105 protein-coding genes (1 of these 105 running past the window's edge) are annotated in these 115,343 nt (G+C 53.3%); 61 read left to right on the forward strand and 44 right to left on the reverse strand.

What is annotated here, in order from left to right:
- Positions 1-115: 115 nt before the first annotated feature.
- The 5 genes from GNT65_RS14800 to GNT65_RS14820 all read left to right on the forward strand — a co-directional run bounded on the left by GNT65_RS14800 (position 116) and on the right by GNT65_RS14820 (position 2,945).
- Complete coding sequence (locus tag GNT65_RS14800; RefSeq protein WP_160797549.1) at positions 116-523, forward strand: hypothetical protein; 408 nt, start codon at positions 116-118, stop codon at positions 521-523.
- A 95-nt stretch (positions 524-618) separates the two neighbouring features.
- A complete protein-coding gene (locus GNT65_RS14805; RefSeq protein ID WP_160797551.1) occupies positions 619-840 on the forward strand; it encodes a helix-turn-helix transcriptional regulator in 222 nt (73 codons plus the stop codon).
- Complete coding sequence (locus GNT65_RS20765; RefSeq protein ID WP_160797553.1) at positions 840-1,046, forward strand: helix-turn-helix transcriptional regulator; 207 nt, start codon at positions 840-842, stop codon at positions 1,044-1,046. Before GNT65_RS14805 ends, GNT65_RS20765 begins: the two co-directional genes overlap by 1 nt.
- Positions 1,047-1,267: 221 nt before the next feature.
- On the forward strand, positions 1,268-2,095 hold the full coding sequence (locus GNT65_RS14815; RefSeq protein ID WP_160797555.1) for a YagK/YfjJ domain-containing protein: 828 nt from the start codon (positions 1,268-1,270) through the stop codon (positions 2,093-2,095).
- A 208-nt stretch (positions 2,096-2,303) separates the two neighbouring features.
- Positions 2,304-2,945 carry an HGGxSTG domain-containing protein gene (locus GNT65_RS14820; protein ID WP_160797557.1) on the forward strand — a complete coding sequence of 214 codons (642 nt, stop codon included), beginning with the start codon at positions 2,304-2,306 and terminating at the stop codon, positions 2,943-2,945.
- A gap of 69 nt (positions 2,946-3,014) precedes the next feature.
- Here the strand turns inward: GNT65_RS14820 and GNT65_RS14825 are convergent, their stop codons facing one another.
- A complete protein-coding gene (locus GNT65_RS14825; RefSeq protein WP_160797559.1) occupies positions 3,015-3,674 on the reverse strand; it encodes a hypothetical protein in 660 nt (219 codons plus the stop codon).
- Between the two features lie 279 nt (positions 3,675-3,953).
- Between GNT65_RS14825 and GNT65_RS14830 the strand changes: the two genes are divergently transcribed.
- Positions 3,954-4,652 carry a hypothetical protein gene (locus GNT65_RS14830; protein WP_160797561.1) on the forward strand — a complete coding sequence of 233 codons (699 nt, stop codon included), beginning with the start codon at positions 3,954-3,956 and terminating at the stop codon, positions 4,650-4,652.
- Positions 4,653-4,895: 243 nt separating this feature from the next.
- On the opposite strand, the gene GNT65_RS14835 is transcribed toward GNT65_RS14830, so the two are convergent.
- From GNT65_RS14835 to fic, 9 genes are all read right to left on the reverse strand, one after another.
- Entirely contained in the window at positions 4,896-5,750 is an 855-nt protein-coding gene (locus GNT65_RS14835) for a hypothetical protein (RefSeq protein WP_160797563.1), read from the reverse strand.
- Between the two features lie 45 nt (positions 5,751-5,795).
- A complete protein-coding gene (locus GNT65_RS14840) occupies positions 5,796-6,659 on the reverse strand; it encodes a hypothetical protein (protein ID WP_160797565.1) in 864 nt (287 codons plus the stop codon).
- A 59-nt stretch (positions 6,660-6,718) separates the two neighbouring features.
- Positions 6,719-7,270, reverse strand: a complete 552-nt coding sequence (locus GNT65_RS14845) for an HNH endonuclease (RefSeq protein ID WP_219822474.1) — start codon at positions 7,268-7,270, stop codon at positions 6,719-6,721.
- On the reverse strand, positions 7,258-7,497 hold the full coding sequence (locus tag GNT65_RS14850) for a hypothetical protein (RefSeq protein WP_160797567.1): 240 nt from the start codon (positions 7,495-7,497) through the stop codon (positions 7,258-7,260). The genes GNT65_RS14845 and GNT65_RS14850 overlap by 13 nt, the downstream gene beginning before the upstream one ends.
- A gap of 44 nt (positions 7,498-7,541) precedes the next feature.
- Positions 7,542-8,294, reverse strand: a complete 753-nt coding sequence (locus tag GNT65_RS14855) for an HNH endonuclease family protein (protein WP_244952201.1) — start codon at positions 8,292-8,294, stop codon at positions 7,542-7,544.
- A gap of 71 nt (positions 8,295-8,365) precedes the next feature.
- A complete protein-coding gene (locus tag GNT65_RS14860; RefSeq protein WP_160797570.1) occupies positions 8,366-9,952 on the reverse strand; it encodes an AAA family ATPase in 1,587 nt (528 codons plus the stop codon).
- A 19-nt stretch (positions 9,953-9,971) separates the two neighbouring features.
- Positions 9,972-11,540: a restriction endonuclease subunit S gene (locus GNT65_RS14865; RefSeq protein WP_160797572.1), complete on the reverse strand. Its 1,569-nt coding sequence runs from the start codon at positions 11,538-11,540 to the stop codon at positions 9,972-9,974.
- Positions 11,537-13,099 carry a class I SAM-dependent DNA methyltransferase gene (locus GNT65_RS14870; RefSeq protein ID WP_160797574.1) on the reverse strand — a complete coding sequence of 521 codons (1,563 nt, stop codon included), beginning with the start codon at positions 13,097-13,099 and terminating at the stop codon, positions 11,537-11,539. The genes GNT65_RS14865 and GNT65_RS14870 overlap by 4 nt, the downstream gene beginning before the upstream one ends.
- 75 nt (positions 13,100-13,174) lie before the next feature.
- The gene (fic, locus tag GNT65_RS14875) at positions 13,175-14,308 is read right to left on the reverse strand and encodes a protein adenylyltransferase Fic (RefSeq protein ID WP_160797762.1); all 1,134 of its coding nucleotides are present in this window, start codon (positions 14,306-14,308) and stop codon (positions 13,175-13,177) included.
- A 286-nt stretch (positions 14,309-14,594) separates the two neighbouring features.
- Between fic and GNT65_RS14880 the strand changes: the two genes are divergently transcribed.
- Positions 14,595-15,326 (forward strand): methyltransferase domain-containing protein, encoded by a 732-nt coding sequence (locus GNT65_RS14880; protein ID WP_160797576.1) that lies wholly within the window; start codon positions 14,595-14,597, stop codon positions 15,324-15,326.
- Positions 15,323-16,075: a hypothetical protein gene (locus GNT65_RS14885; RefSeq protein WP_160797578.1), complete on the forward strand. Its 753-nt coding sequence runs from the start codon at positions 15,323-15,325 to the stop codon at positions 16,073-16,075. Before GNT65_RS14880 ends, GNT65_RS14885 begins: the two co-directional genes overlap by 4 nt.
- Here GNT65_RS14885 and GNT65_RS14890 read toward each other — a convergent pair.
- From GNT65_RS14890 to hsdR, 3 genes are read right to left on the reverse strand one after another with little or no spacing between them, the layout of a single operon-like run.
- A complete protein-coding gene (locus tag GNT65_RS14890; RefSeq protein ID WP_160797580.1) occupies positions 16,064-19,063 on the reverse strand; it encodes a glycosyltransferase family 2 protein in 3,000 nt (999 codons plus the stop codon). The two genes, GNT65_RS14885 and GNT65_RS14890, sit on opposite strands and share 12 nt — an antisense overlap.
- The gene (locus GNT65_RS14895; RefSeq protein ID WP_160797582.1) at positions 19,035-19,877 is read right to left on the reverse strand and encodes a glycosyltransferase family A protein; all 843 of its coding nucleotides are present in this window, start codon (positions 19,875-19,877) and stop codon (positions 19,035-19,037) included. Before GNT65_RS14895 ends, GNT65_RS14890 begins: the two co-directional genes overlap by 29 nt.
- 6 nt (positions 19,878-19,883) lie before the next feature.
- A complete protein-coding gene (gene hsdR, locus GNT65_RS14900; protein ID WP_160797584.1) occupies positions 19,884-23,429 on the reverse strand; it encodes a type I restriction-modification system endonuclease in 3,546 nt (1,181 codons plus the stop codon).
- A 188-nt stretch (positions 23,430-23,617) separates the two neighbouring features.
- Between hsdR and GNT65_RS14905 the strand changes: the two genes are divergently transcribed.
- Entirely contained in the window at positions 23,618-24,493 is an 876-nt protein-coding gene (locus tag GNT65_RS14905) for a hypothetical protein (protein ID WP_160797586.1), read from the forward strand.
- Positions 24,494-24,946: 453 nt separating this feature from the next.
- Positions 24,947-25,558 carry a paraquat-inducible protein A gene (locus GNT65_RS14910; RefSeq protein WP_160797588.1) on the forward strand — a complete coding sequence of 204 codons (612 nt, stop codon included), beginning with the start codon at positions 24,947-24,949 and terminating at the stop codon, positions 25,556-25,558.
- A 164-nt stretch (positions 25,559-25,722) separates the two neighbouring features.
- Here the strand turns inward: GNT65_RS14910 and GNT65_RS14915 are convergent, their stop codons facing one another.
- The 4 genes from GNT65_RS14915 to GNT65_RS14930 all read right to left on the reverse strand — a co-directional run bounded on the left by GNT65_RS14915 (position 25,723) and on the right by GNT65_RS14930 (position 30,456).
- The gene (locus GNT65_RS14915; protein WP_160797590.1) at positions 25,723-27,009 is read right to left on the reverse strand and encodes an acetyl-CoA hydrolase/transferase family protein; all 1,287 of its coding nucleotides are present in this window, start codon (positions 27,007-27,009) and stop codon (positions 25,723-25,725) included.
- A 180-nt stretch (positions 27,010-27,189) separates the two neighbouring features.
- A complete protein-coding gene (locus tag GNT65_RS14920) occupies positions 27,190-28,254 on the reverse strand; it encodes a phosphotransferase (protein ID WP_160797592.1) in 1,065 nt (354 codons plus the stop codon).
- Positions 28,247-29,191, reverse strand: coding sequence for an NTP transferase domain-containing protein (locus tag GNT65_RS14925; RefSeq protein WP_160797594.1), 945 nt, complete (start codon positions 29,189-29,191; stop codon positions 28,247-28,249). The genes GNT65_RS14920 and GNT65_RS14925 overlap by 8 nt, the downstream gene beginning before the upstream one ends.
- An 89-nt stretch (positions 29,192-29,280) precedes the next feature.
- A complete protein-coding gene (locus GNT65_RS14930) occupies positions 29,281-30,456 on the reverse strand; it encodes a hypothetical protein (RefSeq protein ID WP_160797596.1) in 1,176 nt (391 codons plus the stop codon).
- A 240-nt stretch (positions 30,457-30,696) separates the two neighbouring features.
- Here GNT65_RS14930 and gmk point away from each other — a divergent pair, with 240 nt between their 5' ends.
- From gmk to GNT65_RS15080, 30 genes are all read left to right on the forward strand, one after another.
- The gene (gmk, locus tag GNT65_RS14935; RefSeq protein WP_160797598.1) at positions 30,697-31,320 is read left to right on the forward strand and encodes a guanylate kinase; all 624 of its coding nucleotides are present in this window, start codon (positions 30,697-30,699) and stop codon (positions 31,318-31,320) included.
- Positions 31,321-31,379: 59 nt separating this feature from the next.
- Positions 31,380-31,661 (forward strand): DNA-directed RNA polymerase subunit omega, encoded by a 282-nt coding sequence (gene rpoZ / locus GNT65_RS14940; RefSeq protein WP_011867293.1) that lies wholly within the window; start codon positions 31,380-31,382, stop codon positions 31,659-31,661.
- A 13-nt stretch (positions 31,662-31,674) separates the two neighbouring features.
- On the forward strand, positions 31,675-33,780 hold the full coding sequence (gene spoT / locus GNT65_RS14945; protein WP_160797600.1) for a bifunctional GTP diphosphokinase/guanosine-3',5'-bis pyrophosphate 3'-pyrophosphohydrolase: 2,106 nt from the start codon (positions 31,675-31,677) through the stop codon (positions 33,778-33,780).
- A 34-nt stretch (positions 33,781-33,814) separates the two neighbouring features.
- On the forward strand, positions 33,815-34,198 hold the full coding sequence (locus GNT65_RS14950) for a RidA family protein (RefSeq protein WP_160797602.1): 384 nt from the start codon (positions 33,815-33,817) through the stop codon (positions 34,196-34,198).
- 71 nt (positions 34,199-34,269) lie between these two features.
- On the forward strand, positions 34,270-34,974 hold the full coding sequence (gene trmH / locus GNT65_RS14955; protein WP_160797604.1) for a tRNA (guanosine(18)-2'-O)-methyltransferase TrmH: 705 nt from the start codon (positions 34,270-34,272) through the stop codon (positions 34,972-34,974).
- Between the two features lie 330 nt (positions 34,975-35,304).
- Entirely contained in the window at positions 35,305-36,960 is a 1,656-nt protein-coding gene (locus tag GNT65_RS14960; protein WP_160797606.1) for an AMP-binding protein, read from the forward strand.
- 165 nt (positions 36,961-37,125) lie between these two features.
- On the forward strand, positions 37,126-38,055 hold the full coding sequence (locus GNT65_RS14965; RefSeq protein WP_160797608.1) for a calcium/sodium antiporter: 930 nt from the start codon (positions 37,126-37,128) through the stop codon (positions 38,053-38,055).
- Positions 38,056-38,190: 135 nt separating this feature from the next.
- Positions 38,191-40,266 (forward strand): ATP-dependent DNA helicase RecG, encoded by a 2,076-nt coding sequence (gene recG, locus GNT65_RS14970; RefSeq protein WP_160797610.1) that lies wholly within the window; start codon positions 38,191-38,193, stop codon positions 40,264-40,266.
- Between the two features lie 122 nt (positions 40,267-40,388).
- Positions 40,389-41,261 carry a DUF3014 domain-containing protein gene (locus GNT65_RS14975; RefSeq protein ID WP_160797612.1) on the forward strand — a complete coding sequence of 291 codons (873 nt, stop codon included), beginning with the start codon at positions 40,389-40,391 and terminating at the stop codon, positions 41,259-41,261.
- 202 nt (positions 41,262-41,463) lie between these two features.
- Positions 41,464-42,198: a beta-ketoacyl synthase chain length factor gene (locus tag GNT65_RS14980; protein WP_160797614.1), complete on the forward strand. Its 735-nt coding sequence runs from the start codon at positions 41,464-41,466 to the stop codon at positions 42,196-42,198.
- Positions 42,191-43,012, forward strand: coding sequence for a lysophospholipid acyltransferase family protein (locus GNT65_RS14985; RefSeq protein WP_160797616.1), 822 nt, complete (start codon positions 42,191-42,193; stop codon positions 43,010-43,012). Before GNT65_RS14980 ends, GNT65_RS14985 begins: the two co-directional genes overlap by 8 nt.
- On the forward strand, positions 42,990-43,244 hold the full coding sequence (locus GNT65_RS14990; protein ID WP_011867306.1) for a phosphopantetheine-binding protein: 255 nt from the start codon (positions 42,990-42,992) through the stop codon (positions 43,242-43,244). The genes GNT65_RS14985 and GNT65_RS14990 overlap by 23 nt, the downstream gene beginning before the upstream one ends.
- Positions 43,245-43,252: 8 nt before the next feature.
- Entirely contained in the window at positions 43,253-43,501 is a 249-nt protein-coding gene (locus tag GNT65_RS14995) for an acyl carrier protein (RefSeq protein WP_160797618.1), read from the forward strand.
- Positions 43,501-44,049: a COG4648 family protein gene (locus GNT65_RS15000; RefSeq protein ID WP_160797620.1), complete on the forward strand. Its 549-nt coding sequence runs from the start codon at positions 43,501-43,503 to the stop codon at positions 44,047-44,049. The genes GNT65_RS14995 and GNT65_RS15000 overlap by 1 nt, the downstream gene beginning before the upstream one ends.
- Positions 44,046-45,407 carry an AMP-binding protein gene (locus GNT65_RS15005; RefSeq protein ID WP_160797622.1) on the forward strand — a complete coding sequence of 454 codons (1,362 nt, stop codon included), beginning with the start codon at positions 44,046-44,048 and terminating at the stop codon, positions 45,405-45,407. Before GNT65_RS15000 ends, GNT65_RS15005 begins: the two co-directional genes overlap by 4 nt.
- The gene (locus tag GNT65_RS15010; RefSeq protein ID WP_160797624.1) at positions 45,400-45,771 is read left to right on the forward strand and encodes an ApeI family dehydratase; all 372 of its coding nucleotides are present in this window, start codon (positions 45,400-45,402) and stop codon (positions 45,769-45,771) included. Before GNT65_RS15005 ends, GNT65_RS15010 begins: the two co-directional genes overlap by 8 nt.
- Positions 45,771-47,489 (forward strand): glycosyltransferase family 2 protein, encoded by a 1,719-nt coding sequence (locus GNT65_RS15015; protein ID WP_160797626.1) that lies wholly within the window; start codon positions 45,771-45,773, stop codon positions 47,487-47,489. The genes GNT65_RS15010 and GNT65_RS15015 overlap by 1 nt, the downstream gene beginning before the upstream one ends.
- On the forward strand, positions 47,490-49,052 hold the full coding sequence (locus tag GNT65_RS15020; protein ID WP_160797628.1) for an HAL/PAL/TAL family ammonia-lyase: 1,563 nt from the start codon (positions 47,490-47,492) through the stop codon (positions 49,050-49,052). It abuts the gene before it with no gap.
- 10 nt (positions 49,053-49,062) lie between these two features.
- Positions 49,063-49,500 carry an acyl-CoA thioesterase gene (locus GNT65_RS15025; protein ID WP_160797630.1) on the forward strand — a complete coding sequence of 146 codons (438 nt, stop codon included), beginning with the start codon at positions 49,063-49,065 and terminating at the stop codon, positions 49,498-49,500.
- A gap of 89 nt (positions 49,501-49,589) precedes the next feature.
- A complete protein-coding gene (locus tag GNT65_RS15030) occupies positions 49,590-50,240 on the forward strand; it encodes an outer membrane lipoprotein carrier protein LolA (protein ID WP_160797632.1) in 651 nt (216 codons plus the stop codon).
- Positions 50,237-52,783: an MMPL family transporter gene (locus GNT65_RS15035; RefSeq protein ID WP_160797634.1), complete on the forward strand. Its 2,547-nt coding sequence runs from the start codon at positions 50,237-50,239 to the stop codon at positions 52,781-52,783. The genes GNT65_RS15030 and GNT65_RS15035 overlap by 4 nt, the downstream gene beginning before the upstream one ends.
- Positions 52,780-54,039 (forward strand): NAD(P)/FAD-dependent oxidoreductase, encoded by a 1,260-nt coding sequence (locus GNT65_RS15040; protein WP_160797636.1) that lies wholly within the window; start codon positions 52,780-52,782, stop codon positions 54,037-54,039. The genes GNT65_RS15035 and GNT65_RS15040 overlap by 4 nt, the downstream gene beginning before the upstream one ends.
- Positions 54,030-54,602: a DUF3261 domain-containing protein gene (locus GNT65_RS15045; protein WP_160797638.1), complete on the forward strand. Its 573-nt coding sequence runs from the start codon at positions 54,030-54,032 to the stop codon at positions 54,600-54,602. Before GNT65_RS15040 ends, GNT65_RS15045 begins: the two co-directional genes overlap by 10 nt.
- A gap of 32 nt (positions 54,603-54,634) precedes the next feature.
- Positions 54,635-55,870 (forward strand): beta-ketoacyl-[acyl-carrier-protein] synthase family protein, encoded by a 1,236-nt coding sequence (locus GNT65_RS15050; protein WP_160797640.1) that lies wholly within the window; start codon positions 54,635-54,637, stop codon positions 55,868-55,870.
- Positions 55,871-55,941: 71 nt separating this feature from the next.
- Complete coding sequence (locus tag GNT65_RS15055; RefSeq protein ID WP_181006318.1) at positions 55,942-56,445, forward strand: hotdog family protein; 504 nt, start codon at positions 55,942-55,944, stop codon at positions 56,443-56,445.
- Positions 56,442-57,167 (forward strand): 3-ketoacyl-ACP reductase FabG2, encoded by a 726-nt coding sequence (locus GNT65_RS15060; RefSeq protein WP_160797644.1) that lies wholly within the window; start codon positions 56,442-56,444, stop codon positions 57,165-57,167. Before GNT65_RS15055 ends, GNT65_RS15060 begins: the two co-directional genes overlap by 4 nt.
- On the forward strand, positions 57,167-58,408 hold the full coding sequence (locus GNT65_RS15065; RefSeq protein ID WP_160797646.1) for a beta-ketoacyl-ACP synthase: 1,242 nt from the start codon (positions 57,167-57,169) through the stop codon (positions 58,406-58,408). The genes GNT65_RS15060 and GNT65_RS15065 overlap by 1 nt, the downstream gene beginning before the upstream one ends.
- A 117-nt stretch (positions 58,409-58,525) precedes the next feature.
- The gene (locus GNT65_RS15070) at positions 58,526-58,981 is read left to right on the forward strand and encodes a GNAT family N-acetyltransferase (protein ID WP_160797648.1); all 456 of its coding nucleotides are present in this window, start codon (positions 58,526-58,528) and stop codon (positions 58,979-58,981) included.
- Positions 58,982-59,080: 99 nt separating this feature from the next.
- Positions 59,081-59,419, forward strand: a complete 339-nt coding sequence (locus GNT65_RS15075; protein ID WP_160797650.1) for a rhodanese-like domain-containing protein — start codon at positions 59,081-59,083, stop codon at positions 59,417-59,419.
- On the forward strand, positions 59,412-59,597 hold the full coding sequence (locus GNT65_RS15080) for a hypothetical protein (RefSeq protein ID WP_160797652.1): 186 nt from the start codon (positions 59,412-59,414) through the stop codon (positions 59,595-59,597). Before GNT65_RS15075 ends, GNT65_RS15080 begins: the two co-directional genes overlap by 8 nt.
- 167 nt (positions 59,598-59,764) lie before the next feature.
- Here GNT65_RS15080 and GNT65_RS15085 read toward each other — a convergent pair whose 3' ends face one another.
- Positions 59,765-60,358, reverse strand: a complete 594-nt coding sequence (locus tag GNT65_RS15085) for an FMN-dependent NADH-azoreductase (protein WP_160797654.1) — start codon at positions 60,356-60,358, stop codon at positions 59,765-59,767.
- Positions 60,359-60,662: 304 nt separating this feature from the next.
- On the opposite strand from GNT65_RS15085, the gene GNT65_RS15090 reads away from it, so the two are divergent.
- The 3 genes from GNT65_RS15090 (at position 60,663) to mtr (ending at position 65,904) form a co-directional block, all read left to right on the forward strand.
- The gene (locus GNT65_RS15090; protein ID WP_160797656.1) at positions 60,663-62,036 is read left to right on the forward strand and encodes a DUF4397 domain-containing protein; all 1,374 of its coding nucleotides are present in this window, start codon (positions 60,663-60,665) and stop codon (positions 62,034-62,036) included.
- 188 nt (positions 62,037-62,224) lie between these two features.
- Positions 62,225-64,648 (forward strand): glycerol-3-phosphate 1-O-acyltransferase PlsB, encoded by a 2,424-nt coding sequence (gene plsB / locus GNT65_RS15095; RefSeq protein ID WP_160797665.1) that lies wholly within the window; start codon positions 62,225-62,227, stop codon positions 64,646-64,648.
- Positions 64,648-65,904, forward strand: coding sequence for a tryptophan permease (mtr, locus tag GNT65_RS15100; protein ID WP_160797667.1), 1,257 nt, complete (start codon positions 64,648-64,650; stop codon positions 65,902-65,904). Before plsB ends, mtr begins: the two co-directional genes overlap by 1 nt.
- Positions 65,905-65,973: 69 nt before the next feature.
- Here mtr and GNT65_RS15105 read toward each other — a convergent pair whose 3' ends face one another.
- Complete coding sequence (locus GNT65_RS15105) at positions 65,974-66,387, reverse strand: globin family protein (RefSeq protein ID WP_160797669.1); 414 nt, start codon at positions 66,385-66,387, stop codon at positions 65,974-65,976.
- A 184-nt stretch (positions 66,388-66,571) separates the two neighbouring features.
- Here GNT65_RS15105 and GNT65_RS15110 point away from each other — a divergent pair, with 184 nt between their 5' ends.
- Entirely contained in the window at positions 66,572-67,351 is a 780-nt protein-coding gene (locus tag GNT65_RS15110; RefSeq protein ID WP_160797671.1) for a VOC family protein, read from the forward strand.
- Positions 67,352-67,736: 385 nt separating this feature from the next.
- Here the strand turns inward: GNT65_RS15110 and GNT65_RS15115 are convergent, their stop codons facing one another.
- The 6 genes from GNT65_RS15115 to GNT65_RS15140 form a co-directional block, all read right to left on the reverse strand.
- The gene (locus GNT65_RS15115) at positions 67,737-70,880 is read right to left on the reverse strand and encodes an efflux RND transporter permease subunit (protein WP_160797673.1); all 3,144 of its coding nucleotides are present in this window, start codon (positions 70,878-70,880) and stop codon (positions 67,737-67,739) included.
- 8 nt (positions 70,881-70,888) lie between these two features.
- Positions 70,889-72,616 carry an efflux RND transporter periplasmic adaptor subunit gene (locus tag GNT65_RS15120; protein ID WP_160797675.1) on the reverse strand — a complete coding sequence of 576 codons (1,728 nt, stop codon included), beginning with the start codon at positions 72,614-72,616 and terminating at the stop codon, positions 70,889-70,891.
- A 23-nt stretch (positions 72,617-72,639) separates the two neighbouring features.
- Entirely contained in the window at positions 72,640-73,173 is a 534-nt protein-coding gene (locus tag GNT65_RS15125) for a heavy metal-binding domain-containing protein (protein ID WP_160797677.1), read from the reverse strand.
- A gap of 270 nt (positions 73,174-73,443) precedes the next feature.
- Entirely contained in the window at positions 73,444-73,770 is a 327-nt protein-coding gene (locus tag GNT65_RS15130) for a hypothetical protein (protein ID WP_308196650.1), read from the reverse strand.
- Between the two features lie 185 nt (positions 73,771-73,955).
- Positions 73,956-74,393: a DUF2057 family protein gene (locus GNT65_RS15135; protein ID WP_160797681.1), complete on the reverse strand. Its 438-nt coding sequence runs from the start codon at positions 74,391-74,393 to the stop codon at positions 73,956-73,958.
- A 118-nt stretch (positions 74,394-74,511) separates the two neighbouring features.
- Complete coding sequence (locus GNT65_RS15140) at positions 74,512-74,949, reverse strand: hypothetical protein (protein ID WP_160797683.1); 438 nt, start codon at positions 74,947-74,949, stop codon at positions 74,512-74,514.
- A 394-nt stretch (positions 74,950-75,343) separates the two neighbouring features.
- Here GNT65_RS15140 and GNT65_RS15145 point away from each other — a divergent pair, with 394 nt between their 5' ends.
- A complete protein-coding gene (locus GNT65_RS15145; RefSeq protein WP_160797685.1) occupies positions 75,344-75,910 on the forward strand; it encodes a NapC/NirT family cytochrome c in 567 nt (188 codons plus the stop codon).
- A gap of 145 nt (positions 75,911-76,055) precedes the next feature.
- On the opposite strand, the gene GNT65_RS15150 is transcribed toward GNT65_RS15145, so the two are convergent.
- Genes GNT65_RS15150 through GNT65_RS15170 form a run of 5 tightly spaced genes read right to left on the reverse strand, consistent with a single transcriptional unit; the run spans position 76,056 to position 79,490 of the window.
- The gene (locus GNT65_RS15150) at positions 76,056-76,544 is read right to left on the reverse strand and encodes a thioesterase domain-containing protein (RefSeq protein WP_160797687.1); all 489 of its coding nucleotides are present in this window, start codon (positions 76,542-76,544) and stop codon (positions 76,056-76,058) included.
- Positions 76,545-76,546: 2 nt separating this feature from the next.
- A complete protein-coding gene (gene dtd / locus GNT65_RS15155) occupies positions 76,547-76,984 on the reverse strand; it encodes a D-aminoacyl-tRNA deacylase (protein WP_160797689.1) in 438 nt (145 codons plus the stop codon).
- Positions 76,985-77,021: 37 nt separating this feature from the next.
- Positions 77,022-77,585 carry a hypothetical protein gene (locus tag GNT65_RS15160; RefSeq protein ID WP_160797691.1) on the reverse strand — a complete coding sequence of 188 codons (564 nt, stop codon included), beginning with the start codon at positions 77,583-77,585 and terminating at the stop codon, positions 77,022-77,024.
- 28 nt (positions 77,586-77,613) lie between these two features.
- Positions 77,614-78,615 (reverse strand): alpha/beta fold hydrolase, encoded by a 1,002-nt coding sequence (locus tag GNT65_RS15165; RefSeq protein WP_160797693.1) that lies wholly within the window; start codon positions 78,613-78,615, stop codon positions 77,614-77,616.
- Positions 78,612-79,490: a virulence factor BrkB family protein gene (locus GNT65_RS15170; RefSeq protein WP_181006320.1), complete on the reverse strand. Its 879-nt coding sequence runs from the start codon at positions 79,488-79,490 to the stop codon at positions 78,612-78,614. Before GNT65_RS15170 ends, GNT65_RS15165 begins: the two co-directional genes overlap by 4 nt.
- Before the next feature lie 134 nt (positions 79,491-79,624).
- Between GNT65_RS15170 and GNT65_RS15175 the strand changes: the two genes are divergently transcribed.
- The 4 genes from GNT65_RS15175 (at position 79,625) to GNT65_RS15190 (ending at position 82,820) form a co-directional block, all read left to right on the forward strand.
- Entirely contained in the window at positions 79,625-79,846 is a 222-nt protein-coding gene (locus tag GNT65_RS15175; protein ID WP_011867341.1) for a hypothetical protein, read from the forward strand.
- Positions 79,847-79,870: 24 nt separating this feature from the next.
- The gene (locus GNT65_RS15180) at positions 79,871-80,521 is read left to right on the forward strand and encodes a DUF2959 domain-containing protein (protein WP_160797697.1); all 651 of its coding nucleotides are present in this window, start codon (positions 79,871-79,873) and stop codon (positions 80,519-80,521) included.
- Positions 80,522-80,763: 242 nt separating this feature from the next.
- Positions 80,764-81,381: a hypothetical protein gene (locus GNT65_RS15185; RefSeq protein WP_160797699.1), complete on the forward strand. Its 618-nt coding sequence runs from the start codon at positions 80,764-80,766 to the stop codon at positions 81,379-81,381.
- A gap of 224 nt (positions 81,382-81,605) precedes the next feature.
- Entirely contained in the window at positions 81,606-82,820 is a 1,215-nt protein-coding gene (locus GNT65_RS15190; protein ID WP_160797701.1) for a 4Fe-4S binding protein, read from the forward strand.
- 796 nt (positions 82,821-83,616) lie between these two features.
- On the opposite strand, the gene typA is transcribed toward GNT65_RS15190, so the two are convergent.
- Complete coding sequence (gene typA / locus GNT65_RS15195; protein ID WP_338091784.1) at positions 83,617-85,440, reverse strand: translational GTPase TypA; 1,824 nt, start codon at positions 85,438-85,440, stop codon at positions 83,617-83,619.
- A gap of 368 nt (positions 85,441-85,808) precedes the next feature.
- On the opposite strand from typA, the gene glnA reads away from it, so the two are divergent.
- Together glnA and GNT65_RS15205 are read left to right on the forward strand one after the other, a co-directional pair.
- Entirely contained in the window at positions 85,809-87,218 is a 1,410-nt protein-coding gene (glnA, locus tag GNT65_RS15200) for a glutamate--ammonia ligase (protein WP_160797705.1), read from the forward strand.
- A gap of 385 nt (positions 87,219-87,603) precedes the next feature.
- Positions 87,604-88,428, forward strand: coding sequence for an N-acetyl-ornithine deacetylase (locus GNT65_RS15205; protein ID WP_160797707.1), 825 nt, complete (start codon positions 87,604-87,606; stop codon positions 88,426-88,428).
- 149 nt (positions 88,429-88,577) lie between these two features.
- Here the strand turns inward: GNT65_RS15205 and GNT65_RS15210 are convergent, their stop codons facing one another.
- Both GNT65_RS15210 and GNT65_RS15215 read right to left on the reverse strand, forming a co-directional pair.
- On the reverse strand, positions 88,578-89,690 hold the full coding sequence (locus GNT65_RS15210; RefSeq protein ID WP_160797709.1) for an aminotransferase class V-fold PLP-dependent enzyme: 1,113 nt from the start codon (positions 89,688-89,690) through the stop codon (positions 88,578-88,580).
- A gap of 3 nt (positions 89,691-89,693) precedes the next feature.
- Positions 89,694-90,866, reverse strand: coding sequence for a PrnB family protein (locus GNT65_RS15215; RefSeq protein ID WP_160797711.1), 1,173 nt, complete (start codon positions 90,864-90,866; stop codon positions 89,694-89,696).
- A 191-nt stretch (positions 90,867-91,057) separates the two neighbouring features.
- Between GNT65_RS15215 and GNT65_RS15220 the strand changes: the two genes are divergently transcribed.
- The 7 genes from GNT65_RS15220 to GNT65_RS15250 all read left to right on the forward strand — a co-directional run bounded on the left by GNT65_RS15220 (position 91,058) and on the right by GNT65_RS15250 (position 98,488).
- Positions 91,058-91,519 carry an Lrp/AsnC family transcriptional regulator gene (locus GNT65_RS15220; RefSeq protein WP_160797713.1) on the forward strand — a complete coding sequence of 154 codons (462 nt, stop codon included), beginning with the start codon at positions 91,058-91,060 and terminating at the stop codon, positions 91,517-91,519.
- Between the two features lie 65 nt (positions 91,520-91,584).
- Positions 91,585-92,127, forward strand: coding sequence for a DUF4124 domain-containing protein (locus GNT65_RS15225; protein ID WP_181006314.1), 543 nt, complete (start codon positions 91,585-91,587; stop codon positions 92,125-92,127).
- Between the two features lie 126 nt (positions 92,128-92,253).
- On the forward strand, positions 92,254-93,309 hold the full coding sequence (glnL, locus tag GNT65_RS15230) for a nitrogen regulation protein NR(II) (RefSeq protein ID WP_041508879.1): 1,056 nt from the start codon (positions 92,254-92,256) through the stop codon (positions 93,307-93,309).
- A 41-nt stretch (positions 93,310-93,350) separates the two neighbouring features.
- Complete coding sequence (glnG, locus tag GNT65_RS15235; protein WP_160797717.1) at positions 93,351-94,760, forward strand: nitrogen regulation protein NR(I); 1,410 nt, start codon at positions 93,351-93,353, stop codon at positions 94,758-94,760.
- 257 nt (positions 94,761-95,017) lie between these two features.
- Positions 95,018-95,908: a LysR family transcriptional regulator gene (locus tag GNT65_RS15240; protein ID WP_041508877.1), complete on the forward strand. Its 891-nt coding sequence runs from the start codon at positions 95,018-95,020 to the stop codon at positions 95,906-95,908.
- Between the two features lie 425 nt (positions 95,909-96,333).
- Complete coding sequence (locus GNT65_RS15245) at positions 96,334-97,191, forward strand: hypothetical protein (protein ID WP_160797719.1); 858 nt, start codon at positions 96,334-96,336, stop codon at positions 97,189-97,191.
- A 10-nt stretch (positions 97,192-97,201) separates the two neighbouring features.
- Positions 97,202-98,488 carry a DUF4785 domain-containing protein gene (locus GNT65_RS15250; RefSeq protein WP_160797720.1) on the forward strand — a complete coding sequence of 429 codons (1,287 nt, stop codon included), beginning with the start codon at positions 97,202-97,204 and terminating at the stop codon, positions 98,486-98,488.
- Positions 98,489-98,577: 89 nt separating this feature from the next.
- Here the strand turns inward: GNT65_RS15250 and GNT65_RS15255 are convergent, their stop codons facing one another.
- The 5 genes from GNT65_RS15255 to GNT65_RS15275 all read right to left on the reverse strand — a co-directional run bounded on the left by GNT65_RS15255 (position 98,578) and on the right by GNT65_RS15275 (position 105,188).
- A complete protein-coding gene (locus tag GNT65_RS15255; protein ID WP_160797722.1) occupies positions 98,578-101,688 on the reverse strand; it encodes an efflux RND transporter permease subunit in 3,111 nt (1,036 codons plus the stop codon).
- Positions 101,685-102,992 carry an efflux RND transporter periplasmic adaptor subunit gene (locus tag GNT65_RS15260; protein ID WP_160797724.1) on the reverse strand — a complete coding sequence of 436 codons (1,308 nt, stop codon included), beginning with the start codon at positions 102,990-102,992 and terminating at the stop codon, positions 101,685-101,687. Before GNT65_RS15260 ends, GNT65_RS15255 begins: the two co-directional genes overlap by 4 nt.
- Complete coding sequence (locus GNT65_RS15265) at positions 102,985-103,638, reverse strand: TetR/AcrR family transcriptional regulator (RefSeq protein ID WP_160797726.1); 654 nt, start codon at positions 103,636-103,638, stop codon at positions 102,985-102,987. Before GNT65_RS15265 ends, GNT65_RS15260 begins: the two co-directional genes overlap by 8 nt.
- 132 nt (positions 103,639-103,770) lie before the next feature.
- On the reverse strand, positions 103,771-104,640 hold the full coding sequence (fieF, locus tag GNT65_RS15270) for a cation efflux pump FieF (protein WP_160797728.1): 870 nt from the start codon (positions 104,638-104,640) through the stop codon (positions 103,771-103,773).
- A 65-nt stretch (positions 104,641-104,705) separates the two neighbouring features.
- Positions 104,706-105,188: a Spy/CpxP family protein refolding chaperone gene (locus GNT65_RS15275; RefSeq protein WP_181006315.1), complete on the reverse strand. Its 483-nt coding sequence runs from the start codon at positions 105,186-105,188 to the stop codon at positions 104,706-104,708.
- A 235-nt stretch (positions 105,189-105,423) separates the two neighbouring features.
- Between GNT65_RS15275 and GNT65_RS15280 the strand changes: the two genes are divergently transcribed.
- Positions 105,424-106,107 carry a response regulator gene (locus GNT65_RS15280; RefSeq protein WP_160797730.1) on the forward strand — a complete coding sequence of 228 codons (684 nt, stop codon included), beginning with the start codon at positions 105,424-105,426 and terminating at the stop codon, positions 106,105-106,107.
- Complete coding sequence (locus GNT65_RS15285) at positions 106,107-107,474, forward strand: ATP-binding protein (protein ID WP_160797732.1); 1,368 nt, start codon at positions 106,107-106,109, stop codon at positions 107,472-107,474. The genes GNT65_RS15280 and GNT65_RS15285 overlap by 1 nt, the downstream gene beginning before the upstream one ends.
- Here the strand turns inward: GNT65_RS15285 and GNT65_RS15290 are convergent.
- Entirely contained in the window at positions 107,458-108,111 is a 654-nt protein-coding gene (locus GNT65_RS15290; RefSeq protein ID WP_160797734.1) for a TetR/AcrR family transcriptional regulator, read from the reverse strand. The two genes, GNT65_RS15285 and GNT65_RS15290, sit on opposite strands and share 17 nt — an antisense overlap.
- Before the next feature lie 121 nt (positions 108,112-108,232).
- Here GNT65_RS15290 and GNT65_RS15295 point away from each other — a divergent pair, with 121 nt between their 5' ends.
- Entirely contained in the window at positions 108,233-109,102 is an 870-nt protein-coding gene (locus GNT65_RS15295) for a LysR family transcriptional regulator (protein ID WP_160797736.1), read from the forward strand.
- A gap of 52 nt (positions 109,103-109,154) precedes the next feature.
- Here the strand turns inward: GNT65_RS15295 and GNT65_RS15300 are convergent, their stop codons facing one another.
- The 5 genes from GNT65_RS15300 to ardA all read right to left on the reverse strand — a co-directional run.
- Positions 109,155-111,068 (reverse strand): methyl-accepting chemotaxis protein, encoded by a 1,914-nt coding sequence (locus GNT65_RS15300; protein ID WP_160797738.1) that lies wholly within the window; start codon positions 111,066-111,068, stop codon positions 109,155-109,157.
- Positions 111,069-111,283: 215 nt separating this feature from the next.
- Positions 111,284-112,411, reverse strand: coding sequence for a hypothetical protein (locus GNT65_RS15305; protein WP_160797740.1), 1,128 nt, complete (start codon positions 112,409-112,411; stop codon positions 111,284-111,286).
- A 111-nt stretch (positions 112,412-112,522) separates the two neighbouring features.
- Positions 112,523-113,767 (reverse strand): dimethylsulfoniopropionate lyase DddY, encoded by a 1,245-nt coding sequence (dddY, locus tag GNT65_RS15310; RefSeq protein WP_160797742.1) that lies wholly within the window; start codon positions 113,765-113,767, stop codon positions 112,523-112,525.
- Between the two features lie 392 nt (positions 113,768-114,159).
- Positions 114,160-114,513: an acrylate reductase cytochrome subunit ArdB gene (gene ardB, locus GNT65_RS15315; RefSeq protein ID WP_160797744.1), complete on the reverse strand. Its 354-nt coding sequence runs from the start codon at positions 114,511-114,513 to the stop codon at positions 114,160-114,162.
- Positions 114,514-114,539: 26 nt separating this feature from the next.
- Positions 114,540-115,343, reverse strand: the 3' portion of a protein-coding gene (ardA, locus tag GNT65_RS15320; protein WP_160797746.1) for an acrylate reductase flavoprotein subunit ArdA. It continues 717 nt past the right edge of the window; only the last 804 of its 1,521 coding nucleotides appear in the window; its start codon lies beyond the right edge, outside the window; the stop codon is at positions 114,540-114,542.

Below are 115,343 nucleotides of genomic sequence, written 5' to 3' on the forward strand. Positions count from 1 at the left end.
GCGCAGCTTCTAATTTGAACTCTGCACTGAATGTCGGTCTTGTGTTCTTCATTTCTACCACCTTTTTTCCAGAAGTGAGTCTATCACTTCGTCTATTCAGGTGGCCAAATTCACTATGCCACTACATGGTGAGTTTAATCAGTTTATTGAAGATTACCAGTATATCGAACGCACAAAACTTGCAGACGCAAAAGCTTCGTTTAATGAATACAATAAATTTGAAAATGAATTCGATATCGCGCTTCGATTTACTTCAGATGTTGTTTCCCACTTCTATCAATCAAAGAATAATAGGCCCTATAAATTGAAAACACTCATCAAAGCAATTGACAATTTTTGCGTTAATCAAAGAGTGCCATATCCAAAATCACTAGAAAGTAAAGCATTTATTCACTTTTATAATCAAATATCTATGTTTGCGCCAATTGAAGCTCGAAAGCGAGGACGAAGCATGAAGGGCTACAGTGAAATAAATGCTGATGTTTTTGCGAAAGAGTATGGGTATCTACTGCTCAAAAATTAATTACCCTATCCCCCCCCATACTTCTATTTTGTAACCACACATAAAATTAAAGTCACTCCCGTAACTTGTACAACCCGTCATGTACTGGAGTGACTATGAAAAAACTTAATTCAACATCTACAGACCGCATCGTTCGTGAAGCCGAGCGTAAAGCAATTACTTCTATTTCTCGCACTACAGCGTGGTCGCTTGAGCGAAAGGGCCTTTTTCCTAAGCGCAGACAACTCTATCCACAAAGTACTTCTGTCGGTTGGCTATTATCTGAACTGACCGAGTGGGTTGCTTCACGCCAAACAGTCGAAGGCGGAAAGTGCTGATGAAAACATCGAACACTGATCACTTAGCTCACTTCATTGATGAATATCGTGTCGTTAGAAAGCCAGAAATCCAGCGACTACTAGGCATTAGCCGCTCAACCTTAGGACGAAGAATTAAAGCAGGAAAATTTCCCAAACCAGCATCAATTGAGAATGGTCGCTCATGCTGGTTATTCAAAGATGTCCGTGAGTGGTTATCTAAGTGAATGGGTACACAACTTTCCGGGTTAAAGCAGGCTTAGCCTGCTTTTTTAACGAATGTAGTGACACAGTTTGACGCACTACGCCTACAAATCAAAACCGACTAAAAAACCTTAAAACCCGTTAGGGCTCACGCAAACACTATCGATCAAGCCCAATAAAACGGCGGATATTAAATAATATATGACTGCCTGTTTTCGGTATGTCAAAAATGGAAGCTTAAACGATGTTCTGTATCAACAAGCACAATTCAACATTAATGATGTATAAAGATCATGCTTATCATGTCTACAAACCTTCATCGCAAGGGCTTAAGCCGCATCTCGTGAAGAAAATCATTTCTACCTGCGAGATTATGTTAAGTCACTATAGTAGAGTCATGGTCATTCGAATCGATTTACACCCTCGCCAGTATTCCACTGATAATAATCAGATCAATCAGTTCCTTAAGCAGCAGGCCAACACATTATCTCAGCAATACAAATGTAAAGTGCAATACCTGTGTACTAGAGAGCGGCATCATTCAGAAATACAACACTATCATGTCGCTCTTATGCTCAGTGGGCACAAAATTAACTATCCACACAAACTGTTAAATCAGCTTAAATCGCTATGGGAACGAGCTGGTGGAATAGCTTCATTAGTAGATAACCCTTTCAACATTATGTGTCGTGGGAATAAATCATCACTCAAGCATGCAATCTACCGTCTCAGTTACTTTGCAAAAACAGTAACTAAGGAGCTCGATATCAAAGCACGTTCGTTTCTATGCAATAAGATTCCACCAGCAGCATCATTTGACGATACTAAAGATACGTTCTTAGTTGACCCTATTATCACAGCTAAAATAAATCAGCACAGAGTAAAAGCCCAACATATAGCAAGTACAATGAGAAAAGCCGCCAACCCCATCAAGTCAACCTTTGCCTGGTTTACTGAAAGGAAACATGCGCAGCAACTGAAAGAGTCTATTCGAAATAGGACATCCAACTTACACCACCTTGCAGATCCACTTAGCAGTGGATCTCACCCTCTATACCCCATGAACCGATAAAAACCCAAGATCCACTAATAGCAATTGCTCCACTAGTAAAGGTGGCTAAAAACACATTCAAACACAGGAAAACGAAGGGCTTAAGGTGTCTAGTACAAATTGATGGTACTAGCTAAAAATACCTTTCATCAAAATACAAAACAAACCCCATGAACCGAAAGTAATCACGATCTTCAACCATGTAGTGATAACTGCCAAGGAGTAATTAATGACAAGATTCAACCTGGAAAATTTGCCTCGTTGCGGCGCAAAAACTCGTAGTGGAGGTAAGTGCCAACGCTACGGCAACAAAACTAACGGTCGCTGCAAATTACACGGTGGACGTTCAACAGGCGCCAAGACTAAAGAGGGAAAGCTTGCAGTACGTGTAAATGCCTTAGTTAACATATTTATTTGGCACTTCAATAAAAGATATGACCTCCCCATCAAGCCATCAGATTGGGAAAGCGCAATCACAGCCTATCTAAAAATTTGCGAGCTAAGCGCAAAGCACAATCGAAGTGCCAGTGATGCTGTTACAGATATAGTGTGTAAATATCGCGTGGAATTAGAAGCCACAAAATACTGCATCGCTGAATATGATGGAGTCGAAGCACTCGTTCTAATCCAATCAGCATTAGACCATTATTACAAAGATACCGCTGCAGAGCATCTCCTCTTCCACTTACATGCACCACTCTACCCCGCGCCATATTTCGATAACTTATCAGGCTCAAAAGCAGAGTCTAACCATGAAATTCAATTGCTCGCTAACAAGTCTGGTAGAGTGTCTAGCAGCTCCTTAAGGACATCTATTAGCCCAGAACAAAAAAGATTAAAACAGTACCTGCGACTCACTCTGCAACGTTAAAACACTGTACTATCTACAACCAAACTTAACGGAAATTCACAACTAATAAGGGAAGTAGCAAGATGACCACTACACTTCAAGCCTTTGCCACCAGGCCTTAACCTTACACTTAGTTTTCTCGGTAAAACCAACTCGCGTCTTGTTCACGATGATATTGTCACACCCATGAGATGTTTGAAGCCCCCATAATTGGGATGAGCGACAAATAACTAACAAGATCTCATTCCGCTTTGCCTTCGGAATTAGGGTATGTCTCAGATATTCCTGAGCAGCCCAAACACTCGGTAAGCTAGTGGCAAAACTTTGTACTTTATCCATATTGAAAGATGCATAAGGAACCAAGTTAAATACGCAGAGATGCTTTGATGCCAGCTCACAATCTCCATCAAACAGACTGTTAGCTACAGGCTTAAACCATTTATCCCAGCCGGGGATTTGATATGGATAATGCTGTAATCCATCAAGTTGAGCGAACAACTGCTCTTTCAATGCTGTCGAGGCTACAACTTCCGCAGTTTTAGCATCACGGCTAGGGTTAGCGTAACACAGCACGATTTTCGCGGTTTTTAAAGGCCCAAAGAATGGCCCCGGTGGTAAACCAAATTCAAATATATCATCAACGTCGATGGAGTTTTTAAGCCTTTTCAACTCACCAAACACGATAAAATCATCATTATGCTTGGTTATCCGGTTGATTAAACAGGTATTCCAGTATTCAAAAAAGTCCATTTTTTCACTTTAACACCTAAAAGAGTTCAGTAGCTGATAGGCTAACTGCCAGCATCCTGATATTTGAAAGCAGAGCAAAAAACTGATTGATTTTAAAAAACATTAGGTGTTAGTGTCTACCTAGTTGGTCGATGCGCTCTGCCAATAAAGCTTTGTGAGCTTGCCCTCCCAATTCATGGCGATACACAAATTCCTACAGACAGATTATGTAATCCTAATTTAATTCTGTAGTGGTAACAGGGAGACCATAAGCAGATGAATTAAATAAAGGAAAACAAAATGCTACAGTTAAAACTATCTTCCAAGGAAGATGTGACTCGCTTAAAAGAAAACTTGCGAAGAGGCTGCGACGCTGTAGGTCTTCGTCTAGGAAAAGATCAAAGAAAAGTTGAACACATTCTTTCAACGCTATTCGGTTTCAATAATTTCAATACATTAGTTGGAGTCGCAACAAAACCACACTCAAGCACAGAATCGTACCGATTCGATCAGTTTATTTCATATGTAGAGCGAATTGATACCGGCTTTACCACCTATGCAGGCAAAGATGCAGTTATAGCTGGGCTGAAGTCTTCTCTTGGTATAAAACGCATTATTTTTCAAATTACTGCTAGCCGTTCAAATCGCTCGGCAACAAATGTTTTAATCATCGCCGAATCAGGTTCAATACTATATGAAACTCCCATGACTGTGGAGCGCACATCGAGAGAACTGGAAATGCTAAATGTATTCTATACCATTGAGAAACTGGGTTTACTGCATTTGGTCAGGTATGTCCCCCTAAGAGGAAAAGAAACCGCCTCTAAACCCTGTATTGAGGTCGCGGACGATATGGTAAACGGCTCACTTAGACCCTTCCTAAATGATTGGAGGGGGTTCGTTGCTATGTTTAATGAGCAAACAATTCAATACGATAAAAGCATTTACAAACACCAAGAATGGACAGCTTTAGCTAGTAGGCAAGAACTAGAGCATTAACCAAAATACTCGTGGGAGTAACTAAAGCAGTAACAAATGAGGCGTTAACGCCTTAATTGAATAGACATATATAAACTAGATAAATCACTGATGAAAATTTATACCGCCAGTGATTTATCTATCTTTTAAGCTTGAAAAACAAGCATGTAAATAAAACGCCCAATCTAGGTTCGCAAACCAAAAACTAACCCTATTAGCAAAATATCAATAGTGCTAAAAATCGTCTAATAACATAGTAAAAACTCAGCTAATACTTTCCATGTAACTCTGGAATTTGGAGCCGCAATCACCAAATCCAGCGGGCATGAGACCTCGTTCGTGCCATTCCAACCAACGCGCTACGGCAGCGGATTTACCAAACTCCCCCTCGGATATTCCCTTAACAAAATCATCGGGCTCTGTGGCCAAATTCTCTGGATAAAAGTGCCGACCGAGGATTTCCGTTCCCTCATATTCGGCATCAGGGATTACCATTAGTGAAGCGAGCTTTTCAAATACGCTAACCTTAAGTTCCCGGCCATAGATATAACAATGTCGTTTCCATCCCTGCGCTATGCAGGCTGCTAAATCAGCTCGACACTTCCAATAGCTATATATCCATAGATCACAAAAGTGATATCGGTAAATGGGTTGGCTAGAAAGTTCTCCAACGCATTCCCTCATCAAAATCAGGGCATCATATCGGTCACTAATCATATGCGTGATGAGCAACCAACCATCTATATCTCGGTTAACAGCCTTTGCCAAACGTTGATCAAGCCAGACACCAAATGCCTGCGGTGCTTTATAAAAATGATTCAGTTCGTACAGCTCATCGGTTGCGCCCTCTAACCATTCAACTTTTACTCCGAATAAGTCTGCAGCATCTTGCAATATCTGATGACTCAGTACTTTTAAAAGCTCCTGCTCATTTTCTACTTGATATAGACTCAGCTCATGACCAAAGAAATGAGGGATTTGTGCTCTGGCGACACCATGAGCTTCAAAAAGCCGAATAAATCGCTTTGCGGTGTTAGATATCTCATGAACTGGTGACGGCGTTTTCCAAAACCTGTCTTTGAGAGACAGAAATGCGTTTATCTCACTGAAAAATGCCATTGTGAATAACCCTCAATATCTAAAAAGATCACCTAATGATGAAAACTAACGCTCAACGGCCCACCCAAGCTCAATCAAAATAAACCTCAGAGCCTGTAAAGCCAATTGCGCATCGGAGTCAGTCAATGGTCTTGTATTCTGCTTTCGTTGCTCATTTGGCTTCCCACGAGCATGTAATCTTGCCACCATGAAACCTAACCAACTCTGGATATTGGGTCGACTTAAGCCTTCATATGCCTTCACACTCGCGGCTAAATCTTTATCTGGGCAGCAGCCCAAATGAGAAAACACTATCGAAAGCGCATCTCTACAGCGATCTACCGTATCAACAGCTCCTAAACGGCTGGCAGCTATTTCAACATTCTCAATCGCTGATTTTAATTCCTGAGATAACTGAACATTTGGAATTTGCTCTATTCGAAGTTCTGGAACAGTATCTAAAAAATGTAAGGCCTTCAGCGTTACCAGCAGCATACCAGAAGCAGCAGTTTCAATAGACACCACCTGCCAAAGACTTACGAACGGCTCGTCACCAACCACTACTTTAGTCTTTTGCTTTGTCGCTCTCAAAAAGTTCAAGCTATCGCTAATATAGTATTTAGGGCAAGTTAGAAGTTGCCGAGCTCCATTGATACCACTAACAGCAATGTCATTGCGTTCCGTGTCAAAAACTCTCCAGCCTTCCGGTGAGTGTGTCGCAGCTCGATAAACAACACCTCTCCGAATACGTGTGATTGGGTCAAAGCTATGCTCTCTAAATACAAGACTACCAAAAGGATTGTCTGGTACCTCGACTCCCACAAACTCAATATCTGAAACGATTATGGGCGAATGAACGGGCGCACCGATACTATCCGTTCCTTCATACCATCGACCAGTTGTTTCACAAAGCCCTAAACAATGATTCATTCATCCCTCTGCTAAGCATTCAGTAAATAGAGCGCAGAAAAGCCTACTGAGCCAATTAGTTACTTAGTAGGTTTCTGACTTTCAAAAATAATTTTCAAAGCTTCAACCGCCATCGCAGGCCGCTCAGAATGCAACATTGCATGACAGTTGGGACATACAGGGATTAAATCTTCGATTGGATTAACGTCTCTAGAGGTTTGCACTGATGCCAAATCAATCCGATGGTGGACGTGAATAAAACCTTGGCCTAAAGCACCATACGTTTTTTCAAAATCAAAATCACAAACTTGGCATCTTACACCATAGTGCTGAATACAGGCTTTGCGTGCAGCAGGATCGCGCTCGTGGACAGTTAATTCTATTGCCCTACTACCGCCTTCATGAAAAGCAGATTGTCGAGAGTCATTAACCAAGTCATGTTCAACGCCATCGACAGGTCGAGAAATTTTAAACGCAGACCAGCCATAGAAGTCCCTAGCCCGTTCTTGAAATTCCACCAGCAGTTTAGCCAAAGCGCGCTGTTTACCAGAGCCCTGTTCATTGTAATAGCGGATATGCCCTTCAACCGAGCGTAGCACAGTGGTGAATTCGGAAGCGTTCATCTCATCCATAAATCGCTGCAGATAATAGCGAGTTGCGCTATTACTGATGGTTTTTTGTAGACCTCACCTGTTGGCATAATCAGCAGCGCATTCAGATAAAATGCGGCCGATGCCAGACCAAATCCCGTTTTAGCCATTAACTCAATCGCTTTAGAGCGATTTAGTCGCCCTTCACGCATGGCTGTGACTATATCAAAAGCAGGTTCGAATTGTGGCGGTGTTATGCTGTTGGCCATTTCTCGTCCTTAAGGTCCAAACTAGTCAGACTTAGCAAAAACCATTAATCCAAATTCAAAATATCTTTCACTTCCGGGAGATCTCTATGAGCCCGCAAATAAACGACCGCAGCACGAGACAGCTTCTCAGTATCTCTTACCATTTTTCGCAACCTATCAGTTGCATCTTTAACATCTCGATTATCCCTGATATCCCGAACTTCTCGCTCAATATTTAAACGAACCCTGTTTCTCTCCCGAACGATTCTTGCTTCATGAAGATGAAAAATTTCAATTGAATTTTTGACCTTAGTCTGCTGTTCAACAGTCGCAGATGGCTTCGGCTCAGGTAACCCATCATTGTCAAACCAAAGCAACTTTTCATCTTGAGAATTAAAGGGGTCAAGAAACGAAGGACGCTCCTTCCTCAGCTTATCTTGGTCTTCAGGTGCAATAGCCCTTTCATCTGGATTTTCAAGTGGGAAACGGCAAGCCTTTCCTCCCTCGGTCTCATCAAATACCCTCCGGCTATTACAAAACGTACAAGCACATCGATAGTTTTGCCAATCGAATGCTAACCACCAATAGCCTTCGTGTTGTTTATCTTCTTCTACCTTATTCTTTGGCCTGAAGTGATCGACGGGCATATCAGCACGTATATCTTCAGCCTCACAGTACCAACACTTTCTCTTGAGATTTATAGGGAGTAAATCATAAAATTCACGCCAAACCTTTGAAGAAGATGATTTTTTTAATATATCCTTTCGTTCTTTTTGGGTTTTAGCCGCAATAAGTTCAGCTTTTGCTTGATCAGCCATAGTTCGCCAAGCCTGAGTCAAACATTCCTCGATGTCATCTTTACAAATCCAGCGCATTAATGATCGACCTCCTAATTGGCGTGGTACTTGTTTCGAAGAAACTCGAGATAGTCCGGATCATCTGTCGCTAAGTTAAAGCCTAATTGCCCGAGCTCCGAGTTAAGTCTGGCTAGATACTGCTCTTCATTCTCCGCAGGAAATCCATTTTCACGCACGACTTCAACTTTAGATAAAGAGTCTTTTGCGGCGAGAGCATTTCTATTACTTAGTTTCTGATTAGTATCATCATCCAATGTAGTTTGAAGACCAAACATGTCACTGCGCAGTATCAAATTAATCCCCATACCCCGTGGACTTTCATCCGGCATCTTCGCAGTTATTTGTTGCGCTTCGCCCCGCTTCATCACTTGAACTTGCTCTTTCTTTAACTCTGCAATCGCAAGTGGATGATGTGTCACCATCAGCAAATGGCTAGTTTCATGGTTTGGTACGAAATCACGGAGGAACTTCAAGTACTTCACGGCCCATGAGGGATTGAGGTGCGTATCGGGCTCATCAAGTAAAAACAGGGAGTCTTTGCCACCGGTAAATTTGAGCAAGCCCAATACAGTGAGAAGCTGTTGCTCACCTTCACTGAGTTCTCGGAAAGTGAGCGGGTCTTTGCTGCTAGACACGTTCACCCGAATACTGACTTCTGAGATGATTTCAGAAAGCAGTGTACTTTCGAGCATTTTAAACAACTCATCAGGGCTGAGATCTTTGGCAAATTCACGGAGTGCCTCTACATCAGGCAAAAACAGATGAAAAAACTCATTGCGAATATTGCTACCAGTCAAAGAGGTATCTTCTTGGCGCGTAACCTTAACCGGTGACAGCGTGTGTTTAATTAGCTCGTCCAAAAAGCGGCGAACAACGCCCCGAGCTCCCCAAAACAATTCCCCTTTCTTTTTTGCCCAACCAGGTTGCCGCATCACGAAGTGAATACTGTCTAAACCTTCAATGCCTAAGTGCTCTAGCAGAAAAGCTTTTTCTGCGTTGTCTTGCTCTGATAAGAAAAACGCCAATAGCACGAATTGGCTATGATGAGGTTTCGCATAAAACAGCGGGCGAATATCGCCTTTTAAATCCAACTCATCTTTGAGCAGGCGACGGTAGAAATCGGTGCGATGTTTCTTAAAGTGATTCTCTAAGCGATCACTGGGACCGGAATAGTAAGCAAATACATAATTTGGCAGATATGGTGCTTTTCCTTCCTTATCGCGTTTCACCTTTGAAAACGGAACGGTATTGCCTGATAGCGTCTTGCCAAACATGTCATTAGGTACATTGTCAGCCAATAAGTCTCGCACCTGTACTTGGTATTGCTTAGCAGTAGTGCCACGAGTTGGGTCGGCATCAATGGTGATTTCCTGCCATCGTTCGCTAAACTGATTTGATTTATGAGGCTCGCCAAGTCGATAAATCAACTCGTATGAAAACGGAGGTTCCTGGCCCAAATCGAGGTTACGAAATATCGCCACTAAAGCTTCCAGCACGTTGGATTTACCCGAACCATTGCACCCAACCACAACAGTCATCAGGTGGTCTTCATCAAAGTCCACCTTCACATTTTCAAGGTTTTTAAAACGAGAGCGAATATGTAACTTATCTACTTTCATAGGCAATCCTAGCTCGATATTATTCTTTGGCAGCCTTCTGCGCTAGTGTAAACCAATCCTGGCCGTCATCACCACGCTCAAGTTTCACAATGGATTTTTCGACAATCAACTCCTGGCGGATATCCAAAAAAAACTGTTCCAATTGGTCTGTATCGCTATCGCTGGGGTAGCCAGCTGCTGCTAATAATTGTTGGCCACTTAGCGGTTCTCCAGCCTCTTTTAATGCGTCAACGACTTTGATGATCTGCTTACTCATACGACTACCTGTCTTATTTTTTATGGCGGTGCGTTTCGGTTTTGGCTGTTTTTTAATGGCTTCACGCTCCGCCGCAATTTTGGCTAATAGGGCTTCGGCGCTATTTTCGCCGCTGATAAGTTCGGGGTTCGCTGCACGCCAGTCGGCAGTGAGTTCACCACGGAAAGCTCTGGCAAGAATGGACTGAGTTAAATTATTGACCCGTTCTAATGCTGCAGTAGCTTTTTGTTCAATGCTATCGGCAAAGGCTAAGAGTTCTTCTACCCGACGGACGATTTCGGCTTGTTCAAGGACTGATGGCAAGGGAACTTTCAATCCTTTTACAGAGCCTTGATTAATTGTATTTTGTCCAGCGCTTGTTGATAAGCTACTTTGTAAATAATGCCTACCAACTCCTTCATTCGCTACAAAGGTCAAATAAGTAGGTAATACTTTTTCAGTATCGAGTCTTAAGCGAATAAAGTGATCACAAAAACCTTCAGAGCAATCATTTTGGCGATATTCAATAAAGCGGCCAGCCAAGTCTGCACTGCCATTAACGCGGATAACTAGAATATCTCCACTCCTTAGGGAGTATTTTTCTAGCTCCTTCTCATTAAGCTTAATTTGGCGCTCTTTACCAAAAATACGAATAGCATTCTTAAAGTCAGCTAACCTGAGAATGGTTGTATCTTGACCAACTTTACCGCTTCTCTTAGATAACCCGTTAGCTGAAGCTATGATGATGTCACCCAGCAGCGTATTTTCCCAACTTTGCTGAGTGTTTTCCCCACGCCATTCTTCTGTCAATTTGCCACTCACTGCGGCGGCGAGGACGGATTGGCGGAATGATTTCAAGATGGCGGGGATGGCATCGAGGCGGGCTTTGGTGCTTTCCACCTGTGCCAGCAGTTCATCCAGCTTGTCGGCAATGACTCTTTGTTCGGCTAGTGGGGGGATTGCAAAATTAAGCTCTTTAAAAAACTTAAAATGCCTAGAGTATCCTTTATCAGGAATTTCAAGTGAACATAGCTGATGATAAGCTAAGCGTGCTTCTATGAAACGTTTAGATTGAAGTATTTTAGTTCCATCAGCACCGGGAACAAAGCTGAAATTAATCCATTTAACAGTTCTTGTGTGATCTCCAAAGACGATTAGAGGCTCATCGACTGTGATAACTTTATTTTCATCATTTACATAGCCAGCAACATTACCTTGTCCCTGGTCTACAACAGGAAATTTACCGAAATCAAGGCAATCTTTCGTTTTAACTTTCTTATCTGTTGTAGCGATCAAAGAGAAGGCATCAGATGCCAAAATATTAACCCACTCCTCTGGAATCACTTGGCTCATCCTTTCACCCCACCAGCCAATGACTTAACCAAGGCTTCAAGATCGGCCAATGCGCCTTTTAGCTCAATCATGGCTTCATTCGCTAGCTCTTCTGGTGTACCTAAATCAGCCGCATCGACGCTGTTGGCATCTTTTAGCCATGAAATATCCAGTGAGTCGCCTTTGGTATCGCGGATAAACTCGCGGCTAAATACGCGCCAGCGGCTATGTGCTAGGCGTGGGTCTACACCCTTGTTAGCGTCAGTGCTTTCGACTTCGACCTCTTCGGCATTAAAGCTCCATTCACCCTCTTTGCGTTCTGCTAGTGGAATCTTATACACCGCTTCAAAAGGTTTTAGGTGTTGCTCGCCAAAGGGGGTACGTTTGCCAAAGCTTGGCATATTGGTGCGTAGGTCATACACCCAGGTATTGGTGGTGCAGTTTTCTTCTTGGTGCTTGTCGACCTCAGAACCTTTGGTAAAGAACAGCACATTGGTCTTAACGCCTGCCGCATAGAAGATGCCTGTCGGTAAACGTAATATAGTGTGCAGGTTACACTTATGCATTAAATCGCGGCGGATATCGGTACCGACGCCAGCTTCAAATAACACGTTGTCGGGCAAGACCACGGCAGCACGGCCACCAGCTTTTAAGTTGCGGTAAATGTGCTGTAAAAATGCCAGCTGCTTGTTGCTGGTGGGATAGGTTAAATCGTCACGGGTGATAGAGGCATCACCGCCTTTACTGGTACCAAAGGGCGGATTAGCCAGAATGATATCGGCTTTAGGCAATGCGGCACCGACTTGGCCAAGTGAGTTACCTAAATGTACGACGCCTTCCTCGTCGCCCTCCATGCCATGCAGTAGGCAGTTCATTAAGGCTAAGCGGCGGGTCGAGGGGACTAGCTCAACCCCCACAAAGGCGTTGTTTTTTTGAAACTCGACTTGCTTGGCATCTAGGTCAAAGTGGTCATCGGTTTGGCTTTTAATGTACGTATCGGCGGCAATCAGAAAGCCTGCGGTACCAGCTGCAGGGTCTTGAATGACTTCGCCTGCTTGTGGGTTAATCACCCTCACCATTGAGTCGATTAATGCGCGAGGGGTGAAGTACTGGCCAGCGCCCGATTTAGTCTCGTTAGCGTTCTTTTCTAACAAGCCTTCGTACAAGTCGCCTAAGCCATCTTTTTGCGCGCTAAACCAGTCGATAGAGTCAAGAGACTTAATCAGTTGACTTAAATGGCGTGGCTCGCGCAGGCGGGTTTGGGCATCGGCATAAATGGCGAGGATGAGTGGGTCGGCATGTAGGGTGTTCCCCTCGCTGTCTTTGCCTGTCGACAAGGTGAGCAACATGCGCTTATAGTCATCAAGCAGGTTTAAGCCGTCTTTGTTACTTAAATCTGTCCAGCGGCAGCCCTCTGGCAGCGTGTGCTTATTGAGTAGGCCCGCTTCGCTGTTCTCGTGGACCATTTTAATGAATAGTAGTAAGACGAGCTCGGTAACGTAGTCTGAATAGTTAATGCCGTCGTCACGCAGTACGTCACACAGGTTCCACAGTTTTTGTACGATGTCGTTGTTGTTCATTGGGTTCTCAATGTTTAATTTGGCTCATGATTGCAGCTGGCTAATTAACTGCATGCTTTACATTAGTTGGTTTAATTACTTGTTGTTACTCGTATCAAAGTACGGGCTAAACTGATTACTGTCTTTGGTCATCAGGGTGACAAATTTAGGGTGAACAAATAGCTTCTCTTTGCCCGATTGGACCTCTTCAAGCACACCAATGTCACACAGCTGTTTTAAGTACACCGAGGCGGTTTGGCGCTTTGCTATATCGTTTTCAACCAAGTTTTGAATACGACAATAGGGCTGCTCAAAAATCACTTGTACTAGCTCATGGCTATAGATTTTGGGTAATTGCTGACGCACATATTCTGTGGTGTGTTCAATCAACTCGCGGGCGGCGGCTATTTTGTAGGTGGTCCACTTAGCGGTTTGTTCAACGGCGTTAAGGATAAAGATGATCCACTCTTGCCATTCTAGCTTGGTGGTGACGTTAAGCAGTAAGCGGTAATAATCTTGCTTATTGGCCACGATGTAGCGGCTTAGGTACAAAATAGGTGCGCTAAGCAGCTGTTGGTCGATCAGGTAAAGAATATTAAGCACGCGGCCTGTGCGGCCATTACCATCAATAAAGGGATGAATGGCTTCAAACTGGTAATGGGCCATGGCCATTTTAATTAGTGGGTCAACATCATCTGCATTGTGTAAAAAGGCTTCCCAGTTGCTGAGCAAGTCACGAATAACGTTTTCGCCTGCTGGTGGGGTGTAAATCACCTCACCGGTGGCCTGATTGGTTAAGCTGGTGCCTGGTACTTTGCGCACGTCCATTTGGACTGATTTTATGGTGCTGCAAATTTCTCGTGCCGTGGTTACACACAATGGGCGGCTAGTTAGCTCGGTAAAGCCTTGGTATAGGGCGGTGCGATAACGCAGCGCCTCTTTGGTCATAGGGTCGGCTTGGCTATCTTCTTGGGCATACTGAAATAGCTTGTCTGTGGTAGTGACTATGTTTTCAATCTCGCTACTGCCTTGGGCTTCTAGCAGTGGCAGTAAGTTGATTAGCAGGCCTTGATTAGGCAGTAACTCACCGGCTTGCTTTAGCTCAGCAAGGGCGGCACGGGCAGGAATACAAGCTTTAAGTATGGGTAAGGTTTCGGCCAACTCACCGAGTTTGCTGTCTAGTGGTAACGGCGGTAAATGGTTGTATGCTTGGTCAGCTTGCCATTTCATGTTTAAAAAACCTTCATTTATCGACATAAACAGAGAATGCAGTGAGCTTATGTCGATTCAATCGACATGTAAAGCAAACATGTTTATAAAACATGATTAAATCGACATGTGTTACGTGTTTTGAGTGAATATGTCGATGGCATCAACATTACACAGTTCTGAGCCACTTTGCCAAAGGTCGTTACTCACAATGACTCGCAAACAGGCTAGCGAAAATAATTATGACAAAAGTCACATATTATTGGTGTATCATACTGATGTCATTAACTTTATAGGCAACTAGATTTTGCGTAGCAAACTATACCGATGGTTCTTTGTGGTCATATCACCTTACTTGCCTAACACTGATGTTGGTCAATTTATCAAATGGAAGCTGGCATTGCTTTTAGTGGGCGATGAGTTCCATCAGCACAATTTATTAAATAACCGCGATAAATTAACGCCCCATTTTGCACACAATACCCCTTTGCAAGCAGATCTAGCCGAGTTACTTCCTAGTGATGCAACAACGAATGTAAAAGTGTTAGACATTGGTGCTGGGCCAGTGAGTAAAGTCGGTAAAATACATAATGGACATGAAATTGAGTTAGTACCTATCGATCCTATGGCAGACAAATACCAAAAAATACTGAATGCACTTAATTTACAGCCTAAATATTGGACTCGTTATGGTGAGGGAGAGCGACTTAGCCAACAGTTTGAGCAAAACTCATTTGATTTAATTCATGCTCGCAACAGCATAGATCACTGTCTCAACCCCATTAAAGTCATTGAAGAAGCGATTACGGTTTTAAAGCCTAAGCATTACTTTTATTTGAACCATTATCGTAATGAGGGCAAAGCGGCTAAGTATTATGGGCTACATCAATGGAATTTTGATGTTGTGGATGGTGACTTCATCATTAGCAATCGTTTTGGTGAACAAATCAATGTCAATAATACCCTTTCAGGAAAAGCATTGGTTCACCTAACCAAGCACACAGCTGAACGCTTAGTTGTGGTAATACAAAAGCAATGAAGTGGCTCGTTTTGGGTAATGGCGTTAAAGATGTTGACATATGTTGTTTATCTAACAACACCAATATCATTGTATTTAATGAGGGTTTTAGTGAACTCGTTGGTGTCTGCCGAATTCAGAACCCCAAAATATCAGGGCTAAGTTCATCATTTAACATTGAAGGCCTCCAGCCTTTTGATGGGTTTGAAGCACTGTTTAATAGTCTGTATAGCTTGCTGCAGACTGATCTTAATAATGTTCCATCAAGTGGCACTGTTTTACTGGCCACATTAGCTGCTAACAATATACAAGCCAGAGTCGTTGGGATGAATTTACTTCCTTCTATAGCCCGCCAAACGACATTAAGAACCCACATCCCTAATCCATGTCACTTCCATAACTGGCTAGGTGAGCGGCGTTATGCCTTAATACACAAATTTGGCCAGCAATTCGATTGGAAAGCATTGCGTTTAAATAAACCCTTATTGGGCACACTCAATGTACCTGATCCTTTTTCGCTATTAAAAGCACTCGCTACAACGCCAAATGATATTGCTTTGGCTAAGCTCATTAGCAATATTTCGGCGGACTGTTGGCTCAATAGCAGTTCCATCGAAAGCTTGCAGCAGGCTGAGGGGTACTTCTATCTGCGACGCGATCAACAGAGAACAAGTAATTGGTGGCTGTATCATAATCAAGCTTCCAAATACCTGGCAGATACCCACATAAAATTAGCATGGTGCCAGCAATCGCTACTGCTAGGGACTTAATGCTTCTTTTGCAAAGATGGCTTTTAGGAATCGGCTTTGCTCAGCTTTGACCTCTTGGGGATATTCCGCTCGCTGGTGGAAATATGAGTAGCCAATATCAATAAACACAGGGGCTTTAGCTAGCTCTGCCATGGGTAACATAGTGGCGTAATCGGTAACCGACGGTATCCATTTTTGGTCTTCTTTAAAATAAGCATGTGGCACGCTATCAAATAAAGACTTTTTAAATGCACGCTGATGAGCCCATACATTCCCTCCCCCTTTTTGCCTAATATCACTGTAGCTGGGTTGATACAGTTTTAGTGGTTTATTAGGTCGGAACATCGGCATTTGGATTAAGTCGGCACCTTGTTTAGCGGCATCAACAATATGCTTAACAACGTCATGTCGCATTAAACAATCATCCTGATCCAAAATCACAATAATACTGTCATCATTAACACAAACATCTGAAATAGCTTGGATAAAATTTGGTAGTCGTCCTTGGTTGTTTTGGTGCCGAATTAAGGTTGTGCGATCACGCAGCTTATCGAGCAACATTGGGTAACACCAATTGTGACTTGCACCACTGGCATCATCAATTAAGACGATTCCAAAGGACTGATTGGATTGCATGCGTAAACTTTGTAAACATCTTTCAAGCTTATCAACTGCAGTGAGTCGTCCTTTCAACAAAAAAATCACTGATTCAGTGCGCCTTGGGTAGCACCAATCTGCATGGGGAATTAAATCAAATTGCTCTTCTTGAGCAACGGGATAGCGACCTTGGGCAACTAAGTCCCTTATCTGTTCGAGTGTTGATAATTGTTTGTCTTCATTGCGAGGATGAATGTAGAAGGAGGCTGGATTCCCACCACGTAAAGAACTTAACCCCATTTTATTTTGATGAGCCTGTAAAGCGCGGTGCCAAGTTAATGTGTATTTATCATTAATTATAGGATTGCTTATTGGCAGTGTTTGCTTAATTTTAACAAGATCTAGCAAGCCCATTCTGACTTCGGGGGCAAATTGCCCATCTTGTCCAAAGTAAGGTAAAAATGCATTCGTAGACTTAGGTATATTAAATCCTACGCTAATGACGTTAGGGTCGATTAACTCAGCTTTCATGTCTGCTATATAGTCATGTTGCCAGTCTTTTCGCCCCACCAGCACATCGCAATCACACTGTAATACGTAACGTGTAGTGACTTGATTAAATGCCCATATCTGAGAAAAAAGCGGAGCCTGTGAAACAGTATGTGATTGTGTAACCGTTGGCGCACCAAACCATTGGTTGTATGTAACAGTTATCACATCACTTGAAGTGGGTGCGATAAGAAGCCCATTGACGATGCCATTGTTTACTAACTCGTTGGCTGATGTGAGCAACTGGTTGAAATCACCTTGCTGATATTGTCGTAAAAATGGTCCTTGGTAGCTGTCGAGTAACAATAATACCTGTTTGAATTTATTAGGATAATTTAGTTGAGTAACAATGTGCGAGACTTGAGTGAATAGCACATCGGCATCCTGAGCACACGCTTTAATCAGTAATGTTGTTTCCTGATCTACCCCTACATGGGTGAAAATTGGCATACCAGGTTTATTTAAGGCCACATTGGGATGTAACGCTTCGATTAAGGCTAAATAGAAGTCTGCAAAGCCTTTTAATTGCGATAATGATTGATCTTGTGAGGAGGAAGAAGTGCGCCGAACCAATTCTTCATCTGGCAGTTGTAAGATGGCAATGGCATATAACCGTGCAGACATATCTAAAAACTTGCTTGCTGTAAGAGGCTGGATATCGCTCCCGACATCAATGTAATGCAAACTGCCATCTTTCATTTGACGAATATTGTCTCTTTTTATATTCAAGCCACAAATTCCTGCTGCATACATGCCTTGCAAAAATTGGCCTACAATGATTGCTGACGCAGGTAACTGCATCTCAGTGGTATATAAATTAGGGGTACTGTAACTCCATTGGCCATTTTGTTTGTGCCAGCACACTTGAGGCACGATGTTGTTATTAGGTAAGGCTTGTTTTAACCATCGGACATGCTCATCATCGATTGCCCAAGGATAAAAAGACTTTTCAATCTTGTTTCCTTTTTGAACGACAACCCCTTCTTGTCCAGAACCTAGATAGTGAAATGGTAATGCTTGTGCCTGCATCCATTGTTTTGCTGCGACTGCTAAACGATGTCTCTGTTCTGTCCAAATCGCTTTTTGCTTGTTGTTTATCGTATCAGCACCATCCAAGGTGTAAACACAATAGTAAGGGGCGCTGACGATTTCACCTTTATATTCTGGTAACAATAATAAGCGTGCTACCAACCAATGGTCTTCTGCACTGCGTATATTTGGATATCGCTCAATAACCCTAGTGTTAAGTAACAAGTTGCATGAGGGTAGTTCATTATCAGACTGCCCATGACAAAATGCTCCAATAAATTCAGTAAGCTTAATTGGATCAAGCAATACTTCTGGGGTCGCAATGTTGGTAACACTTAAAATATGACCATCTTGTTTTAATCTATTACTCCCTATAGCAAAGTCAGCATTTGATGCTTCAGCTTTTAACCATAAAGACTCAACACTTCTCGCATTATCCAGAACGTCATCAGCATCCAGGCGCGCTACCCAGTGAGCACTAGTGGTAGATGCATAATCTAGCAACTGGTTGCGAGCTCGGGCTGGAGAGCCACAAAATGCAGTTAAAATTGTCACGCTAGGATGATCTAACAGGGTTTTACAGCGTGCTTGCCAATTGTCTGTCGACTGGTCATCTAGAATGACAATTTGTGCACTGTTTTTGGTGACTAACGATTGAGATAATGCGCTATTTAATGCTTGAGTAATAAATTCAGCCTGGTTACATAAATTGATACCTATGATGACAGGTGCATTTTTATAATGTAACCCACATTCTTTTATCATTGTCAGTTGACGCAAGGCTAACCCAACAGTTAATGACCGCTTATCTTGATGCGAGTGTTCCTGATGCAATTCTAATATCCTTATTAGTGTTTATCTCATTGATTATTGCTTGCTCTGAAATAGCAAATAATGAAGAAATTCGTTCAAAATATTGTTCTTTTTGAGGGGGAGTCATGCGGTGGCCATGCAATAAGATAAATTGTGCACAGCCCAATAATTTTTGTCTGGAACCTCTAGCGGATAAGGCTGTTGAATGCACGCCTAAATTCCAACAAACGGTTGTTGCTAGTGTGTACTCAACCTTTAAATTAGGAATCGTTAACACTCTTATAGCCAAATCTTTATCGTTACTACTAATAAGGCCGTCACTAAAACCGCCTACAGCTATAAATAACTGACAAAGTGCAAATGTATTGGACCCCTGCCAGCCAGGATTACCAACTAAGAAATCGCTTTGTTTTAAGTTTTTAGGAATATTATTCGCTAGTGTAAGCCCGTCTTTTATGACTGATATTCCCGATAAAACCAAGCTTGCGGCCCCATGTCGTGAATGCACTAAACACAGTTCTAAATGATTTTTTAACCAGTAGTCATCATCATCAAGAATGGCTACGTAGCTTTTGGGATAACAGTCATTAATGTAAGCCAAGCCTGTATTCCAGGAACCTGCAGCGCCGTGACAACGCTCATTAAGCAAAAATGTAACAGGTATTGGGGCTACTGCTGTCATGATACTAGATTGATCGGATTCAGATAAAGCAACTCTATCGGTGACTAATACTATTCGTTCAGGAGGTCGAGTTTGAGAGACTATTGAAGGTAACGATACATTCATAAGCGAATCAAACCGAGGCATTGAAGCCATTAATACAACAACTTCCATCAATGACTAACCGGCCTGCCACAGATATTCGTTTAGCTCATGAAGTATGCTGTCGAGTTGATCATCAAGTACACGGTTAAATTGCTTTACCCCGCCTTGGTCGGCAAAACGTTGGTTTACAAATGCTTTATCAATCACAGCCTCATGCACGAACTGCTTTGCTAAACGATCAAGCCACTTGCGCTGGATAGGGTTCCAGTCATGCTCGCTGTATATGCGTTGCATTGCTTTGGCGACTCGTTGCTCAAAGGGAATGAGGGCTTCATCAAGCGCCGCTTGACGGATATAACCAATAATACTGGCAGCAATATCTTGGTTGGTATTTTTACGCCATGCGCTTTGCAGATGCGCCTCACTATAACCCGCTGCATCTAGCATTAATTTCACTTCTTTCAATTGTTCTCGCGTTAGGTCTTTAGGGCGATTTACCACCACTGATAAAGCTGCTGATTGGTTAATATTCTGCTTAATAAAATGGTTAAAGCTTTCAAGATAATCAGCGGGCTTTTCGTGTACGCCATAATTTTGCTGACGCTCTTTAAACTCATCACGCCCTTCATAGATGATCGGCATCTTATCGCTACCAACAAGGTAACGGACTTCGGCTAACTGATTAAGCAAGCCATGATGCTGCTTAAAAAATTGCGATGCTGCTTTAGGGCCAATTTGATGTAAATGCTGGTGGAGCTTGTCAGGCGCGACGCCCCATAGTCCCTCAAGTTGATCGAGTTTAGCTTTTAACTCTGGTTTATTCTCCGCCTTTTTAACGGCTTTACGCATCACCCGCATGACTTTTTGGCCAAGCTGATTAAGTACATCATCGGCGTGGCAAGTGCCTAGCCTTTCACCTGGCGAGCCTAGTGCCTGTGCTAAATGGTCATCATCGCTTAACTCATCCACCAGCTGCTCAAGAGTGATCTTGGGGTCTTTGACGATAGGCTTCATTGTGTTGATGGCTTCGAGTGCACTATAAATATCTACAGGATCATAAATTTTGAAGGCGGTTTTACCAATATCATCACAACGACGAGTCGCTCGGCCCATCATTTGTTCGTATAGGATGCGCGATTTAACACGGCGTAAAAACACCAAATGACAAATTTTAGGCACATCAATGCCGGTTGAAAGAAGATCAACGGTAATGGCGATATTTGGGTAGCGTTCGTTTTTGTATTGGCGAATAAGTTGACTGACTTTATCGCTTTGACCGGTAATTTTAGCCACGGCGGCTTGATTGTATTCATCGCCATACAGCTCAACAAATGCTTTGTCTAATAAGCGTTTTACCATGTCAGCATGTACGTCTGTGGCACAAAATATCATGGTTTTTTCATCGCCGAATGGGTCTAACTCTTTGGTTAACTCTTGGCAGATAACATCGTTAAATGACTCGGTGATCACCCTTTTGTTGAATGACTCCACATCGAACTTTAATTCATCGTCTAATTCGGCAATTTCTATTTCACCTGTTTGAGTATTAATAGCGGTGACGATTTCGCCTTTTTCAAATTTGATACCGTGTTTGTTGAGTTGGGTTTCATATCTAATTGGTGGCTCATGGTCGATTAGCCAATCGTCTGCAACAGCCTCGCGGTAACTATAGGTATAAACGGGCTTACCGAAAATTTCACTTGTATGCTTGGCTGGCGTTGCGGTTAAGCCAATGCGCACAGCATCAAAATAATCGAGTACGCGGCGGTAACTAGACAGGTATTGGCTAGCATCGCGGGTGGCGAGCTCACCTTCTGTCATTTGCTGATCTAACGCATAGCCTCGATGGGCTTCATCTACAATAATGCAGTCGAACTCATCAAGTGGTGGCGGTGTATCGGACATAAAAATGCGCTTTACCATAGCTTGCACGGTAGCGACTTGAATACGGGTTTCGGCTTCACTAGCCATATCGCCCAGTTCGGCAATATTATAGATAGACGACAGCACCTTGTTTTGTTCAAGCTTGGCTTCGTCAAAGGCCTCACATGCTTGCTCACCTAATGAGGTTCTATCAACAAGAAATAAGATACGTCTAAAGCGTTCGGCTTTTAAGAAGCGGTACATCAGGCCAATAATGGTACGGGTTTTACCTGTGCCTGTTGCCATGGCAAGTAGGCATTCGGTTTTATCTTGCGCTAAGGCCGATTCAACCGCTTCGATGGCTTTTTGTTGATAATCACGCAAACCTAGATAATCAAATCCCTCTTGTTGAAGTAGCAATTCAGCATCTTCACGACTGCGTTTTAATTTATCGAGCAGGCCATCTGGCGAATGAAACTGTGGGAGTGCTTTCTTTGCATTGCTGTGTTTGCGCGTATCCCTAAACCAAGTGCCCGATAACTCGGCTAGTTGTTTATTATATTCGCGGCCATTGCAGGAATAGACAAAGGGAATGTGATAGTGGCCATCGTCTTCATCCGCCCAAGCAACAGTGCGGCCTTCTAGTTCCCATGCTCCTTGTTGTGTTGATGGCAGTTTATAGCCTTTAGAATAACGTTCAGCTTGGGTTATTTTACCTGCAACGTTGGTGTTCTCTTTTTTAGCCTCAACAATTGCAATAGGGGTTAGGCCACAAAACAAAACATAGTCAGCTCGTCCTTGCTGGCCCTTATACCATGTTGGCCATTCTGCAATGGCGAGGTTTTTACCTTTTTCGGGACGAGCGCCTTTGCGGTAATCTAATCTTTGGGTATCAGCAGTCCATTTAGCCTCATTGAGTTGCTGGTCAATCAACACTCGAGTTAACTCTTCGCTTAGTTCAATGTGATGACCTGCTTTGCTGGCTTGCTTACTTAAGGTTGACCTATTTCTACTGGCTGCTTTGCTGTCTGCTTGTGCTTGTTGAGCCAATTCTGCTTGAAGCGCTTTAATACGAGACTCAAATAGTAACTTTTGCTGCTCTAATGCCTTTTCATGCTCAGCAGCCTGCTTTGATAAAACCCGAGCTTCAGCGTCCATTTGTTCAGCAAGGACCGCGTATTCTTCTTTTTCTCGGGCGATTAATTCGGTTAACTGTTGATTATCATTTAACTTCTGGTGGTTATCGTTTAGTTCACTGCGTAACTGCTCAATTTGAGTTTGTAAATCTTGTAGCTGCTTGCTTGGGTCTTGAGGTGGGACAAACGGACCTGCTTTAAATGGTGTCTTAAGATTGCCAAAGGCATTGTGAAACCATATGGCTAAGCTACGGGCCAATTTTAAGCCTTCTAATGCTTCTTTATGTTGGGTTCTAAATTGGTGAGTTGCTTTATTGCCTTCAATCCTTAAGGCATGAAATAACTGGCGGACCACAGGCTCTAAGGTTAACTCGCGATTAATTTTGAAAAGTAAATCTGCTTGAGTCGTTTTTCCATCAAATTCTATGCCGCACCGAGCCGCAATATCTTGCGCCATCGCCTCACCTAACTGGCGCAGCTTAATTAAGGTGGTGTTGGGATCGCAGGTAAACGCACGTTCAGCACTGCTGGCCAAATCGATAAAAATAGGGTCGTATGGTTTGAGAAAACTAAAGTTTGCAGAGTCTTTTTCAGTACTCTGGCCTTGTGTGTCTGATGCCATCATTCCCTCGTAGCGCGATTATTCCAATGTAATCATATCTTTTACAAACAGTTTAATCACCAGTTAAGTTTAGAAGTTGTTAACCCACTCATTATTGGTACGAGTTGAAAACTCTCGCTAACACTATTTTGGTGCTTTGGTTAGAATACGTTTAATCAACAGCATTAATCTGTCACATGGAAGACGACATGAATCTCGATTGCATTCCAACTATTGAATCTCTGCTGGAGCAAAACGCCATCTGCTTTACTGGGCGTCCAGATTTAATTGACCGTTATCTAGATTTAGCCACGCCACATGATGGAATAGCACTGCTTGATGATAAAGGCAGACCTTCATATGAGACCGGTAATGCTAAATCTTTCAGATTGCAGTCTTATCCCATTTACGATTCAGAAACGAAGGAACGCAGAATATTAGAGTTCTCTACACTATTTTGCGCTGGCTTTTTATTCAAGAAAAGTATTGCTCCTCTTTATACTGTTCATCTTGATAAAGATTTCACAGTCACAGCTCATGTCCGCAGCAACAATGGATACTTTGATAAAGTAATTCACAAGAAAACTGATGTGAACCCCAAAAGATTAACACATAGTTTAAAAGCGATTACGCGAGCGATAGACCAATCACAAGTATTTTTTATCTGCACAAAATGTAATAAATTGATCGATGCGAACTTTAGAGCTTCTAGTCAAGCAACTTGTGCATTTAATGCTTGCGGCAAGCTGGTAGCACAACATTTTGATGTATCGTCAGCTCAAGTATCAGGCTATATCTATAGCCGTTATGTGCGTGTTGATAGATTCGAAGACGACATTGCAATTTCGATTGGCGTAGTCCAATGGCCGCATCCCCATGAGCCGTGCTTTGAATGGGTTATAAAGAAGAGAATGGATCTCAGTTCTACACCACGACAAGTGAAATTAGCAGCTAAAGCTATTCACGATAGTAAAATAGCGATAGGTAAGTGCAAGCACTGTCGAGAGTCCATGACTGCAGGATATATGTTCGATGATGAAACATGCTATACCTGCGCTATGAGTGTTTATGGCGTTGTTTATTAAAACCGACATAAGCAGCATTATTTAGAATCAAGCATGCTAACAACAACCAAATGGTTACTTGATCGGTTACTAAGACAAAAAATCAAACGTTGAAATTCAACTAAGACGTTGATTTTAAATAAGTTGACACTTCAAGCCCATATTCAGATCCAGAACGTGGAATAAGCGCTTCAGTCTTACTAAAAGCCTCATTATTGAGGCTTTTTTCATTTCTAAATGAATAGCCTAAATACTCATACTTCCCCATATCGCATATAAAATAAGCAGAGTTTCCCGACACACTCGGACAAAGAGTATTGTTCACTCCCAGTGACCGGGCTTCAAAGCCGAGACAAGGCATGGTAAAAAAGTGCTCTCAAGTGAGCGGCGACATTCAGCCTGTATTCACTTCAATCAATGTATAACCAAATCCCAACGCTGCAACCTAGGCGACACAGGAAAGATGGAGACCCCATGTCACAACGGAGTAAATGGCCTCAATTACTAGTAATTCTTATCGCCCTAGCCCTGCTTATCCCAGGACTCAGCCTGCCTATGCTGAGCCTGGACGGCCAAGCCGAAAAATCCCAGTTTGCCCAGACCAGCATAGAGCTGATGACGGAAGACAGCGAAGTGCGAGGCCTGCTGGGATCCGTATCGGCCTTCCTCGGCTTTAACGAACTTGAGGGCCAGGTGGAAATCTATCGCAAGCACCGCAGTATCCTGGGGACGGTAGAAGACCTGATGCAGAGCGGTAACCTGCTGGTCGGCATCTTGATCGCCACCTTCTCGGTGATCATTCCCACCCTCAAGCTGTTGGCGCAGGCGGTTCTGGTTTTCACAAGGGGCAGCACGGCTAACTTGCTTATGCGCTTTATCGACGCCATAGGCAAGTGGAGCATGGCCGATGTCTTCGTGGTGGCCATCATTGTCAGCTACCTCGCCGGCAACGCCGAAGATCAGATGGGCGAACTGATTATAATGCATGCACAGCTAGAGATAGGTTTCTGGTTTTTCACCGGCTACTGCCTGTTTGCCATCGCCTCCAATATGTTAATGACAAAGCCTAAACAGACTGCAACTTAACGCTGCACTTCTCAGCTGCTGCTTCCCTCGCCTACGCAAGCACCAATAGGTTGAGATAGGTGTTGAGATAGAAGTTAGAATAGATGTTGAAATAGCAAACGAGAGAAAAAGCCCCGATATGCTTTACAGGCAAAACGGGGCTTTTTTATCGTTAGCCGTGCAGACTAAACCCTTAACCCCCACATATCGAAGGTCTCCTGGCAGAGCTGCTCCCTAAAATCGGGATGGGCGATATCGATCAGCGCCCTGGCACGCTCACGCAGCGACTTGCCGCGCAAATTAGCCGCGCCATATTCTGTGACTATATAATGCACATGGGCGCGAGTGGTCACCACGCCGGCACCGGGTGAGAGTACCGAGGCGATGCGGGACACCTTACCACCCGCCGCCGTACTGGGCAGGGCGATCACCGAGCGCCCCCCTTCCGACAGGCCGGCGCCGCGGATAAAGTCCATCTGGCCACCGACACCTGAATAGATGCGGGTACCTAGGGAATCGGCGCAGATCTGCCCCGAGATATCCACCTGCAGCGCCGAGTTAATCGCCATCACATTGGGATTCTTACGAATGATCGAGGTGTCGTTAACCTGCTCGATATCCATGAAAACCACGGAGGGGTTATCGTCCACATAGTCATATAACCGCTGACTGCCCAAGGCAAAGCCGGTAACCAGTTTCCCCGGGTGCACCTTCTTACGGCTGTTGTTGATCACCCCTTGCTCGACCAGGTTCAGCACGCCATCGGAGAACAGCTCGGTATGCACCCCAAGATCTTTATGATCCGTGAGGCAGGAGAGCACCGCATCGGGTATGGCACCTATGCCCATCTGCAGACAATCGCCGTCACGCACCAACTCGGCGACGTGTCTGCCTATGGCCAGGCTGGTCTCGTCGCTGGCCGCCAGCGGATGTTCCGGCAGCGGCATACTCTGCTCGAACACGGCGGCAAATTTGTCGTAGTGGATGAAGCCGTCACCATGAGTGCGCGGCATACAGGGGTTGATATGGGCGATGATCTTGCCCGCCACCTGACAGGCCGCCAGCGTCGCCTCCACAGATATCCCCAGGGAGCAGATACCATGCTTGTCCGGCGGCGATACCTGGATGATGGCCGTGTCTATGGGTTGCTCGCCTGAGCGGAACAACTTGGGCACCTCGGAGAGAAAGATGGGCACATAATCGGCATCACCCTGCTGCAATAGCAGGCGGGTCGGCAAGCCGCCGAAGAAACAGCGATGGCGTAGATGGCCTTTTAGCCGTGGGTCGCTGAGGGACTCGGCGCATTCGGTATGCAGTTGCAGCAGGGTCAGGTCTTGCCGGGTCAAGGCGTGCTCGGCCAGGGCATCGAGTAAAAGCTTAGGCGTCGCGCCCATGGAGTGGGTCCAGAGGGTCTCACCGCTCTGGATCAAAGCTACGGCTTCTAGTGCAGTATTACAGATAATGGGTGGCATCTATCTCACCTATAGTCGGAAAACTGAGTGCAGTGTACGAACTAACTTAACGCTTTGATAGCAAACTTATCAATGAGTTCACCTTAAGTTGATCTCGAGCAAGAGAGCGTCTATTTCGGCATGAGATAAATGCGCCGGTGGCCACAAAAAAAGGGGCCGAACAGCCCCCTTTGTCACGCACTATTTTAGATAAGCCTTGAGGCTTTCCCCCTGAGCCAACAGACTCTTATAGAGGGTAAACTGGTTGGCGGCGCGCTCGAGATTATGGTTCTCATGATGAATATGAAAATAAACATCGCCGTTAAGGTGATCGGTCAAGAAACGCACCCCGATCATCAGGCAGATCACTCTGGCGCCCAGCCACAGGCTCTCGCGCTCGACATCGCTCAGCACCTCACCTAATTCACTCAGGTAGCCACGACAGATAGCGGCGAAGATAGGCTCGCGCACCTCTATCTTAACGAGATTGGTGGAGTCCTCGGCCTCTGGCGAGGTAAAGGTGCGCACCATGTCGCCAAAGTCATACATCAGGTGTCCCTGCATGCAGGTGTCGAGATCGATAATCGCCATGCTGCTCATGTTGCGTTTATCGAACAGCATGTTATTGATCTTAGTGTCGTTATGACAGACTCGTGGCGGCAGCTGCGCCTCGATTTCACTAAGCTCACTCAGCAGCTTACCTTGAGACAGGGCGAAGTCCACCCAGGCCTGACAGCCTTTGAGGCGCCCTAGGCTGTCTTTAGCCACCGCCTCTTGTAGCTGGGTGATACGCCCCGGCAGATGATGAAACTTGGGAATCACATCCTCGAGCTTGCTAGCATCGAGATCGCTCAAGGCGCGGGAGAAATGACCGAAGGCCTTGGCGGCCGATTCTGCCTGGGCCGCGTCTGCGACCACCTCTATGCTATGGCTGAAGGGCAGATAGGTGATGGCACGCCAAAAACCTTGCTCGCCTAAGTCCAGCGCTAGCTCACCCTGTGAATCTGGCACCGGCTGCACCACGCTCAGGTGATACTCGCCGGCCTCATGTTTTGCTTGTAGATGCTTTGCCACCTTCTGGGCGTTACATACCAGGGCGTGGGGTTGAGTAAAGACTTCCGTGTTGAGGCGCTGCAGCACAAATTCACCCTCTGGCCAGCGCACTAGAAATGTATCATTGATATGACCGTTCCCAAGGGGACTCACTTTGGCCGAAGCGGTTACGCCAAAGCGCGGCAGCACCTGCTGCCTTATAAAATCAATCACCCAGTAACTCCATTAATTTTTGTTTTACCCAATCAATATCTTGCGGATAGGTCACCCCTAACCAGGTATCCGAGGTTTGACTCACAAACACCTGTCTAGCCTTCGCCTTATCCCTTAAGGCCGCTTGCACCACGACGGGAAGATAACATTCGCTGTCCGGCTTATGTCCCTGCTGGGTCACAAACTCCGCCAATGCCTCGCCCAGGAGATCGAAGATGTCCGGGGTAAAGCCCCAACAGGTCATCGAGGCCATCGCCTCGGGCGCCAAATTGCCCAGCCGTCCCTGATGCGAGCCCATCAGGTTATCACCTTGCCAGGCAATATTCAGCCACTCTTCGACAGAAAGCAGCAGATTATCCTGGGTAACACAGATGCCGCGATTGACGCCGCCATGGTCGGACAGCGTCTCTTTGAGGGGATAGGCCACCATCTGCCACTGGGTCGGTCGCAGCTTAAAACCTTGAGCCAGCAGGGAGAAGGCCCGATCGCCATAGTAATCGTCGGCATTGATCACCGCCATGGGACCGGAGACCAGCTGTCTGGCGCTCCACAGGGCGTGGGCCGTGCCCCAGGGCTTAGTTCTATTGCTTGCCAGCGCTTCAAGATTAGCGCCGTTCGCAGACACGCCAAGGGATTCAGGCAGGTCTGTCAGCTGCTGCACACAGAAATGCAGCGTAAATTGAGGCGGCAGATCAATCAGGCGCGCCTTAAGAGTGGGTATCAGCTCGGTGCGGGTCACTATCACCGCCGCCGAAAATCCCGCCTCGATGGCACTGGCGATCGACAGCTGCAGCATGGTCTCGCCCTTTGGCCCTAACTCGGCGAGCTGCTTATCGCCGCCGAAACGGCTGCCCAGGCCCGCCGCCATGATCACTAGAGTTAGGGATGGATTATCATCTTCCCCTGCGGACACTACATCTGTAAACTTCATCGACATCAAACCACAGGAGACCAATCGCTCGTCTTAAGAAAAGAAGACACGGACGGCCGGTTAACCGCCCATATCATACTCATGGAATTAGGGAGTTAGAGATAGGGCCTGAAGGCCGGCTCTTTGGCCAACGCCGCCTGGCTGCCTTTAAGGCTAAACTCATAACCGCACAGCGTCAGGCTACCGCGCATGGCAATATCGTTAATGATGGCGGACGTATCAAGGGGCGAGAAACGCGCCTGGGTCGAGGTGTCGGCCAGCAGACTCACCATCATCGGCCGATAGCTCACGCCATTATTAAAGGTCAGGTTCTTACAGCTGCCGTCGCCCTCGGCGCTGGCGAGCGACCAGATGGTGCCGGGCTCGCCCCGCTCACCCAGCCAGCTGAGCATTAATACTTTGCCCTCGAGTTGCACCTTAAAACCATCTGGCATAGCCGCCTGCTTGATGCTTGTTGCTGGCACCTGGGCAATCTGCGTCTCGGGCTCTGACTCTGCTGCAACTTGTTCGGCGGCATCGCCCCCTCCAAGCCAGGACAGGCTGCCAAGCAAGAGCGACAGGCAACCAAAGCCTAACAGGGCGCCGCGAGGATGGCTCTTGATAGCGGTTAAGGTATTACCAAACAGCTTGGCCAGCTGTGCCCCGAACGAGTTAATTCCCTGTGACAACTTGTCTTGGGGTTGGCTATCCTGGGGATATTTATCGATACGAGAGTCACCTTGATAGGGCTGCGCATCCAGATCAGACGCCATATGAGATGCCTGCTCAAGCCCAGGCTCATCCTCTCCCATCCCGTGCTGCCCTACCGCGTGCTCAGCAGCATGAGCATAGGCAGGTGAGTCGCCCACCAGGGTGGGCTCAACTCTTGTACGGCGCTCGGCGCTTGCCATCAAGGGGCCGCTGTAACCAAGACTATCGAAGGGCACAGCAGCCTTGGGCTGAGGACGTGAGATGATAAAGCCCACCGCCAAAATACTCAGGATAAGGGCAACCCAGCTCGGCCAGGCCTGCTCGGCAAATAACAGGCTAGCGGCCAGCAGCAATGGCCCGGGGATCGCCGTCAACGCCAGCAGACGCTGGGGCGCTATCAGGCGCCGGGCGGCGCTGAGTGCCGATACTGCGATCAAGGGCAAGGCCAACAGCAGCAAGATGCTATGGCCGGCAAACAGCAGGGAGAAGAGATAGGTGAGACAGAGTGAGGCGCCACTAATGACAAGAAAACGCAGGCTGCTATCCACGCCCTGACGACAGAAAAAGGTGTTTAACGACATAAAAAAATCCCACTTCGCGGCTATCTCAGCAGAGAGTCTACTGGATCTCGCCCCGGATGACGCTTAATTTTGGTTAATTTTCCCGGCCCGCCTGATGCCAAGCATACAATTATCCGTCCAAAGGCATATCCATCCAGGCAGAAATCAGCAGGAAAGCTCAACAGACCCTAGCCTAAATTTACTCCTAGCCTGTATAATGTCTGGCTACCTAAAACGATACAGCCTTTGGATAGCATTTACATGACCGCTCGCGGAAACCTCTTTATCATTTCAGCGCCTAGTGGCGCCGGCAAGTCTTCACTTCTTAGCGCTATTTTGCAGGATAAACCCGCCGATATGAAGGTCTCTGTGTCACACACGACACGCCAGCCCAGAGTCGGCGAAGTAGACGGCGAGCACTATCATTTCGTCAGCGTCGACGAGTTCAAGGCGCTTATCGACAAACAGGCCTTCTTCGAATGGGCCGAGGTGTTCGGCAACTATTATGGCACCTCGAGAGAGGCGATCGAGGTCATGCTGGATAAAGGCATAGACGTATTTCTCGACATTGACTGGCAGGGCGCCCAGCAGGTCAAAAAGATGATGCCCGAGGCAATTGGCGTCTTCATCCTGCCCCCTTCTAAGGCGGAGCTTGAGCGTCGTCTCACTGGTCGTGGTCAGGACAGCGCCGAGGTGATTGCCGGTCGTATGGCCCAGGCAACTTCTGAGATCTCTCACTATGGCGAATATGATTTCATCATAGTCAACGATGATTTCGAGCAGGCACAGGTGGATTTAAAGGCAATTATTCGCAGCCAACGCCTCACTCGTGCTAGTCAAATTCATGCTCAAAATGATATGCTTAATGATCTGTTGGCAGACTAACTGTCATCGTGTACAATTTTGCGTCATTTTTTCACCCATAAACACTGGAGTTTCAATACATGGCTCGCGTAACTGTAGAAGACGCCGTAAACCAAATCGGCAACCGTTTTGATATGATCCTGGTTGCAGCGCGTCGTGCTCGCCAAATCGCTGTGCAGGGCAAAGACCCTATGGTTGAAGAAGAGAACGACAAGCCAACGGTTATCGCCCTACGCGAAATCGAACTTGGCCTGGTTACCGCCGACACTCTGGACGCCGATGAGCGTCAGACCGTCCGCGAACGTGAAGCAGCCGAGATTGCTGCCGTTGCCGCCATCGCCGAAGGCCGCAACACTATCTAAGGAGTGAAGCCACTTGTATCTGTTTGAAGGTCTCAAGGAGTCTGCGTCAAGTTACTTAGAAGCTACGCAGGTAGAATTACTCAAGCAGGCCTATCAGGTAGCGCGCGATGCTCATGAAGGGCAGATGCGCACGAGTGGCGAACCCTATATTACCCATCCGGTTGCGGTTGCCCGCATCCTGGCCGATATGCGTCTCGACCACGAGACGCTCATGGCCGCCCTGCTGCACGACACCATCGAAGATACCCCTGTCACCAAAGAAGAGCTTTCCGAGCTGTTTGGTGAATCTGTGGGCGAGCTGGTAGAGGGCGTCTCCAAGCTAGACAAGCTTAAGTTCAGAGACAAGAAAGAGGCGCAGGCGGAAAACTTCCGCAAGATGATGATGGCCATGACCCAGGATATCCGGGTGATCCTCATCAAGCTCGCCGACCGCACCCATAACATGCGCACCCTAGGCGCCCTGCGTCCCGACAAGCGTCGTCGCATCGCCCGGGAAACCCTGGAAATTTACGCCCCCATCGCCAACCGTCTGGGTATTCACAATATCAAGACTGAGCTGGAAGACCTGGGCTTTCAGGCCTATTACCCCATGCGCTACCGGGTGCTCAAAGAGGTGGTCAAGTCTGCCCGCGGCAACCGTAAAGAGCTGATCCAGAATATCGAAGGCGCCATCAAGACACGTCTCGAGGACACTGGCCTTCAGGGCACGGTCAAGGGCCGCGAGAAAAACCTCTACTCCATCTACAACAAGATGCGCAACAAGGAACTCCAGTTCCAAGAGGTAATGGATATCTACGCGTTTCGGGTGATCGTCGACTCCATCGACACCTGTTATCGCGTCATGGGCGCCATGCACGGCCTGTATAAGCCACGTCCCGGCCGCTTCAAAGATTATATTGCCATCCCCAAGGCCAACGGCTATCAGTCGCTGCATACCTCGCTATTTGGCCCACACGGCGTGCCGGTGGAGATCCAGATACGTACCGAGGATATGGATCAGATGGCCGACAAGGGGGTTGCAGCCCACTGGCTCTACAAGGGTGCCGGTTCAGCCCAGCAAGGCACCACGACTCAGGTGCGTGCCCGCAAGTGGATGCAGAGCCTGCTGGAGCTGCAACAGAGCGCCAGCACCTCCTTCGAGTTCGTCGAGAACTTTAAGACAGAGCTGTTCCCGGAAGAGATCTATGTCTTTACCCCTGAGGGACGCATTCTCGAGCTGCCTGTGGGCGCCACCGCGGTGGACTTCGCCTACGAGGTGCATACCGACGTGGGCAACACCTGTGTCGGCGCACGGGTCAACCGTCAGGCCTATCCACTGAGTCAGCCGCTGATTTCCGGCCAGACCATAGAAATCATCACCGCCAAAGGCGCGCGCCCCAATGCCGCCTGGCTCAACTTCGTGGTGACGGGTAAGGCACGCGCTAAGATCAGACAGCTACTCAAGAGCCTCAAAGAAGATGATGCCGTACTCCTCGGCAAGCGTCTGCTCAACCACGCCCTGGGCGACATCAAGCTCAAGGATATCCCAGAGGAGCAGATCGATAAGGTGGTGAGTGAGACCAAGCACGCCACGCTCGAAGCCCTGCTGGCCGACATTGGCCTGGGCAACGCCATGAGCATAGTGATCGCCCAGCGTCTCAAGGGCGATCGCGTCGAGCAGCACGAACATAAAGAAGCCAACATGATGCCGATCCGCGGCGCCGAAGGCATGCTGGTCTCCTTCGCCAACTGTTGTCGCCCCATCCCGGGTGATGCGGTTATCGCCCACGTGAGCCCGGGTAAGGGCCTGGTGGTGCATATGGAGAGCTGCGCCAACATCCGTGGCTACCAGGGCGAGCCGGACAAGTATATTCCTGTGCACTGGGATAACGCCGAGGGCGTCGAGTTCCAGGCCAACCTGCGTATCGAGATCGTCAATCACCAGGGTGCGCTAGCCAAGATCACCTCTATCGTGGCCGCCGAGGGCTCGAATATTCATAACCTGAGCACCGAAGAGCGTGACGGCCGGGTATTCTTGATTAACTTACGGATCTCGGTCACCGACCGGGTTCACTTAGCCAACGTGATGCGCCGTATCAGGGTACTGCCGGAAGTGCTGCGCACATCGCGTAATCGTTAGTTCCACCACTATTAACCTAAGTAGAGAGAGCGTTATGGCAGATAAGATCATCATTGCAACCGATAAGGCCCCACAGGCAATCGGCACCTATTCTCAAGCTGTTAAAGTGGGCAGCACAGTCTATCTGTCTGGCCAGATCCCGCTGAATCCAGAGACCATGCAGATGGTCAGCGACGAGTTTGAAGCTCAGGTGGTGCAGGTGTTCGACAACCTGACCGCAGTGTGTGAAGCCGCCGGTGGCAGCCTGAAGGATATCGTTAAGCTGAACATCTTCATGACAGATCTGGCTAACTTCGCCACGGTAAACGAGATAATGGGCCGCTACTTCGAGCAGCCATATCCCGCCCGCGCCGCCATAGGCGTTAAGCAGCTGCCGAAAGACTCCCTGGTCGAGATGGATGGCGTGATGGAGCTGTAATGTAAGCTCAACTTCCAGACCAGAGGGCGCTGCGGCGCCCTTTGTTTTTAACCCTGATAAAGCTAGATCCCATGAGCCCAGAACGCTTCAAACGCATTAACCAAATGCTGGACAACCGCCAGACCGACCTCACTCTCTGCCTGGACAAGGTGCATAAGACCAACAACATCGCCGCAGTGATCCGCACCGCCGATGCCGTGGGCATACATCAAATCCACGCCGTCTGGCCCGACATCGAGATGCGTGTCTCAGGCAACACCGCCTCTGGCAGCCAGCAATGGGTCAAGACCATCAAGCACTATCATATGGATGAGGCCGCCGCCCAGTTCAAGACGGCGGGCATGCAGGTTTTGGCCACCAACTTCTCGGAAGATGCGGTGGATTTTCGCGACATCGACTACACCAAGCCGACTGTGGTGATCATGGGTAACGAGCGCGACGGCGTCAGCAAAGAAGGCCTGGCCATCGCCGATCAGCAGATCATCATTCCCATGATAGGCATGGTGCAGTCCCTCAATGTCTCTGTGGCCTCGGCCCTGGTGATGTACGAGGCCCAGCGTCAACGCGCCCAGGCGGGCATGTATGGCCAGCGCACCCTAGACGACGCCTATTGCCAGACCATGTTGTTCGAGCAGGGCCACCCCGTCTACGCCAAGGCCTGTCGACGCAAGAAGATCCCCTACCCTGCCATCGACGACCAGGGACAAATTGTCGCCGACGAGACCTGGTGGCAGCGTATGCGCGCGCCGGATCCCGACGCCGAGCCAGAAGCCTAAGTTCGCTTGCGGGAAAGCGAAACGCTAGTCTTTCCCCATTCTCCCCGATGCTCGCCTGGCAAAGGATTCCTTCCAAGGCTTTCTTACCAGAGCATGCCTACCAGAGCTTTCCTGCTAAGACTATGACAATTGGCCTTTTATTCCGGCAAAACAATTGTCATAGATCACATTCTTCGCCATACTCAAAGACGCGCATAAAAAGTGGCCAGGCGCTCTCATCGCAGAGAAGGGCCCACTCAATAATGGGGGTTGTTGAGTCTCGCTCCGGCATTGGCCGAGCGAACCAAGTTGCGTCTCCTTTAACACTAAGAATAAATATGGAATGGCAAGATGGACTCACTATTCAAATCACCGGTCGACATGTTGCACCACTGGGTCGAGCAATATGGCGATAGCACCTACCTGAAACAGCCCATAACCGGCCAATACGTTAATTTCAGCTGGCGTGAAGTGCAGCAGAAGATGCAGCAGATCGCCGGCGCCCTGCGTCATCTCGGCCTAGAGCCGGGCGACAAGGTGGCTGTCTTATCGAAGAACTGCGCCGAATGGTTTATTACCGATCTGGCCCTGATGCATGGCGGCTACATCAGCGTGCCCATTTACCCTACGGCCAACGCCGACACCATACGCTACGTGCTGGAGCACAGCGAGTCTAAGGCGATCTTCATCGGCAAGCTGGATTACTGGGCCGATCAGGAGGCCGGGGTAGGTGGTGACATACTGCGTCTGGCTATGCCCTACGACACAATGCCGGCACAATACCAGTGGGATACCCTGCTCAAGCTGGGCCACCCCTTGGTCGAGGCCGAGGCCCCGACACCCGAGCAGATCATGACCATCATCTACACCTCGGGCTCGACCGGTAAGCCAAAGGGGGCGATTCAGACCTTCGCCAGCTATGAGTGGACCTGCCGCGCCGTGGTGCGCGACCTCAAGACAGATGTTGAAGACAGGCTGCTCTCCTATCTGCCGCTGGCCCATATTACCGAGCGCGTCGCCATCGAAGGCTCCTCCTTCTATTCCGGCAGCAGCGTCGCCTTCGTCGAGAGTCTCGACAGCTTCGTCGCCGACGTGCAGCGAGCAAGACCCACAGTCTTCTTCTCAGTGCCCCGTCTATGGAGCCTGTTCCAGAAGAATATCATCGACAAGATTGGCTATACCAAGCTCAACATACTGCTGAAGATCCCCTTCGTCAGCTCACTGGTGAAGAAGAAGATCCATCAGGGGCTGGGGCTCGAACACTGTCACCTGCTCGGTTCGGGATCTGCGCCTATCCCACCTTCGCTGATCGCCTGGTATCACAAGATAGGCCTGAACATCTGTGAAGCCTGGGGCATGACGGAAAACAGCGCCTACTCCATCATCAACCACCCCTTCGACGCCAGCAAGATAGGCACGGTCGGACGCGCGGTAGAAGGCTGTAGCGTCAAACAGGGTGACAACGGCGAATTACTGGTGAAGAGCCCTGGCCTGATGAGCGGCTACTACAAGCAGCCGGAAGTGACCCAGGCCAGCTTCGACGAGGAGGGTTATTTCCGTACCGGCGATCTCTGCTCCATCGACGCCGACGGCTGCGTCTCCATCACGGGCCGGGTCAAAGACAACTTCAAGACCGCCAAGGGCAAGTATGTTGCCCCTGTGCCTATCGAGCGTAAGCTGGCCCAAGATCCCCATGTGGAACTGATCTGCATCATAGGCTCTGGCCTGCCTCATCCTGTGGCTCTAGTGCAGCTCTCCGAAGGTGCCGCCCTGCAGCCCAAGGAAGAAGTGCGCGCCTCTCTCAAGGCAACCCTGGATAGCGTTAACCCTAACCTGGAGTCACATGAAACCGTCGACGCCATCATAGTGGTGAGCGAGCCCTGGGAAGTCGAAAACGACGTGCTGACACCGACTCTGAAGATTAAGCGCCATGTGCTGGAGAAGAGATTCAGTGCCAAGGTCGACGGCCAACGCGGCGGCGTGGTGCGCTGGGAAGACGAGATCTAAATCCAAGCGATAACGCCATGGTCAAGAAAACACGCCATCTGGCGTGTTTTTTATTGCTCTGCCGATAACGAGATAAACAAATTTTAATAGCTCCCCCCTAAATTTTTGTTGCCTAAAATTGTGCAACCTCTATGCTTGGCGCCCCGCTACTGTAGAGAGTCAATCATGTTCACCCCGCTAGCCCTTATCGCTGGTCTGCTCATCCTCATTCTTGGCGCCGAAGCCCTGGTGCGTGGCGCCAGCACGCTGGCCCTTAAACTCGGCGTCACCCCGCTGATCATAGGCCTCACCATAGTCGCCTTCGGCACCAGTGCCCCCGAGCTGGCGGTGAGCCTCAAGTCGGCGCTGGCCGGCAACTCTGGCATTGCCCTGGGCAATGTGGTCGGCTCCAACATCGCCAACATAGGCCTGATCCTCGGCCTGACTGCCCTGGTGCGTCCCATCGGCGTGCAATCTATGATGGTCAAGCGCGACATTCCGCTGATGCTGTTTGCCAGCCTACTCTTCTGGGGGCTGATAAGCGACGGCAGCCTCAGCCAACTTGACGGCGCCCTGCTCGGCTCCATGCTGCTCGTCTATCTGGGGATGAACTACCTGTTCGATAAGCAGCAGGCCGACACCGAGTCGATGGAGCTTAAGCCCCTCGCTCCGTTACTGGCCGTGGTGCTACTGCTACTTGGCATCGCCATGTTAGTCGGCGGCGGCATACTCTTTGTCGACGGTGCCGTGGCCCTCGCCAGACAGTTGGGGATGAGCGAGCTGCTCATCGGCCTGACCATCATAGCCATAGGCACCAGCATGCCAGAGCTGATCACCTCACTGGTGGCAGCAAGACGCGGCGAGAGCGATATCGCCATCGGTAACCTGGTGGGTTCGAACCTGTTTAATATCTTAGGTATCTTAGGGGTCACCGCCCTGATCCACCCCATCACGGCCAGCGTCCCCAAGTTGGATATGCTGGTGATGGTCTCGCTAGCCCTGCTACTTCTCCCCCTAGCCTGGAGTGGCCTGCGTATAGGGCGACGCGAAGGTGCCCTGCTGCTGCTCTGCTACCTCGTCTACCTGGGCTACCTGATCCTCATGTCAGGCGGCTAATCCCTAAAGGGCTATCGACGACAAAACACGCGGCAAGATTGCGTTCATACAGAACTCTGATAGTATATGTATATATTTACAGTGATCTACTCAGACTCTGTTCAAATAGAACGTTAAATCAAATGGGTACAAAGCGTGGATAGACTCGATCTCATGGCTGTGACAGAGTTAAAGGGCGTTGCCGCCAAGATGGCGCAGCGACTGGAAAAACTCGGCATCAATACAGTCCAGGATCTGCTGTTTCACCTGCCACTACGCTACGAAGACCGCACCCAGATCTATCCTATCGCCTCCCTCTATCCCGGTAGCTACGGCACCATAGAGGGCATCATTCAGTCGACCCAGATCGTTCAGGGACGCAAGCGCATGCTCACCTGCACGGTACGCGACGACTCAGGCACCCTGACGCTGCGCTTCTTCAACTTCTCCGCCGCCATGCGTAACGGCCTCGAAGAGGGCGAGCGCATTCGCGCCTACGGCGAGGTGCGCCGGGGCAAGCTCCACCGGGAGATCATCCACCCGGAATATAAGATGCTCCACGGCGAGAGTGACTTTAACCTCAGCGACACCCTGACCCCCATCTATCCGACCACGGAGGGACTCAAGCAGGCCAGCTGGATCCGCTTGACGGATCAGGCCCTGGCGCTGCTGGCCCATGGCGCCCTGACCGAACTATTGCCAGCTCAACTGAGGCCGAATCAGCTCTCATTGGTCGACGCCCTGCAGCTGCTACACAGGCCCCCGAGCGAGGTCAGTCCCTTTGCCCTGGAACAAGGCACACATCCGGCGCAGCAGCGGCTGATCCAGGAGGAACTGCTGGCCCACAACCTGAGCATGTTGCAACTCAGGGCCCGCAGCAATCATGATAAGGCCATCGCGATGCAGCCCACGGGGCAGCTACTCAACCCCTTTCTGGCCTCACTGCCATTTAAGCCCACTGGTGCCCAACAGCGGGTAGTCGCCGATATCACAAACGATCTCGGTAAAGCGCATCCCATGATGCGCCTGGTGCAGGGCGATGTAGGCTCAGGCAAGACGCTAGTGGCGGCCCTGGCCGCGCTGCTGGCCATCGAGAGCGGCTATCAGGTGGCCATGATGGCACCGACGGAGCTGCTCGCCGAGCAACACGCCAACAACTTCGCCGCCTGGTTTGAGCCCCTCGGCCTCAGGGTCGGCTGGCTGGCGGGTAAGCTCAAGGGCAAGGCAAGAGCGCAGTCGCTGGAACAGATTAAGAGCGGCGAGGCCCATATCGTCATCGGTACCCACGCCATCTTTCAGGAACAGGTCGAGTTCAACCGTCTGGCACTGATCATCATAGATGAGCAACACAGGTTCGGGGTGCATCAGCGCCTGGGTCTCAGGGAGAAAGGGATCATCCAGGGCTTCCATCCACACCAGCTGATCATGACGGCAACGCCCATCCCCCGCACTCTGGCGATGACCGCCTATGCAGATCTCGATACCTCTATCATCGACGAGCTGCCGCCTGGGCGCACGCCGGTGACCACAGTCGCCATCTCAGACAATCGCCGCGGTGAGGTGATCGATCGCGTGCGCCAGGCCGCACTGCAAGATGGGCGTCAGGCCTACTGGGTCTGTACCCTGATCGAAGAGTCCGAGGTGCTGGAATGTCAGGCCGCCGAAGACACGGCCGAGGAGCTTAAGCAGCTGCTGCCCGAGCTGTCCATCGGCCTGGTACATGGCCGCATGAAGCCCGCCGAGAAACAGGCAATCATGGATGCCTTCAAGGCCGGCAGCATACAACTATTGGTGGCCACCACAGTGATCGAGGTGGGAGTCGATGTGCCCAATGCCAGCCTGATGATCATCGAAAATCCCGAGCGTCTGGGTCTGGCCCAGCTGCATCAGCTGCGGGGACGTGTTGGCCGAGGCGCCGTGGCCAGCCACTGTGTGCTGCTCTACAAGGCGCCGCTCTCTCACACCGCCACCCAGCGCCTGGGCGTGCTTAGAGACAGCAACGACGGCTTCGTTATCGCCCAGAAAGATCTTGAGATCCGCGGGCCGGGTGAGGTCTTAGGCACTAAGCAGACAGGCATCGCCGACATGAAGATAGCGGACTTAGTGCGGGATCAGGCCCTCATCCCACACATCCAGAAACTGGCCCAACATGTGATGCAAGAGGTGCCGGAAAATGTTGACGCCATAGTGCTGCGTTGGTTAGGGGAGCGCCAGCAATACGTGCAAGCTTGAGCCAACAATTAAATATTCTTTATTTGATTCACCGAGACTAGACAAGCCCGGTGAATTTTGCAGAATGGAAAGAGGCCTCTGTGGTCACAGGGCTTATTCCAGCCACAATTCAAGGAAATCTCATGCAAGTCAGTCAAGAAGATAGAATTGCCCCACAGACAAGGCGCAGCGGGATCAATGCGCTCAGCATTGCCGTGGTGATCATATTAGTGTTACTCGCCGCTGGCGCCTACTATTTCCTGGGCAGAGACGAGCCCGCGCCCGAGCCTGAATTGCCAGCCCCAATCACCCTGCCGGAGCCTGAGCCGGAGCAGCCCTTGCCAACCGATGCCGCCTTGCCCGAGCCCGAAATCCCGGCGCCCGAGCCTGAGGCACAGGTAGAAGAAGCACCTGCCGAGAAAGTTGAGAGCCTGCCAGCACTGGGCGAAAGCGATCAATATGTCCACGACAAGACTGTCGAAGTCGCTAACGGCATGAAGATAGAACCTCTGCTGGTCGAGAAAGATATCGTCAGACACTTCGTGGTGTTCGTCGACAACCTGGCCCAGGGTGAGCTGGCCCGTAAGGTAAGCCCCCTCAAGGCGCCCAACAGCAAGTTTACCGTCTCCGAGGTGACCAACAAGACCTACCTCAACCCCGACAGTTACCATAGGTATGATCTCTATGCGAACTTCGTCGATAACCTGGACGAGGAGCAGCTGCTTAGCACCTATGAAAAGGTGAAGCCTCTGCTGGGTGAGGCCTTCGCCGAGCTGGGCTACCCCGACATGAATTTCGATGACCGTATGGTAGAGGCGATCGACGTCATGCTATCCGCTCCCGTCATCGACGCGCCGATCGAGCTAGACAGCGTCAGCGTAAACTATAAGTTTGTCGACCCTCAGCTCGAGAGCCTGCCCAACGCCCAGAAGCTGATGATCCGCATGGGGCCGGAAAACAGCAAGAAGGTCAAGGCCGCCCTGCGTAAACTCAAGAAGCAGCTCAAACAGTCATAACCCCCAGGTCGCCCACCTCCCCGTGGGCGACCTCCTACCTCCTACCTCCTACCTCCTCAGTTCACACTATCTAGCAACAGCTTAATCACATATTTATGTCACCCGTCAAAGGGTGTACAATAGCCGCCCCACAAATACACCTTGTGGCTAAGTATCTGGTTATGGAAAACATCAGCAAGACGCTGTATTTAGAGGCAAAGTAGTGCGGTTACACTTTCACATTCATTCTGCGGGCGCCTGGTCTCCCCTATACCAGTGCTTAAGCGATTGGCAAACATGGCCAACACAGCCAGCAGATGCCGAGCAACTCGCTCAGGCCGCCCCGGCACTAAAGCAAGTGCCCGCCATGCAGCGGCGACGCTTTAGCAAGCTCACCAAGATGCTGCTGGATGTCGCCTTTCAGTGTGACGCGCCCTCACAATGCCGTACCATCTTCGCCTCTCGCCACGGCGAACTTAACCGCACAGTGGATCTGCTACAGGACATAGTGCGTCAGCAGCCCATTTCGCCCATAGGTTTTAGCCAGTCGGTGCATAACACCGCCAGCGGCCTCTTCAGCATACTGACAGGTAACCGCGCGCCTTCGACCTCGATTGCCGCCGGTGAGGCTACCCTCACTCAGGCCTTTATTGAGGCCTATGGCCAACTGACGGAAAATAACGCGCCGCTGCTATTGGTCTTTGGTGACGAGCCCGTATCAGATATTTATAAGGAATTTACCCAGGAACCCGAGCTGCCGATCGCCATCGCGCTGCAGTTATCTCTTTGCGAGGAGCAGGTTTCAGGCACTCAGCTGATCATAGAGACCCAGCCAGAATCAGCCCAATTAGCGACGGCTCAGCCTCTGGGTTATGGCCAGTTTATCCACGCCATCGCCACCCAACAGGCGCTCGAAGGGCGCCTCAGTCAATACCTGGTGCGGATCTGTCATGACTAGTCAGGTTGTCGCCAAACGCCTGACCGGCATAGCCTATATTCCTCGCTGGCTCGGCGGGGTGAGCTGCTATATCGCCTTCGGTTTAGGGGGACTGCTTAGCTCACTCACCATATTGCCCGTGCTGAGGTTCTGGCCCGGCAGTCAGCAGGTACGCATCGCCCGGGTACAGCGCGCGGTGCACCTGATGTTTCGCGGCTTCGTACATATGCTCACCTGGGCCGGAGTAATTCGGGTAACCAGCCAAGATCTCCACCGACTGGAAAATGCCCAGGGCAAGGTGATCATTGCCAACCATCCAACTCTGGTAGACGTGGTGGTACTGATCAGCCTGATGCCCAATGTCGGCTGTATCGTTAAGCAGGGACTATGGCGCAACCCCTTCCTGCGAGGCGTGGTCTCCTGCGCCGGTTATATTCCCAATCGTGGCGCCGACCTCCTGCTTAAGGATTGCAGCGAAGTGCTGGCCCAAGGCACTAACATGATCATCTTTCCCGAGGGCACACGTACCGTTAAGGGCGAGATAGTCAACGAATTTGCAAGGGGCGCTGCCAATATCGCCCTGCGCACAGACACAGATCTGATCCCAGTGGTTTTAAGAACCAATGCCGTCGGCCTGACCAAGCAGGAACCCTGGTATGAGATACCTCGCCAAACCATAGGCATGAATGTCGAAGTAGGCGAAACTATCGAGCATATCAGGTATCATGCTCAAACGGGTGGAGACGCCAAGATGGCCCGTCAGTTGACGCGGGATCTCGAAGAATATTATAAACAACAACTTGATAAAAATTATGAGCTTACAAAACGAAATTAAACAACTCATCATAGATTGCCTGGACCTCGAAGATGTCAGCATCGACGACATAGATACCGATGCGCCGCTCTTTGGCGACGGTCTGGGACTGGACTCTATCGATGCGCTTGAGCTGGGACTGGCCATCAAGAAGCAGTTCGATGTCAAAATCGAAGCCAACTCGGAAGCCACCAAGGCCCATTTCTACAGTGTTGCCAGCCTGGCAAGCTTTATCGAATCTCAGCGCGGTTAGGAGGCAGCATGCAAAATCGTGAGCAAATTCTACAGATGCTGACTCAGATCCTGGTGGATGAATTTGAAATCGATGCCGAAGACATCACCCCAGAGGCGTCTCTGTATCAAGAGCTGGATCTCGACAGCATAGATGCGGTGGATCTGGTGATTAAGCTACAACAACTCACGGGCAAGAAGATCCAGCCCGACGAGTTTAAGGCCGTGCGTACCGTCGACGACGTGGTAACGGCTATCGAAGGGCTAGTGAAACAGTAATGCGCCTGTTCCTGCAACTAGTCACCGGCTTGGTCGTGCTGGGGTACCCCCTGGCCGTCTACTTCGGCCTGAACTATTTGCCGCCGGGCGTGATCGCCCTCCTGCTCTGCTCTCTGCTGCTGCTCAGGCTCGCCCTGCAGAGGCAACAGGTCAGGGCCATGATGCTGCCCATAGTCGTGGGCATTTTCCTGACCGCAGGCAGCTACCTAGCGAAACAGACCTCCTGGCTGCTCTACTATCCAGTGGTGATCAACCTGAGCATGTTGGCGCTGTTTGCCTACTCTCTCAAGCATGGTCCTACCATGATAGAGCGTCTCGCCAGGCTAAAGGAGCCGGATCTGCCCGACGAGGCGATCCCCTACCTGCGCAAGGTCACCCAGATCTGGTGTGGTCTGTTTGTCTTCAACGGTATCATGGCACTCTACACCGCCAGCGCCACTAGCCTGGCGACCTGGACCCTCTATAATGGATTTATCGCCTATCTGCTGATCGGTACGCTGCTCGGCGGAGAATGGTTATATCGCACCTTCTGGTTGAAAAAGTCATGACAGCCCTACTCAAACATTGGCTTAAACATGGGCCAGCGAGCCAGCAGCTTATCAGCTTCAATCACCACGATATCCTGACGGGTGAGGCCTTTACCGCCCAGGTGGCGGCCATCTTCGAGGCCCTGAGCCAACACGAGGCGAAGCGCTGGTTGTTAGCCTGCGACAGCAGCGACCTGTTTGCGGTCGGCCTCTGCGCCGGTCTACTGGCGGGGAAACAGCTGATCCTGCCCGCCAACACTCAGGAAGGCACCCTGAGCGAGCTCACCCATGAGTTCGATGCCGTTCTGGCAGACAGGCCACTGTGTGAAACCAAAGACTATATCGCCCTGCACAAGGACCTAAAGCATCCTGGGCCCTGGCCCACCAGCCAGGCATTTGGCGAGTTGGTACTCTTTACCTCGGGCTCCAGCGGACAACCCAAGGCGATCACTAAGACGCTGGATCAGCTCGATGCCGAGGTGACGGTACTGGAACAGACCTTTGCCAATCACCTGCCCCAATGCAGCGTGATCGCCACCGTCTCCCATCAGCATATCTATGGCCTGTTATTTAAGGTGCTCTGGCCCCTAGCCGCCAGCCGCCCCTTCTTGAGCGATCTGGTGGAATACCCAGAGACCCTGACCTATTACGCCAACCTGTTTCCCAACCTCTGCCTGATCAGCAGCCCGGCGCAGCTCTCTCGCCTGCCCGATGCCCTGGAGCATCAGCCGCAGCTGCGCGCGCCCAGCCTGATCTTCAGCTCCGGCGGCCCGCTGAGCCTTGAAGCCGCCCATGCCATCGCCCACTGCTATGGCAAGCCGCCCATAGAGGTTTTCGGCAGCACGGAAACCGGCGGCATCGCCTATCGCCGCCAGCAAGACAATCTGCAGAGCTGGCGCGCCTTTGCCACCCACGAGATCAAGCAAGATCCGGACGATGGTGCCCTCTGGCTCAAATCCCCCTACCTGGAAAGCCAAGACTGGCTCAGGTGTGACGACAAGATACAGCTAATCGCACCCGGCGAGTTTGTACTTCAGGGACGACTGGATCGCATCGTCAAGATAGAGGAGAAACGCCTGTCACTGGTACAGATGGAAGCCCTGCTGGAGAGCCACCCCTTGGTAGATCAGGCCGCACTCGTGGTGCTGGAGCAGCCCAGGGTGCAGCTAGGCGCCGCCATCAGGCTGTCTGCCGAGGGCAATGCCTTGCTGGAGCAGGAAGGTAAACTGGCAGTCAACAACGCTCTCAAGCAGCATCTGCTGAGTCAGTTTGAGCGTGTCACCCTGCCAAGACGCTGGCGTTATCCCGCCGAGCTGCCGCTCAACACCCAGGGCAAGCGTATCCACAAGGAGCTGTTGGAGTTGTTTACACATGATTAAGTCAAACCTGCCCCCCATCTTGGCCAAACGTTGCCTGGAAGATGGCGTCGAATGGCAGCTGCGTATCGATGCCGACCTGCCCTATTTCGAGGGGCATTTCCCCGAGCAGGCGGTGCTCCCCGGTGTGACCCAACTGGATTGGGCGGTGCAGCTGGGCGCCAGTGAATTCGGCTATGCGCCCAAGGTACAGAGCCTTGAGGTGCTCAAGTTTCAACAGCTGATCCTGCCTGGCAGCGAGGTACAGCTGAAGATCAGCCTCAATCGCGCCAAACATAAGCTCACCTTCGCCTACTATCAGGACGAGCAGCGCTTCGGCTCGGGCCGCATCTGCCTGACGCCAAACGACATCGAGGAGAGAGGCTGATGCAGCTGGCATTAGTCATCCCCAACTACAACCATCGCCAGGCGATCAAGGTTACCCTTGCACGCCTGGAGCCCTTGGGACTCACCTGTTATCTGGTCAACGATGGCAGTGACGACGAGACCCGCCACCTGCTGTGCCAACTGGCGGCGCAGCACGACTGGGTACGCCTGCTGCACCATCCCTTCAACCGTGGCAAGGGCGCGGCGGTAATGACGGGCCTCAGGGCCGCCTATGCCGACGGCTTTAGCCATGCGCTGCAGGTGGACGCCGACGGTCAGCACGACCTCGACGATATTCCAAGGATGATAGAGACGGCCCGGGCTAAGCCAGAGGCGCTGATCTCAGGTCTGCCGCAATACGATGAGTCTGTACCCAAGGGTCGCCTCTATGGCCGTTACCTCACCCACTTCTGGGTCTGGGTCGAGACCCTAAGCCTGGATATTCAAGACTCCATGTGCGGCTTTCGCGTCTATCCTCTGGCCGCCACCGAGCAGCTATTTCTTACCGAGGCGCTGGGCGAGCGCATGGACTTCGATATCGAGGTGCTGGTCAAGCTCTACTGGCAGGGTGTCGAGGTGAAACACCTGCCGACCAGGGTGATCTACCCCGAAGATGGCACCAGCCACTTCCAGGGCTTCAGAGACAATGTGCGCATCTCTGCCATGCACAGCAAGCTCTTCTTCGGCATGCTCAGACGCATGCCCCAACTGCTGCGCCATAAGCGCAGCCGCCCCAAGGCAGTGAAACACTGGTCTCGCATGGGCGAGCGCGGCAGCTACTGGGGCATCAAGCTGTTGGCCACCAGCTACAAACTGGGCGGTCACTGGCTATGCCGCGCCATCATGTATCCGGTGATCTGCTACTTCTTCGCCACGGGCCGCACGGCGCGGCGCGCCAGCCAGACGTTCCTGCGTCAGGTGCAGCGACTCGAGCCCAAACATCCCGATCTCCAGGGCGAGATAAACTGGCGTCATAGCCTGAAGCACTTCATCGCCTTCGGCAATGCGGCGCTGGATCGCATCGACGCCTGGTGCGATCGCATCAAACTCAGCCAGGTCGACTTTCCCGATCGCGAGGTGCTCGCCAAGCCCCTGGCCCAGGGGCAAGGAGCCGTGCTGCTGGTCTCCCACCTGGGTAACCTGGAGCTTTGCCGTGCCATCTCGATTCACCAGCGCAAGGTGAAGGTCAACGTCATGGTGCTGACCCAGAATGCAGAAAACTTCAACCGAGTACTCAAACAGCTCAATCCAGACAGCGCCCTGAACCTGATCCAGGTGACCGAACTGGGCCCCAGCACCTCCATGCTGTTGCAGCAGAAGATAGAGCAAGGAGAACTCGTGGTGATCGCCGGCGATCGTACCTCCACCAGCAGTGAAGGCCGGGTGCTCTACGCCCCCTTCATGGGCAAGGAAGCGCCCTTCCCTCAAGGCCCGTTTATTCTCGCCAGCCTGCTGGATTGCCCCGTGTACCTGATGTTCTGCCTCAGAGAAAACGGCCGCTACCGGGTGCACGTCGAGCACTTTGCCGACACACTCAAGGGGCCACGTGCCGGCCGTATGGAACGGCTACAAGCGGCGGTGAATCGTTACGCCGAGCGTCTGGAACACTACGCCCGCCGCTCACCGCTGCAATGGTTTAACTTTTTCGATTTTTGGCGCAAGGACGATGAACTCCTGCGCGAGGCCAAGCCTCAAACGCCTAACAGGACAGAGAAATAGATGACACAGACGACTCAATCCCCCGCCTCCGCCCCCCTGGTCGAATTTGGCCAGCGTAACCTCAATCTCGAGGAGGTCGTTGCCATCGCCAAGGGCGCTAAGGCCCAGCTCAAGGAGAGTGCCGACTATCAGGAATATATCCAGAAAGGCGCCCGCTTTATCGACAGCCTGCTGGCCGAAGAGGGCGTGGTCTATGGTGTCACCACGGGCTATGGCGATTCCTGCACAGTCACGGTTGGCCTGGATCTGGTCCACGAGCTGCCGCTACACCTGTCGCGTTTCCACGGCTGCGGCATGGGAAATATTCTCTCCGTAATGCAGGCCAGGGCCGTGATGGCATGCCGTCTAAGCTCGCTGGCCGTGGGCAAATCTGGCGTCAGTTACGAATTGCTGAAACGCATCGAGACCCTGCTGAATCTGGGCATCACCCCGGTTATCCCCGAAGAGGGCTCTGTGGGCGCCAGCGGCGATCTCACTCCCCTCTCCTATCTGGCCGCCGTGTTAGTGGGCGAGCGCGAGGTGATCTACCAAGGCGAGCGCCGCGATACGGCCGATGTGTACCGCGAACTGGACATTACGCCGCTGACCCTCCGTCCCAAGGAGGGCCTTGCCCTGATGAACGGCACCGCCGTGATGACGGCGCTGGCCTGTCTTGCCTACGACAGGGCCCAATACCTGAACCGTCTGGCCAGCCGTATCACAGCCATGGCCTCGCTGACCCTAAAAGGTAACTCCAACCACTTCGACGATATTCTGTTTGCGGCCAAGCCACATCCGGGGCAGAACCAGATCGCCGCCTGGATTCGCGAAGATCTCAACCACCATGAGCATCCACGCAACTCGGATCGCCTGCAGGACAGATACTCGATCCGCTGCGCGCCGCACATCATAGGCGTGCTGCAAGATGCCCTGCCCTTCATGCGTCAGTTCATCGAGACCGAACTCAACAGCGCCAACGACAACCCTATCGTCGACGGCGAGGGCGAGCACGTGCTCCATGGTGGTCATTTCTATGGCGGTCATATCGGCTTCGTGATGGACTCGATGAAGAACGCCATCGCCAATATTGCCGACCTAATCGACCGCCAGATGGCCCTAGTGATGGACACTAAATTTAACAATGGCCTGCCCGCCAACCTCTCTGGTGCCCAAGGCCGCCGTAAGGCGATCAACCATGGCTTCAAGGCGGTGCAGATAGGCGTATCGGCCTGGACCGCCGAGGCGCTGAAGAACACCATGCCTGCCAGCGTGTTCTCACGCTCCACCGAGTGTCACAACCAGGACAAGGTGAGCATGGGCACTATCGCCGCCCGCGACTGTATGCGTGTGTTACAACTCACCGAACAGGTGGCTGCCGCGGCGCTGCTGGCCATGACCCAAGGCATTCACCTGCGTATCGCCCAGGGCGAACTCTGCCATGCCTCGCTCACAAGCTCTGTGGCCAAGACCCTAGATCAGGTCAGCGCCGAGTTCGAACTACTCACCGAAGACAGACCCCTGGAGACCGTGCTCAGACAGACGGTAGACAAGATCCAGCAGGGGCTGTGGGAAGTGTGTCACTAGGAGGCGCGAGATGAAGGCATTGCTCACCACAGAGATGGAGATGGTCATCCCCTTCCATGACGTCGACTCCATGGGGATCACCTGGCATGGTAACTACCTGAGGTATTTCGAGATCGCCCGCTGTCAGTTGCTGGACGAGATTGACTATGGCTATCGCAAGATGCAGGCCTCAGGCTATGCCTGGCCCATTATCGATCTGCAGATCAAGTATGTGCAGGCCAGCACCTTCGAACAGAGGGTCAAAGTAATTGCCAGCCTAGTGGAGTGGGAGAACCGTCTCAAGATCACCTATCAGGTGCGCGACGCCGAGACCAACCAGCGACTGACTAAGGGGTATACGGTACAGGCAGCGGTCGAGATGGAGAGCAAGGAGCTCTGCCTAGTCACCCCGGACTGTTTCAGAGACAAGATAGCCCACCTGCTGCCAGACGTGGAGTTAAAGGCATGATGACCCATAGGCTCATCCACGCTGCTAAGGCAGCTCTCTGCCGGCTGATGTTTTGCCTGAGTTTAGTTAGCTTACTTAGTCTCGTTAGCTTGGTAACTCATGCAGAACAATCAACCGACTATGAGGCACTTTTTAACGCACCAGCGGATAATGCAGGCCTATCCAAGCTGGTGACCCGCCTGGGCGGCGGTGAGTCGGCAAGGGGCGAGTTTACCCAATCCCGCTACCTAAAGGTGCTGAAGAAGCCGCTGGTGAGCCGGGGCGAGTTCCTGTTTCAGGACAAGCTGGGGATCGCCTGGCTACAGACAGCGCCCTTCCCATCTGGCCTGGTGCTGACGCAAAACACCCTGGTACAGATAGATGCCGACGGCAACCGTCAGGTGAGCCACGCAGATGACAATCCTCAAGCCGGGGCCATGGCACAGATGATGCCTAACCTGATGAGCGCGCTGCTAAGCGGCGATCTCGCCCCACTGCAGGCGCAGTTTACCCTACACCTGTTACAGCAAGCAGATTGCTGGCAGTTAGGCCTGGAGCCGATAGATCCCCTCGTCAAGCAGGCAATGCCACGCATAGTGCTACAGGGAAGCGAGGGGCTCGAGTCTCTCAGCCTGCTGGACAACCGCGGCGATCTCAGCATCATCGAGTTTAACGCCCTAGCACAGCGACCGCTGACCGCAGATGAGTTAGCCTACTTCAGGCTCGACTCAGACCCTCGCCCCGCGACAGAGGCGAGATGATCCTCAGACTCAGCGACCGCCTGGGTCGCCTCTCAGCCAATATCCGCCTGACTTTCTGGCTGGTGCTGCTGGCCGCCATGGCGCTGTTGGCAGCCCAGGCAATGAGCCGCGGCGCAGGGGTACAGAGTGACATCCTGGCCATGCTCCCCAAGATACAGGAAGATCCCCTGACTCAGAGGGCGATAGACAGGGTCGAGCAACAGCTGGCCAATCGCATCTACCTGGGGGTCGTCAGCCCAGATCAGGCCACCGCAATCAAAGGCGCCAAGCAACTGCTGAGTGCACTCCATAGCGCACCCGAGGCCTTTAGCCAGGTGCAGAGCGCCGATATGCAAGGGGCACAGGCCCTCAACCGCTTCTATTTTCCCTATCGCTTTCACCTGCTCACCGCGCAGCAGAAAAGCCTACTCGCCAGTGGACAATTAGCTGAGTTGGAGGCTAATACGCTTGCCCAGCTCTACAATGCCTTCGGCTACGCCAACAGCCAACTGCTGAGCCAAGATCCGCTACTGCTCTACCCCGAGCTACTGAAACAGCTCTCGCCACAACGCCGCCTCAAGGTGGTCGACGGCATTCTGGTGGGCCAGGAATTAGCCCTGAAAGCTACCGATCGAACCTCCTCAAACAAAGACACACAAGGAAGCAGCGTCGCCATCGTCATGGCTCAGGGAGTCGGCAGCGCCTTCAACCCTAAGGCGCAGGAGCTACAGTTAAGCAGACTAGAAGGCGCGATAAGCCAGATGCAGAAAAGTCTTGGGTCTGAGCAGAAAGTGAGCGTGCTAAAAGGTGGCGCCCTGTTTCACGCTTCGGCGGCAACAACACAGGCGAAGAGAGAGGTCTCCAGCCTGGGGCTTGCCTCGCTGATCGGCGTCATCCTGCTGGTATGGCTGGCGTTTCGCTCTATCATGCCTCTGACCATAGCCGCGTTGACCATAGCTACCAGCCTAGTGTTTGCCCTGAGTGCGACCCTGTGGATCTTCACCCAGGTTCACCTGCTCACCCTGGTATTTGGTACCAGCCTGATAGGGATCGCCATAGACTACAGCTTTCACTTCTATTGCGAGCGGCTGCAAAGCCAAAAAGCAGATTCAGGGGCAACTGAACACGACGGACTGAAGGAAACGACTGCAACCACTCCTACCACAGGGATAACCGCGACCGACGCTGTAGCCCGCGTGTTTCCAGCCGCCAGCCTGGCACTGCTCACCACAGTCATCGCCTACCTCGCCATTGGCCTGACACCGTTTCCCGGCATGCAGCAGGTCGCAGTATTTTGCGCCGCCGGTCTATTGGGCGCTTACCTGACACTGATCTTCGCCTATCCAAAGCTGGCAAGCAGCGCCATGAGACCCGGCGACCGCGCGCTCGGCCTGGCGGCGCGTTATCTCAGTGCCATGCAGGCCATTGCGCGGCCCATCAATGGGGTCAAGGGCATAATCCTCACCCTCGGCCTGCTGCTGGCTGCTATATTTGGCCTGAATAGACTCGGGGTGAACGATGATATTCGTGCCCTGCAGCAGAGTCCTCTTAGCGTCACCCAGGGCGAGCAGCGACTGCGCCAGGTGATGAGCGGCGGCACAGATAACCAGTTTATCCTAGTGCGGGCAGAGAGCGCAGAGAAGCTGCTGACACGGCTCGAGGCGTTGTCGCCCACACTCGCCTCATTGCAACATCAGGACGTGCTAGGCAACTCAGTTAATCTGGCCCGCTACCTGCCTAGTCAGGCAAGCCAGCAAGAGGCCTATCGCCTGCAGGGGGAGATCTATCACAAGCTGCCCCAGGTGTTAGCGCGCCTGGGACTGGACGAAGACTTAGCTCCAGTCCTGATGGCAAGCTTCGAGGCCAGCGCCAATGAGGCCATCACCCCAGACAATTTCTTCGCCTCCCGGGCCGGTGAACTGTTCGCTCCTCTATGGCTGGCCCCCGATGTGGCTGATACTCAAGGTCAAATTCAAGAAAAGACGAGCAATGAAACCTCTGACAGTGACGACGCCACATACGGCGCAATTGTCCTGCTGGGCGGCATCACAGATCTTCACGCCTTAACCCAGGCGGTCGCCCCATTAACTGGCGTGACCTTGGTCGATAAGGTACAGGATATCTCGGATGTGATGGCCAAGTATCGCAGCCTGACCCTGAGCCTGCTAGGCCTGGCACTTGTCGTCGCAGGGCTCATCTTCTCGCTGCGATTCGGCCTCAAGATGGCCCTATGGATCACGGCAGTGCCCGCCCTGGCGGCACTACTCACCCTGGCGGGGCTTGGCCTAGCCGGTTCACCGCTGACCCTGTTCCATGCCCTGGCGCTGATATTGGTCTTTGGTATAGGCGTCGACTACAGCCTTTTTTTCGCCGAGAGCCATAGAGGCGAAGGCGTGATGATGGCGGTATTCATGTCTGCCTGTTCGACCCTGATGGCCTTCGGCCTGCTGGCCTTCAGCCAGACACCGGCCATCCACTATTTCGGCCTGACATTACTCCTGGGGATAGGCCTTACTTTCGTGCTCTCCCCCTTTATTCACACATTAACAAGGATTGATAAGTGACCCCATTCGCGCAAACAGCCGCTCAGACGGACCATTATGATGTGATAGTGATAGGTGCCGGCCCCTCGGGGAGCGTTGCCGCCAGCCTGCTGCATCAACAGGGTAAGCGTGTCTTAGTCTTGGAGAAGCAGCACTTCCCGCGTTTCTCCATCGGCGAGAGCCTGCTGCCCTGCTGCATGCAGGTGATTGCCGAGGCCAATATGCTCGATGCCGTCAATCAGGCGGGGTATCAATTCAAAAACGGCGCGGCCTTCAACGCCAATGGCCGCTCGACCTACTTCGACTTTACCGACAAGTTCACCCCAGGGCCGGGCACCACCTTTCAGGTCGAGCGTGGCGACTTCGACAAGCTGCTGGCCGATACTGCCGTCAGCCAAGGGGTCGAGATTCGTTATGGCCAGTGCGTCGATACCGTGGATCTCAGCCATCAACCCAGGCTCACCATCAGCGATGAACAAGGGCAAAGCTATGAGTTGAGCGCCGACTACCTGCTGGATGCCAGCGGTTTCGGCCGGGTGCTGCCTCGGTTACTGGATCTGGAGCGTCCATCCAACCTACCCAACCGCACGGCGATATTTACCCATATCCAGGACAATATCGACAGCGTCGACATGGGCGACTACCACTTCGATCGCAACAAGATATTGATCAGCGTCCACCCGGATAATCGCGACATCTGGTACTGGCTGATCCCCTTCAGCAACGGCCGCTGCTCGCTAGGCGTGGTGGGCGAGCCTCACCTGCTGGGGGAAGATGCCGATCTCGAGGCCACACTAATACGTCTGGTGCGGGAAGAGCCGCGCCTCAAGCAGCTACTCAGCCGCGCCGAGATAATACGCGAGCCCGCCAAGCTGGCTGGCTACTCGGCCAACGTCAGCACCCTGGCCAACGAAAAATTTGCCCTATTAGGCAACGCAGGTGAATTTCTCGATCCCGTGTTCTCCTCTGGCGTCACTATCGCGATGCAATCAGCCTCAATTGCGGCTAAATGTGTCGTGAAACAACTCAATGGTGAGGTGGTCGACTGGCAGGCGGAATATGCCCAGCCGCTGATGCGCGGCGTCGATACCTTCAGAACCTATGTGCAGGCCTGGTACGATGGTCGCTTCCAGGATGTGATCTTCTATCAGAATCCCAACCCTAAGATTAAGCAGATGATCTGCTCTATCCTGGCCGGCTACGCCTGGGATGAGAACAACCCTTTCGTGACTGAATCCGAGCGTCGTCTCAACATGGTGGTCGAGCTATGCCGTTAAGGGTGAGCCTATTCATCTGCGCCGCGCTGCTACTTAGCGCCTGCGCCCACAAGCTGGACAGGCAGACCTGTATGGCACTGGCCCAAGAGGTCGACTACTGTCTGGCACCTCTGCCAGAGTCGGCGCCCGTCAGTCAGAGCCAATTGGTCAAACTCAAGGTGAAACAGGCCAGGCATCAGCTGCTGAGTCAGCTGGATCTGATGCCCGAGTCGCTGACCCTGGTGGGGCTGGCACCATTAGGCCAGCCACTATTTACCCTCAGCTATGATGGCCAGCGGCTGACCAGCGAGCAGAGCGTCCTATTGGGCGATCAATTTAAGGCCGAGTATCTCCTTGGGCTGCTGCAATTGATATACTGGCAGCCAGAGGATGTAAATCGCCATTTACAGGGAGCGACACTGGCCGCCTACGCCTGTGATGCAGCCTATTGCAGAAGATTATATGCTAGCGATGGCGAGACAATCATGGATATCCGCTATAGCCGGACGAGCCCCTGGACAGCCGAGGTGACGCTGGAGTTTCACCAGGCGCAGCTGACGCTGAACATCCAGCCGCTAGAGTAAACCAGAGCCTAATAGCCAAAAGAACGGACACGATGACACAGATAGCAATCACCCACCTAGGATTATGCACCCCATTGGGCGACGATCCCCAGACCGTCTTACGCCACCTGCTCGATGGCGATACCCAGGGCATGGCGTGGCGTGACGACCTGATCCCTGACAGCCAGGTTTTGGTGGGAATGGTCACCACAGAGTTGCCGAGCATAGCGCCCGAATTACAAAGGTTCGACTGTCGCAACAATCAATTACTTCAGCGCGCCGCAGAGCAGCTCGCCCCGGCGGTCGAAAAGGCCAAGACCCAATACGGCGCGGATCGCATAGGTATCGTCCTAGGCACCAGCACCTCGGGTATCGCCAGGGGCGAGAAGGCGCTGGCCTACCGCGCCGAACATGGTGTATTGCCCGCCGACTACCTCTACTCCAAGCAGGAGCTGGGTAACAGCTGTGACTTTCTGCAGCAATATTTCAACCTCACAGGTCCCTGTTACACTGTGTCTACCGCCTGCTCCTCGAGCGCCAAGGTATTCGCCAGTGCCAAGCGCCTGCTGCTGGCCGGTGTCTGCGACATGGTGATCGTCGGTGGCGCCGACAGCCTGTGTAAGCTGACCCTAAACGGTTTCCACTCGCTGGAATCTGTCTCCAAGGCCCATTGCCAGCCCTTTAGCCGTAACCGCGATGGCATCAATATCGGCGAGGGCGCGGCGCTGTTTACCCTAACCCTGGGCGAGGCCGAGCTGATGCTCGCGGGTGTAGGGGAGTCCAGCGACGCCCACCATATCTCATCGCCCCATCCAGAGGGCGATGGAGCCGTGGCGGCCATCGAGATGGCGCTCAAGGATGCAGCCATCGCCCCGTCACAGGTGGGCTACATCAACCTGCACGGCACGGCGACCATGAAAAATGATGCCATGGAGAGTCGCGCCCTGCTCAAGGTGTTCGGCGAGCAGCTGCCGCCGGTCAGCTCCACCAAGCCGCTCACCGGCCATGCCTTAGGCGCAGCCGGCGCCTTGGAGGCGGCCTTCTGCCTGCTGCTGCTCTCGGCTCTTAATCGAGAGCAAGGGCTGCCGCCTCAGGTGGGGGACGGCCAGTGGGATGACGACAATCCGGCACTGCCCTTCGTATCACAGGGTCAGGCTCCTGGCGCCGACAGCTCTAGACTCAAGAATGGCCGGCTAGAGAATAGCGGGCTCGAATATGTCATGAGTAACTCCTTTGCCTTTGGCGGCAGCAATGCCAGCGTCATCTTCTGCCGGGGAGCCAAGCGATAATGTCAACCCAAGAAATACAGCCTGAGTCACTTACTATGTCTGATTCACAAGCTAAGTCTGAGCCACAAGTCATGTCACAGACAAACACGTCCCTCACCGAGATCCCGCTGGAGCAAGTGCTGCCTCACCGCGCACCTATGATCTTGATCGACAAGCTACTCGAGCAGGCCCCAGACACCCTGCTCACCGAGGTGAGCATAAGCACAGACAGCGCCTATTTCGATGCCACCAGCCAGTCTGTGCCCAACTATGTGGGCATAGAGTATATGGCCCAGAGCATCGCCGCCCTCGCAGGCCTTGAGGCCAGCGCCCGGGGCGAGCCCATCCGTGTCGGCTTCCTGCTCGGCACCCGCAAATTAACATTCGCAATCCCCGCCTATAGGCTCGGCGAGCGCTACCAGACTCGAGTCAGCCGCCTCTATCAGGAAGATAACGGTTTGGCGGTATTTGATTGTAAAATATTCCACAACAATCAACTTGTGGCAGAGGCTAATGTCAATGTATTCCAGCCTCAAGACACCCAGGCCTATATCTTGGAGAGCCAGGCGGGTACAGAAGAAGAGAAAACAAGATGAATAAACGTGTATTGATCACAGGTGCCAGCCGTGGCATCGGCAAGGCCATCGCCCTCAAGCTGGCCGGGGCAGGCTATGATATCGCCCTGCATTTCCACAGCAATCAGGCCGCGGCCGATGCAACCCAGGCAGAACTCGAGGCATTAGGCACCAAGGTGAGCCGCCTGCAGTTCGACGTGGCCGACCGCGCCGGCGTCAAAGCTGCCATCGAGGCCGATATCGAACAGCACGGCGCCTACTATGGTGTGGTGCTCAACGCCGGAATCACCCGAGACACCGCCTTTCCCGCCATGAGCGACGAGGAGTGGGACGGGGTGATCCATACCAACCTGGATGGTTTCTACAACGTTATCCATCCCTGCACCATGCCGATGATCCAGTCACGCCAAGGCGGGCGCATCATCACCATGGCATCCGTCTCAGGCATCGCGGGTAACCGTGGTCAGGTTAACTACAGTGCCTCCAAGGCGGGCATCATAGGCGCCACCAAGGCCCTGAGTCTGGAGCTGGCCAAGCGTAAGATCACGGTCAACTGCATCGCACCCGGGCTGATAGAGACAGACATGGTGAGCGAATTCCCCCAGGAGATGGTCAAGGAGCTGGTACCTATGCGCCGCATGGGCAAGGCCTCGGAGATCGCCGGCCTGGCCAACTTCCTCATGTCTGACGACGCGGCCTACATCACACGTCAGGTGATCTCGGTAAATGGTGGCATGATCTGATGAATAACAAGACTCGACGCGTAGTGATCACCGGCGCCGGCGGCGTCACCGCCCTGGGTCACGACTGGCCCAGCATCGCCCAGCGCCTGCAGACCAAGCAAAATTGCGTCCAGCGCATAGACGAGTGGGACAGGTTCGACGGTCTCAACACTCGACTGGCCGCGCCCGTCACAGACTTTGAGCGCCCGAGCCATTATTCGCGCAAGAAGATCCGCTCCATGGGACGTGTCTCTGTCATGGCCGCCTGGGCCAGCGAGAAGGCGCTAATGGATGCAGGCTTACTGGACGATCCCATAGTGACCTCTGGCGCCATGGGTATCGCCTATGGCTCCTCCACCGGCAGTACGGATCCCATCATCGCCTTCGGCGACATGCTCAAAGATGGCGACATGTCCGGGGTCACGGCTACCAGCTATATCCGCATGATGGCCCATACCACGGCAGTCAACGTCGGTGTCTTCTTCGGCCTCAAGGGCCGGGTGCACACCACCAGCAGCGCCTGTACCTCGGGCAGCCAGGGCATAGGCTACGCCTATGAGGCGATCAAGTATGGTCAGCAAGATCTCATGCTGGCGGGCGGCGCCGAGGAGCTGTGCCCCACAGAGGCCGTGGTGTTCGACACCCTGTTTGCCACCAGCACCAAAAATGACACCCCAAGCGAGACCCCAAGCCCCTTCGATCGCGACAGGGACGGCCTGGTGATCGGCGAAGGCGCCTGCACCCTGATACTTGAAGAACTGGAACACGCCAAGGCCCGCGGCGCCAAGATCTACGCCGAGCTAGTGGGCTTCGGCACTAATTCCGATGGCCTGCATGTCACTCAGCCTAACGCCGAGACCATGGAGGTGGCGATCCGCCTGGCCCTGAAAGATGCCGACCTGGATGCCGACAAGATAGGCTATGTCAATGCCCATGGCACAGCCACGGATCGCGGCGATATCGCCGAGACCCAGGCCACCCAGGCGGTGTTTGGCGAGCGCATGCCCATATCTTCCCTCAAGAGCTACACAGGCCATACCTTGGGCGCGTGCGGTGCACTGGAGGCCTGGCTCAGCGTCGAGATGATGAATGCCGGCTGGTTTGCTCCCACCCTCAACCTCAAGAATATCGATCCCGCCTGTGGCCAACTGGACTACATCAAGGATGAGGTTCGTAAGCTCACTACCGACTATGTGATGAGCAACAACTTCGCCTTCGGCGGTATCAATACCTCGCTGATCTTCAAGCGCTGGCAAGACTAATCCAAAGATGGCCGCCAGCTATGCTCGCTACAGGGATATAGAACCTGGGGCGAGCATATCTGGCTGGCATAGGCTTTGCTGAAGCTTAAGCTCCTTAATTACAAGATGGAGCTTAAGATGCAATTTGTGCTCGGAGTCGTCAGCCACGCCAGCGTCGTCAAGATGCTGGAACAACACCTGGAAGATATGTATGCCACCTCGCCGCCAGAGAGTGTGCACGCGTTAGATTTAAACGAATTAAAACAAGACGATATTAGATTCTGGACCCTGTGGGAGGCCGACCGTCTCTGCGGCTGCGGCGCCATCAAACGCCTCTCGCCCGAGCATGGCGAACTCAAATCGATGCGGGTCGCCAACTACTATCGCCAACGAGGCATAGGCGAGCGGATCTTGCACCATCTTCAGGCAGACGCCGCCCAAAATGGGATGACGCGCCTCAGCCTGGAAACCGGCAGCATGGGCTTCTTTCTCCCGGCACGGCGCCTGTACCAAAAATTTGGTTTCGCGGAATGCGCCCCCTTCGGCCGCTACCAGAACGATCCCAACAGCGTCTTCATGACCAAGCGCCTCTAACATAAAACTGGTTTGCCCTTAACTTGCGTTTAGCCCTCAATTAGAATAGTCTTATTGAATAAAATCTTATCAAGTAAACTCTAAGTGAAAGGGCAGACCATGTTTCAATCTCTCTTAGCCAAGCTATCTGGCAGCCATCCCGCCGAGCAATGCTGGCAGCTGATCGAACAGGGCGTACAGGTTATCGATGTACGCCCCCCCCAGGAATATGCCGGCGGCCACCTGCCAAATGCGCTCAACGTTCCGCTGGATCAACTGGCCCAGTGGCTGACCCAGCACAGCGATAAGCAGACCCCATTCGTACTCTACTGCGGCGCGGGGATCCGTGCCCAGAAGGGCTGCGACATCTTAAGGGCCAACGGCTTTAGCTGTGCCATCAACGGCGGCGCCCTCAAAGATCTGCTCTGCTATCAGCCACAAAGTGCTGCCAATGACTAATACCCAAGCAGGGCTCAAAGCCGAGCAGGGGATGCCTCAGACTAAACATTCGGCACCAGAGACGCCCAGGCCCAGATACCAGTTCAGCGCCAATCGTACCCATGGGCGCCACAGGGTGCGTTATATAGAAACCAGTCAGCAGAGCGAAGAGTGCACCCTATGCGAGCTGGCGCAATAATCGTCAGCTCAATAGCCCTTTGCTAGATAGCCCTTAACGAGATAGCCCTTAACGAGATAGCCGCTACCTAAATAAAAAAAGGCGCTCACCGATGTGAGCGCCTCAACCTAGAGATGGGTTAAATGTGGTTGACGATGAAAACCATGGGCAACTAGCACCCGAAAAACTTAAGCTACCAGCTGCTCTATGCTCTGCTTGGCCTGGCTAATCCCCTGCTCATTCGCTTCTGGACCCATGTTAAGGGCCTCGCCGTAGACGGTCTCTACCTCGTCGATACCGATAAAGCCAAGCACTGTCTTGAGGTAAGGCACCACGTGGTCGCTCGCACCATTCTTATGTACGCCACCGCGAGTGGTTACCAAGACCGCACGCTTACCTTCTACCAAGCCTTTAGGGCCCGTCTCTGTATAGGTGAAGGTCACGCCGGCACGGGCCACCAGATCGATCCAGTTTTTCAGCTGGGTCGGAATGCTGAAGTTATACATAGGAGCGGCGATCACTAGGGTATCGTGCGCCTTCAACTCGGCCACCAACTCGTCTGACAGGGCCAACACCTCCTGTTGACGCGGGCTCAGCTCGTCACCACCACGTAGCCCCATGGCGATCTCGCCATCGAGTACAGGCAGTGGCTGGGCCGCCAAATCCCTGAACGTCACCTCGGCGCCCTGACCCTGCCAATGCTGTTGCAGGTGGTCGATCAGCTTAGCCGATTGTGAGTAGTCCCCTAAGATGCTTGATTTCAATACCAGTACTTTTGCCATAATCTGCTCCAATTCAAATCTCTGTTACAACCAATTGAGGCCAGTTTATCCGGCATTAAAACGAAAGATAAGCGCATAAAATACGTAAATACGTTCTAAATAAACGAAAGGTAGATAATTAGAAAGCGCTAACCCTTTGCTGATATAACGATCGATCCAGACCACAGAAAATATAATCAATTGATTAATAAAAGGTTGGCATCAGAATCAAAGAACAAGTCTCTCGTAAAACGCTGTCGTTATGATCCTTTGAGCTTCTCTGCTCGTAACGCAAAGGAACTCAACCCTCATTAAGGATAAGCAGATGAATAAGATCTATTCGGCGCTCATGCTAGGCGCCATACTGGGCCTCACCGCCTGTAACAGTGATGATTCGGATGATGTAATCAACATGGCGCCCGCGCCTGTCGCTGAAACCAAGGTGCGTGTCATCCATGCTGGCATAGATGCCCCCGAGGTGAATGTGACAGCTAACGATACCCAACTGGTTGCCGATGTTGACTATGGTATGTCGAGTGGTTTCCTCACTGTCCCTGTCGGCCTATATGACATAGGTGTCGATGCACAGATAGCCGACGGTTCTTTACTCGAGGTGCTCAGCGCAGACCTAGATCTTTCCGCCGACATGGAATATACGGCCGTCGCGTTGGGTAAGGTTAGCGACGACACATTGCAACTCAAACTCGTGGCCAATGTCAGTGACGATATCGCCGCAGGCTATGCCCGCGTTCAGGTTTTGCACGGCGCATCTGACGTAGGCCTGGTCGATGTGTATGTCACCGCGCCCGGCGCAGATATCAGCAATACTGCCCCAACGCTCTCGGCTAACTACCTAGATGCCAGCACCCAGCTGGAAGTCCCCGCCAGTGACTACCAGATCCGTATCACCGGATCGGGAGATAAAACACCCGTCTTCGACTCGGGTACTGTTCCCCTGATGGCCGATACCGACTACTTGATTACCGCCATTTCCAATGCCTGGAGCGGCGACGCTCCCGTTGCCTTGTTGGTGGCTCTGGCTGACCAGCAGGCTCTGCTGCTCGATAAGATGAGCGGTAGCGATGTGCGTGTGATTCATGCGGTAGCAGACGCACCTGCGGTGGATATATTTGTCGATGGAGCCGCAACGCCGGCTGTCGACATGCTGAGCTTCGCGGCGGTAACCGACTACCTGAATGTCGCCGATGGCGCCCACACGGTAACCGTCGCAGCCGATGCGGACAATAGCGTGGTAGTTATCGATGAAGCCGCTCTTACCCTGGAGAAAGGGCAAATTTACAGCGTATTGGCAACAGGCTCCCTGGCCGACATGGATATCAAGCCTTGGGTGGTCATGGAAGCGGGTCGGCGCGTCGCGACCGAGGCCAAATTAAATATTGCCCACGCTAGCTATTCCGCCGGTAATGTGGATATCTATCTCACCCAGGATGCCGATATCTCGTCCGCTACACCCGCATTGAGCGATATTCCCTTCATGGCGGCATCGGGAAGCTTGTCGGTGGCCCCAGGAAACTATGTGGTCAGCGTCACCCCAACGGGAAGCAAGACAGTCGCCATAGGTCCACTCGATATTAATCTCGCCGCAGGTGGCATCTATGGCGTGGCCGCTGTCGATGCAGTGGGCGGCGGCACTCCACTTGGCGTGATCCTCATGGATGATTTTGTCACCGAAATGTAGGAAAAACACCGGCTTTCACGAGCAATACCAAATCTAGCGCCCATTTTAGGGCGCTTTTTACGGCTTATCCGCACCAGTTAGATCGCCCCAACCTCTTATGTCGCATACAGGCAGACAAATTAGGGATTAGTGTTCATTTTCTGGTATTCTATGCCGTTATTAAACATGACTCCTATGCATAAAGAATAATGTCCAAACAAGACTCTCTTTGGTTTAAATCCTTACGTTGGATCCAGAAGAAACTCGTGCACACCATAGTGGTGCCTCAGGATCCCTTTGCCGATCTCAACCTGGATTCAGACAGACCCCTGGTCTATGTAATGAAGACAGAATCGATCAGCGACATCGCCGCCCTGAGCGAGGTGACCGAACGACTCGGCCTACCCAGCCCCTATCAGAGCCTGGACGTCGAGGGTGAACAGGCGCCGCGAGTCGTCTGTGTCGAAGGAGCCAAGCCGCTATTTGGCGAGCGCGAAGGCAACGAGTTTTACCTCGACAGCTTCTCGCGCCTGCTGAGTGCCCACAAGAAACATCCCGAGCTGGATATCCAGCTGGTGCCAGTCAGCCTCTACTGGGGCCGCACCCCAGGCAAGGAAGATGACACCATGAAGGCCGCCGTCCTCGAGCGTGAAAATCCCACCTGGCTGCGTAAGTGTCTGATGATCCTCTTTCTCGGTCGCCACAACTTTGTGCAATTTTCCAATGCCATGTCACTGCGTTACATGGCCGACGAGCATGGCACCGACAAACGTATCGCCCATAAGCTAGCCCGTGTGGCAAGGGTCCACTTCAGTCGCCAGCGCAAGGTGATGACTGGGCCGGTATTGCCTAACCGTCAGAACCTGTTCCACGCCCTGCTGAAATCCGAATCGATGAAGAAGGCGATTCTAGAAGAGGCTCAGAGCAAGAAGATCTCCGAGGCTAAGGCCCGTGAGACCGCCATGGAATATCTCGATGAGATCGCCGCCGACTACTCTGACAGCCTGGTGCGTATCGCCGAGCGTTTCCTCACCTGGCTATGGAACAAGCTCTACAAGGGGATCAATATCAAGGGCGCCGAGCAGATCCGTCAGCTGCACCACGACGGCCACGAGATCGTCTATGTGCCCTGTCATCGTAGCCACATGGACTACCTGCTGCTCTCTTATATCCTCTACTATCAGGGCATGGTACCGCCGCATATTGCCGCCGGTATCAATCTCAATTTCTGGCCCGCCGGCCCCATGTTCCGCCGCGGTGGCGCCTTCTTTATTCGTCGCAGCTTCCGTGGCAACAAGCTCTACACCGCGGTATTCCGTGAGTACTTGGATCAGCTCTTTGCCAAGGGCTATTCGGTGGAGTATTTCACCGAGGGCGGCCGCTCACGTACGGGTCGCCTGCTGGCACCTAAGACGGGCATGATCGCCATGACACTCAACAGCGTGCTCCGTGGCGTCGAGCGTCCCGTCACTCTGGTGCCCGTCTATCTGGGCTACGACCATGTGATGGAGGTAGCCACCTATCACAAGGAGCTGAGCGGTAAGAAGAAGCAGAAAGAATCTGTGTGGCAGGTGTTTGGTGCCATACGTAAGCTGGGTAACTTCGGTCAGGGTTATGTTAACTTCGGTGAGCCGATCACCCTGCATAACTACCTCAACGAGCAGGTACCCGAGTGGCGCGAAGAGCTGGCCCAGGATCCCGAGCAGAAGCCAAGTTGGCTGACCCCAGTGGTCAACACCCTGGCCAATCGCGTCATGACCCGCATCAACGATGCCGCCGCCGTCAGCTCGATCACCCTGACCAGCCTGGTGCTGCTTGCCTCTGAGCAGAACGCCCTGCAGCGCAGTCAGCTGGAGAAGCAGCTGGATCTCTACCTGTCGCTGCTTAAGAGCGTGCCCTACACAGACTACACCTCTGTGGTCGAAGGCGATGGCGCCAAGCTGATCGCCCAGGGCCTTGAGCTGAAGAAGCTCAAGCTGGACAGCGACCCGCTTGGTGACATCATCTCCATCGATGAGAACCTGGCGATCGCCATGACCTACTATCGCAACAACATCATTCATCTGTTGGTGATCCCATCCTTGATCGCCAGCTGCCTGACGCAGCAGGACAAGTGTACCAGAGAAGAGATCATCGCCACGGTGAATGATTTCTACCCACTGCTACAGGCCGAACTGTTCATGGGCATAGATAATCTCGAGACCTATGTGAATCAGCTGCTGGATCAGCTGCTGGCCGAAGGCTTAATCGACGAAGATGAGCATTTCAGCGTCAAGCCTGACGGTCTCAACCAGCTATTGCTGCTGGCCGGTACCATCAGCGAGACCATGCAGCGCTATGCCATCATCTTCAACCTGCTAGCGGCCTCACCTAAGATTGAGCGCTCTGAGCTAGAGAGTGACAGCCACAAGCTGGCTCAGCGCCTAGGCGCGCTCCATGGCATCACTGCCCCTGAGTTCTATGACAAGAAGCTCTACGGCACCCTGAGCGTCAAGCTCAAGGAGCTGGGTTACCTGGCCGATGACAGCCACAGGGAAGATGTTCAGCGTATCCGCACACGGGCCAACAGCCTGCTGCGCACCTCGGTTAGACAGACCATAGTCGACAGCGTTGCCGCGGAGCATCAAGCCTAATGGCCAATCATATGAACGCGGCCAAACATAAGGCCTCGGGTAAGTCGCTGCTGGGCGGCGCCATGATCATCGCGGGCACGGCGGTCGGCGCGGGAATGTTCTCCCTACCTGTGGTCGGTGCCGGCATGTGGTTTAGCTACTCTGTGCTCATGATGCTGGGCGTCTGGTTCTGCATGCTGGTCTCGGGCCTGCTGTTACTGGAAACCAACCTGCACTACGAGCCGGGTGCCAGCTTCGATACCCTTACCCGGGATACCCTGGGTAACTTCTGGCGTATCGTCAACGGCCTCTCTATCGCCTTCGTGCTCTATATTCTGGCCTATGCCTATATCAGTGGTGGCGGCTCTATCGTCAACCACAGCCTGAGTAGCTTAGGGGTCGAGCTGCCCCAGAGTCTGGCTGGCCTAGTATTTGCCGTTGGCCTGGCGATTATCGTCTTTATCAGCACCAAGGCGGTGGATCGCATTACCACCATAATGCTCGGCGGGATGATCATCACCTTCTTCCTCGCCATAGGCAATCTGCTTATCGAAGTTGAACCCGCCAAGCTGTTTGTGCCCGACGGCGAGACCAGTTATCTGCCCTATATGCTGGCCGCCATCCCCTTCGGTCTGGTGAGTTTCGGCTATCACGGCAACGTCCCTAGCCTGGTGAAATACTATGGCAAGGATCCAGCTACTATCGTCAAGGCGATTACCTTAGGTACCCTCATCGCCTTCGTTATCTATCTGTGCTGGCTGGTTGCCACCATGGGAAACATCACTCGCAGCGGCTTTGTCGAGGTAATTGCCCAGGGCGGTAACATGGGTGTGTTGGTTGCGGCGCTCTCGGATGTGATGGCCAGCGACTGGCTGACGACTATGCTGACCCTGTTTGCCAACCTGGCGGTAGCCTCCTCCTTCTTGGGGGTGACACTTGGACTGTTCGACTATCTCGCCGACCTGTTTGGTTTCGATGAGTCGCGCACCGGACGCCTCAAGACGGCGGCAGTGACCTTTTTGCCACCGACCGTGTTAGGTCTGCTGTTTCCTAACGGCTTCCTGATCGCCATCGGCTTTGCCGCGCTTGCCGCCACGATTTGGGCCGCCATAGTGCCAGCGCTGATGGCCTATCGCGCTAGGCAGATGTTCCCGGACAGTCAAAGCTTTAGGGTACCGGGCGGCACCCTGGTTATCGCCATAGTGATCTTCTACGGTCTGTTGACCGCGGCCTGTCACCTGCTGGCCATGGCAGATCTACTGCCCATGTACGGCTAGCCTCAAAGGCTATCTCCTAAGCAGAAAAAGGCGCTCGATGAGCGCCTTTAGTCTTTAAAATGTCACAAATTATCTATCCAGAAGCGGCTTCATGGTATCGGCCACCAGATGGATCACCGCCACCCAGGCCTCGCGCACCTCGCGGGTGTAGGCCTCCCCCAGTCCTGTCTTCAGGGTATAGAGCAGGGCATTGCCTACGGGGGTGAAATGGGATTGCCTGACACCATAGGCTTGGTGACGACGCGCCAGATCATGCAGCTTAGGCACCAAGGCGTCGAGATCTGTCAGTCCCTCCACCGCCGCCTTCAGCATAGCCATCAGCTTACGCCCCTGAGCACGTATGTCCTGCTTAAACAGCGGCCGTAGATTGGGATCGATCTGAAACAGGGCGTCGTAAAAAATCGCCGCGGCCTGCTCACCGATGGGCTCGACCTGTTTAAATGAGGTTTGTACTAAATCTATCTGGGTGGACGTCAGGCTCATCGAAACTCCCTCTTCTGAATAACTCTCTCTTCGCAATAACTCTCCACACAGCATAGACATAAATCGTAAAACAGGCTTAACTAAATTGATATCACGACAGATTTTTCATTAGAGAAGGTGCGAACAAGTCGTCGCACAGCAAGCACGGGACTTATTCGCACCTTCCTCAGCAAAGGACTCAAAGATGAAGATTGCTAGCTATCAACATGGCGACCCCTGTTGGATCGAACTGGCCAGTCACGAGGCCGCCTCGGGTAAACATTTCTACAGCGCGCTGTTTGACTGGCAGCTCAAGGATATGCCGATCCCCGACGGTGTCTACACCATGTTTGCCATTGAGGATGACGATATCGGCGCCATGTATCAGCTGCCGCAAAATATGATCGACGATAAGGTGCCGACCCACTGGAGCATCTACTTCGCCGTCGACGATCTCGAGGCGAGCCTGGAGGCCGTATTGGCTAACGGTGGCCAGGTGATTCTCGGCCCTCACAGCGTAGGCGATGCGGGCAAGATGGCCCAATGCCTGGATCCCGAAGGAGCCAGCTTCGCCCTCTGGCAGGCCGGTGCCCACATCGGCTCCATGCGCATGGGCGAGCCAAACACCCTCTGCTGGGCCGAGCTCTGTTGTCGCGATACCACCAAGGCCCAAGCCTTCTACACTAAGGTCATGGGCTGGGAGGTGCGTGAATCTCAGATGGAAGACTTCACCTACTATGAATGGTTACAGGGCGAGCGCGCCGTCGGCGGCATGATGGCCATGACCGAGGAGTGGGGCGATATGCCGCCACACTGGATGCCCTACATCATGGTGGACAACTGTGATGCCACGGTCGCCAAGGCCACTGAGATAGGTGGCCAGGTATGCGTGCCGCCGACAGATATTCCCGATGTGGGACGCTTCTCTGTGATCAACGACCCCCAGGGTGGCACCTTGTCAGTCATAAGGCTCAATGTAACCTAAACCTCTAGTAGTAAAGCGCTAATCTTGAGTCGGGATGAGGATCAGGCATTGTTTTAACTCTTTGTTTTGGTTAGGTTCGAAACATTGCGAATCTATTTTGGCAATCTTGTTAACCACAAATCAGGGATGTATTACCATGCTAAAAAAATGGATGCCTATCATGGCGACGACTCTCGTAATTGGCCTAAGCGGCTGTGCATCAACCCAAGAGTCAGAAGTAGAAACCACCGCCGACAACAGCAGCAACAAGGCTAGCCAGCAATGTAAGCGAGTACGCTCGACAGGCTCAAATATTGGCCGTTGTCAAAAATAACCTGCTCGTCGTCCATAAAAAAAGCACTGCCTAAGCAGTGCTTTTTTGTACCTGAACTAATGTCAGCCAGAATCAGGTCTCGGCCGAGTGTTTCAAGCGGCGGCCATAGATAAGCAGGTAGAGAGCCGGCAGCACGAACAGCGACAGCAGCGGCGCGGTGATCATGCCCCCCACCATAGGCGCGGCGATCTTCTGCATCACATCGTTACCAGACCCGGCGCCCCACATGATAGGCAGGAGGCCGAAGAAGATGGTCGCCACCGTCATAGCCTTGGGACGAATGCGCATCACGGCGCCTTCTATCAGCGCCTCCTTGAGATCCGCCACATACTCGTAGCCACCTGTGTCTTGACGATGCTTGATGGCATTGTTGAGATAGACCAACATCACCACCCCAAACTCAGCCGCCACCCCGGCGAGGGCAATCATCCCCACCGCCACTGCCACCGACATGTTGAAGTCGAGGGCAAACAGCAACCAGGTGCTACCCACCAGGGCAAAGGGCAGGCTTAGCATGATGATCGAGGCCTGGAGCGGCGAGCCAAAGGTCATCATCAGCAGGATAAAGATCACCCCAAGCGCCATAGGAATCACCTTCTTCAGCTTGGCATCGACCCGCTGCATATACTCATACTGGCCGGCGAAGTTGTAGCTGTATCTCGGTGGCACCTTGAGCTGCTGATCCAGCGCCGCCTTGGCCTCCTTAATATACTCGCCGATGGAGGTGTCTTGAATGTCCACAAACACCCATGAGATCAGGCGGCCGTTCTCGCTCTTGAGCATAGGCGCACCGTCGGTGATCTCGATATCCGCCAGGTTACGCAGCGGCAGATAGTGACCCGACTTAGTGATCACCGGCAACTCCCTGAGCTTCTCGATATTGTCCCTCAGCGCACGAGGATAACGCAGGTTGATCGGGTAACGCTCTGCTCCCTGAATCGACTCGCCTATGTCCATGCCGCCGATGGCATAACGCACCACATCCTGAATGTCGGTCAGGGTCATGCCGTAGCGCGAGGCCACATCGAGCTTGGGCGTGATATCAACATAGCGGCCACCGCCCACCCGCTCGGCATAGGCAGACTTGGTGTTGGGCAGCTGACTGAGGATCGCCTCGATATCGGCGCCCACCTTCTGCAGCTCGTTGACGTCGGCGCCGGTTATCTTGATCCCCACAGGGGTCTTGATACCGGTCGAGAGCATGTCGATACGGGTCTTGATTGGCTGCACCCAGGCATTCGTCAAACCTGGCACCTTCACCGTCTTCTGTAGCTGGTCGATCACCCCCTGCAGGTCGACGCCCTCACGCCACTCCTCTCTTGGCTTGAGCATGATAGTGGTTTCCAGCATGGTGAGCGGCGCGGGGTCGGTCGCCGTCTCGGCGCGTCCCACCTTACCGAATACCCGACTCACCTCGGGCACCGTCTTAATCAGCCTGTCGGTCTGTTGCAGCACCTCTGCCGCCTTACTGGCGCTTATACCAGGCAGTGCCGTCGGCATATAGAGGAGATCCCCCTCCTCCAGCTCTGGCATGAACTCGCTCCCCATATTGGTCACAGGATACCAGGCGCTACCCAGGGCGATGACTGCCAGCATCAGGGTGATCTTGGGGAAACGCAGCACCAGCTTGAGCGCCGGCTTGTAGAGGGCGATCAGCACACGACTGATAGGGTTGCTGGTCTCCTTGGGGATCTTGCCGCGAATAAAGTAGCCCATCAGGATAGGCACTAAGGTGATCGACAGAATCGCCGCCGCGGCCATGGCGAAGGTTTTGGTGTAGGCCAGCGGACTGAACAGGCGGCCCTCCTGGGCCTCCAAGGCAAACACGGGCACGAAACTTAGCGTGATGATCAGCAGCGAGAAAAACAGCGCCGGACCCACCTCTATGGAGGCCTTGGCGACTATGTGCCAATGCTCCTTGTTGTCCGGATCCCTGCGGTACTCGTCCTTGAAGTGCTCAAGGTGCTTGTGCATGTTCTCGATCATCACGATGGCGCCATCCACCACGGCGCCGATAGCGATAGCGATACCGCCCAGACTCATGATGTTGGCGTTCACCCCCATCTTATTCATCACGATGAAGGCGATCAGAATCGACAGCGGCAGGGTGATCACAGCAACCAGGGTCGAGCGTGCATGGAGCAGGAACAGCAGACACACCAGGCCCACCACCAGCATCTCTTCGATCACCTTGTGGAACAAGTTGTCCACCGACTCGTTGATCAGCTCAGATCTGTCATAGGTGGGGATGATCTCCACCCCTTGGGGCAGGCCCGCCTTTAGCTGCTCAAGCTTGGCCTTGACCGCATCTATGGTAGCCAGGGCGTTCTCGCCGTAGCGCATCACTATGATGCCGCCGACGACCTCACCTTCGCCATCGAGCTCGGCAATGCCCCGCCGCGAAGCAGGCCCCTTACGCACGGTCGCCACATCTTTGAGTAGCAGCGCGGTGCCCGACGGACTGGTGACCCCCAGAGGGATCTCCCTGAAATCATCTAGGGTCTGACGATAGCCCTTGGCGCGCACCATATACTCGGCCTCGGCCATCTCGATCACTGAGCCGCCCGCCTCGGTATTGGACTTGTTGATGGCGTTCTTCACCGCGGCAATGTCCAGCTTATAGATAGCCAGCTTGTCGGGTTCGATCACTATCTGGTAGGTCTGTTCCATGCCGCCGACGGTCGCCACCTCGGACACCCCGGCCACGCTCTGCAGCTCCAGCTTGAGGTACCAGTCTTGCAGGCTCTTGAGCTGAGAGAGATCCAGGTTGCCGGAGCGATCCACCAGGGCATACTCATAGATCCAGCCTACGCCCGAGGCATCAGGCCCCAGCGATGGCTGTAGCCCCTGGGGCAAGCGACTGCTGACCTGACTCAGGTATTCCAGCACGCGGGAACGCGCCCAGTAGATATCCGTGCCATCTTCGAAGATCACATAGACATAAGAGTCACCGAAGAAGGAGTAGCCGCGCACCGTCTTGGCGCCGGGCACCGCCAACATGGCGGTCGACAGGGGATAGGTCACCTGCTCCTCCACCAGCTTGGGCGCCTGACCCGGATAAGGCGTCTTGATGATCACCTGCACGTCCGACAGATCCGGCAGCGCATCCAGGGGGGTCTTTCTCAGCTCCTGCACGCCCCAGGCGGTGATCATCAGGGCGATGATCAACACCATCAATCGCTGGGCGATGGAGGCCTCGATAATTTTCTTTAACATAGCGCCCCCTAGTGCTGATGACCGCTGCTAAGACGCATCAGGCTGCCCTTAAGGCTCGCCTCTGAATCGAGCAGGAACTGACCCGAAGTTACCACCTGTTCGCCCTCGCTGATGCCGCTTAGGATCTCCGCCTTGCCCTGAGACATCATGCCGACGGCGACCTTGCGGGCCAGGAAGCTGCCGTCACCCTGCTTGACGATGACGCGATTCTCTTTACCCGTCTGAATAAGGGCTTCCTGCGGGATCACCAGCACATCCTCGTTCGGGCCACCGTAGATCTCTATCTTGGCCAGGGTATTGGGGCGCAGTGCCACCTCGTTGTTGGCCAGCACGATACGCACTCTAAGGCTGCGGGTCACGGGATCCAGCTCGGGATAGATGTAGTCTATCTTGCCCTCGATCCCCTTGAGCCCCATGGCGGGCACTGAGACCTCTGTTGGTTGTCCTGTGGCGAGCCAGCTCTGCTCGTTCTCGAACACGTCGGCGATCACCCACACCTTAGAGAGGTCCACCACAGACATCACCTCCGTGGCCGGTTGAATATACATGCCATCACGCACAGCCAGCGCCTTAACGATGCCGTCTGCCTTAGCATAGAAGGGCACCCGATACTGGGTCTGTTTGGTCTTGGCCAGCCGTTTGATCTGTGACTGATTCATTCCCAGCAACTCGAGGCGCAGTCCCGCCTTGCGTACCAGGTCTTGATAGTTGCGGCTCTCCTTGGAGCTCTGCAGGCTGCTGAGCGCCAACAGGTAATCGTCCTGGGCATTGATCAGATCCGGTGAGTAGATCTCATACAAGAGCTGCCCCTTGGTGATCTTGTCGCCCACTGAGGTGATGGCCAGCTTCTCGATCCAGCCGTTGACCCTGGCATGCACATGGTTGATCTGGCTCTCGTCGTAGCCTATCTGACCCACTGTCTGCACGAACTTCCACAGGGTATCTTTCTCCGCCTTGGCGACCTTAAGCGCCAGGGCCTGCTGCATGCTGCCGGAGACATCTATCTCGATCTGCTGGCTATCTGCCGACATCTCCACCTTCTCCAGGTTCATGCCGCAGATAGGACAGGTGCCGGGCACATCACTGACGATATGGGCGTGCATGGGGCAGACATATTTGATCGACGGCTCACCTGTGAGCGGGGCGGGCTTAGCCTGGGCCAGCGGGTCGTGTTGGCTGTGGTCCATCTCGGGCTGCGCCTTGGTGCTGGTCGACTCCTCTTCCTCCTCGGCCACCAGGAACATGTTGCACTTAGGACAGCGACTGCCGGGCTCGTGGCTGGTCTCTTCCGGATGCATGGGGCAGACATAGGTCTTCGCCTCATGCTCGGCCGCCCCAGTTGTTTCACTTGTCTCGCTTTCCTGCTCTACCAAGAACATGTTGCACTTAGGGCAGCGACTGCCGGGCTCGTGGCTGGTCTCTTCCGGATGCATGGGGCAGACATAGGTCTTCTCCTCATGCTCGGCCGCCCTAGTTGTTTCACTTGTCTCGCTTTCCAGCTCTACCAGGAACATGTTGCACTTAGGGCAGCGACTACCAGGCTCGTGGCTGGTCTCTTCCGGGTGCATGGGGCAAACATAGGTCTTCTCCCCAACTTGATGTTCATGAGCCGCATGGCTCTGGGTGGCCTTGGCCTCGAGCGCCTGGGTATGGCCCAGCTGCGGAGTCGCCACCATAAAAAGACTCAAAAGATAAGCGAGCTTTTGGCCTCTGTTATTCGAATTTACCTGACTCATAATGCCTCATCTCCACTCAAAAACTAGTGATGCTTGTGGCCGCTATCGGCACTCGCCACAGGCTCGAGGAACATGCCACACTTAGGACATGAATCCCCTTTCGCCCCCTTCACTTCGGGATGCATGGGGCAGTGATAGCCCTGCTTGGCCATCTGATGTTTATGCTTAGGACAGTTGTCGCATGACTTGCCGGCCTTTGCCGTCTTGGCCTGCTCCAGGTTCATGCCGCACTTAGGGCAGGTATCTCCCTTGGCGCCTTTCACCTCAGGGTGCATAGGACACTCGTAACCGCCAGCCTTATCGGCCTTGGCATGCTGATGGTGAGGACACTTGTCGCAATCCTTGCCATGATGTTTAGCCATGGCATGGTGCGCCGCTGGCTCAAGGTTCATGCCGCATTTAGGGCAGGTATCGCCCTTGGCGCCTTTCACCTCAGGATGCATAGGGCAGTCATAACCTTGTTCGGCCGCCGCAGCATGATGCTGCTCGGCGAAGGCCATTGGGGCCGTGCTCACAAAGATAAACGCAGTTAAAATCAGACTGATCAGGGTTTTCATCTATGGACTCCATCAAAGGATGACCGCATAAAACGCGCAACACTTAGGCGGCTTAAGCCTAAAGCAGTTAAATTAAGCTAATTAATATGCGGCTAATATAATTCATTTTTCGTTTAACATCGGTGAAGTAAATATTGAGGCGCACCCAGCAGTTGGAAAACTCCAAGGCAGAGGGATCAATTACGCCAATACACCTAGCAAAACATTTAATAAAACAAAAAGGGTTATCGATTTAAGCTCGGGCAGCCGTCAACCGGGCGCCAAAGGAGATCAGGCGATCGGCGGTCGGAAGGCTGAGCCTAAAGAGATAGAGTGGAAATGAGGCATTTGAGTGGCCAGGATAGACTCGGAACCGGCTACGCCAGGCCAGGGCGTAACGGTAAACAGCGTGCCTGTCACGGAGATCACCACGCAGTGATTACAATCTCCCTTGCAAAATCCTTTGCCTTCACAACAATGCTGAGCAGCGGGAAGCACATTTTGCTCATCATCGCAGCAGTGAGATTGCATCTTCGCGTTATCATCATGACAGTTAGCGCCATTATTCATCTGCATCATAGGCTGCTCATCCGCCTGCGCATAAGAGACCATAGCCATACCATTAGCCATTAACACCTGGCCCAGCAGAGCGAGCAGTGTTATGACGACTAATGTGTGGTGCCTAAGCGTACGACGCATGGTGTAACCCTATAATGAGATGATCCAAGTCTACCACGATATCCAGATTGGGCCTTGATAAAACTCACATTTCCAGAAAATCAAGGCCCTGCCTCAGTACCGTCTTACTGTGCTAACCAGATCTTTTCCATCAGCTGTTGATGACTCATCAGGGTTAATTCCTGTTGCTGGCCACTTTGTGACACCAGACGGGCCGTAGGCGCGCTGATAAAGGCCTGGGCATCTTGCTCTGTCACTATCTCGGGCAACACCAGACGATAGGCTTCGTCGCCTTCGACATCTAAGGTGAGGTAGAGGGGCTCAGAGGTGAACCAGGCGCCGGAATCGTCGGCGTTATCGGCAAAGATGTCACGGTACACCAGCTCGACCAGTTGTTTACCCGCTCCCAGGCTAAGCACGCTCTGCTCATGGCCCACTCGAACGTCCCCACCCTGCACCTCTAGTTCATCGGGTAGGGTTAGGCTGGCGGCACTGGCGGTGTTAACTAATGTAAGGGCAACAAAGGCGGCAAACAGGCTGCTAAAGAAATGACGTGTTTTCATAATCGACTCCCATCAGGCACAGGCCTGACAAATTGGTACTTTTCTTAGCCACGCCAACTTAGATTAGCGGCGCGGCAGATTCATGTTCATGTGCGTTACGCGAATTGAAGACGAACCATTAACCAATGGGAGGGGGAGATAGGGGAGTCAGATCGGCGGTCTGTAAAGACCAGGCAGAGATGACGATAGGACCAGACAGGGGATGAATGGTCAGTGAGGGCACTGCGGCGCTCAGGTTGCCAAGAGTCGAGGCGCAGTGGGTCATACAATCGCCAGGGCCCATGGCGGCACACAGGGCCTCACAGTCCACCAGCTCACTGCCAGCCGACATCTTGCACGGCTCACCCTGATGAGACATAGGCATCTGCCCACTCACAGCCCCATGGCTTGCCTGCGCCACATCCAGGCTCATATCCATGTGCTTATCGAGAGCCATCTCCATCTGACCACCATGCATCAACGACATGAGAGCACTGGGCATGGCCATGGCTGGTGTCAGAATAAACTGACCCAGGAGGGCGATGATCAATACAAACTTGCCAAGGATACGTGTCATATAAATTGCAAAGATGTCGTTAATTGAACCGGGATTACCATGATAGACAGTCGGCTTTAAAAAAGGTTCACGGCCAGTTAAATTATTTTCCGGCTGCGCGAACAATCGTCATATTAGCGATAGATAATCACCCTATAAAATCCAACAAAATCATTACTAAATAGTAAAAATCGGCACAAACTTGTTATGTGCCAGGCTTTACTATAACTTTAGTAATTGCGCATATATTATGAGCAATTTCACAAAATCTTGCTTATGTAAGATAGAGTTAGAGCTAGCTCTCATTTTACAGTTTTAAAGCCAGATCAAGTGGCGTCTTCTGGTTATACTCTCAGCTACAGAGATGCATTAAATATAATAGATATAATAAACATATTATTTTGGAGATAGAGTGATGAACTGGCGTGCACTATTCAAACCTAGCGCGAAATACTCAATATTTGCCCTACTCGTGGTGGGTATTGTAGTCGGTGTTGTGGGCTACTTTGCGACACAACAAACTTTACATGCAACCAGTACAGATGAGTTCTGTATGTCTTGCCACAGCAACCACTCTCTGAAAGATGAAGTGATGGCTTCGGCTCACGGCGGCGGACGTGCCGGTGTGACTGTACAGTGTCAAGACTGTCACTTGCCACACGGCCCAGTTGACTACCTGATCAAGAAGATCATCGTATCTAAAGATCTATACGGCTTCCTGACTATCGACGGTTTCAACACTCAAGAGTGGTTGGATGAAAACCGTAAAGAGCAAGCCGACCTGGCACTTAAGTACTTCCGCGCTAACGACAGCGCTAACTGTCAGCACTGTCACACTCGTATCTACGAGAACCAGCCAGAAACCATGAAGAAGATGGCGAAGAGAATGCACGCCAACAACTTCAAGAAAGCAGCTGACAAGCGTAAGACCTGTGTAGACTGTCACAAAGGCGTCGCTCACCCTTACCCAAAGGGCAAATAAAACAGCCTGGCGCTCAATAAACGAAAAAGCCTCACACTGTGAGGCTTTTTTTGTATATGACGGCCAACGTATTTATCCCCGCTGGCCCATCCCACAAACCTAAGATGGCCTAATAGGGAATATATTCACGCCAAATGGTCGAGCCCTAATCCGCCTTCGGCAGGCTGACATAGGTGCCCTGAAACAGGGCGCAGCACTGCTCGCCGCAATAGAGGGCCACCTCCAGCTTCACCTTGGCCCGTTTCCCCTGCCCCAGCACACTTAGATCTGTTTCAGGCCAACTTACCCGGGCCTCGGGCGATTCCCCCACGGGCGCCAGGTAGCGAATGTCAGCCTGTCCCAGTACGATATCGCCCTCGACACAAGCCAGGCGCTGTTGCAGCCATACCATACCCCAGCCAGTGAGGGTCATCAGGGTATAGATGCTGCCGGCAAACATGGTGTGGTGCAGGTTGATGTTAGGCGCTAGCGGCGCACTCACGCTCAGCGTCTTATCTTGATAGGCTCCCGGCGCTATCTGCATGAAGGCACTGACAGGAATCGTCTGGTGCCAGGTGCGCCGCAGCTCACCGAGTAATGCCTGTATCTCCTGCCGCTCTTCTGTCTCTTCTATAGCTTCTATCTTGGGCGTCATGATCACACCTGCAGATTAAAGGTGACCGGGCCGTCGTTGACCAGGCTGACCTGCATGTCGGCGGCAAACTCCCCGGTCTGCACTGCTACCCCCTGGGCGGCGCAGTAATCCACGAAGGCCTGATAGAGCTGCTTCGCCTGCTCCGGGGTACCTGCGCCGGAAAAGCTCGGGCGCAGGCCACGGCCGGTATCGGCGGCCAGGGTAAACTGAGACACCACCAGGAGACTGCCGCCCACCTGCTTGAGGTTGAGGTTCATCTTACCGGCCTCGTCGCTAAACACGCGGTAACTCATCACCTTAGTGGCAAGCTTCTCCATCTTGGCCAGATCGTCTTCACGCTCGACCCCCAACAATACCAGCAGCCCCTTATCGATGGCGCCTATGGTCTGGCCATCCACATCTACCTTGGCCTGTTTGACTCTCTGTATTAAGGCTATCACTGGCCCCTCGACTCCTCTGCTTTACGTATCTCAAGGTTTAGTTTGCCGACATCACCGGGATGGGTTTGATCAGCTGCTCGGCGGTATTTGGCATCGCCTGACCCACACGCAAGAGTGCATCGTCGATCCAGATAAGGAAACGACGCAGCTCCTCCAACTCAAGGGTGTCGACAAAGGTCGCCGCCCCCTGCACCTGAATCACCTTGCCCTCCTCCCTCAGGGTGAACTTGGCAAAGTTGAGCTTATGATTCAGAGTACCTATGAGTACCATCAGCTCCTGGGACCCCACCAACTGAGGGCTCACCGCGTAGAACCGGCTGGCCAGGATGCGGTCTATCCCCTCAGGGTTTAGGCTCGGCTGCAATACAAACTGATGCTGGCCCAGCTGCACGCCCACCTTATTCGGCCCGACCTTCTTAGCCAGATAGTTCTTGTTGATCAGCGACACCAGCAGAGCATCGGCGGCCAGTTCGTTACTCATGCCACTAAAATAGACCCGCTCAGGCACAGGCTGAGGGGTACGCTCGGTGGCCAACACTTGGGTAGCTAACACTTGGTTGCACATCATCAGCGCCAACACGCTAGTTAGTATCTTCTTCATCACTCGGCTTCCTCTCAGCTATTGCTCGTTACTCGTTTGCTCTCTTTTCATCGACGCCACCATGCGTCGATACCAAATTAGGGGAACTGCCGGTGGCCAAATATCGTCCCATCTGAGTCACCGCCTCGGCGACCGCCCGGCACATCTTGTCGTCGGCGAGAGTATGATAGCCCCCCTTAACTAGACGCGACCTTAATAGTTCGGGGCCGTGATGCTCGAGAAACTCATCCACCAGGCGCTGGGGGCAGACCCAGTCCAGCTCCCCCTGCAGTATAATGGTGGGACAGGTGAGATCGCCGCCCACCCGCTTCATCAGTTGATAGCCACCGAAATAATCGTTGCGGGCATAATGCAGTTCCACCCTCGCCAGCGCGCCCCCCTGTTCGGCGAGGGCCTCACTCAGCTCAAACCCCGGCACAGCCAGGGCCAGCTCCCAGCCGAGCCAGCGCATCACGCTCTGCCTACGCACCTCGGGATCGGGATGGTTAAAGCTGTCGGTAAAATGGCTAAACAGGCTATCGAGTGTATCACCGTTGCCAGCGGCAAACTCCCGATACTGGCTGGAGAAGATCTGCGCCGCACCGCCACGGCCGTAGAGCCACAGCATCCCCTCGTCGGAAGGGATAAACATGCCCCAATAGATCTGCGACAACACCCGCTCGGGATAGATGCAGCTATAGAGATAGCCCAGGGTCGCACCGAAGGAGCCCCCCAGCAGGCACCAGGCCTCGACGCCCGCCCAGTGACGCACCCGCTCGATATCCTTCACCAGGCTGGGAAAATCGTTATTAGCCACCTCACCGCAGGGCTTAGAACGCCCCGCCGCGCGCTGGTCCAGCAGATAGATGTGAAAGCCGCGGTCGATAAACAGCCGCAGCTCCTGGGGATTACAACCCGCCCCGGGCCCGCCATGAAGATAGAGCACAGGGATCCCCTGGGGATCACCATATTGCGCCAGAAACAGCTGGTGCCCCTCGCCGACATGGATCCAATCCTGTCGGATCAGCGGATGTGACTTAGCGGGGCTCACCCTTTGTGCTCATCTAAATGTTCCTCCGACTCATCGTCCGCCAGCTCCTTATTCACCAGGTCCATCAAACGCTTGTCGAGATACTCAGGCATGGCCGCGGTGATCTCGGCGCCGATCAGCACGATAATCCAGGAGAGATATACCCACATAAACAGGATAGGAATGGTCGCCAGCGCCCCATAGATAGCCTCATAGGCGGGGAATTCGGTGAGATAGAGGGCAAAGCCCTTCTTACCCAGCTCAAACAACAGGGCCGCCACTATGGCGCCCAGCAGGGCGTGAAAAAACTTCACCTTGGTATTAGGCACCACCATGTAGATCAGCAGGAAGGTAGCCACAGAGAAGAACATGGGCAGGCGCTCAACCAAGAGGGGCACCACGCCGCTAAGATCCGTGCCGCTAAACAGCTTGAGCGACACAACATAAGAGGTGGCCACCAGGCTGGCGCCCATCAATACGGGCCCCAGGGTCAGTACCATCCAGTACATGGAGAAGGAGACCACCATGGGGCGCTTCTCCGTGGTGCGCCAGATACCGTTGAGGGACTTGTCTATGTTGGAGATCAGCAGAATAGCCACCACCACCAGGGCGCCGATACCCACGGCCGTGCCCTTGGAGGCGTTGGCCACAAACTCGTTGATATACATCTGCACGCTGTCGCCGGCAGAGGGGATAAAATTCTCGTAGATGAAGGTCTCGATATGGCTGCGGATCCCCTTAAACACTGGGAATGCCGACAGCATAGACATGGTCACTGCCACCATAGGTACCAGAGAGAGCAAGGTAACGTAAGCCAGGTGACCCGCCCGCATATTTATCTGGTCTTCCGTGATCCGCTGTTTTAGATGTATCATGAATTGCCAGATACCCAGCATGATCGAACGAAGCAGGCTCACATCTATTTTATTTATCACGTTATTCTCTTGATTCAAGTAGGGTTAACTGCGTATCTTGGTACATTAAGATTACAAGTTTAAAGACACTAGATACAAGTGTAAGGAAGAAATTGATGTCCCAACAAGGTTCGGCCGGCAACGTGATTGCCGCCATCGCAAGTTTCTTTTTCCCTGGCCTGGGCCAATTAGTACAAGGACGCATCCTGGCGGCACTCCTCTTCTGTGTCGTCACCATAGTGGGCTATGCCCTGTGGTGGTTGATCGTCCCTGCCATCATAGGCGGTATCGCTCACCTGTGGAGCATCATAGACGCCGCTAAATTCAAGGCCGACTAACCGTCTAACAAGGAAATCGTCAGGATGAAAAAGCTATTAACTGCAGCAGCCCTTGGCGCCGTCGTCATGCTCAGCGGCTGTCAGAGCGCCTACTATGGTGCCATGGAGAAGGTGGGCTACCATAAACGCGACATCATGGTGGATCGCGTCAATGACGCCAAGGAGTCCCAAGAGGAGGCTCAGGAGCAATTTAGCTCGGCCCTGGAGGAGATGCAGGCCCTGCTCAACCACGATGGTGGCGATCTGCAGAGCGCCTACGAGAAGGCCAGGGATGAGTACGAGTCGTCCCAGGAGGCCGCCGACGAGGTAAGCAACCGAATCGACAAGGTAGAAGATGTGGCCGAGGCGCTGTTTGACGAATGGCAGGCAGAGATTGGCGAGATCAGCAAGGCCAGCCTGCGTCGCAGCAGCGAAACCAAGTTGCGCGAAACCCGCCGCTCCTACGAACAGCTGGTGCGCACCATGCGCCGCGCCGAAAGCAAGATGCCACCCATCTTGACCGCCATGAAAGACAACATGCTCTACCTCAAGCATAACCTCAACGCCCAGGCCATAGGTGCCATCAAGGGCGAGTTTGCCAGCCTGCAGACAGATATCTCCAGCCTGATCAAAGAGATGAACAAGTCGATTGCCGAGTCCAACCGCTTCATCCAGTCGATGGAAGGCAATAAATAATCACAGAAAGCCCTAACCTTAGGGCTTTTTTTACTTCACCATTGCCGCAGAGCATCTTCCCATTCGGCCTCGCCCCAAGCTTTCAAAACCAACCTCACCTCATCCATTACAAGCTGCCAGCAAAGCTTATAGTTTAGGTTAAAGGTTCTTCAACTCACCTTTTGCTTACCCATCATACAATGACCTCATACAAACAGAACCCGGCCAATAGGTCACTCAATCAGCTTGATGAGGAAAAACAGATGTCAGCCAAACTACTCAAGATATTTACAGCCGCCAGTCTCAGTATTGTCATGATGACGGGTTGCAGCAGCCAACCTCACGAAATAGCATCCGAACAGCTAAGTGATCAGTTTAACAAGCAGTATCAGAGCTTGACCGTGATGGCCGCTCAAACCGATCCAACTTCGCGCAAGATGGTAGAAAACCTGCTGGCCGAAGACCTAAGTCAGCACCAAGTCAACGCAACACCGAGCTTCGTAAACTTGCCAGACACAGCTTCTATCACTGACGAGGCTGCACTTTCCGCCTACGCCGACAATCAGGCCAGCGAGGCGTTACTGATCATCAGTCTAACCGACGAGGGCTACAACTTTGGCTATGACGACTACTTGGAGCACCGTGGCTGGGTCTACATGCTCGGCGGCAAGCCGGGGGTCGGTACTCAGCTGGGCTCACTCATCTCCTGGGCGGGCTCAGGCCAACACAAACTGCATGTTCAGGTCTACGACAAGCAGGCCAAGCAAACCGTCTGGCAGGCCGACATAGATGCAAAAGATAGCGGCTCAGAGGTGCAGAACATTCAAGCACTGACCCGCTTCGTCATCGACGAGATGCAGGCTCGCGCCATCATCCAATAACCTCTCCCTTTGGCTGGCACACGAGTGTCAGCCTTTTTTTATCCCCGCTTGTCCATGCCCACTTTTCTATTCCCGTTTTTTTAACGCCACTAGGACCAAGATCACCTAAATTCACAGCCAATCAGGCTTTTTAGCGAGCCAGCGCACACAAGTGAAACCCTGTCAGAACTCTTCCCCCGACCCTTGACTCTCACCTATATCCGCCTCCTAACTGGTTATTGGCAATGAGTTTTATCGAATCCCTGACCCTGACACTGGCCCTGCTCTACACCTGCAGCCTGCTCTATTGGAGCGGCAAACGCTGGGGCGCCGTGGTAAGCGCTGCCTCCCTGCTGGGCGCGGCACTGGTCACCCTCTACTGGCCACTGTTTATCGCCCTGCTGCTCGCCGCCGGCGTGCTGGCCCTAGCTCACAGACATCAGAGCGATCTCGTCAAGGGGGAGGTGCGCGCTAACACGCTCAGGGAGGGGATACAGCACCTGCTGGCGCTCTCCATCTTGCTGGTTGGCATCCAGTACGCGGCCAACGCCGTCATGCTCAAGCTGGGCATCACCCCCTACCTGATGCGGCCCGACGTGGGCGATGCCTTCCTGCCCATCGCCGGTGCCATAGAACTTAAGGCGATCCTCACTCTGGGCATCTGGGATCAGACCCATCCGGCCGCCGCCGTGATGCTGGCCGTGGTGATCCTCACCGGCTTGCTGTGCAAACGCGCCTTCTGCGGCTGGGCCTGCCCATTGGGGCTCGCCGGCGAATATCTGTATAAGCTGAGAAAGCGCTTCATCAAGCGTGAATTGCTGCCGCCGGCCTGGCTCGACTGGCCGCTACGCATGCTCAAATACCTGTTGCTTGCCGGTCTGCTCTATATCGTGCTCGGCATGCCCTCGGCGAGTATTCCCCACTATCTCGAAGGCAACTACCATAAGATCGCCGACCTTAAGATGGCGCTCTTCTTCGTCACCCCTGGGCTCATCACCCTGGCCTGTTTCGCCATGATACTGCTGCTGGCCGCCTGGCGTCGCCAGGGCTTCTGCCGTTACATCTGCCCCTATGGCGCCCTGCTTGGCCTCACCAGCTTCTTGAGTCCGTTTAAGATCCGCCGCAGCACCCAGCACTGCCTCATCGAAACCAAGGGGATGAACTGCGACAAGTGTACCCGCGCCTGCCCGGCCAACATCAAGGTGCATCAACAAGGCACGGTACGCTCGGACGAATGCCAGGCCTGCATGCGCTGCGTCTCCGCCTGTCCGAAACAGGAGGCACTGCACTTCAGCACCCGCAACGGCATCAAGCTCTCCGCCCGTGGCCTCACCATCATGCTGTTACTGCTGCTGTTTATGATCCCGCTGATCGCCTATGTAGGGGGATTCTGGGTCAGCCAGACGCCGACCGAGATTCGGATGTATTTGATACAACATTTGGGGTCAATTGGGCATTGATGCCCTTTGGGTAGGGGATACCCTTTTGGTTTGGGTGCCCCAGAGGGAGTGGTTATCTGAGCGGAAATTGAAGGTCTAACCTTCGCTGCAACCTATAGCCTGCGGCTCGCTTTTGTGCAGATACAGCTGCTACACGCCGCAAGCACTTATATGGACACCTCGGATAGATCAACATCCTTGTTTAACAGCCAGTTCGGCATCCATGCCTCTCGTTCGTGAGCTAGAAGCTACGCTTCACTCACCGTGCTAAAAGAGTGCTTGCACATCCCTCGCCGGGCAGGCGATAGGTTAACCATGCGGCCTTGGTGTCAAATAACTCAGCTAAACAACTGTATGAGCCAGAAGCTCAAAGGCTAAAATCCACCACATCCCCCTCTGGACAGGCGATAAATGAGCCATCCAGTTACGGAAGCAAACACCATCACTAAACTCCTGTTCAGGTAAATGCTAACAAAAAGATGCCTATGGCTCCCCAGCTGCACCTGCCGCACCTGCCGCAGGCAATAGATTGACCACCAAGCCTTGGTGTTAAATAACTCAGCCAAACAACTGCATGAGCCAGAAGCTCAATAGCTAAAATCCAACTCATCCCTCGCCGGGCAGGCGATAGGTTAACCATGCAGCCATGGTGTCAAATAACTCAGCTATACACCCATATCATCTACGCCCCCTAAGGTATCCAACTTGGCGCCACGGCTGAATATCTGGCCAGCTTACGCCAGATACAAAAAACCCCGGCCATCTGCATGGTCGGGGTTTAGGGCTAATCGGCTGCACCTAAAAGGTGCGGGCCAAATTAAGCGTCTTTCGAGGCGCGGCTGGCACGCTTACGATCGTTCTCGGTCAGGTGACGCTTACGCACGCGGATGCTCAGCGGAGTCACTTCTACCAATTCGTCGTCATCAATGAACTCGAGCGCCTGCTCAAGAGTCATCTGAATGTGCGGTGTCAGTACCTGAGCTTCGTCGGTACCCGAGGCACGCATGTTAGTCAGCTGCTTACCTTTCAGACAGTTAACCGTTAGGTCGTTAGCACGAGAGTGGATACCCACTACCTGGCCTTCATAAACCTCGGCGGCGTGACCTATCATCAGACGACCACGGTCTTGCAGACCGAACAGGGCGAAGGTCAGTGCCTTACCGGTAGCGTTAGAGATCAACACACCGTTCTGACGCTGACCGATCTCACCGCCCTTCACTGGACCATAATGGTCGAATGAGTGGTAGATAAGGCCCGTACCTGAGGTGGCTGTCATGAACTCGGTTTGGAAACCGATCAGGCCACGGCTAGGAATGATGAAGTCGATACGGATACGACCCTTGCCATCTGGCTGCATGTCACGCATGTCAGCTTTACGGGTACCTAGCTTCTCGATAACCGCACCTTGATGCTCTTCTTCAACGTCTACGGTTAGGGTCTCGTATGGCTCACACTTCTCGCCGTCGATCTCTTTAACGATAACTTCTGGACGTGATACGGCCAGCTCGTAGCCTTCACGGCGCATGTTTTCGATCAGGATAGACAGGTGAAGCTCACCACGGCCAGATACGCGGAAACGATCCGGGCTCTCGGTCTCTTCGACGCGCAGTGCCACGTTGTGTACCAGCTCCTGCTGCAGACGCTCAAGGATGTTACGCGAGGTCACGTACTTACCTTCTTTACCGGCGAATGGCGAGGTGTTGACCTGGAAGGTCATGGTCAGTGTAGGCTCGTCCACTGACAGCGCAGGCAGGGCTTCGGCACTGCCCACGGCACAGATGGTATCAGAGATCTTCAGTTCACCCAGACCGGTAATGGCCACGATGTCGCCGGCATTTGCCTCTTCCACTTCGTGACGCTCCAGACCCATGTAGCCAAGTACCTGGCCGATCTTACCGTTACGTGTGGTGCCGTCGGCGCCCACTACGGTAACCTGCTGGTTCACCTTAACGCTACCACGCTTGATACGGCCAACGCCGATAACGCCCACGTATGAGTTGTAGTCCAGCTGAGAGATCTGCATCTGGAAGTCACCTTCGGCATCGGCGTCAGGTGAAGAAACCTTCTCGACGATAGTCTCGAACAAGGGTGTCATGTCTGCGCCAGTCTCTTCAGGATCCAGGGTAGCGAAACCGTTCAGTGCAGAGGCGTAAACGATTGGGAAGTCCAGCTGCTCGTCGGTAGCACCCAGGTTGTCGAACAGGTCGAATACCTGATCGATAACCCAATCGGGGCGAGCACCCGGGCGGTCGATCTTGTTGATCACTACGATAGGCTTAAGACCTTGCGCGAAGGCTTTCTTAGTCACGAAACGTGTCTGTGGCATAGGACCATCGACCGCATCAACTAGCAGTAGCACACAGTCAACCATAGAAAGAACACGCTCTACCTCACCACCGAAGTCGGCGTGGCCAGGGGTGTCAACGATGTTGATACGGTAATCGTTCCACTTGATGGCAGTATTCTTCGCCAGAATCGTGATTCCACGTTCCTTTTCAAGATCGTTGGAATCCATCACCCGCTCAGCGGCCTCTCCTCGAGTCTCAAGGGTTCCAGACTGTGCCAGCAACTTATCAACCAGGGTCGTTTTACCATGGTCAACGTGTGCGATAATGGCGATGTTACGTAAATTCTCTAACACGGATAAACCTCTTACCATCAAAAAAATAGGGTATTGATAACAGCCCTAATAATAGCTGTTGCAATAAAAAACGTGCCATTCTACTCTAGCCAGGGGCTCTCGCACAGGATTATTTTTTAGTCAGCTATGAATAGTCATGTTTATCATGGTGCGCACCATCTTGGTGAGTGCACCAATAAGAGGCATTTATTGCACCACAACAGTGCAATGCCGAGCTTCCCGTCACCCACCTTCTTTACAGTTCTCATAAAAATCAATACGTTAAACTTTTGGCACGAGTCTCGCTTTACTCATGCCAGAACCGCGTTGGTCGCAACGCTGAATGATATAAGAAGGGCATCCCCTCTACTCTACTCGGAGACTTTAGAATGTCAGTTGAATCAGTTTTACAACAACTAGAAGAACTTGAAGTTAAGTTTGTTGATTTGCGTTTTACCGATACTAAAGGTAAAGAGCAGCACGTATCTATTCCTGCTCACCAGGTTGATGCCGATTTCTTTGAAGACGGTAAAATGTTCGACGGTTCATCTATCTCTGGCTGGAAAGGTATTAACGAGTCAGACATGGTACTGATGCCAGATCCAACCACCTTCGTACTCGATCCGTTTACCGAAGAAACCACTGCCCTGATCCGCTGTGACATTCTCGAGCCGGGCACTATGACGGGTTACGACCGCGACCCACGCTCTATCGCTAAGAAGGCCGAAGAGTTCATGATCTCTACCGGCATCGCCGATACCGTACTCATAGGTCCCGAGCCAGAATTCTTCCTGTTCGAAGATGTTAAGTTCGGCACCGACATGTCTGGTAGCTTCTTCAAGCTAGATGCCAAGGAAGCGGCCTGGAACTCAGGCACTCACTACGAAGACGGCAACACAGGTCATCGTCCATTCGTGAAAGGCGGTTACTTCCCAGTGGCGCCGGTTGACTCTTCACAAGATCTTCGTAGCGCCATGTGTCTGGTACTGGAAGAGATGGGTCAAGTCGTTGAGGCGCACCACCACGAGGTGGCGACTGCCGGTCAGAACGAGATCGCGACTCGCTTCAACAAGTTGACTGAAAAGGCAGATGAAATCCAGATCCTTAAGTATGTGGTTCACAACATGGCCCACGCTTACGGCAAGACAGCGACCTTCATGCCTAAGCCGATCGTTGGCGACAACGGTAGCGGCATGCACGTTCACCAATCACTGGCTAAAGACGGTGTAAACCTCTTCGCTGGTGACAAGTATGCGGGTCTGAGTGAGACGGCGCTGTACTACATCGGTGGTATCATCAAGCACGCTCGCGCGCTGAACGCCTTCACTAACCCAAGCACCAACTCGTACAAGCGTCTTGTGCCTCACTTCGAAGCACCTGTCATGCTGGCCTACTCGGCACGTAACCGCTCTGCGTCTATCCGTATCCCAGTAGTACCAAGCCCTAAGGCACGTCGTATCGAGACTCGCTTCCCGGATCCAATGGCTAACCCATACTTGGCATTCGCTGCCCTGCTAATGGCTGGTCTTGACGGTATCCAGAACAAGATCCACCCAGGCGAAGCCATGGACAAAGATCTGTATGATCTGCCAGCCGAAGAAGCGGCAGAGATCCCACAGGTTGCAACCTCTCTGGAGAACGCACTGGAGAACCTGGATGCAGACCGTGAGTTCCTGACCAAAGGCGGCGTGTTCAGCAACGACTTCATCGATTCTTATATCGCACTGAAGACTGCCGAAGCCGAGAAAGTATCTCGCACTACGCACCCAGCCGAGTTCGAGCTGTACTACAGCCTGTAATCCTTGCCGCTAAGCTAGGATTAATGCTCGAAGAAGCCGCCGCTTAGGCGGCTTTTTTATGTCTGTGACTGACAGTCCTGCCCCCAGAATACTCTGGCAAAGACTTCATCGATACGACACTCACATCCCACTGAAGACCGCCGAAGCCGAGAAAGTATCTCGCACTACGCACCCAGCCGAGTTCGAGCTGTACTACAGCCTATAATCCTTGCCTGTAAATTCAGCTCACAGCTTGAAGAAGCCGCCGCTTAAGGCGGCTTTTTTATGCCTTTTTATCATCGGAACAACTTGGCTTAACCAGCTGACAAGAGACACAAAACTGATTTATCTTTATGGCCAAACTGCTATCATGAACACGCCGAATCACTTACCTTAGAATCCCATTATGTCTAGCCGCGATCCCTTCCAGTCTTTCACCTGGCACAGCGATATTTTTAGCTGTCAGAGTAATGATATCAGCAGCTTCTCTGCCCGCCTGACCGAGCAGGCCAACCGCCTTGGACTGCAGGTGCGCAAACTGGGCGATGCCGGCCCACACCCGCTGGAACTGTATCAATCGCCGGCCCAGAAGGCGGATCAGCCCTCTATCCTGATCAGCGCCGGCTTTCACGGCGAAGAGGCCGCCGGCCCCTGGGGACTGCTCTACTTCCTCAACGAACTGGAACCCGAACTCTTCGGCCAGCTCAACCTTAGCCTGCTGCCACTGGTAAACCCCACTGGCTTCAAGCGCGGCCATAGATTCAACAAGCTGGGACAGAATCCGAATCGCGGCTTCGTGCTAGAGAACGGCCGTGGCCGCAGCAATCAGGACACCTCAAGCGAGGGCGAGATCCTGCTGGCCCACTCCCAGCTGCTGGCCGCCGCCAGCAGAGACGGCATCCTCACCTGTCATGAAGATGTGCTGCTAAGCGACACCTACATCTACTCCTTCGAGGCCAACCAGCAGCCCGGCCAATTCAGCCGCGAGCTGCGTGACGCCCTGGGGCACTATTTCCCCATCGCCCAGGACGGACTGATCGACGACTGCCCGGTGCAAGATGGCATCATCTTCAACCACTTCGACCTCTCCTTCGAGGCCTTCCTGGTACGACTGGGCGCCAGCGTCGGCGTGTGTAGCGAGACCCCGGGCCAGCAAGGCTTCGACCAGCGTGTCCTGGCCAACGCCGCCATCATCAAACGTTTCGTCGAGCTGACATTAGCGAAGCGTTAGAGATATAAGCGAAGCGTTAAAGCTACAGGCGAAGCACTAAGCACCTTAGCTAAGGGCTTGCTCCAATAGAAAGCCAGGCACTAAGCCTGGCTTCTTGCTATCCGTACTATGGTCATCCACTCACGGCCGCTGGGCAAATAGCCCAAGAACTAACGGCAGAAAGGCGCCAGGGCCTCCAGCAGTCGCTGCATGTTCTGCTCGCCGTTATAGATGTGGGGCGATATCCGCATCCCCTGCTTACGCACATCCAGGCTGATATCGGCCTGGGTCAGCGCCTCGACCACTGCTTGCTGGGCTCCGCCAAAGTCTAAGATGGCGGTACCGCTACAGCGGGCCGGTTCCGAGGGGGAAACCAGGGCATCCCCCGCCTGTCGCCAGATACGCTCCAGCTGCATCAGGTTATGCTGGCGAACCTTGTCGCTACCCAGCTCGGCGAAGTAACCTATGCTGTGGGCCGCGATGGCGAAAGGTGCCACAGAAGGCGTGCCGCCCCAAAACTTGAGCGCCGAGTCGTGATAACGAAAGTGATGAATATCGAACTCGAAGGGGTTCTCGTGGCTAAACCAGCCCACATCCAGCGGCGAACACTGCTCGAGCCGATCGGCGCTCACCCAGAGGTAGGCCGCCCCCGGCCCGCCACAGAGCCACTTGACGCTGGAGCCCAACATGAAATCTGGCTTTAGGGCATTGAGATCCATTGGCAATACCCCGGCGGCCTGGGCCACATCGACTAATGAGAGCGCCCCCAGAGCACGCACCTTAGGCAGCAGATAGTCCAGCGGCGCCTGCTGACCCGTATTGGAATAGGCGTGGCTGATAAACACCAGATCGATATCGTCAGTCAGATAGGCCTGCCACACCTCGGGCAGACTCACGTCCTGGTTGGCTGGGATGAAACGTATCTCGGCCTGGGGCAGTGCCTGCGCCATGGCGAAGCCCATGCTGGGAAAGTCGTTCTCACTCATCAGAACCACGGCGCCGGGGCGCGTCAGCCTTGGCAGGGACTGCACCAACTTGGTGAGACCGCTGGAGAGGTTGACCTGGGGGCAGAATAGCCTGGCCTCGCTGTTGAACAGCCGGGCCAGCTGAGCGCGAAAATCCTCCACCACAGACAGCCAGTCGCCCCAGGGCTCTCGCCCCGAACCCTGCCAGGGCAGGAAGAAACGCTCATCGAACGCCTGACGCAGGCTCTGCAGCGGTCTGCCCACCGAGTGGTTGAGCAGGTAGACCGACTTGGGCATAACAAAATCACTCTGGTACATGGCTTACCCCTCTAGGCTGGCGCGCAGCCTGGCGATGTCGTCGAAACGGGTGCGTATGTCTTCGCGCTTGGCGGCGGCGCGCCTGTCTCTGAGCTTCTCCAGCGCCCCCAATAACACAGGCAGCGGCGGGCCACTGGCGGTAACCTTGTCGATATGCTGTGTTTCCATCTGCTTGGCGGGCTGGGCGATATACTTCTCCACCAGTTGATCATGATGTTGTATCGCCCCCTGGCCATGGGCATCGCATACTCGCAGGAACTGCGCCAGATTCTCCTGGTACCAGGGCTGGTCTCGCATCTCCATGGCCGCCAGGAAATCATCCATCAGGCTGGTGCGACGCATGCAGTCGCGCAGGATACGCTGGTCTTCCGGCATCATGTAGAGGAACTTATCCACCAGCAATTGAGAGTAGGCCGACTCGTTGGCGAAGCAGAGTCCCAGCTGCAGGTCGATCACATTGATACCGGCAAAGTCACCGGCGTTGGCACCGCGATAGACCTGCTGACCGACGCGATAGGGCTTGTAATAGGGACGCACGCTGTTGAAAAACGCCTGGGTATCGAGGCGATCGAACAGGATCTGATTGGAGGCGATCACCTGCTCCAGCGCCACGCGAGCCACCTCCAGCAGTTCGGCGGTCATGGGATGGGAGATCCCCAGCGGCTTAATCTTCAACAAGGCATCGGCGGCGCGCTTGTAGGCGAGGATCCCCTTGGTGTTGTAGTCGACAAACAGCTTCTCGTCGTCCAGATCGGTAAAGCGTTTGTAGAGGCCGTTAACCGCACGGTTGTGGGTGGTCAGATGCGCCGTGGCAAAGCGCGGCGTCACGCCGATGGAGGCTCCTATATGCATAGCAAGCGCCGAGGCCTCAAGCAGGGGCGAACTGGTCTCGCGGCTGGGCTCGGTGATCTCATGGCGGCGGCAGGCGGCCATGTAGAGGCCCACGTTACCCAACAGATCGAAGGCGGCATCGAAGCCCTCATCGGTATTGCCCTCATCCAACAGCGCCTTGATCAAGCTTCGGCCCTCGGCCTCCAGCCGTGCCTTTAACTCATCGCCTATCCCCTCCACGTTGGCGGGATCGCTCTGCTTCATATAGAGGCGCTCCAGCGCCGAGTTAATCTCGACAAACTCCTGCCTGATCCAGTGATCGAAGGCCGCGACATCTTGACTCATAGGGTAACTATCTCTTGGTTATTTTAATTATGACTCAATAAGCTACCACTAAGCCATTAGCGCAAACCTGCAATATCACCTAAATAAAAAGAGATTTTTTGGTGGATTCCGATAAAAATAATCACTTTAATAAGACTATCCGATAAATTACCCCAAGACCTATCGAGCTGCAGTGACAAGAGAGCACAAAGATGAAACTGGACAGTAAAGACAAGCAGATCTTAAACATACTGCAGGAGGAGGGGCGACTGCCCGTGGCCGAGCTGGCCAATCGCCTCAACCTCTCAGACACCCCCTGCCTCAGACGCATCAAGAAGCTGGAACAGGCGGGCTTTATTCAGGGCTATAGCGCCAGGCTCGACCCTAAGTCACTGTCACTCAATGTTATCGTCTACGCCTTCGTGCGCCTCACCGAGAACTCCGCCGCCTATGGCGAGCAGTTCGAGCAGGAGATGAGCCGCCTGCCCCAGGTGCAGGAGTGTTCGGTGATCACCGGCGCCCACGACTATCTGCTGAAGATCGTCGCCCACGATCTGCTGGAATATGAAGGCTTCGTCAAACACTCCCTCGGCGGCCTCAAGTGTATCGCCAGCATAGAGTCTACCGTGGTGCTGAAACAAACCTTCTCCCGCCATCAACTGCCAGTCGTATGAGACTGGTGATTTTTATAACGAAAGCGACTAATCTGTAGCAAACACCAGGTATAAAAGGAATGCAAATGCGCCCGATATTGCTGTTTACCCTGCTGTTACTGACCCTTGGGGCTCAGGCAGCCATCTACAAATGGGTCGACAAGGATGGCAAGGTTCACTACTCGGATACCCCGGTAGAAAACTCCACCCAGGTCGAGTTTAAGGAAAATACCGAAAATCAGATCAAGCTGCCGCCTCCCGTGGTAAGTGAGTCTTCGGCGCCCGCTAAGGCTGAGCCTAAGGAGCTGTATAAGCTGACCATCTCCAGCCCCAGCGAAGAGGAGACCCTAAGAGACAATAACGGTAATATCACTGTGATCGGTGCCATCACCCCAGATCTTGCCCCTGGCCATGGGCTGGTGCTGGTAATGGATGGTAAGGTCGTAAGCCAGCCTCAGGCCAGCCCGGTATTTAACCTGGAGAATGTGGATCGCGGTGAGCATAAGTTTGAAATCAGGGCCTTGGCACAAAACGGCAAACAACTTGCATCGACCCCTCCTAGAACCGTATTTCTTCACCGGGCCAGTGTATATGCGATTCCTAGGGCAACCCCTTTCGGGGGAAATTAAAAATTTAAGCCATAATTTTTAATAACTTAGAAAATCACATCCCTTAATACTCCCGGTGAAGACAGCTTGCAGCGTGCACCAAATTGGTGCACCATTATGGTGCAACCTACTTTCCGGGAGCCGTAAATGAACACAGACCCTCTGCTCAATCACCTGGTGACGGCCGTACTCGTCGTCTCAGATGATCTCAAGCTGTGCTATGCCAATAGCGCGGCCGAGCAACTGCTTGGGTTAGGCAGTCACCGCCTCACGGAGCACAGCCTACAAGACTGCTGCCAGCTGCTCAGCATAGATCATCAATTGCTGCGCAGCGCCATTCGCGAACACCAAGGGCTCACGGTCAACACCACCAACCTGATCACACTAGACGGACAGCATCACACGGTCGACATGACCCTGACCCCGCTGGAGGTCGAGCCGGATCAACCCGAGCAGGGCGTACTAGAGCTGCGTCAGGTGGATCAGCAGCGAAGGATACACCAGCAGCTCACCCTAGATGCCCAACAACAGGCGGCCCAATATCTGGTGCGCAATCTGGCTCATGAGATCAAGAACCCCCTGGGCGGCCTCAGAGGCGCGGCGCAGCTGCTGTCACGTGAGCTGGAAGACGCCGACCAGCGCGAGTTTACCGACCTCATCATAGAGCAGGCCGATCGGCTGCGAAATCTGGTCGACAGGCTGCTCGGCCCTCAGAAACCCACGGAGCACAGCCTGCACAACATACATGCGGTGATCCAGAAGGTGCTCAAGCTGGTGAGTGTCACCCTGCCGGACAATATCCACCTTATCCAGGACTATGACCCCTCGATCCCGGATATCGAGATGGATCAGGAGCAGCTGCAGCAAGCGGTACTCAACATAGTACAGAACGCCATTCAGGCGCTGGAGACAGAGGAAGAAGGCGGCGAGATCCGCATCAAGACCCGCACCCAGCACCAGGTAACCATAGGCACCACACGCCATAAACTGGTGCTGGCGCTCTCCATCATAGACGACGGCCCGGGGATCAAGCCCGAGCTGATGGATACCCTCTTCTACCCTATGGTCACGGGCAGGGAGCAGGGCTCCGGACTTGGGCTCTCCATCGCCCATAACTTTGCCAGACTCCACGGCGGACGCATCGACTGCGCCTCGGTGCCGGGCAAGACAGAATTTACCATATTGCTGCCGCTCAAGAGCTAGCGTAGGTGACCTTAGAGCATTCAACTTAAGAGAGTAGGTGTATGACAGAAAAAGTTTGGGTTCTCGATGATGATAGTTCGATACGTTGGGTCGTCGAACGGGCGCTCAAGGGCGCCAAGATAAGCTGTGCCAGCTTCGCCGCCGCCGAATCCCTGTGGCAGGCACTGGAACAGGCTCAACCTCAGGTGATCATCTCAGATATCCGCATGCCGGGCACAGATGGCCTGACCCTGCTGGATCGCCTGCAGCTGCACTATCCCCACATTCCTGTGATCATCATGACGGCTCATTCCGATCTCGACAGCGCCGTCAGCGCCTACCAGGCGGGGGCCTTCGAGTATCTGCCTAAGCCGTTCGACATCGACGAGGCCATCGGCCTGGTGGAGCGTGCCCTGAGCCACGCCAAGGAGCAGTCGCCCAAGGCCGCCAGCCAGCCCGAGGTTAAGGCCCCGGAGATCATCGGCGAGGCGCCAGCCATGCAGGAGGTGTTTCGCGCCATCGGCCGCCTGTCACGCTCCTCCATCAGCGTGTTGATCAACGGTCAATCGGGCACGGGCAAGGAACTGGTCGCCGGTGCCCTACATAAACACAGCCCACGCAAGGACAAGCCCTTCATCGCCCTGAACATGGCGGCGATCCCCAAGGAGCTGATCGAATCCGAGCTGTTCGGCCATGAAAAGGGCGCCTTCACCGGCGCCGCCAACGTGCGTCAGGGCCGCTTCGAGCAGGCCGACGGCGGCACGCTGTTTCTCGACGAGATCGGCGACATGCCGCTGGATGTGCAGACCAGGCTGCTGAGGGTGCTGGCCGATGGACAGTTCTATCGTATCGGCGGCCACTCGCCGGTGCAGGTAGATGTGCGCATCATAGCCGCAACCCACCAGAATCTGGAGTCATTGGTGGCCAAGGGCGATTTTCGTGAGGATCTCTTCCACCGCCTCAACGTAATTCGGGTACATCTGCCGCCGCTGTCCCAGCGTCGGGAGGATATTCCCCAGCTCGCACGCCACTTCCTGGCCACCGCCGCCAAGGAGATCAGCGTCGAGCCTAAGATACTCACCAAGGCAACCGCCGACACCCTGGCCAGCCTGCCCTGGCCCGGTAACGTACGTCAGCTGGAAAACACCTGTCGCTGGCTGATGGTGATGGCCTCGGGCCAGGAGATTCTGCCCCAGGATCTGCCCCCCGAGTTGCTGACACCCAGCACCAGCCAAGACAGCGCGTCGCAGTCGGGCGGCGGAGGCTGGCAGGAGGCGCTGACCCTATGGATAGATCAACGCCTGAGTGAGGGAGAGAGCGATCTACTGACTCAGATACAGCCTGCGTTTGAGAAGATATTGCTAGAGACGGCGCTGAAACACACCAAGGGACACAAACAGGAAGCAGCTAAGCGCCTGGGCTGGGGTCGTAATACCCTGACGCGTAAGCTGAAAGAACTCGAGATGGATTGAGTGAAAGCACCCAGCCTTAGGCTGGGTGCTTTGACGCCTCTTCCGAAGGCGTATTGTTTGCGCTAACAACAACACTCTCAGACTGACACTCGGATTCGATGACTTCACGAGGCATAGCCGCCTGCCATAAAGCCCCTACCCATAAACTTTGATTCGCTTTCATTTACCTTGCCCTCATTTTGCCAACTGGATCAAAGTAATCTTATAGCGACTATTAGTAAAATGAATAAATAGTATCCCGTGAATGCCATATTAGAATGAACATACCAATCAAAACCTTACATTATTTTCTCACCCTGGTTGAGACGGGAAACTTTACCCGGGCAGCGGAAAAGTCCTTCATCACCCAGCCCACCCTGAGCAAGATCATTCAGCGCCTGGAGGATAATCTGGGCCAACAGCTGCTGCACAGGAATAACCAGAAGATAGAGCTAACCCAGGCGGGTATCCTGCTGGAGCACAGCGCGCGGGAGATCCTGGGCCAGTGGCATAGACTGCAGGAAGACCTCACCAACCTGAGCGGCCTCAAGTCAGGCCACCTGCGTCTTGGGGTCTGCCCCATGATGAGCAGCCTGATCATCGACCTGCTCACCGCCTTTCGTCAGCAATACCCGGGGATAGAGCTGCAGATGTACGAGTATGGCGGCTTCGGCTGTGAGCAGGCGCTGCTCAACAACAGCCTGGATATCGCCTTTACCGCCCTGCCCACCACACACGATGTCGAGCTGGCCAACCGCGCCCTCACCCGCTATCCGCTGCTGGCCTGCCTGCCCAAGGATCATGCCCTGGCTCAGCAAGAGGCCGTGACCTGGCAGGACTTCGAGGCCTACCCCTTCATCCTCTACAACGAGGACTTCTCCCTGGCCAAGCTGATCACCCGCCTGAGCCACAAGGCGGGCGTGCAGCTCAACATCGCATTTCGCAGCGGCCAGTGGGACTTTCTGGCGACCATGGTGGAGGCCCAGATGGGGGTCGCCATACTGCCCGAGCCTATCTGCCACAAGTTGCAGGGCAGTGAGCTGGTCTTCAAGCCTATTCGCCCCAATCTCACCTGGGATCTGGCGCTGATCTGGCGTAAAGACTTGCCCCTGACACCGGCGGCCCAGGCGCTTTTGGATCTCAGCGAGCAGGCCCATCTGCACCCCTGATAAAGGTTAAAATTTACCGGATTTTCAGCCGAAAAAGGCTGACAATAAGTTATCTAACACTGATAACTGGGCCACGGACAGATAGAATCACTGGTAATCGTGCTGGCGGGTCCCACTTGCACAACAAAGGTGCAATTTTTTTCAGCGAGGATTCAAACGCTCGCCACTGCCCCAGATGCACGGTGACAGTAAACATGCCATTTTGTTTAAAACAATCAACCACCTAAGCTTAGTTTAACTGGTACTAAAGTACCGTTAAAAAGCCTTGCCGCCTCACTTTGCAGCCGTTAGCTTCCCCTAAGAGGTCTGACGTCCGACGTCTGACCTCTGCAGCTGAGTAATTAAAACTCAGTAGTAAAATCTAAGTAAAAAAACCTGAGTAATAAAACCTAAAACAACATCAACAAGATAAGAGAAATAAGCCAATGAAGATCTACCAAAAGCTCATGATGCTGGGTCTGTTTGCTGTCAGCCCATTGACTTATGCCACCTCCGGACTCGTGTTTATCCATGGCACCGGGCATCAAACAGATGCGCTGTCGGACTATTGGACGCGGGAATTTGTCGACTCGGTGCGCCAGGGGGCAGCCTCGCCCGATAACTATCTGGTGATCAACTGCGACTTCGATCAATACATGTGGGATGACGCCGCCGCGGGCTGTCTGGCCGGGCAACTCACCCAGTTTATCGACAGTAAAAACATTAACGACCTCACCCTGCTGACCCACTCCAACGGTGGCAACGTGGTGCGCTGGATCCTCTCCAACCCCACCTGGGACAGTCGCTATCCCAAGATCATCAACGCCACCTCCAGGGTGATCGCCCTGGCGCCTTCCAGCGGCGGCACGCCACTGGCCGATGCCGTCACTCAGGGCAATGTATTTGAGACCTCATTGGGTTGGCTGCTGGGCTACGGCAGCGATGCGGTGAAACAGCAGCAGGTCAGCTGGATGAGCAGCTATAACAACAGCTGGCTCTATGGCACCTCGGGTCGCCCGGCGCTGCCCTCCCCCTTCGAGGTGGTGGTAGGTTCAGATGTCGACTCCGCCTTCTGGGACAGCGACAGCTACTGCGCCGGCTATCAGTATCAGGTCGCCCTGGAGACCACTCAGAACTGGCTCGACGATTGCTCGGACGGCTTCCTGGAGTGTCAGTCACAATCGGCTGCTGGCACAGTCTGGTTTACCGACACCCAGCGTACCGCAGGCAAGGAGCCCCTGAGCCACCAGCAGAGCCGCCGCGCCTGCTTCAATCTCGACACCCTGATCCGCGACCATATCTAGGAGCCATAAGATGAAACCATCAATCAAAATGGCGAGTGTGTTCGCCCTGTCCGCCCTGCTGAGCGCCTGTCAAAACGATGAGACCCCAGCAGAAAATGCCCCAGAGGCCAGCGCCGTGACCGTTACCCAGGTCACTCTGCTGGCACCGACCTCGGGAGATCTCACCATAGACACCCTGGCAGCCACCGAGCTGCCACCGGTAAATGGTAGTCGCGGCGGCGTCAGCTTCAGCGCCCCCATTACCAGCGCTGCGCAGCTAGTGGCCCCCACCCAGCTAGAGCAGAGCAGCAGCGACCAGTATTGGCGCACCGTCTCGGGCGCCGAACTCAACAAGGGAATTAACCTCGCCGTGAGCCAGAGCGACAGCGTGATCCGCGTGGCCCCCCGGGGCGATGCCAGCTCGGGCGCGCTGCGCCACAGCCCGGCCATCTCACCGGATCAGCTGCGCCTCTACAAGGTCAACAAGCAGACGGTAGATAAGTCGGCATCTATGATCCAATCCATGAGTGATCCTCAGGCGATGGCGACCGCGGGTATCGTCGACGACTCCAGTGCCCTGAAGCTGTCACAACAGGCGACGCCGGGCATCTATCAACTGCAAGTTGTTCAGCCCCTAAGTGCCAACGACAGCTATCTGATCAACGTCAAGGAGAAGGGCAGCCCCTACCAGCTGGCCCTATCGGCCCCTAAGCGGCTGAGCAGCAAGGCACCGCAGCTGGCCTTCGATCTTAAGCTGAGCAACAGCGACATAGCGCTTAGTCCGACCGCGACGCTCAAGCAGAGCGATGGTCGCTACCACAGACTAGCCGTGATTAAGCAGGGCGATAACTGGCAGGCTCAGCTACCGGATGAGCTGGCGATGCCCAGCAGCAACTTAGGCCTGAGCGAGATCCAGGTCGACGTGGAGACCCGGGTAAATGGCCTGCCACTGATCCGCACCGTCAAGACCGCCTTCAAGCAATATGTGCCAGCAGCCAAACTAAAGGATGAGGCCAGCATCTACTGGCAGGATAACAAGCCTACTCAGGCGGTGTTCGACCTGCAGGTCGCCAGCCCGGGACGCTACCAGGTCTCTGCCGTGTTAGTGGGTACCGATGCTCAGGGTAAGCAGGCCAACATCTTGCGCACCGAGACGGCCCAGTGGCTAGACGCCGATGGTCAGGTCACCCTGAGCTTTGATGGCGAGCAACTCGAGGCCTCTGGCCTGGGTGCGCCCTACGCCATCAAGGCGCTGGAGCTTAAAGATCAGGGCCAGATGGCTCGCTTGAGTTATCTGGGCGAGGCCGCCACCCTCTAAAAGGAAAACTGCGCACCATATCTAGTCACATAAAAAAGGGCGCCCTTATGATTCACAGAGGGCGCCCTTTCTATTGGCATCAGTAAAGCCTACAGCTGAGTATGGGGCTTCACCCTGTCAAAGTCGGCCAGTATGGCGTAGGCACAGGGGATGATAAACAGCACCAGCAGGGTGGAGGCGAAGATACCGAAGACGATCGACACCACCAGGGGCTGCACCACCTGGGCCTGCAGGCTGGTTTCCAGCAGCAGGGGCAAGAGGCCCGCCGCCGTGGTCAGCGAGGTGAGAAACACCGCCCTGAAACGCTCGCGACTGGCACTCACCACCGCCTGATGCACACTGTCTCCCTCATCCACATGGTGGCGTATGTACTGCACCAGCAGGATAGAGTCGTTCACTACGATTCCCGCCAGCGAGATGAAGCCCATGATAGAGGGCATGGAGAGGTTATAGCCCAGCAGCAGATGGCCCCAGAGCACGCCGATCAGCGCCAGCGGAATCGCCAGCATCACCACCGCGGGTTCCAGATAGCTCCTGAACTGAAAACTCAGGATGGCAAACAGGCCAAACAGGCCGATGAGGAAGCCTTTTCCCATGGAGCTGCCGGTCTTGGCCGTCTCCTTGGCCGAGCCCTCAAAGTCCACCCTCAGCTGAGGATAGCTCTGCTGCATCTGGGGTAGCCACTCCCGGCCGATCGCGGCTATGGTCTCGTTGGCATTGGCGCGCTGATTGTCCACATCGGCCATCACGGTCACGCTGCGCAGACCATCGATGCGCTGGATGCGCACATAGGAGCGCTGATCTTGCAAAAGGGCGATAGACGAAAGCGGCAGCTGACTGCCATCGCTCAGCATGATGGGGAAGTTGGCCAGGGCCTGCAGATCACCGGCCTGCAGCTTGTTGAGCCGCACCTCGATCTCGATATTCTCAGGTCCCACCTGCACCTCGTCGGCCAGCTGACCAAAGTAGGCGCTGCGCAGCTGGGCCGCCACCAGTTGGCCGTCGATACCGAAGCTCTCGGCGCCGGGGCGCAGGCTCACCTTGATCTCCTCCTTGCCCGGACGCATGTCGTCGAGTATGCCGCTGATGCCATCAAACTGCCCCAGATAACTCTGCAGCGACACAGACGCCTGCTTCAACATGTCCAGGTCGTCGCCCTGCAAGCGGATCTCAATATCCCGTCCGGCCGGCCCCATGGTTGGCTGCTTGAACACCATAGAGAGCGGCATGGCAAGCTCCCCGGTCTCGATACGCCAATCGCGAATAAACGCCTCGATGAGGGTGTTGCGGGTCTCCGCCGACAGCAGATCCAGCCTGACGGTCGCCACATGGGGGCCGCTCTCGCCGGCGTCGGCATTAAAGTTATATTGTGCCGTGATGTCGCGGATCAGCTCATGCTCATCCTCCACCTCGTGGGTGTATCTGTCGCCCACACGCTTGGCGCTGGCGATTAGGGTCTCGACCACCTTCTGGGTCTGGCTCAGGGAGCTGCCCGGCGGCAATATGATGCGCGCCTCGGCGATGTCGCCATCCAGGTCGGGAAAGGGCACAAACTTAAGTGCGCCGCCCACTACCAAAGCTACCGAGATCAGCAGCAGGCCTATGGTGGCGCCGACGCTGACATAGCGCCAGCGCACCAGGAAGCTCACCAGAGTCACCAATCTAGTATTACGAAACGCCTCGAAGCGGGTGAGAAACTCAGTCTTCAGCTCGCCGATGCGATTAGGCTTAGTCTCCTCCTTGGCGTGTGACAGGGAGTGATTCAGGTGGCTGGGCAAGATCAGGAAGGCCTCGAACAGGCTGATGGTCAGCACCATGATCAAAACAGTCGGTATGGCCGACAGCACGGCCCCCATCTGGCCATCCAGCCCCAGCAGCGCGCTGAAGATCAGCACGGTAGTGAGGAAGGAGGAGACCACACCAGGTGCCACCTTCTGCACTCCCTTCACCACAGCCTCATGGGGCGCCATGCCTCTGTCTATATGGGAGGCGATCGACTCGGCGATCACTATGGCGTCATCCATCATGATACCGATCGCCATCAGCAGCCCCACCAGACTCATGAGGTTGATCGACACGCCGAACAGGCTCATCAGATAGAGTCCGCCAAGGAAGGCGACCGGCAACCCGGCCGACACCCAGAAGGAGTAGCGCAGGGAGAAAAACAGCCACATGCTGAGGAAGACCAGGATGATCCCCTGCCAGCCATTGGTGAGCATCATCTGCAGCCTGTCTTGCAGCACTGAGGAGAGATCGTTGGTCATGGTCAGGCGCACACCGTCTGGCGCACGGGCCTGCTCCAGCTCGATAAACTCGCTCACCTTGGCCTTGATCCGCAGGGCGTCGTCTGCCTTGTTCTTCTGCACCTTGATCAGCGCCGCGTTGCTGCCGTTGAACTGAATATGTTCCTCATCCAGCTCGAACCTGTCGCTGATGGTGGCAATATTGCCCAGGCGCACCACGCTGCCATCGGGATTGGAGGCGATGATGATCTTGGCCAGCGAGGCCGGGGTGACCTTACGCTCGTCGAATCTCAGCAGGATATTCTTGTCCTTGAGCTCAATATTCCCCGCCGGCATCTTCACGTTCTGGCGGCCGACCTTGTCGGCGATCTCGGCGGCGGTCAGCCCCAGCCTGCGCATATCCACCTGATTGAGCTCGATGCGCAGCTGATGGTCCGAGAAGCCCGCGATGGAGACCAGGCTCACCCCGGCGTCTATCTTGAGGCGACGCTTCACATCTTCGGCATAACTCTTAAGGTGTGGCCAGCTGGTGTCGGCGACGATGGCGATATCCACCACGGGCTCGGCCCAGTCCAACTCCTTGACGATGGGCGGTTCGATCTGCGCCGGGAAGTTCTGAATCGCGTTGATCTGTGTCTGTACATCCACCAGCATTCGCCCCAGGTCGGCCTTAGGCTCCAGCTTGAGACGCATGGAGGCGATCCCCTCCTGGGCATCACACTTGACCTCTTCGATATTGGCCAGGCCGTCGACGGCATCCTCCATCCGCAGGCAGATGCTCTCCTCCACCTCGACCGGCGAGGCGCCCGGGTAGACCACCGTGGCCATCACATAGGGCGGGGCAAACTCGGGAAAGGTCTCACGCTTGATGCTGCCCATGTTGAGCAGACCCAGCAGCAGGAAGGCCAACATCAGCAGGTTAGCCAGGGTGGGATGTCTTGTGATGTAGGCGATCACAGCGGCGCCCCTCCCTCATTGGCGACGGGCTTAAGGGACATGCCGGGGATAGCTGGGATCAGGTCGTTGAGCACCAGGGCGTCGCCCGCCTTCAGCTCGCCCTCGATGGCTACCTGCTGCTCGTGACGGAAAAGCACCTCGACCGGCTTGATCACCAGCTTCTGCTGGGCATCCATCAGATAGATCTGATCGCCTCTAAGCGCCCGCTCGGGGATCACTATGTGTTCCCTCGGCTTACCGCTGATCGCCGCACTGACAAACATCCCCTTGGTCAGCGGCGGACGCTGCAGCAGATCCATCTGGCTATAGTCCTGCTCCACCTCCAGATAGACACCTATTGTGGCCTGATTGGGGTTGACCGTCTCGGCGACCCGGGTCACCCGTGCCGGCCAGCTAAAGCTATGATTGCCCGCCTGAAAACTCACCTCCGCCTGCAACTCAAACTCGTCGATGGAGGGCATGCTTCTGGGCCTAGATGCCTCAAACATGCTGCTGACCAGGGCGCGCATATCCTGCAGGGATAACTCCGCCTTGATCTCGGCTGTGCCTAGCCTGTGGGCCACCATCATCACGGCGCCGGCGGCCACCACCTGATCTTGCTCGATATTGATATCCGATACCCGCGCATCGAAAGGCAGCACCACCTTGGTCTGATTCAGGCGGCGCTCGGCGTCCTGCAACGACGCCTTATCGACGCTCAGCTGCGCCTCGCTCACCTTGCGATCGTCTGGAAGCAGCTTGAGGGAGCTCTGCAGCTCTTCCACCAGCTTGGTCTGGGCCAGCAACGACTGCTTCTGGTTTTCCAGCTCAGAGCTCGACACCAGATTGCGCTTCTTCAGGGTCAGCTTACGCTGATACTCCTGCTCGGCGAGCACCAGCTTCTGCTCCTCGATCTTCAGGCTGGTGTTGAGGTTTTTTTCCTGCTGATCCAGACGGGTCAGCTGTGCCTGGGTGGCATGCATGCTGGCCTGGGCCTGGGCGACCTTGAGCTGGTACTCCAATGGATCTATCTCAAGTACAAGTGTCCCCTTAGGCAAGATGCGGCCGGTTTCCAACTGAGGATGGCGATACAACACCTTGCCGCCCACCTCGGCCACCGCCTGCCACACATGCTTGGGCTCGACCCGGCCAAAGCCTATCACCTTGGGGGCGATCGCCTGCTGAGTCAGAGGCATCACCTCGACCGCCCTGGCCTTATCGTATCCGGCGACCAGAGAGGGCGAGGGTTTGAGCAGCGCCGCCAGCACCAGCACAAGCACGCCTACCGCCACCCCCACCAACAGATAGCGTTTCTTGTTATTCATCACTCTCATCCTTCTCTTCCATCAGGCCACGCTGTAGCAGGCGGGCATTTTGCTCGGCAAGCCGTTGTAAAAAAGTCGGCGTGATCTCTATGCCGACTCTTTGCAGTAAGTTTTCTGGCACCAGAAACGGAAACACCATCATGGCGAAGAAGCTCAGCTGGGCGCAGTGGGCGTCCACATCCTCCCGCAACAGCCCCTTCTCCTTTAATCTTTGAAAGATGGCGATGTTCTCGAAGTTAACCACCTCGTAGAAGGCCTTGGTCACCTCGGCATTCTCCGGCAGGCTCTGATCCAGCCCGGCGATACGAAACATGAGCCTGGGAAAGTGAGGATGCTTGCTCATGACGCTGTAATAGGTGCTCATCAATGCCGCCGGACTATCCTGACGCACTTCTTGTTTCGCCTTATACAACTGGGCCACCACAGGCAAAGCCGTCTCGCGGATCATGGTTGAGAACAGGCTCTCCTTGGATCCGAAATAGTAACGGATCAGGCCTGGGTCGGTACCGGCCAGGCCGGCGATCTCTCTGATGGTGACCTGAGCATAATCACGCTCGATAAACAGGCTTCTCGCCGCCAGGATAAGCTTATCGCGATTTTGGGTGTCGCCACTGGGACGGCCGACACGACTTTTAACTTCTGCCATAAAAATTCCTCAATAGAAGAATTAATACTAGAAGAACTGCATTTGAATTGGCAGGGAAATAATTCCCCTAAAGACAGGGTTATGTAGAATTTTCGGCGGCGATACCATAGCAGGCTCGCCGCCGGAGACAGGCTATATGGGGTCTTGGTGGATCAACACTTCCACATGATCGAACAGGCTTCTCACCCGCGCCTCGGCGGCGTCGGCGATGGCGTGAGCCTCCACCAGCGGCAGTCTGCCGTCGAGTTCCAGGTGACACTGTACGAAAGTGGTCTTGCCCGACTCTCGCGTGCGCAGATCATGAAAGCCATTGATGCGCGGGTCTTTCTCGATCGCCTCGACTATCTTGAGCTTGGTATCGGCATCTAATTCACGGTCAAGCAATGACTGGGCCGAGCGGTAACCCAGCTCCACGGCCTGCTGGCCGATGAACAGGGCGATCAATATGGCAAACAGACCATCGGCCCACCACCAGCCAAACTGCGCCAACACCAAGGCCAGCAACACGGCGCTGTTGAGAAACAGATCCGACTTATAGTGCAGGGCATCGGCCTCCACTATGGTGCTGGAGGTCTTGGCCAGGGCACGGCGCTGCAGCAACACCAGGGCCAGGGTCAAGACGATGGCGATAGCCGATACCACCACGCCCACCATGGCATGGTTAACCGGGGTCGGGTTGATCAGCCTGTCGCCGCCATGTAACAAGAGCAGCAGTGCCGAGCCCAGGATGAAGGCCGACTGCGCCAGAGCCGCCAGGGGCTCTGCCTTGCCATGACCGTACCTATGGTCATGATCCGCAGGCACTATGGCATAACGAATGGCGATGAAGTTGACTATGGATGCCAGGGCATCGGCGAAGGAGTCTGTGAGGGAAGCCAGCATGCTGGCGGAACCTGAATAGATCCAGGCCGCCAGCTTGATGACTATCAGGGTGAGCGCGGTCGCCACGGCGGCGCGGCTGGCCAGTTTCACCCAAAAATCGTATTGGGAAGTGTCGGTCATAGGGTCATATTACAGCTAACAATTAGCAGGGGAAGAATATGACCCAATTGTAACTCAGTTATCCCCTATCGGCGATCTCCTTTACGTCCGCCACGCTTGGCAAAATTCTCTTTAAATTTAGCCTGCTGCTCCGGGGTCAACAGCTGATAGATTTCGCGTTGCATCTTCATGCGCTCCACCGTGGCCTGAGCCTTATGCTCGCTGCGCTGTGCCATCAAAGACTTAAGCTCGGCCTCGTTAAAGCTGTCTGAGGTGATCATATCCAGCATCTGCTGTTTGTGGGCCGCACGCACCTCGTCCGATGGACGCTTGGCCTGCATCGCCTCGCGATGAGACTGCATCAGCTCCTTCACCTGGCTGCGCTGGGCATCGGTGAGATCCAGGCCGCGAAACATCTTGTGCATGCCACCGTGGTGGCCCCTGTGGTCACCGCGCATCTCATGACGACAGCCGCCGTCATCCGGGCCCGCCGCATACACTGCGGGTGCCAGCAGAGCGGCACTGGTCATTAACGCAAATAGTCCTGATTTTAGGGTCATCTTATTCATAATCTGCCTCTTACGCTTATCGCGGATAGTTAGTTCGCTCTGGGAAGAGCTTCGACACTAACAGTTTACGCCCCCCTATGTAATTCAGGGTTTTCCTAAGGTAAACCTCTGTAAAGTTTGCGCAAAGAGTGACAATCTGCTGGCGACCAGGCCTTTACTTAGACTTACATTCTTAGACTGCAATTGACATCTAAAAGGGTATACTCAAGCTGTTATAGGAGTAGAGAGACGTACCATGAGCCATATTCTGTTGATCGATGATGATCTGGGACTAGCGGAACTGCTAGCACAACTGCTTGAACTGGAAGGGTTTAATTTAACCCTAGCCCATGATGGTGAGGCGGGACTCGCCCTGGCGCTGGAACAGCAGTTCGATCTCATCCTGCTCGATGTCATGCTACCCAAGCTCAACGGCTTCGAGGTGCTCAAGGCGCTGCGAGCCAAGAAACAGACCCCGGTACTCATGCTCACCGCCCGCGGCGACGAGATAGACAGAGTCGTAGGGCTCGAGATAGGCGCCGACGACTACCTGCCCAAACCCTTTAACGACAGGGAACTGGTGGCGCGTATCAAGGCGATCATCCGCCGCACCGGCCAACAGGTTGACGAGCAGCAGCCCGGTATACTGGAGTTTGCCGACATCAAGCTCGACCCCAGCCGTCAGGAGGTGGTCTGCCAGGATCAGCTGCTGATCCTCACGGGCACAGAGTTCAGCCTGCTGTATCATATGATCCAGCACAGCGGCGAGGTGCTCAGCAAGGACAACCTCAGCGAGAATGTCCTGGGCAAGAAGCTTATGCCCTTCGATCGCAGCCTGGATATGCACCTGTCTAACCTGCGTAAGAAGCTGCCCGAGCGCGCCGACGGCCGCCCCAGGGTCAAGACCCTCAGAGGCAAGGGCTACATCTGGCTAACCTGATGAAAATTAGCAGTCTCCCCAATCGCATCTTCATCAAGCTGCTGCTGAGCTTCTGGCTCTGTAGCAGCCTGATCATCGCCATCGTCGGCCTGCTGCCCCTGCTGCAACAGACCCACGATCAGGCCCCTATTCCGCCCCACCTACAGGGGCTGCTGGAACGCGTGGTAGAGCGTATACAGGAAAAGCCCGAGCTACTGACCATGAAGCGAGGCAAACATTGGCACAGGCTCAGAGAGATGGGTAACAAGCCGGTGCGTTTCTATGTGGCCGACGAGCAGGGCCAGCTGATCAACAATCAGCGGGTCTCCCGTGGCATCCGGCGCTTCATGCTGATGGCCGACGAGGCGGGTCACCCCATCAGCCACCAGTTTAAGAGCGAGCTGCTGTTTGGCCCCCAGCCTTTCGAGGTAGAAGGCAAACGCTACACCCTCTATGGCCGTCTGGCCGAGGTGCATCCGCGGCCCTGGTTCTTCTTCTTCGCCGAGAATGTCGCCCTCACCCTGACCCTGGCTATCTTGCTATCGGGTCTCTTGTGCGGCCTGTTGGCCTGGCACCTGGGTAAGCCCTTGCGCGCCCTCAAGCAGAGCGCCGAGGCTGTAGCCAGCGGCGATCTCAGCCACAGGGCCGACGCCAGCACCACGGCACGTAAGGATGAGATAGGTCAACTGGCCCAGTCCTTTAACGCCATGGCCGACGCCATCGAGTCCATGGTCAATAGTCAGCAGCGCCTGATCGGCGATATCTCCCACGAACTCAGGACGCCGCTGACCCGGCTACAGCTCGCCCTCGCCCTCACCCGCAAGAAGGGCCAGACCTCGACCGAGATAGAGCGCATCGGCTATGAGGCGGAGCAGCTGGAGGCGATGATCGCCGAGCTGCTGGAGCTGTCGCGGGTGAAGTTGGATATTCACGAGCATAAGCACAAGTTATCGCTGGCCGAGACCCTGGGACAGGTTTTAGACGACGCCGAGTTCGAGGCGGAGCAGCAACAGAAATCTCTGCTGATCGACATAGACGACAGCCTGATGCTGATGCTCAATCCCCGCCCCCTGGCCAGGGCGGTGGAAAACCTGCTGCGTAATGCCATCCGCTACGCCGAACGGGAGGTCAGCATACGTGCCTACGCCGAGCCCGAGCGGGTGATCCTCAGCATCAGGGATGATGGTCCAGGCATAGACAATGAGGCGGATCTGCAGGCGATCTTCGAGCCCTTCTATCGCCCGCAATCGGCTCGAGAGAGGGAATCCGGCGGCTGGGGACTGGGGCTGGCGATCGCCAAGGCGGCCATACAGGCCCACCAGGGGCAGATAGTGGCCAACAACGCCACCCCTCACGGACTCGAAGTGATTATCAGGCTGCCGCGTTAGTTTGCTGCGGCTCTCTCTGTGCCAGCCAGACTGAAAAGGTTTGCTTGGTGGGAATGCGTCTGTCTGAGTGTCCCATCAGCTGGGCCATCGCATAACTAAATTGATAGTAGGTTTGCACGTCGTCACAGCGCTTAAGGCCATCATCGCTATTGATCATGGTGCCGCGAATATAGTTTTTAAGGAGTTCGTAGCGATCAAAGCCAGGACGATCGCCAACGGCTGAGATCATGCCCTGATTCCACTGACAATATTGTGTAAATAAATCATTAAATCTATCGCGATACACCTTTGATGCCTGCTGCAATAATTCTTGATTGGGCATCATGCGCTCTATCACAAAGCGCTTCTGCGCCAAAACATCATACAAACGCTGACAGTGATGGAACAGGTAGCATTCAAAGGGATCGGTATCGCCTTGCTGTTCACATTCGGCCGCATTGAGCCAACCTTGGTATTGGGCACAGGCAACCGCCACCACCAAGTCTGCCTCTGTGGTGAAATGATTATAGATGGTTCCCTTGGAGATCTGGCTGGCCGCAACGAGATGAGAACGGCACAGATCGAAACTCTGATGCCCCCTAAGGCAGCGCTGCGCCACCTCAACAAGATAATCTGTTCTTTGCTCCCAGCTACTCATATCGACCTCATCACACTTTACGAAACATCTTAATTGCAACTTCACAATCAAACGATAACAGTGTTCTCTAACCAGGGATATTGAGTAATACTGATACCACTATGAACAAAGCCAATAGCCCATGTTAAAGATCGAATTGCTAGAGAGCTTCATCGCCGTCGCGGAATCGGGCAACCTGTCGAAAGCCGCCGACAAGATCTGCCGCACCCAGTCGGCCCTCAGCCTGCAAATTAAGAAGCTCGAGGAGAGCGTGGGGCAGGAGCTGTTGATCAGAGACAACAAGGGCGTCACACTCACCGAGTCCGGTGAGACCCTGCTGAACTACGCCTACAAGATGTTGCAGCTCAACTCGCAGGCGCTGGATGACCTCAAGGAATGTCAGAACCGTGAAATCATCCGTCTGGGCGTACCGACCGACTATATCAAGCGTTACCTCGGCAGCTGCCTGCTGGAGTTTATTCGCGAATTTACCTGTATCGAACTGGTGATCGACACAGATGTCAGCGGCAACCTGTATAAAAGACTGCAGCAGGGAGAGTTCGACCTTATCGTCGCGACCCACTGGCAGCCACCGGCCAACGGTGAATTACTGTTTGAACGCAAGTTTCACTGGGTGGCAGCTAAAGAGGGTAATGCCCACAAACGCGAAACCATTCCCATGGCGCTCTACCCGGAAAACTGTCCGATACGGGCTCAGGTGTTTGCCAACCACCAGCTCACCATGAGGCCGATCAACGTATTGCTATCAACCCCGTCACCGCAGGCGCTGTGCATGGCGGTGGAGAACGATCTCACCATAGCTCCTATCGCCGAGTTCAGGATCAACGACAGGATGCAGATTTTGGATCCAGTTGAACACCAGCTACCCGTACTGCCAGTGTTTAACGAGTCCCTCTATCTCAATCCCGATACCCAGACCGACGCGACCCAGCAGCTGATCACTCTGATCAAGGCCAACGTCAACAACCTAGCCGAGAGTTATCCCGGCTAAGTCGCGGCGCACAATCACGGCTGTGCCAGTCGGCACAGCTGCTATACGCGAGTTAACCTAAGGTAAATTTATCCACTACTGCCAGCAGCTTCTGATTCGAGGCTGACAATTTAAGCGTCTCATCACGACTCGCCGAACCGCTATCTTCTAACACCACCACCATGTCGCGTATCTCGGCCATATTGCGACTCACCTCCGCCGACACCATGCTTTGCTCTTCAGCTGCGGTGGCAATTTGAGTATTAAGATCGCTCACCGTCTCCACCGACTGAATAACCTCATCGAGATTGGTTGTCACATTGTTAGTCCAGTGATTGGTTTTCTCGCAGGTTTCCTTAGTTTGCACCATGGTAATGACAGTCGCATCGATCCCCTTGAGCAGCTGACTCAATGTTGATTCTATCTCAGCGGTGCTCGATTGAGTTCTGGCCGCCAGTGCCCTCACCTCATCGGCAACCACAGCAAATCCGCGCCCCTGTTCACCAGCCCTTGCGGCCTCTATGGCGGCATTTAACGCCAATAGGTTAGTCTGATCGGCGATGTCGCCTATCACCTGCAATACCTTAGTGATCGTTGCTGCGTCATGGGCAATATTACTGATGCTACTCTCGGTCGCCTCGACATCTTCTATCAATCGCTTAACCGTCTCACGAGTATTAGCCACTATCTGTTTGGTGTCATTGATCTGCGAACTTGCCAAGGTCGCCACCTGTGAACCCTGCGAGGTATTACCAGCCACATCGTTTGCCGTAGCGCTCATCTCCTCGACGGCGGCCACTATCTGCTCTGTCTCTTGCACATGCTTGCTCAGCACCTGGCTGTTAGCGTCCATCTGCCCCTGCAGCGCGACGATACTCCGCCCTATATCCTGCGAGTCGGCATACAGCTCCTTCACGATCCCCTCAAGATGCGCAATAAAACGGTTAACGCCGGCGGCTATATCACCGAGATCATCACGGCTATTTACTGGTAGCCTCATGGTGAGATCGGCTTGCCCTTGTGACAAACCTGTGACCACTTGCTTAAGTTGTAGGATTGGACGATACAGCCAATTCAGAATAAGTAGCACCAATATGCTACTGACCAATAACATGATGCCGGAATTGATCAAGGCCGCCTCTAGCGCCTCATCGACCTTGGCATAAGCGATATCTTGATCGATATTAAGCACAAGAAACCACTTTTTCTTTCCCTGTAATAGCGGAATGACATGACTATAGAGCAGCAAGTCTTTGCCTGCTTCCTGATACGCTGAGGCGAATTCCTCCCGCGTCACCATCTCTTGTTCCAACAGCCCCCAGCCTTGCTGGCTCATCAGTTTACCCGCCTGTAATTCTGTCATATTGGAGGCCAGCACCTTGCCCGCTTCATCTATGATGGCCGCCGATGCACCTGGAAAATTGATGCTACTGACTGTGTCCTCTAAGATCTCCAGGCCAATGTCTCCCGACAGCACACCATCTCCCACATCTGTGACTATGGAGATCACCGGGTTCCCGGTAACCATATCGACATAAATATCGGTCAATACCGCCTTGTCACTGTTTCTGGCCAACTGATACCAGCCCCGAGGGCGAGGATCATATTGACTGGGATCGGCAATGCCATTGTGCCAAATCGCATCATCGACTACGCTGGCGTAGGAACTGCCATCTTCAAATCCCCAAAAGACCGAGTATAAAAGACTGTTCTCTTTGACCAGCCTAGCCAGCATCACATAGTCACCATTGAGTTGACCGCGCCTGTATTGTGCCGCTAGCGCATCAATACTATTGGCCTTGCTCATAAACCAATTCTGTATCCCTTCTGCCTCGAAGCGTGCCATGGTTTGCAGTTCACTGTTCACCTGTTCGACGGTGTTGGCCTTTAAACTGAGATAAGAGAATAGGTTAGACAGTGCCAAACACAAAGACACTAAGATGATCACCGACAGGGTGATGGTTTTCTTGAAACCGATGGTTTTCATTGCAGGGCTAAGCTCATCATTAGGGCAAATTAACTGACGCCTACTTTATCGACGGAACCCATTCCAAGCTGTGACTCTGACTGCCGATTAGAGCTTAATCGATTAAAATCAGATACTTTTATTGCTAGAAAAAAATGCCAACCCTAAGGTTGGCATTTTTAATGACAGAGATACTGACTATCGCTTCACGCTTCTAAGCGCTGTTGCGTTAATGCTTAGAAGTAGTAACCAAAGTTGATGTTGATACGCTTGTCCCAACTGTCACCCACTTCTGGCAGACCCACATGGCCGTTGTCACGAGTCGAGGCATACATATTTTTACCTACAATGAAATCGACCATGGTATAGGTAGCCCCTGCTGCGATGGCGCAACCTGTGACGTTCTGATAGCTGGTGTCATAGCCGTCATCGGCCACATCCGGAGTCACCATGCCGAAATCATTATAAAACTTCAGGCTACCCCAATCGGTCGCTATCGTCTTGGCAAGGTTAACGCTATAGGCCTGGGCCTTAGCCGCAATCTCATATTGCCAGTTGTAGGCCGCCACGGCGATCTTGTTGCTATCTACGGCATCTGCCGCGTCATATTCATACTGCATCGCCTGCAGTTGTAGGTTCCAGCCTTTGTAGCTGCTATCCATATGAATTGCAACGGCATAACGGTCGCCATTGTTGCCCGTCTTATTGTTGTAGATCTGACCATATTCGACAGAGGCGCCAAACAAGGTCCTGCCACCTTCGTAGCTCATCTCATAGGTTTGACGAAGGTTTAGCTGGTTAGTCTCTTCGTTGTTGTACTCGGTACCATTCACTACACCGCTATAGAGATCGGTTGAGTAGCGATCGGTGCGGCCGGCGCCGTATTCGGCATTCTTGTAGAAGGCCATCTCTGTGCCCCAGGCACCACTGGAATATACCCCTTTAACACCCAGATCATAGTCATCCTCGAAGCCCAGGTAGTAAGGCACGCCAAACCAGAAGCTGTTAGAGATGAAGCCAGGATTACCGAAGGGCACCTGGTTCACACCAAACTGGATCTGCCACTCGGGATTAAGATCATAAAAACCATAACCGTAACGCAGCGCCTGCCAGCCATCGAAGAAACGATATTCGCTCGCTAAGCCCCACTCACCGAGTTTGCCGTTAAACTTGATCGCCGCCATGTCGAAGGCAAAGTCGCCCCCCTTGTCTTTCGAGCTCTCACTGTAATCTTTATAGGCGTAGTTCACCCTGACAGTCCCAGAAACATCGATACCGTCTTCTTGTTCTTGTGCCTGGGCCACTCCCGCCAAGGCCAGGGGCAGCAGCGCCGCCACGAGAGATACATTAAACTTCTTCATCATTTCACCCTTTATTGTTAATTGCCGTGCAACAAGGCCGCACGGCGAGCCTGGCCATATGCTTGGCCTTACTTAAGCTGTACTAGGTTTTACTGCGCTGTATTTAAGCTATCGTTACCACTTCAAATGGGTCAGGTCGCACTGAATAACCTCATCCTTGTTCGCCGGTGTGCCGGGGTTTTTAGCCGATTCACACAGTAGCGTGGTGCCGTAATCGTTACGCTTATCGTGGGCGTTACTTCTGGCCCAGACGGAGACGATAGCCCTCTCTTCAGGCTTGGCCTCGCAGCTGCCGTCGACATCGAAGGCATGTATGGTGTTTTGATGGAAATAGAGCAGTGGATCTTGCTGATAGCTACCGGCGAGCCACTGGGTATGGCCGTTATGCTGTGCGGCATCAAACTGCACCCTGCGCATCTTGTCGTCTTCTTTGACTGTGGTAAGCAGAGGCGAGTCTGCACGTACGGCAAAGCTCTTAAACTGATTGGTGCACGCGGGGACGCGCATGTTGTAGTAGATCTCAGAGATGGCGTGATTATGGTAAGGGTAGAGGGTATCGACAGACTGTACCGTCATGCCCACTTCTGCCCCCACCTTCTCGCCATTGATCTCATCGATGCGCAGCAGCCCCCAATGACCGAAGATCTCGGCGTAGGCATAGCCACCGCGAATATTGTTGAAGTTCTTGTCGTTACGCTTGCTCTCTTCGGCGTACATAGGGAACCAGCCCGCTGCCGCCCAAAGGTTTGGTAGCGCGTTGGCGCTGATATCATAAGGGAAGGCCGACGGCATCTTCACCTCATCGCCGGTAACCATCTTGGCGAAGTTTTTAGTGAAAGTTTTACCCAGCTTCTGTACCTCCTTGTTGGTCACCTTGGTCTTGAAAAACTCGTCGAAGGTTGTGCGCTTAAAGTGCTGGGCCACGGGCGAATGCTTGGTGAGCTCGCCACCGGGATTGTAAATCCAATTGACCTCTTCACGGGCACCGAAACACTGCTTGGCCTTGTCTGGGTTATTGATCACCTGGTAGATGTTTTTCACCATCAGCTTCATGTCGCGACGATCCATGATGCAGATCTTCTGGCCGCCCTGGGTCGAGTCGACCATGGCCTCGTCTGAGTTCAGACAGTGACTGTTTTCGCCATTGGTCAAGGCCACGGCATAGGCCTTGAGATAGGTCAGGGTCTCGTCCCACAGCATGTCGACATACTTCTGATCCGCCTTGGTGTGCTTGACCGGTTCTCCCAGACATTTGAACTCGGCATTGTCGATATCCTGCTGGTCAAGGAAGTCTGGGAGGCTCGCCGCCATCGCACCATTGGCCGATAACAAAGACAACGCAATAATGGTCTTTTTCATTCATCTCATCCTTATTTACATATTATTTTTTCACCACTTACTGAGCGGCATAATATGCTTGGAATCCGTTCCAAAAATGTAATCAGCACATATTTGCAACAATTTGAGCGCGTAAATGACAACCCAGTTCACATATTAGCTAACAGGATGTTTATAAAGAGAATTATCAAGATAATGCGGCATAAAAAAGCCCCTTGGTCATGTCTACCAAAGGGCATATGAAGCGAAACGGTTAACGGTAAATTGTCTTTGCAGGGATAATAAAACTGTCAATGTCGCTAAAAATTTTTCCACAAGCCAAGGGGAATGCGCCAGCGCTTGTGGCCCCCGAGAGGGGGAGAGCTAAGATGGGGAGAAGACCCATGATGGCCATGGGCCTCTCTTAGAGGAAGTTACTCCTTATGCTTGTCAAACTTAAAGGTGTGACAGTTGCTGCATAAAGGTTTCTTCGACTCGTGTTCGCCGTGACATTCCTGACAAGGCAGGTCTTTACCATAGTGAAGGTTGTTGTGTGGGTTCTGCCACTTGTCCTCTTCGCTACGGGCCGTCTGCTCGGCCAGATCGTCGACATCATGGCATTGTAGGCAGGCCTGATCCGACGGGAACTGCTTGATGCCATTGTCATGACACACCTTACAATCTTTGCCGATCACCTCTTTGTGCCAGGCACGTTGCTCAATCGCCTGGGCCGACAGACTCACTAAGCCACCTAAGACCAGCGCGAGTACAATATTTACCTTTTTCATTATTGATTCCTCTTTATTACCGGTCATTAAGCTTTCATGATGCTGCGAGCAGCCGTCATACCCATCACCATACACTCAGGAATTGAGCAGCTACCCAGGCGGCTGACGCCGTGGATACCACCACACACCTCGCCGGCTGCGTACAGACCTGGAATCGACTTACCGGTAAAGCTGTCTTTCACCTCTGCCTTGGTATTGACCTGAACGCCACCCTGACAGTAGTGCACTTTTGGCCATAGGCGAACCACGGTAAATGGCGCCTCGATATACTTGCCTTTCGCCTTGGTCATATTCTTGCCGAACTGCTTATCTTCACCACTCTTCACATAGCCGTTGTACTCTTCAATCTGCGCCTTAAGCGGCTTCAGAGGTACATCGAAGTGTTTCGCCAGCTCTTCGATGGTGTCGAACTTCCAGCCCACGTTATACTTGATCACCTTCTTGGTGTTCGGATGCTTCTTAGAGTCCTTGTAGCTGGTGATCAGAATTGGAGGCAGCGCGTTCCCCTTCTCGTCACGGCATGCCAGCTCGGCATCGGCACGTGTCTTACGGTCGGCAATCTCATTCATGAAACGCTTACCCGTCAGGCGGTTAATCGCCATCGAGTGCGGGAAGTTGTAGATAGAGTAATTAGACACATAGCCGAAGCCACCTTCGTCTGGCGACGCCCAAGGGCCAGACTGAATGTGTGCCAGATGCACGGGAATCGCCCCCAAACGGAACATCTCATACATGCCTTCACCTGTGGCACCCGGGGCATTGGTGCAACCCACCTCAGAGGTGAGGGTCGGATCCTGCGCCATACGCAGATCCACATTTTGAGCAAAGCC

This window comes from Shewanella insulae (assembly GCF_009831655.1).
Lineage (GTDB): Bacteria > Pseudomonadota > Gammaproteobacteria > Enterobacterales > Shewanellaceae > Shewanella > Shewanella insulae.

Excerpts from the sequence above, each read along its gene's own strand:
- GNT65_RS14800 (WP_160797549.1), top strand. The coding sequence starts at position 116 with ATGCCACTACATGGTGAGTTTAATCAGTTTATTGAAGATTACCAGTAT.
- GNT65_RS14805 (WP_160797551.1), top strand. The coding sequence starts at position 619 with ATGAAAAAACTTAATTCAACATCTACAGACCGCATCGTTCGTGAAGCC.
- GNT65_RS20765 (WP_160797553.1), top strand. The coding sequence starts at position 840 with ATGAAAACATCGAACACTGATCACTTAGCTCACTTCATTGATGAATAT.
- GNT65_RS14815 (WP_160797555.1), top strand. The coding sequence starts at position 1,268 with ATGTTCTGTATCAACAAGCACAATTCAACATTAATGATGTATAAAGAT.
- GNT65_RS14820 (WP_160797557.1), top strand. The coding sequence starts at position 2,304 with ATGACAAGATTCAACCTGGAAAATTTGCCTCGTTGCGGCGCAAAAACT.
- GNT65_RS14825 (WP_160797559.1), bottom strand. The coding sequence starts at position 3,674 with ATGGACTTTTTTGAATACTGGAATACCTGTTTAATCAACCGGATAACC.
- GNT65_RS14830 (WP_160797561.1), top strand. The coding sequence starts at position 3,954 with ATGCTACAGTTAAAACTATCTTCCAAGGAAGATGTGACTCGCTTAAAA.
- GNT65_RS14835 (WP_160797563.1), bottom strand. The coding sequence starts at position 5,750 with ATGGCATTTTTCAGTGAGATAAACGCATTTCTGTCTCTCAAAGACAGG.
- GNT65_RS14840 (WP_160797565.1), bottom strand. The coding sequence starts at position 6,659 with ATGAATCATTGTTTAGGGCTTTGTGAAACAACTGGTCGATGGTATGAA.
- GNT65_RS14845 (WP_219822474.1), bottom strand. The coding sequence starts at position 7,270 with ATGGATGAGATGAACGCTTCCGAATTCACCACTGTGCTACGCTCGGTT.
- GNT65_RS14850 (WP_160797567.1), bottom strand. The coding sequence starts at position 7,497 with ATGGCCAACAGCATAACACCGCCACAATTCGAACCTGCTTTTGATATA.
- GNT65_RS14855 (WP_244952201.1), bottom strand. The coding sequence starts at position 8,294 with ATGGCTGATCAAGCAAAAGCTGAACTTATTGCGGCTAAAACCCAAAAA.
- GNT65_RS14860 (WP_160797570.1), bottom strand. The coding sequence starts at position 9,952 with ATGAAAGTAGATAAGTTACATATTCGCTCTCGTTTTAAAAACCTTGAA.
- GNT65_RS14865 (WP_160797572.1), bottom strand. The coding sequence starts at position 11,540 with ATGAGCCAAGTGATTCCAGAGGAGTGGGTTAATATTTTGGCATCTGAT.
- GNT65_RS14870 (WP_160797574.1), bottom strand. The coding sequence starts at position 13,099 with ATGAACAACAACGACATCGTACAAAAACTGTGGAACCTGTGTGACGTA.
- fic (WP_160797762.1), bottom strand. The coding sequence starts at position 14,308 with ATGAAATGGCAAGCTGACCAAGCATACAACCATTTACCGCCGTTACCA.
- GNT65_RS14885 (WP_160797578.1), top strand. The coding sequence starts at position 15,323 with ATGAAGTGGCTCGTTTTGGGTAATGGCGTTAAAGATGTTGACATATGT.
- GNT65_RS14895 (WP_160797582.1), bottom strand. The coding sequence starts at position 19,877 with ATGGAAGTTGTTGTATTAATGGCTTCAATGCCTCGGTTTGATTCGCTT.
- hsdR (WP_160797584.1), bottom strand. The coding sequence starts at position 23,429 with ATGGCATCAGACACACAAGGCCAGAGTACTGAAAAAGACTCTGCAAAC.
- GNT65_RS14905 (WP_160797586.1), top strand. The coding sequence starts at position 23,618 with ATGAATCTCGATTGCATTCCAACTATTGAATCTCTGCTGGAGCAAAAC.
- GNT65_RS14910 (WP_160797588.1), top strand. The coding sequence starts at position 24,947 with ATGTCACAACGGAGTAAATGGCCTCAATTACTAGTAATTCTTATCGCC.
- GNT65_RS14915 (WP_160797590.1), bottom strand. The coding sequence starts at position 27,009 with ATGCCACCCATTATCTGTAATACTGCACTAGAAGCCGTAGCTTTGATC.
- GNT65_RS14925 (WP_160797594.1), bottom strand. The coding sequence starts at position 29,191 with ATGTCGATGAAGTTTACAGATGTAGTGTCCGCAGGGGAAGATGATAAT.
- GNT65_RS14930 (WP_160797596.1), bottom strand. The coding sequence starts at position 30,456 with ATGTCGTTAAACACCTTTTTCTGTCGTCAGGGCGTGGATAGCAGCCTG.
- gmk (WP_160797598.1), top strand. The coding sequence starts at position 30,697 with ATGACCGCTCGCGGAAACCTCTTTATCATTTCAGCGCCTAGTGGCGCC.
- rpoZ (WP_011867293.1), top strand. The coding sequence starts at position 31,380 with ATGGCTCGCGTAACTGTAGAAGACGCCGTAAACCAAATCGGCAACCGT.
- GNT65_RS14950 (WP_160797602.1), top strand. The coding sequence starts at position 33,815 with ATGGCAGATAAGATCATCATTGCAACCGATAAGGCCCCACAGGCAATC.
- trmH (WP_160797604.1), top strand. The coding sequence starts at position 34,270 with ATGAGCCCAGAACGCTTCAAACGCATTAACCAAATGCTGGACAACCGC.
- GNT65_RS14960 (WP_160797606.1), top strand. The coding sequence starts at position 35,305 with ATGGACTCACTATTCAAATCACCGGTCGACATGTTGCACCACTGGGTC.
- GNT65_RS14965 (WP_160797608.1), top strand. The coding sequence starts at position 37,126 with ATGTTCACCCCGCTAGCCCTTATCGCTGGTCTGCTCATCCTCATTCTT.
- GNT65_RS14975 (WP_160797612.1), top strand. The coding sequence starts at position 40,389 with ATGCAAGTCAGTCAAGAAGATAGAATTGCCCCACAGACAAGGCGCAGC.
- GNT65_RS14985 (WP_160797616.1), top strand. The coding sequence starts at position 42,191 with ATGACTAGTCAGGTTGTCGCCAAACGCCTGACCGGCATAGCCTATATT.
- GNT65_RS14990 (WP_011867306.1), top strand. The coding sequence starts at position 42,990 with ATGAGCTTACAAAACGAAATTAAACAACTCATCATAGATTGCCTGGAC.
- GNT65_RS14995 (WP_160797618.1), top strand. The coding sequence starts at position 43,253 with ATGCAAAATCGTGAGCAAATTCTACAGATGCTGACTCAGATCCTGGTG.
- GNT65_RS15000 (WP_160797620.1), top strand. The coding sequence starts at position 43,501 with ATGCGCCTGTTCCTGCAACTAGTCACCGGCTTGGTCGTGCTGGGGTAC.
- GNT65_RS15005 (WP_160797622.1), top strand. The coding sequence starts at position 44,046 with ATGACAGCCCTACTCAAACATTGGCTTAAACATGGGCCAGCGAGCCAG.
- GNT65_RS15010 (WP_160797624.1), top strand. The coding sequence starts at position 45,400 with ATGATTAAGTCAAACCTGCCCCCCATCTTGGCCAAACGTTGCCTGGAA.
- GNT65_RS15015 (WP_160797626.1), top strand. The coding sequence starts at position 45,771 with ATGCAGCTGGCATTAGTCATCCCCAACTACAACCATCGCCAGGCGATC.
- GNT65_RS15020 (WP_160797628.1), top strand. The coding sequence starts at position 47,490 with ATGACACAGACGACTCAATCCCCCGCCTCCGCCCCCCTGGTCGAATTT.
- GNT65_RS15025 (WP_160797630.1), top strand. The coding sequence starts at position 49,063 with ATGAAGGCATTGCTCACCACAGAGATGGAGATGGTCATCCCCTTCCAT.
- GNT65_RS15035 (WP_160797634.1), top strand. The coding sequence starts at position 50,237 with ATGATCCTCAGACTCAGCGACCGCCTGGGTCGCCTCTCAGCCAATATC.
- GNT65_RS15045 (WP_160797638.1), top strand. The coding sequence starts at position 54,030 with ATGCCGTTAAGGGTGAGCCTATTCATCTGCGCCGCGCTGCTACTTAGC.
- GNT65_RS15050 (WP_160797640.1), top strand. The coding sequence starts at position 54,635 with ATGACACAGATAGCAATCACCCACCTAGGATTATGCACCCCATTGGGC.
- GNT65_RS15055 (WP_181006318.1), top strand. The coding sequence starts at position 55,942 with ATGTCACAGACAAACACGTCCCTCACCGAGATCCCGCTGGAGCAAGTG.
- GNT65_RS15060 (WP_160797644.1), top strand. The coding sequence starts at position 56,442 with ATGAATAAACGTGTATTGATCACAGGTGCCAGCCGTGGCATCGGCAAG.
- GNT65_RS15065 (WP_160797646.1), top strand. The coding sequence starts at position 57,167 with ATGAATAACAAGACTCGACGCGTAGTGATCACCGGCGCCGGCGGCGTC.
- GNT65_RS15070 (WP_160797648.1), top strand. The coding sequence starts at position 58,526 with ATGCAATTTGTGCTCGGAGTCGTCAGCCACGCCAGCGTCGTCAAGATG.
- GNT65_RS15075 (WP_160797650.1), top strand. The coding sequence starts at position 59,081 with ATGTTTCAATCTCTCTTAGCCAAGCTATCTGGCAGCCATCCCGCCGAG.
- GNT65_RS15080 (WP_160797652.1), top strand. The coding sequence starts at position 59,412 with ATGACTAATACCCAAGCAGGGCTCAAAGCCGAGCAGGGGATGCCTCAG.
- GNT65_RS15085 (WP_160797654.1), bottom strand. The coding sequence starts at position 60,358 with ATGGCAAAAGTACTGGTATTGAAATCAAGCATCTTAGGGGACTACTCA.
- GNT65_RS15090 (WP_160797656.1), top strand. The coding sequence starts at position 60,663 with ATGAATAAGATCTATTCGGCGCTCATGCTAGGCGCCATACTGGGCCTC.
- plsB (WP_160797665.1), top strand. The coding sequence starts at position 62,225 with ATGTCCAAACAAGACTCTCTTTGGTTTAAATCCTTACGTTGGATCCAG.
- mtr (WP_160797667.1), top strand. The coding sequence starts at position 64,648 with ATGGCCAATCATATGAACGCGGCCAAACATAAGGCCTCGGGTAAGTCG.
- GNT65_RS15105 (WP_160797669.1), bottom strand. The coding sequence starts at position 66,387 with ATGAGCCTGACGTCCACCCAGATAGATTTAGTACAAACCTCATTTAAA.
- GNT65_RS15110 (WP_160797671.1), top strand. The coding sequence starts at position 66,572 with ATGAAGATTGCTAGCTATCAACATGGCGACCCCTGTTGGATCGAACTG.
- GNT65_RS15115 (WP_160797673.1), bottom strand. The coding sequence starts at position 70,880 with ATGTTAAAGAAAATTATCGAGGCCTCCATCGCCCAGCGATTGATGGTG.
- GNT65_RS15120 (WP_160797675.1), bottom strand. The coding sequence starts at position 72,616 with ATGAGTCAGGTAAATTCGAATAACAGAGGCCAAAAGCTCGCTTATCTT.
- GNT65_RS15125 (WP_160797677.1), bottom strand. The coding sequence starts at position 73,173 with ATGAAAACCCTGATCAGTCTGATTTTAACTGCGTTTATCTTTGTGAGC.
- GNT65_RS15130 (WP_308196650.1), bottom strand. The coding sequence starts at position 73,770 with ATGGCTATGGTCTCTTATGCGCAGGCGGATGAGCAGCCTATGATGCAG.
- GNT65_RS15135 (WP_160797681.1), bottom strand. The coding sequence starts at position 74,393 with ATGAAAACACGTCATTTCTTTAGCAGCCTGTTTGCCGCCTTTGTTGCC.
- GNT65_RS15140 (WP_160797683.1), bottom strand. The coding sequence starts at position 74,949 with ATGACACGTATCCTTGGCAAGTTTGTATTGATCATCGCCCTCCTGGGT.
- GNT65_RS15145 (WP_160797685.1), top strand. The coding sequence starts at position 75,344 with ATGAACTGGCGTGCACTATTCAAACCTAGCGCGAAATACTCAATATTT.
- GNT65_RS15150 (WP_160797687.1), bottom strand. The coding sequence starts at position 76,544 with ATGACGCCCAAGATAGAAGCTATAGAAGAGACAGAAGAGCGGCAGGAG.
- GNT65_RS15160 (WP_160797691.1), bottom strand. The coding sequence starts at position 77,585 with ATGAAGAAGATACTAACTAGCGTGTTGGCGCTGATGATGTGCAACCAA.
- GNT65_RS15170 (WP_181006320.1), bottom strand. The coding sequence starts at position 79,490 with ATGCTGGGTATCTGGCAATTCATGATACATCTAAAACAGCGGATCACG.
- GNT65_RS15175 (WP_011867341.1), top strand. The coding sequence starts at position 79,625 with ATGTCCCAACAAGGTTCGGCCGGCAACGTGATTGCCGCCATCGCAAGT.
- GNT65_RS15180 (WP_160797697.1), top strand. The coding sequence starts at position 79,871 with ATGAAAAAGCTATTAACTGCAGCAGCCCTTGGCGCCGTCGTCATGCTC.
- GNT65_RS15185 (WP_160797699.1), top strand. The coding sequence starts at position 80,764 with ATGTCAGCCAAACTACTCAAGATATTTACAGCCGCCAGTCTCAGTATT.
- GNT65_RS15190 (WP_160797701.1), top strand. The coding sequence starts at position 81,606 with ATGAGTTTTATCGAATCCCTGACCCTGACACTGGCCCTGCTCTACACC.
- glnA (WP_160797705.1), top strand. The coding sequence starts at position 85,809 with ATGTCAGTTGAATCAGTTTTACAACAACTAGAAGAACTTGAAGTTAAG.
- GNT65_RS15205 (WP_160797707.1), top strand. The coding sequence starts at position 87,604 with ATGTCTAGCCGCGATCCCTTCCAGTCTTTCACCTGGCACAGCGATATT.
- GNT65_RS15210 (WP_160797709.1), bottom strand. The coding sequence starts at position 89,690 with ATGTACCAGAGTGATTTTGTTATGCCCAAGTCGGTCTACCTGCTCAAC.
- GNT65_RS15215 (WP_160797711.1), bottom strand. The coding sequence starts at position 90,866 with ATGAGTCAAGATGTCGCGGCCTTCGATCACTGGATCAGGCAGGAGTTT.
- GNT65_RS15220 (WP_160797713.1), top strand. The coding sequence starts at position 91,058 with ATGAAACTGGACAGTAAAGACAAGCAGATCTTAAACATACTGCAGGAG.
- GNT65_RS15225 (WP_181006314.1), top strand. The coding sequence starts at position 91,585 with ATGCGCCCGATATTGCTGTTTACCCTGCTGTTACTGACCCTTGGGGCT.
- glnL (WP_041508879.1), top strand. The coding sequence starts at position 92,254 with ATGAACACAGACCCTCTGCTCAATCACCTGGTGACGGCCGTACTCGTC.
- glnG (WP_160797717.1), top strand. The coding sequence starts at position 93,351 with ATGACAGAAAAAGTTTGGGTTCTCGATGATGATAGTTCGATACGTTGG.
- GNT65_RS15240 (WP_041508877.1), top strand. The coding sequence starts at position 95,018 with ATGAACATACCAATCAAAACCTTACATTATTTTCTCACCCTGGTTGAG.
- GNT65_RS15245 (WP_160797719.1), top strand. The coding sequence starts at position 96,334 with ATGAAGATCTACCAAAAGCTCATGATGCTGGGTCTGTTTGCTGTCAGC.
- GNT65_RS15250 (WP_160797720.1), top strand. The coding sequence starts at position 97,202 with ATGAAACCATCAATCAAAATGGCGAGTGTGTTCGCCCTGTCCGCCCTG.
- GNT65_RS15260 (WP_160797724.1), bottom strand. The coding sequence starts at position 102,992 with ATGAATAACAAGAAACGCTATCTGTTGGTGGGGGTGGCGGTAGGCGTG.
- GNT65_RS15265 (WP_160797726.1), bottom strand. The coding sequence starts at position 103,638 with ATGGCAGAAGTTAAAAGTCGTGTCGGCCGTCCCAGTGGCGACACCCAA.
- fieF (WP_160797728.1), bottom strand. The coding sequence starts at position 104,640 with ATGACCGACACTTCCCAATACGATTTTTGGGTGAAACTGGCCAGCCGC.
- GNT65_RS15275 (WP_181006315.1), bottom strand. The coding sequence starts at position 105,188 with ATGAATAAGATGACCCTAAAATCAGGACTATTTGCGTTAATGACCAGT.
- GNT65_RS15280 (WP_160797730.1), top strand. The coding sequence starts at position 105,424 with ATGAGCCATATTCTGTTGATCGATGATGATCTGGGACTAGCGGAACTG.
- GNT65_RS15285 (WP_160797732.1), top strand. The coding sequence starts at position 106,107 with ATGAAAATTAGCAGTCTCCCCAATCGCATCTTCATCAAGCTGCTGCTG.
- GNT65_RS15290 (WP_160797734.1), bottom strand. The coding sequence starts at position 108,111 with ATGAGTAGCTGGGAGCAAAGAACAGATTATCTTGTTGAGGTGGCGCAG.
- GNT65_RS15295 (WP_160797736.1), top strand. The coding sequence starts at position 108,233 with ATGTTAAAGATCGAATTGCTAGAGAGCTTCATCGCCGTCGCGGAATCG.
- GNT65_RS15300 (WP_160797738.1), bottom strand. The coding sequence starts at position 111,068 with ATGAAAACCATCGGTTTCAAGAAAACCATCACCCTGTCGGTGATCATC.
- GNT65_RS15305 (WP_160797740.1), bottom strand. The coding sequence starts at position 112,411 with ATGATGAAGAAGTTTAATGTATCTCTCGTGGCGGCGCTGCTGCCCCTG.
- dddY (WP_160797742.1), bottom strand. The coding sequence starts at position 113,767 with ATGAAAAAGACCATTATTGCGTTGTCTTTGTTATCGGCCAATGGTGCG.
- ardB (WP_160797744.1), bottom strand. The coding sequence starts at position 114,513 with ATGAAAAAGGTAAATATTGTACTCGCGCTGGTCTTAGGTGGCTTAGTG.